We start from the raw sequence: 115,343 nt of genomic DNA on the forward strand, positions 1-115,343 counted from the left end.
AGTGCGCCCCGTCATTAAGTCAAAACCTTCTGGTGGCATTGAGCGCGGGTAAACGCCATCGTTCATACCGAGTAGACACACGGTTCTAAATGGGATCGAGCGCATCGGCATCAGAGTACAGAAGTTCACTTGTCCGGCAAGGAAGCGCTGGCTGACCCGTGTTCCTGACAGCTTGTTTTGCAGATATTGGCTCACAATAGAAGGCGACAAGGCATCATCAAATGCCGCATCGGTTAACTGTTCTTTTAGTTGGCTCAAGGTATCGCGAATGGACTTAAGCGCCATTTCCCCTTCTAGCTCAACTGAGAAGAAGTCATCCAACATCGCCACCAAGGTTTCACGCCATGCATCAATCGACTGAACATGGGAAAGTTTGCGGCGATATTGGCTAATTTGTTGAATAAAGTGAGCTAACTTACCGGCAAGTTCTGCGCCCATACCTTGCACTTCATTGTATGGCGAAAGGCTACCTTCTTGCACTTCAAACAAACCGGCAGATTCTGGCATCGCATAGCCTAATAACATACGCTGGATACCAAATTGCCACGTGTTTTGGCGTGTTTCTGGCAGTTCAAATTCGCTGCCGGTATGGCTATCTAGCCCCCAGCGAATGCCCGATTCTTCTACCCATTGTTTGGCTTGAAGGAAGTCATCTTCGCTGAGATCGAATCGCTTCAAAATCGCCGGCGTTTCTAACAACTCAAGTAATTCAGAAGCCAAGCAACGTGTATTCGGTAAATTAACAAGTTGCATGAAAGCCGCCAAAATTGGGCTTTCTTGATCGGCCGTTCGGTCTGAAATCGAGTAAGGAATAAATCGCTCACCCGGCGCATTGCCGAATACCGCCTGAATCGCAGGGCTGTAGGCATTGATGTCTGCCACCATGACAATAATATCGCGCGGTTTCAGTGTCGGATCGGCATCGAACATCGCCAGAAGCTGGTCGTGGAGTACTTCCACTTCTCGCATTGGGCTGTGGCAAGAGTGCAAGCTCAGAGATTTATCACCCAAGTTCACCACTTGTTTGTGCTGACTGCTATCGATCTGCTGATCGTCTTGGTGCTCTTCTAGATTAAGAATATCTGCTTGAAGTTGATGGAGCAGACTGTCGCGCTCGACATCAACAAAAGCTTCAATCTCATGGGATTCTAGTTGCGACAACAGATACATGTTATCGCGCCCAAGTTTACCCATCGACGCCAACAAGCTGTTACCCACCACATCGGTATGCAGCTCATCCACCACGTTTTCTTCTAGTGAACCTTTTAACTGCTCACTCTCACCTTGTACTTCAGAATGGTCTTCTTGCCACACCACGTGCTGGCGATGTTTTGCTGCTAGGCGAGCTAGGAATTTACGGTCGCGTACCTCACCCCAGTAATAACGACAAGGGTTGGTAAACATCAAGTGCACATCAATGTGTTCACCAATAGCTTTGAGCGCATCCATGTAACGTGGCGGCAGTGAAGAGATACCAAACACAAACAGACGCTTCGGCAGATGATCAAAGTTACCGTTGAAGTTTTCTAGCGTATCAATGAAGTGTTCGTACAAATTGGCACGATGATAAGGCGATTGCCCAAGGGTAACCGTGTGATCGTACAGTGCCTGCCATAAAACCGGCTGCCATGGGTGTTCGTCTTCAAGTTCAGGCACCGTTTGCCCTGCTTCCCAGCTTGCAATCCATTCTGGGCGATACACCAAATAGCCATCGAAGATATCGGCAATTTTCTCTGCCAATTGATATAGCTTGGAGTTGTCACTGTCGTCTTTAAGATAACGAGCTAAAGGTTCGAATGACGCTTCGTTCAACAAACCCGGAAGCAAATGCATCAGCTTCCATGTCATGGCTTCTTTGTTGAAGGCACTGCGCTTTGGCACATCAGCCAATACTTGGGTAAACATTTCCCAGATAAAGGTCGCTGGCAGCGGAAATTCTAGGTTTGCCGCGACACCAAACTCTTTCGCCAATTCCATTTTTAACCACTGTGACATACCTGGGCTTTGCACCAGAATTTGTTCTTTTTCGAAGGGGTTTTCTAACGGATTGATGCGAATCAGTTCAACAAGAAGTGATTTAAGAACATCGACCTGATTGGAGTGATAGACAGTAAACAAAGTAAGAGCACCGAACGCCAATGGAAACTGCTAGCAAGCTTAGCACAGCCGCATTTATTCCTAGAGCGATCTCGATAGCTTAAATAACAAAAGGTTAGAGAACGCCCAAACTCTGAACAAATAACCAGCAACTGATGTTTGTAAGTAACGTCTTACATGCAAATACAAAGCGTGACATTAGTCACAAGTCTTTCATGATAAAAAACACTGTTTTATAATGCATATGAAATTTATATTTATCAGTATTGGAATCACCTCAGTATGTTTCGCAAACTTTCCTCCAATAGCGCTTGGTTGATGGCATTTTTTGCTTGCTTGACTCTCTATCTGTCAATTGCTTGTTACCCATTTTTGCTGTCAAACAACCAAGCAGAGCCACTCACCTATCTGCAAAAATACTATTTGTTTGCCACACAATTTGGCTGGTTAGGTTTAATTGCTCTTCCTCTGATGCTGGGTTGTTTATTGCTGTCCTTTTTTCCGACACGCATATTCAAAGTAATTGTAATCTCCGTTGCAATAGCGCTCTTGATCATGCTGAAAGTCGATATTCTCGTTTTCCAGCAATATAAACTGCACATTAACGGACTGCTGATCCGAATGTTCTTTGAGGGTGGTCGTGACGTATTTGAAATCTCTTGGATGAGTTGGCTGATTTTCATTAGCGATATCGCATTACTGGCAATCGGCCTCGCATGTACCGTTTGGCTAACTAATAAGATGGCACATAGTCGCGCTAAGTTTGTGCTAGTAAGCGTGTGGTTTGGCTTGTTAGTTAGCACTCAGGCAATCCACGCATACAAAAATGCACTCTACGATAACGAAGTCAGCCAATTTTCGAATAACTGGCCACTTTACTATCCATTGACGGCACGCAAATTCATCTACAGCCACAACTTGGTGGACGAAAACATCGCATCACACAACCGTGTTGAACTGAAGAACATTGAAAGTAGTTCACTTAACTATCCACTGAGCCCCGTGAATATAGAGCGACGAGATAAGCAACCTAACGTTGTGTTTATTCTGGTTGACGCTTGGCGTTACAGCGATGCAACGCCAGAAATCATGCCTAATGTTAGCAAGTTCACTGAAAGAACAATCAACTTCTCTCAACACATGAGTGGTGGCAACTCAACTCAAGCAGGTATTTTTAGCCTATTTTACAGCTTGCCAGCGACTTACTGGGATAGCTTTTATGCCAGCCAACGCTCTCCTATTTTCTTAGATGCTCTGCAAAATCAAGGCTACCGTATGGGTATCTTTGGATCCGCGCCATTAACTAGCCCTCCTTTGTCACGCACCGTATTTAAGCGAGTACAAGATCTTACTCTGAAGCAAACTGGTGAAACGCAAGTCGAGCGTGATCAGCAAATCACCGATGAGTTTATTCAGTTCCAAAAGCAGGAAACTAATAAGCCATACTTTAGCTTCTTGTTTTATGATTCAGCCCATGGCACAAGCTTTCCGGAACCGGAGTTTGCTAAGTTCAAACCATACTGGGAGCGTGTCGATCATATTCTTCTTAATAACGATTTCGATGCATCGCTATACCATAACCGTTACAAGAACTCGTTGTTTTTTATTGATAGCTTGATTGGAAAAGTGCTGAAGAGTATCGATTTGGAAAACACTATTGTTGTGATCACTTCCGACCATGGAGAAGAATTTAACGACCATAAAAAGAATTACTGGGGGCATACTGGCAACTACAGCGATACACAAGTTCATGTACCTTTGTATCTTAACTTGCCAAACCATCAACCAGAGCAAATTCACTACCGCACTACACACTTTGATGTTGTACCAACATTGATGAACAAGCTATTTAACGTGAAAGGCAGCACCGATTCATACAGTGTTGGACATGATCTGTTTGATAACCGTATACCTCGGGATTGGTACATCGCGGGTAGCTACTACAACTACGCTTTAGTGGGAAAAGAAACCATGTTGGTCGTGAACCCAGGCGGCCAGTCTCAACAGCTTGATAAACAGCTCAATGTCGATAGTAAGCATCAAGTTCCCATTAGTGTAATCCAAAACTCATTAAATGAGATGTCACGCTTCTACAACAAGGGATAATGAAAAGCCTCTTGGCGAGAGAGACCAAGAGGCTTTTTTTATGAAATAACCAAGACCGTTACTTGGCTACCGCATTTATGCATGATGTGCTGCAACCAATCGTGGTTGAATTAGCAAGTTGTTGATGTATTGCAAACCTACGTAAGTCACGACGATTGTCGCCACTATCAGTTCAATACCTGCTAGACCACGAACTTGCTGTACATAGTGCGCTGCTAGACCATTTGCTTCCATCCAATTTGCTGTTTTGAATAGAGCTGTCGCACCAATCACCATTGGGAAGGTAAACGCTGCATAGCCAGGGCTAAATGGCAGTCTTAGCAGTTTAAAGAAAGCTAAGTAGATGATGGCTGTCATCAATACCGCGATACCAAACAACAGAGCAATAATCACTGGCGAAGGTGCCGCCGTTACGGTTAGGTAACCAGCCAACGATAGGCTTGCTGGTGCCGCCATGATTGCCATGGTTGGTTTTGCTGCATCTGGGATTTCATGAGTAAACATGAAACGGTAGATCATTATTGGCAACATTACTGCGTACGCCACCATACCAAAGACCAACGCACCGTGCGCAATTGGTGCAAGTGCAGGGCTACCTGAAAAAGACACGTCTGCAACGATAATTCCGACTGGTGGTACGAACCAACTTGGCACCATATGGTGTAACTCGAAGTCTTTCGCGCGGTGGTACATAAAGCTCACAAGGAACACGATATGTAGAGCTACTGCCACTAACCAAAGCACATCCCCTGCAATAGGGAAAAAGTGCCCTAATGAGTTTGAAACCACCATGGTTCCCATTGCAAAAGTTGGCACCACGCTACCTACCACAGGGTGCGCAAGGTCTTGTCTTAACAAGTGATTGTGAAAAAGAAATTTAATAGTCAAGATTGCTAGCAATACGCTTGCAATGCCTGCGCTAATCCACTGTCCATAGCCATGTAATTCGGCGAAGTTTTCCCAACTCCAACCTAAGCTCGCAATACCAAGAGCCAGACCCGCCATTGGGGTTGGAGCTCTCATTACTTTTGCTTTTGTTCTCTGAATCATTACGACCTCAAAATCTAGGCTAACTATCTATGGGGGTTATATTACTCTTGCAATTCGTTCCAATATATCTAATTATTTAAAACTAACGTTCAGATTTATTTAACGGAATATCATGCCTAGCCATATCTCTCTTAAACAGCTGAAAGTTTTTACTACGATCACTCAGCACAAAACGCTAACAGCTGCTTCAGAAAGCCTGTTTCTTTCTAAAGCGGCGGTAAGTATGGCGCTGTCTGAGCTAGAGAAACAAATTGGTCATCACCTATTTGACCGGGTGAACAACCGCTTAATTCTCAACCAAGAAGGACAAAAGCTTCTGCCCCTCGCCGATGAACTCCTCAATCGAGCTCGAGATATTGAGAGTGTGTTCGATGGCGATCAAACCCTTTCAGGGCTTTTACGTATCGGTGCTAGTGACACCATTGGCAACCAAGTCGCGCCTTACCTGCTAAGTGATTTCCGTCAGGAAACTAATCACCAATCACAGAGCTTGTTTATTTCAAACTCGGCGCAAATTTGTGACATGTTGATTGCCTACGAGCTCGATATCGCCCTCATTGAGGGCAAGACCATACACCCAGAGCTGGAGTCAACGCAATTCAGTGAAGATGAAATGTGTGTGATTTGTCCGCCGGACTACCCTCACTTCGACGAAGGACCTATCAGCCTAAATGAGCTCGAAGACACGGAATGGATTCTGCGTGAGGCAGGCTCTGGTTCGAGAGAGTTTTTTATGCGCGTCATTGCGCCACGTTTAGAGCACTGGCATGAGGCCTTCCAGCTCAACACTACCGAAGCACTGATTAACTCTGTGTCTGCGGGGCTTGGCTTAGGTTGTTTATCACGCCTATCCGCCGAGCCTGCGATTCGCGACGGCCGAGTTAAGATGCTTAATATGCCCCTAGATATGAAACGCCGCTTCTGGCTGCTACTCCACAAGGAGAAGTATCAAAACCCGCTACTGCGCACGTTTATTGAGTTCTGCCAAGATTGGGAACGCCCAGAGAACCCACACCTTAAAGATGACTAGTTCAAGATGGGTAGTTCAAGGCAGATAGTTCAAATGCTGGTCACTTAGTTGTACACGGCTCTCATTCTGAGGCTTGTCGCTAGACTTAACTGGTCAAAAACTGTATAAAAAGCCAGTATAAATTAATCAAGTTAGAGGACCAACACCATGGCTGTAATCGTCAAGTACGTGGTAGAACGCAATGGAGAAGAGAAAATGACTTTTACCTCTAAAGCGGAAGCTGACGCATACGACAAAATGCTGGATATGGCGGACGAGTTATTCTCACTGCTAGGTAAAAGTGAACTTCTAGAAGACGAAGGCAAGCAAGAAGATCTTGCAATGTTCCTTGCGCAAAACAAAGAAGAAGTACTTTACGCTCTGGGTGCAAAACGTAAACCTGCACCAAAAAAAGCAAAGAAGCTTGAAGCTGTTGAAGAAGATAGCGAGCAAGAAGACGCTGCATAAGCCTCTCATTTGTTTCGAAAAAACGTCGCGTTATGCGGCGTTTTTTTATGCCATTCAGTTATTGCCATATATTTAAGTAACTTCAAGATACAGGTTAAGAGGTTACTTAAGTATATATCTCTGAGAATATAAAGAACTGATTTAATATCCCAAATGGCTCTAAAATTCATGTTGCAGATTAGTGTGACTTAGGTCTAACCTAATCGCACACGGTGATGGGGTGCCACCGGAATCGAAAGATTCGAACCGCTTTAAAGCTAATGACTCCTACAGAAACGAAAACAGGTCAGCCCTGTTGGAAATGCTTTCGCCTATATTGTGAAAGCAAGAGTTCTGTAGTGAGCAATTCAACTCTTCTCCAACCCCGCTCCTGTTTTCTCAAAAATTAAAAATACACTGGGAAAACATTATGCAATACTCACACGAAATCCAATCAATGTGCCCGATTCAACGCGGCGATCTTCATGCATCTGCACCGCTCCCTGTTGAAGGCGCAATGATCAATCCAAAAGACGTTATCGCGATTTCTGGTCTTAGCCACGGCGTTGGTGCTTGTGCTCCTCAACAAGGTGCAGCAAAACTGACCCTTAACGTCAAAAACGGCATCATCGAAGAAGCTTTGATCGAAACGATCGGCTGTTCAGGCATGACTCAATCAGCAGCGATGGCCGCAGAAATCCTAACCGGTAAAACCATTCTTGAAGCACTCAACACTGACTTAGTGTGTGATGCTATCAACGTCGCGATGCGCGAAATCTTCCTTCAATTTGTTTACGGTCGTACTCAATCTGCTTTCTCTGAAGGCGGCTTGGAAATTGGTGCGGCACTGGAAGATCTTGGTCAAACTCAGCGCAGCCAAGTGGGTACTAGCTACTCAACTAAAGCAAAAGGCGTGCGTTACATGGAGCTGGCTGAAGGCTACGTAACAAAACTCGCGCTAGACGAAAACAAAGAAGTGATTGGTTACCAATATCTCAACTTAGGCAAGATGATGAAAGCCATCAACGAAGGCGTATCTGCTGCGGAAGCCGCAGACAAAGCAACGGGCACTTACGGTCGTTTTGACGAAGCCGTAACGACCATCAACCCACGCCAACAATAATTGCCACCAAGAGGAAAGAGATTATGAACACTCCAATTACTGAATCTGTACGTCGCACATTAGACGAAATGCACCTTTCTTCTCTGGAAGAGGCATATCAATACTGTATGGATCGTGGTATCGACCCTAAAGCGCTGGTGATGGACACTCAACCTATCGCGTTCGAAAGTGCTGCCGATGCCTACACACTGGGTACTGCTTTGGCGATTTTCCGCGGTGCAAAAACAGCAGAAGAAGCTGCAAACATCATCGGTGAAGGTCTTCAAGCCTGCACTAAACCCGGCAGCGTGGCGCAGCAACGCCAAGTGGGCATCGGTCACGGTGCACTGGCGGCTCGTCTGTTGAATGAAGAAAGTGGCTGTTTTGCTTTCCTTGCCGGTCACGAGTCATTCGCTGCGGCAGAAGGCGCAATCAAAATCGCATTGAACGTGAACAAATCACGCAAAAGTCCGTTGAAAGTGATCCTAAATGGTTTGGGCAAAGACGCCGCTTACCTAATCTCACGCATCAATGGTTTTACTTACGTGCGCACTCAATACAACTACCAAACTGGTGAGTTAGTGGAAGTAGAACGTCGCCGTTTCTCGCAAGGTCCACGTGGTGAGATTCTTTGCTACGGTGCAGACGATGTACGTGAAGGCGTGGCTATCATGCACAAAGAACAAGTGGATGTGAGCATCACTGGTAACTCAACCAACCCGACTCGCTTCCAACACCCAGTAGCAGGTATCTACAAAGCGGAACGTAACCGTGAAGGTATGCCTTACTTCTCTGTGGCATCAGGTGGTGGTACTGGTCGTACTCTACACCCAGATAACGTCGCAGCAGGTCCTGCCTCTTACGGTATGACCGATACCATGGGTCGCATGCACGCCGATGCGCAATTCGCGGGTAGCTCTTCTGTACCAGCGCACGTTGCAATGATGGGCTTCATCGGTATGGGTAACAACCCAATGGTAGGTGCAACTGTTGCACTTGCAGTAGAGGTCAGTGAGCTAAGCCTCTAAGTCGATTTATCGCTTTACTATCCAAAGCCAGTAAATCCAACAAACCCAGTGTAGGGGGAGTGACTTCGGTCCTCCCCTTATTTTTTACGCCCCCTTCTCCAACTTCACTTTGTCCCTACCCCAAATCGGTCTGAGAAGGCTTTTGCGACACATTTCTCATCAGACAAACATATCTCTAAAAAGACAAAAGGTATCCATCTACAGACTTTCTCCATTTCCCCTCTTTAAACTCCCCAACACTCTCTTTATGATGACTGACAACTTAATTATTTCTTGTCAGTGAACAGACGAGACACAAGACTCAACACATGGAGATCAACTATGGCTTTCTTCTCTCTAGCCTTTGGTACGGCAACTAAAAACCGCGACGGTAAAATCATCGAAGCGTTTTTCCCAAACCCAGTTCTTAACCCAAGCGAAGAGCTTGTTAACACACTAGCAGCAGTAGCAGGTTACGAGCAAGGCAACCAAGCTATCGAGATCTCTGCAGCACAAAGCGCAGAACTGGCAGCAGCATTTGAAGCAAACGGCGATGCGGCAAACGCATCTTTCGCAGCAAAAGCAGCAGAATCAGCACAACCACTTGTACTGGTTATCCTTGCTACTGATGAGCAGCCACAAAGCGTTGCTGAAGGTTTCCTAAAACTTCAACTTATCTCTAACCGCCTAGTTCAACCACACGGTACAGTACTAGACGGCATCTTCGGTCTACTACACAACATCGCATGGACAAACGAAGGTCCTATCGATCTACCTGAACTGGCAGAGCGTCAAATCGAAGCTCGCCTAGCGGGTCGTGCACTAAGCGTAGATTGCGTAGACAAGTTCCCTAAAATGGTGGACTACGTGGTACCAACTGGCGTTCGTATCGCTGACACTTCTCGCGTACGTCTTGGCGCACACGTTGGCGAAGGCACAACGGTAATGCATGAAGGCTTCATCAACTTCAACGCAGGTACAACTGGCGTGAGCATGGTTGAAGGCCGTATCTCTGCTGGCGTAGTGGTTGGTAACGGTTCTGACATCGGCGGCGGCGCATCTATCATGGGTACGCTATCTGGCGGCGGTAAAGTAGTGGTTTCTATCGGTGAAAACTCTCTACTGGGCGCGAACGCAGGTCTTGGCTTCCCAATGGGTGACCGTTGTACTATCGAATCAGGTCTATACGTTACCGCTGGTTCTAAAGTACGCATGCTAGATTCTGCAGGCCAAGAAGTAGAAGTAGTGAAAGCACGCGATCTTGCTGGTGTTTCTGACCTACTGTTCCGTCGTAACTCTGTAACAGGTCAAATCGAGTGTCTTGCAAACAAGAGCGCGGTTGAACTGAACAGCGAACTGCATAAAAACAACTAATAAGAATACCCAAATAACCTCGAGATGCTTGATTCAGCGAGGCTGACTTGGCTTGCAGGCGCGGCAACGAGTTGAAGATCTAGTCAATCTAAATCAAAGCTCGTTAACAAAGCATGAAAGCCAAGACAACTCGCCCTTTGGGAGCGTGTCACTATCACGATTCCCACGTCAAATAACTTGAAAATAGCGAGCTATTTCACTTCGTCATTTTCCTTGAACTCGTATCAGTGACCACGCTCTGAACTGAGCATCTTGAAGTCATTTGGGTATTGCAGTGAATTAGCCCTACGAAAAATCCCCCAGCAGGAAACTGCTGGGGGATTTTTTTATGCCCGATAAAGAGCACATTGTTACGACATGGCGTGTGACGTAATACTGAGTGATTCAAATACTCTGCTTTTCAGAGAATGTGGATTCCAGACGTTTACTTGTTTAGAAAGTTCACAGCTTTATCTGGGAAGTCAGTAAACAAACCATCCACTTTCACTTGATTGTAGAAGATATCCATCATGCCATCGAAGCTGTCTGTGTACGTTGGAATACGCCCAGGGTCCGCTCGGAAAGTGTAAGGGTGCACTTGCAAGCCTGCGTCTTTTGCCGCTTTCATCAAAGGTTTGATGATGATGTTATCCTTGGTTGATTTGTCATCCACCAACATTGGCTTCCAAGGCCCGATCCCTTCCGCATATTCCGCGACCTTCTTCATACCATTGGTTTCAAACATCCAGTCATAACTGTATGGTGTTGCCTTGTCGCCTTTGTACTCCATGGTCTCGTTCCAATCGGTGTAAGCCATGAGCTGAACGATCTTTAAATCCATGTCCATCTCAGGCATGAGTTCACTGTTGATGCGCTGGAGTTCATTGGCATCGAAACACTGAAGGTATACTTTGTCGTCTTGCGAATCGTAACCGTACTGTTTTAAAACTTTAAGCACCGCTTTTGAGATGTCTTTACCTTCATGGCGATGGAACCACGGCGCTTTGATTTCCGGGTAAATACCGATGTCATAACCCAGCGTTTTGTTTAAGCCTTGGATCAGCTCAATCTCTTCAGCAAAAGTAGGTACGGTGAAGTCTGATTTCCACATTGGGAATCGTGTCGGATAGCCAGCAACCTTGTTACCTTTATCATCAATGTTAAAGCCTTCAGTGACTCGCAATGATTTGATTTCAGCCAACGTGAAATCAATCGCGTAGTAACGGCCATCTTTACGAGCACGGTCTGGGAATCGCTCTGCCACATCGGTCACGCGATCGAGATAGTGGTCATGCAGCACGACCAATTGATCGTCTTTAGTCATCACCACATCTTGCTCGATGTAATCTGGTTTCATCGCGTACGCCAACGCTTTTGCTTCTAAAGTATGTTCTGGTAGATAACCCGATGCGCCACGGTGCGCGATAACAAGCGGTTGTGCAATTGCTCCAGCGGAGATGCTCAGAGCGAGAACCGTCATGCAAACTGACGTTGTTTTCATTGTTATTTCCTCAACTTATTTGAAGGGGCAGTATTCCACTGCCCCTTTAAAGTTTTATGACGCCAAAGCTTCCTTCTCTCGCGCTTTTTGTTCATGGTGAGCACGCTCGCCAAGAAATGCGTAAGTTAAACAAACGATAGAGGTGATACATGAGCCGATTAGGATGATAAAGCCACCATCCCAGCCGAAGTGATCTACCGTGTAGCCAAGAATCGCGTTTGCCGCTACCGCACCGCCCAAGTAACCAAATAAGCCAGTTAGACCTGCAGCCGTACCCGCCGCTTTCTTAGGAGCAAGCTCTAGCGCATACAAACCAATCAACATTACCGGACCGTAAATCAAGAAGCCGATTGCAACCAAGGCCATCATATCGACTGCTGGGTTACCTGCTGGGTTGAACCAGTAAACCAGCACAGCTACGGTTACTAACGCCATAAATAGAATACCAGCAGGAGCACGACGACCTTTAAACAGCTTGTCTGAAATCCAACCACACAATAGCGTACCTGGAATGCCCGCCCACTCGTATAGGAAGTAAGCCCAAGAAGATTTATCAACCGAAAAGTCCTTCGCTTCTTTTAGGTACACTGGTGCCCAATCTAATACACCGTAGCGAATCAAGTAGACGAATGCGTTCGCAATCGCGATTGACCATAACAACTTATTAGAAAATACATACTTGAAGAAAATTTCCTTCGCCGTCATTTCTTTTTCATGTGACTTGTCGTAATCGTCAGGGTAATCGTCTTTGTACTCTTCAATTGGTGGGAGACCACAAGACTGTGGTGTATCTCTTACCGTGAACCAAATAAAGACAGCAACGAGCGTGGCAAAAAATGCAGGAACATAGAAAGCGGTGCGCCAATCGTCGTTAAATGCCCAAAGGCCAAGGATGAACAGCGGACCAATTAAACCACCACCCACGTTATGTGCCACGTTCCAAACCGATACGATCTCACCGCGTTCTTTACGTGACCACCAGTGAACCATGGTTCGACCACAGGCAGGCCATCCCATACCTTGGAACCAACCGTTTAGGAACAATAGGATAAACATCGCTGTAATGCTGCCCGTAGCCCAAGGCATAAAGCCGAAGCAGAACATCACAAGCGCTGACATTAATAGACCGCCACTTAAAAAGTAACGAGGGTTGGAGCGATCAGAGACGCTACCCATAAGGAACTTTGACAGGCCATAAGCAATGGAGACAGCAGCTAGCGCAACCCCAAGATCACCCCGACTAAACCCTTGCTCAATCAAGTAAGGCATCGCCAAACTAAAGTTTTTACGAACAAGGTAGTAGCCAGCATAGCCAACAAAGATGCCGATAAAAAGTTGCCAACGTAAACGAGAATAAGTGCCGTCGATCTTATCGGAAGATAAGCGGTCGATGTGCGCCTTGGGTTTGAATATTCCAAACATAGGAACCTCATTAATATAGTGAGCGATGGTAGGGAGCTTTAAATCGCGAACGAGCAAAGTAAAGTTTCGTTCGAAAGTGAATACATTTTATGAAATACGATTTTTATTTCTGTGATAAATGTTGCATAAGAATTAAATTTCAGTAAATACATGGAATTAGAGGTATTTAATTAGACGACGCTTCCATTTCCCCCATATTCCGTTACTGTTCATATAGAACATGAAGTGCGCAAACGAACAAAGTCATCGCTATCTTAAGTAAGCCAAGTACTTAAATGACCACATAAACGGATAAAAGGTAGAGGTTGAAGAGATGAAAGACGTGATTTGAGCAATGAAAGTCTCAATATGGCGTGTTGCAACAATGTCACAGTGTTAACAATTAAGACCGACAACAACCAATTACTCCCAAAGCGCATTCAAGGCGAATCTCCGAGTAAAAGACGGTTTATCAGCCACGGATATACGTCTTCGTTCTTAGCAATGGTGCAACTCAGAGCAACGATCGCGTCAATATCAGCAAACCCTTATCATCATTAGTGTCAGCTAGCTCTTTAGGGTTAGTTTTCAACCAATAATCTGAGTATTTTCTCACCATTCGCGAAGCAGCTTCACAAAACTCCTCTTACCAGTTTGTGCATTGATTTTCACATCGGTAGTTTTAGTCCGTCAAAGCAAAATTGAAGACCATAATTCGTTTTACCGAGTTTCCTTTTTGAGCAAAAGATGCGCTAATTAACAAAACCGAAGAGTTTGATTAACAAATTTATGCTCAAACGCTCATTTTTAGTGCTCGTTTGTTTTCGCAAACGTTTATATATGCACAATAGAACCGTGCTAGATAAGCATAAATATTAAAGGACTCTTAACATGACAACGAACAAACACCCCTCACTGCTCGGAGAATGTTTGGCCGAGTTTATCGGTACAGGATTACTTATCTTTTTTGGTGTAGGCTGTGTCGCGGCACTCGTTTTGACCGGGGCTCAATTTGGTCAGTGGGAAATCAGTATTGTATGGGGCTTTGGCGTCGCCATTGCTATTTACTGTACTGCGGGCGTATCCGGTGCACACATCAACCCTGCCGTAACTATCGCACTAGCCATGTTCCATGGATTTGATAAGGCGAAAGTTGTGCCTTATATCATTGCGCAAATGCTTGGTGCATTTTGCTCTGCCGCTTTGGTTTACAGTTTGTACAGCAACCTGTTTACGGATTACGAAATCGCACACAACTTCGTTCGCAGCAGCCAAGATGCATTGGCGACGGCGGGCATTTTCTCGACTTACCCACATGCTTCTCTCTCTTTCTTTGGCGCTTTTGCTGTGGAATTCGTGATTACTGCCGTGCTGATGTTTGCCATTCTTGCTCTTGGTGATGAGAACAATGGTGCACCTCGCGGCGCGATGAACCCTCTACTGATCGGTATCCTCATTGCAGTAATAGGCGGTTCTCTGGGTCCACTAACTGGCTTTGCGATGAACCCTGCACGTGACTTTGGCCCGAAACTGTTCGCCTACTTCGCAGGTTGGGATTATGCCCTGACTGGCGCGCGTGAAATTCCATACTTTATTGTTCCAATTCTTGCTCCTATCGCAGGTGCTTGCTTTGGTGGTTGGTTGTACCCGAAAGCGATTGCTGCGTATCTGCCACAACAAGGTCACGGCTGCACTATCCCTAACCAGTGCGAGACCGAAGAAGAAGCAGAACAAGCGCAAGCTTAAAACCAACTCGTACTAAAATATAAATAACGAAACAAAAGGATTCTTACCATGACTGAGCAAAAATACATTGTTGCCCTAGACCAAGGCACGACAAGCTCTCGTGCTGTCATTCTGGATCATGACGCGAATATCGTAAGCGTCGCTCAGCGAGAATTTACTCAGATTTATCCAGAGGCAGGTTGGGTTGAGCATGACCCAATGGAAATCTGGGCAACTCAAAGCTCTACTTTGGTTGAAGCACTTGCGAAAACAGGCATCCGTAGCGACCAACTTGCGGGTATCGGTATTACCAACCAACGTGAAACCACAATTGTATGGAACAAAGAAACGGGCAAACCGGTTTATAACGCGATCGTATGGCAATGTCGCCGTACTGCCGATATTTGTGAAGAATTAAAAGCTCGCGGGCTGGAAGATTATGTTCGTGACAACACAGGTCTGGTTCTAGACCCTTACTTCTCTGGCACAAAAGTGAAGTGGATTTTAGATAACGTTGAAGGTGCGCGTGAAGATGCTGAAGCAGGCAAACTGTTATTCGGTACTGTTGATACTTGGTTAGTTTGGAAGATGACTCAAGGTCGTGTTCACGTAACCGACTACACCAACGCTTCGCGTACCATGCTATTCAACATTAACGACCTATGCTGGGACCAGAAAATGCTCGATGAGATGGGTATCCCAGCATCCATGATGCCTGAAGTAAAACGCTCATCTGAAATCTACGGCCAAACCAATATCGGTGGTAAAGGCGGTACTCGTATACCAATTGCGGGCATTGCAGGTGACCAACAAGCCGCACTTTACGGTCAGATGTGTGTAGAAGCTGGTCAAGCGAAGAACACCTACGGTACAGGTTGTTTCTTGTTGATGAACACGGGTAAAGAGAAAGTAACCTCGAAGAACGGTCTACTGACTACCCTAGCATGTGGTCCAAAAGGCGAGCCAGCCTATGCACTTGAAGGTGCAGTATTTATGGGCGGCGCTTCAATTCAATGGCTACGTGATGAAATGAAGATTCTGGCTGGAGCAGAAGATTCAGAATACTTTGCGACCAAAGTGGATTCTTCCAACGGTGTGTACGTTGTACCTGCATTTACGGGCTTAGGCGCACCATACTGGGATGCTTACGCTCGCGGTACGATCGTCGGCCTAACTCGCGGCGTTAATTCCAACCACATTATCCGTGCAACACTAGAAGGTATTGCTTACCAAACTCGTGACGTACTAGACGCAATGCAAGCAGACTCGGGCATTAAGCTCGCGAACCTGCGTGTTGATGGCGGCGCTGTTGCTAATAACTTCTTGATGCAATTCCAGTCAGACGTACTCAACACCGAAGTTCACCGTCCTCAAGTAACCGAAGTGACAGCTCTGGGTGCGGCGTACCTTGCTGGTCTAGCGGTTGGCTTTTGGAACAGCATTGATGAGCTGCAAGATAAAGCCGTGCTCGATCGCACGTTTGAGCCGCACGATGATGAAGAGAAACGTAACCGTCGCTACAAAGGTTGGAAGCGCGCGGTGAAATGTGCTCAAACCTGGTCTGAGCTTCACGACGAAGACGATTAATTTCTGATAAACGATTAGTTTCCTCTGATTAATCATAAAGAGCGCCGAGTTGGCGCTCTTTTTTTGCGTTCGATCGCGGATTCCCTATTCCCGCGACTTCTCACAATGCGCTAATTCGAGCACAATAGAGCAAGTTTCTATTTTCGATTTTGAAGCATTGGTCGTTGCCAGTGCACAAGGGAGTGCTAAGTGAAGCAAATACCAAGACACCAACAGATCGTTGATTTGGTGAAAAAACAAGGATATGTCAGCACGGACGAGCTGGTAGAAAAATTTAATGTTAGTCCACAAACCATTCGTCGCGACCTAAATGACCTCGCGGATGAAAACAAAATTAGACGCTACCACGGTGGCGCAACCATTCCTCTTAGCTCAGAAAACACGTCATACAACACGCGTAAAGCACTTAACTTCAATGAGAAGGATGTAATTGCGGAAGAGTTAGTAAAACATATTCCTGACGGCGCAACCTTGTTTATTGATATCGGCACTACACCAGAGGCGGTGGCTCGAGCTCTGAATAAAAACCACAAACAACTTCGCGTGGTAACCAACAACATTAATGCTGCCACCATTTTGTTACCAAACCCAGAAATCAAAGTGATTTTGGCTGGCGGCGAAGTCCGCAACCGCGACGGTGGCATTGTCGGCGAAGCGACGCTCGATTTCGTCAAGCAGTTCCGCCTCGACTTTGGCATTTTGGGCATCAGTGGTATCGACTTTGACGGCTCACTATTGGACTTTGATTACCACGAAGTTCGTGTCAAACAAGCCATTATTGATAACAGTCGCAGCGTGTTCCTTGCGGTTGACCATTCGAAGTTTGGTCGCAATGCCATGGTGAAATTGGGCAATATCGCGCAATTGAATATGGTGTTCACTAACAAACAACCACCAGAAGAGATTCTTGCGATTCTAAAGGAAGCCTCGGTTCCGCTCGAAGTGGTTGATACAAAAATGGAAAGAGTAGAAGCCGAATAGCATTTATACTCGCTATTTACGCGCATAAATGACCTCTGTCTTAATTAGACAGAGGTTTTTTTGTGCCAAAATCACACAAAACGCTCATAAACGAAAATAAATAATGACCACAAACGAAAGCTGAGCTAGGATTAATTCATGTTCCAAAATGCTCGTTCGCTCACCAAGAGGTCAAATTTATGAGTATCAAACAAAGTGCTTCCACGACGAATTCATCCCCTACTCTAGATATGATCGTGATCGGTGGCGGCATTAACGGGGCTGGTATTGCTGCTGATGCTGCTGGCCGTGGTTTAAGCGTCGGTTTATACGAAGCTAACGACTTCGCATCGGCAACCTCTTCTGCAAGTTCAAAACTGATCCACGGTGGATTACGTTATCTTGAACACTATGAGTTTCGTTTGGTTTCGGAAGCGCTCGCTGAGCGTGAAGTGATCTTACGTAAAGCACCACACGTGGCTCTGCCAATGCGCTTCCGTTTACCTCATCGTCCATTTTTACGCCCAGCTTGGATGATCCGCTGTGGTTTGTTCCTTTACGATAATTTGGGTAGACGCACCACCCTGCCTGGTAGCAAAACTGTCAACCTAGCAAAATCAGGTCTTTTAAAACCTGAAATGAAAACTGGTTTTGAATACTCAGATTGTTGGGTAGACGATGCGCGCTTAGTCTTACTTAACGTTCTGGCTGCAAAAGAGAACAACGCGGAAGTTCGCAACTACTGTCGCGTTGAAAAAGCACACCGTGAAGGTGGCATCTGGCATATCACTATTCACGACGTTACTACGGACCAACGTTTTGAGCGCAAAGCGAAGGCTCTGGTTAACGCTGCGGGTCCATGGGTAAAACAGTTCTTTGATGAAGGATTGGAGCAAACCTCCCCACGTAACATTCGTTTGATCAAAGGCTCGCACATCGTTGTTCCTCGTATCCACAACGAGCCGCAAGCCTACATCCTGCAAAACAAAGATAACCGCATCGTATTTATGATCCCTTACCTAGATAAGTTCTCGATCATTGGTACAACCGATGTGGAATACAAAGGCGATCCGCGTGAAGTGGCAATCTCCGAAGATGAAGTTGATTACTTGATCGATATCGTTAACCAACACTTTGTCCACCAGCTAAGCCGTGAAGACGTGGTGTGGACATACAGTGGTGTGCGTCCGCTGTGTGATGATGAGTCTGACTCACCGCAAGCGATCACACGCGACTACACACTAGAGCTCGATGCAGAATACGACCACGCACCTTTGCTTTCTGTGTTCGGCGGTAAGCTCACGACTTACCGTAAGCTTGGTGAAGCGGCTATGAAGAAACTTGCCCCATTCTTACCTGAAATGGGTAAAGACTGGACGGCAAACCAAACCCTTCCTGGCGGTAACTTCAGTTGCAGCCGTGAACAACTGGCGAAGATGATTCATGCGAAATACTCGTGGGCGTCAGAAGCGATGTTGCTGCGCTACGTGACTCAGTTTGGCACCCAAACGTGGGATCTGATGGAAGGCACTAACAGCGTAGAAGATCTTGGTCACTGCTTCTCAGAGCAAGCAAGCGGCGTATATCAACGCGAAATTGATTACTTGATGAATCACGAAATGGCGCTAACCGATGAAGACATCTTATGGCGTCGTACAAAACTTGGTTTATACATGAACGAAGAGGAGAAAATCGCACTGGCAGAATATCTAAAAGAGAAGCTGCAACAAAAAGTCGTTAGCCTCTCACAAGTAAGTTAAATTGGACTCTCCTAATACAAAGCCTGCACCCCGCAGGCTTTTTTTGTTGCTAGCAATAAAACACAAGCCATTGATTATAAAACAAACGTAATTGGTAAAAAGTTTTTTATCGTATGGACAATTGTAATTTGATCACACATACCATCTACCATATTTTAATTTAAACCAATTAGAATAGAATGCGCATTTTCCTTCATAACAAAAATAAAAAATGCCTAAAAAACTTATACTTTCAACCATCATATCTATGGTGCTTACTGGTTGCTTTAGCGACTCAGGGAGTAGTCAGCCTCCTTTAATAGGACCAGGTAATGACAACAATCCTCCTATAATTCAGTCAATAGCACCGATCACCACTTTCACCGATCAAACACTTGAATACCAAGTCATCGCATCTGACCAAGATGGTGACCGTTTGAGCTTCTCACTTGATAACTCGTTAGAGTTTGTCTCGATCACTCAATCAGGCGTTCTTACTTTCGTACCAACGCCTGTGCATGAAGGCAATTATCAGTTTGATGTTACGGTCAGCGATGGAGAGTTAAGCACAAAGACAACCGTTGTTGTTCAGGTTCATCTTCCGACAGCATCCTGTGATGAAGATAGCACCGCTCCTGAGTGTATGAACCCCGATGAAGGTATGGAAGTCACCTTCTACAAAGCTAGTCTGACAGCATCAAACAAGCCATTAAAAGGCGATGTGAGCTGCAACGGGCAATCACTCTTAGAAGGGCACTTTAATACGACAGAAGGTGACAGCTTTACTTGTTACTTAGAATCGCTTGATTCCAGTTCAATAGAGCTCGGAAGCTTCATCGCTCCCGATCACACGAGCCAAAGCCTCAACTCAGATGCATTAGTACCCATTGCCTTTGAGCTAACCAACGTCATTGGCAAAGGTGATAATGCGGCGAAAGTATTGGAGTCGATTTCCTCTTGTCCAGAGTCACAACAGGTCTGTCTTAACAAGATGGACAGCATCGACATTGCCAGTATCTACAACTCAGCCGCACTTGATTCAGACGAAACCGTAGGCGCGTTTTTAGCCGCTAAAAGTGAAGAGTCTACTGACGATGTAGGTAAAGCACCGAGCTCACACCGAGATCCTAATTTGGTTCCTGCGGTATCTGGTGGCGATAACGATTTGAACAGTGACTTTGTGTCATCTAATGCAGAAGCCAGTTTGACGTATCAGCCAAGTGTAGAGGCTCAAGTATTAACTCGCAGTACATTAACTGACGCGTATGGACTACCCGTTGCAGGAATCAGCTATTTCTCAGCACACTCAACAGGTGTAACAGATGCGAATGGTGAATTTGAGTACTTGTGGGGGGATTCACTTACATTTGGTATTGATACCTTTGAGTTTGGCTCCATTATCGGTAACAAAGTAAGTTATCAACTTGCCGATGTGACAGAAAATCCTGTAGTAAAAGCGAACATCCAAGCTTTATTGCAGCGTTATGGCGAAGCAAGTGGCGAACAGATCACGATTGATGCTCAAGTACGGGAAGTGTTCTCACAATACCCGAACGTCATCAATGAACTGATCAAACTTACCCTACCGAATGGTGGAAAGTTAGAAGGTACCTCTTTCAACTTGCCTAATGAATTTGAAAAGCAATTTGAACAGGGACTTACTGCGCTCATTGATCAATCTTTGAAAAAGACATCATTTGTCGCAAATCGAGCACCAGTCGTCTTTTCTCTGAATGATGATAAATACGTGACCAACTCGCTCAAAGCAATCTTTGACGGCGTCACGACTTTCCATGTCTTCAACGATAACAGCAGTTTCTATGGTGCAACAGGTTACACGCGCGGAATGCGTATGTTGAATATGTCAAACCGTGCGTTCCCAATTGTCATGCCACGCACCGACATTAACCGACAAATTGCTTTTAACGAAGCCCAAGCCTGGACACGAGAAGGTAAGCCGTACATCGCAAACTGGCCTGACATTGAAATGCCAGCCATCCCTAAAGTTTCAAAAGACAACGCCACCTTCGGCTTTCCATTTGTTACAGCTGGAGAGATCGGCTTAGGCAAAGTGGTGTTTATGGGCAACAGCTTGTACCCAAGTATCCTGTCTTGCCCAAACAACTACTGGGCGAACGATGCACTGCGTATTGACAGTACCGCTTACTCTTGTACAACCACTGTAGATTTATCTGATGACCCAAGAAACGATCATGGCAGCATGAAACGCTTCTTCAGTAATCTGTTCCAATGGCTCGCACCTGAGTTGAACAATGGTGGCATTCGTATTGCCACCAATATCGACCTAGCTGCGGCAGCAAGAAGTAATGTGTCTCATGGCACTCAATATGATTTCTTTATTAGCCCAGAATACGGATTTTCCGCAGTCGATAAAATCAGTAAAGGTGCCTTTGAGACGCTTTCTATCACAGAAACACCATTGCTTATTCTTCAAGGTTATCAACCGAAAGTTCTCGGTGATGGCATGACTCATCGCTACATCGCGGATTTAGATCAAGCAAACCTAACTCAGGAAGATATCACTGCCCTCATCCACTTTATCAATGATGGTGGCAGCGTGATATTTATGGATGCCATTGACGAAAAGCTAAACCCAGAACCTTTAGGACGTCTTGCCGATGCGGCTGGTATGTCTATTGGTGGCAGTAATGTGACGCCAACTAACCAAGCTTTCTGTGGTTCATCATACTACTGCCAAAGCATGTATCCGAACCTTCATGTACGTAGCCGCTATGACATGGTCGTACTAGAGCGATTCCCAGATGTAAATGGCAAGCGCCCTTACCAAGTCAATGATGACGGTTCGATAACTTGGGCTCCGCCAATCGATATGCCAAGCCTTGAAATTCCTCAATATCAAGTAGAGAAACTTGATAGTAATGGAAAACCAATGCTAGACGAATCTGGGCAACCAATCATGGAAACAAAACATGCTCGTATTTTTGTACAAAATGAGCAAGAAACAGCAGCAGCGATTGCTGAACTGCAAAATGCGTTTCCAGGTACATCAATCTGTAGTCATGATTACGAATACGAAATCGACTGTATCGAGATTCGCAAAGGTGATGGTGTCGTTGTTCGTGGAAACTATTGGCGAAAAGACTTCGATCGTTACCAAATAAGCCCAGACGTAGTGGATAGCATGGTGAAAGCTGCGAGCTTAGGCACCAATATCCAAGCGTTGATGGAGCATGAACTTTACTACCGAACTAAAGGCAACAAAGGTATTCGTTTATCTACCACAGAGCTGAACCAAACCTATGACAACCTATCAGTATGGTTATGGAACAACAATGATTATGCTTACGATCAGGACGTTCAAGATGAGCTCGGTTTTGAAACTCTAGTCAACTACCTGAATTGCTACACAAACAATAAACATGGTAACGGTGGGGCTTGTCCTGACTCATTAAAGGCTCAACTGATTGAGCACAATATGATTCACGGTGAAGGTGAACTATTAGGACAAATGAACCCTAGCTACCCATTGAACTATACTGAAAAGCCTTTGACTCGCATTATGCTCGGGCGCTCATTCTGGGACTACGACATTAAAGTGGATACATCAGCGTACCCTGGTCAAAGTACAGGAGAGGCAACCAATGTTTCAATTCAGATTGCAACCGCGGGCTCCCCTGTAACCTTCTCAGCAGGAAACAATCAATCAACTGGGCTTTGGGCACCGCAGTTACAAGAAGTCACTGTGACAGGCGGCGTACAAGCTAACATCACCGTAATGATGGCCGATGATTTAACAGGTAAGCCCCAACACGAGACTCGTCTAAATCGTCCACCTAGAATGCAAATGAGCTTTGCCCACGATGGGGTATTAACCACGTTCACCGTTCCTTACGGGGGTCTTATCACGGTTAAACCAACGAGCTCTGCTTCTGCAGATAATGCAATAGCGACATTCACTTTCGATGGCGTACAAAAAGCGGCATGGTGGAAAGAAGGGAAATGGGTGCACTCAATTGAAGAGAGTACCGCCCCAATCGCAGAAGTGGACACGGGGAGCTTCATTTATACAACGGCCGTTAAGAACTTAACCAACGCGGATCTAGTAAAGTTCAGTGTAGAAATGAATCAGTTTGCTGAAGCTGCAAGTGATTTCTATGGTCGAGATGAAGTAACAACTGAGGGCAAGCACAGACGTTTTACCTACGAAGATCTCGCTGAATTCCGCCACCGATTCGTCAACGACGTACAGATCTCGATTGGTGCTGCACATTCAGGTTACCCAGTTATGAACAGTGGCTTTAACGCCCAAAATGAGAACATACCATTACAGCCTCTGGCTAGTTGGTTACTGTGGCACGAGGTAGGTCATAACTTAGCCTCAGCGCCATTTATAGCTGCTGGTAGCACTGAAGTAACTAACAACTTACTTGCCCTATACATGCAAGAGCAAGTCAATGGCAAAATGGCTCGTATTGAAGCTGACATCCAAAAAGCACCATACTGGCTGGAGCAAAACAGCAGTCATGCTTGGAGCCATGGCGATGCGGGTTTACGTTTGGTTATGTTCGGACAGCTAAAACTCTGGGCTCAAGATAACTTCACCATCGACAATTGGTATTCATCAGGAATTGAAAAGCCAAGCATCTACAATCAAGACCAAGGATGGAACATGTTTAAGCTTATGCATCGCAAATCACGTGGCGATTCACGAGGTGATGAAGGTATGAACTACTGTAGTGCACAAGCCACTGGTCTTAGCGGTGGTGACTTGATGATGCTTTGTAGCTCTTACGTTTCTAAGCACGACTTGAGCGATTTCTTTACTCTCTGGAATGTTGGTGAAACATCAAGTACCAGCCCTGAAGGAATCAAAACATACTCAGGTGGAATCAGTAGCACAGCCCTAACAATGTTAGCTGGCCTTAAGCTACCGAAACCAGAAACCCCACCTCAAGCGATCAGTCATCTTCCTGATGCTGTAGTGCATTGATCCAATAGTTTTGGCCTCGAAAGAGGCCATTACTTCTCCCGACCTCTTTTTCATTTATCGATACCACAAATTTTTTTAATTTCATGGTGTTAGTACATTTTTCTATCATTTCATTTCTTTATGTAGATCGCGAGTAATCTACAACCCCAGCCAACTATGGACTCTGATGAAACAAACTATTTTGCTGCTATCGCTATTATTAGCAGGCTGCTCACTTGGCCCAGAAGGGCCTCACCAACAGCAACCGACACAACCGTGTGATTGCAGCGCTTATGAACCACCGATTTCTCCACCAACTTCAAATGACAGTGATGTCGCTAAACTATTAGCTCATATCAAAAAGCTCGCTCAAGATCGTTGGGGTGAGGATGAATTTGTTGAGGCCGGTAAACATCGCTATGTGAAATACCTTGATGGTTATAGCACTCGCGCTCACATCGATTTTGAAGCGGGTAAGATTTACGTTTCAACGATTTCTCAATATCAACCAACCGAAAAGTTACAAAAAGCCATTGTACAAACGTTACTGATGCCTGCAGACCCTGCACATGCCGAGCTGTTTAGTGATAAGGAGGCGGTGTTGCGTGGGAAGCCTTTCTTACTTGGGCAGGTTCTGGATCATGATGGCAAGCCAATTGAATGGGAGTGGCGAGCAAATCGCTACGCGGATTATTTGATCGATAACAGGTTGCAAAAAAAAACCATCAAGCGTGGTAGTGCTTACTATGTTGAAATTACCATGGTAAAGGACCACTTAGAGCAGCGTGAGTACCAATACGCAGGCCTGGTTCAAGATGCAGCGAAACGATATGGGTTATCTGAAGATCTAATTTTCGCCGTGATCAAGACGGAAAGCAGCTTTAATCCATACGCGGTTTCCCATGCCGGAGCTTACGGTTTGATGCAAGTTATCCCTAAAACCGCTGGTGCTGACGTATTTAACTTGGTGAAAAACAAACCCGGAATTCCGACCAAAGAGTATTTATTCGATCCAGCAAACAATATCGATACCGGCGCGGCATATTTCTATATATTGAAAAACCGCTACTTGCGAGATGTGAAGCACCCAACTTCCAAGCATTTCAGTATGATTTCTGCGTACAACGGTGGTACTGGTGGCGTTCTTTCCACATTTGATAGTGACCGAAAGCGCGCGATGAACGAACTCAATAGCCTAAATCCAACTCAAGTTTATCAGGCTCTAACGACTCAACACCCAAAAGGGGAAGCAAGACGTTACTTACAAAAAGTTCTGTATTTCCAAAAAGACTTTAGTGAAGGGAACATATAGATACCAGGGGTTGTTGACCTTTCGAGTTGGCTTTTACAGCGAAAGATAAACAGCCCCTAGGGCTTGGCAATAATCCAAGCCCTTTCTCATGGAGAAGAGTCAAGACTTCCTGAAACTAGCCAGGGTGCCCATCCGCTCGTGGAGTAAGCAACATGATGCCAAAACGCCATACAAACATACCAAAGGCGAGGATCCACAATGCGGCACTCACATCGATCCAAATGAGCATATGTGAAGGGTCAAAAATAACGCCCAAACTTCTCGTTAACGCGGCTCCAATAATCGCAATAAACGCGATACTCATATTCGGACCTTTGTAAATCATGCGCCCTGTGTGCCCCATAGTGACGCGAGCAATCATCGCTAAGATCAACCCACCCAGTGCACCAATCGCAAACAAGTGAATCAAATTGTGACTGGCAAATGCGTTGTCCCAACCACCCCGCAAGATAAGGCTTAAAGGCAGACACAAGTATGCCGTATGTAAAGACCACACAAGTGGCTCACTTAGGGTTAACCAAGGCTTCCAACGTAGGAATCGAACCAATTGCGCGACTCCGGCAAACAGCATCAGTGGCTTACCAAGTTCAGCAAAAGTTACCGGGAAGAAGCTCAACACAAACAACATGACCAAAGGTAGGTTTGCTAGCCAATCTAACCACATGAGTGGCTGAGCTTTTTCGAAGTTAAAACGACGAGCAGTGAAGAATGGAATCACTCGTCCCCCCATCACCGATAGTAATAACGTGAACCACCAAAGCATCGCCTGCCATACCGCCGATGAAGTGAATGGAGGCATGCCCTTCACCGTGGCATAACTGGCAAAATTCGCAAAGATTGCGAGTAAGAATAGCGGGACAAAAAATAGGTTTCGCCAACCTTTAGCACGGTATACACGAATGCCTACTTCATATGCTACAAACAACAGAAATAGTGCTTCAATACTGCTGGTTAACCAAAGTGGTGCTGGTGTCCATAGTAATATTCTTGGTGCCAACCATAAGGCAAACAAAGCCAATAACGTGTAATGCTTAGTGCCATTGATGCCAGTCCAGTTTTGCACAGCAGTCAGCACAAAACCCACCACGATGGCCATCGAGAAACCAAACAACATTTCATGTACATGCCACCACAACGCAGGAACACTCAGTGCGCTTGGCTGTCCGGTCTGAAACATCCATACCCATATCGCAATCGCGATAATGGCGTAGATAGAGCCAAACAGGAAAAAGGGTCTAAACCCGAGTCGCAGCCATGCGGGGATTTTTTCTTCCACTTTTTTATCGGTGATATTCAGCATTGTGATGCCCTCAAGTACCTTTAGGTACTGTCCAAAAATTCAACACCAGCGATCTTACCACAAACATGCATAAAAAATACATGTTATAATTTTAAACTATCCTTTCTAGGTAAAAGCGATGCTCCCTGCGTTGCTTGGAGAGTACTGTTTAGGTATAACAGGTAGAAATGATTTCGTCGAAGTAAGGGAAGCAATCGAGATGTATATATTTGGCTATGGCAGCTTAATTAATTCAGCCTCACGTAAGTTAACGGGGCAGACTGGAGAAGCTATCCCGGTAATTGCTCATGGATTAGTGCGCTACTGGGGAAAAGTCGACGATAGCTATATTTTGTCACCTTTAGTCGTTAACGAAGGCGAGGGTCAAGTAAACGGCGTATTACTTGAAGTTGATGACCAAGCACTGGCTGAGTTTGACCGCCGCGAGCGTGGTTATCACCGTATTCAAATTAGCCCTGAGCAAATCGAAGCTGAAGTCTCGTTTAACCCAGAGCACAGCATTTGGGTCTATGTCAAAAATGACCCTCTACCGCCCTGTTCACTCAGCCCAATCATGCAAAGCTATGTCGATACTGTTTTAGCTGGTTGCTTGGAAGTCTCTCACGCCTTTGCAGAACACTTTGTCCACCATACAATTGGTTGGCAGCATGCAAAAGAAAATGATCGCCACCAGCCTAAATATGGCAACCTTGCTGGAGTGCAGGTCCATCATTATGAGGTGATCGATAACCTAATTAAAAAGGGAGCCTAGCCGCTCCCTTTTGTTACTGTTTTTTAACTGACACCAAGTTAGAACCTGTAATCTAGACCTACATAGAAGCTGTCGAAGTCGAAATCAATATCACCAGCATCACCTTCAATTTCAATTGATACAGAAGAGGCTCGATAACCACCTGAAATCATCAATCCAGACATGAACTCGTATCCTGCTTCTACACCATAGTTAAAGCCGACATTGCTTCCGTCATCAGCAACCCCGTCAAGAGTAAGGTCAACCCCTAACACTCCAATTCCAGCGATCGCGCCAGCATAAAAACCTGTTCCCGGAAGGTAGTATTTCGGCTTAACATTTACGTTAATCCCATATGCATCGATTTCGGTCTTAACTTTTTTCGTCGTAAACCCATCCGAAATAGTAGCGATACCATCAAACGAGCCGAAATTCATATATTCGGCCTCTAAGGCAAAACTCAGCTGCTGAGTTAAAGCTCGTTCAACACCAAAACTTACGCCAAATCCCGTGCTGGAGGATAGATCACCAACTGTTGATTTAGGGATATCAAGATCAGTATTGTGCACCTCGACTCCAACATATCTACCTATGTTTGTGTTGGCTTGAACAGAGCATGACAAAACAACTAATCCCACAGCCAATGATAAAGAAGACACTGCGATATTCATTATAATTTCCTTAAACATCATAATTTTAAATAATATTAATCAAGGAAATATAACTTATGTTGCATATCACTTAAGCTTAATGGTTATAAAATGAGATGTCATGCATAGAGATTTATAATGTTTATCTGTTAACGCTAAACAATTCTTACCCCGGCAGGCATTACACGTTCCGGTGTCAGCAATACGCTTTCCGACTCATCGTCAGTTTCAGCGCACAGCAACATACACTCAGAGGTTTCACCACGCATCTTAGCTTTTGCTAGATTACACAGCACTACCACTTGTTTACCCATCAACTCTTCTTCTGTGTAGTACGGTACAAGGCTCGTTACCGTTTGCAGGGTTTTCTCACCGACATCGATCTGCACAATGTACAGCTTGTCTGCATTCTCATGGCGAGCCACTTCGATGATTTTTCCGGTGCGAATTTCTAGCTTTGCAAAGTCTGAGTAAGCGATCGTTTCCATTGATTAAAACTCCAGTAAATTTTTACTAAAAAGATAACGTTTACACTATCAGTAAGCTTAATAATTACAAGTGGTAAAGATCGCATTTTGGAAAGCAAACATCGCATCAAATTGCACTTATTACACAATGGGTGTTTAATACTCCCAATTAATGTTTTTTAGCCCACGAAAGGTCCCTCATGGCAACAATCAAGGATGTCGCGAAAGAAGCCGGCGTATCGGTCGCAACCGTCTCTCGCGTGATCAACAAGTCACCGAAAGCAAGCCAATCTTCTATCGACGCAGTGACGCAAGCGATGAGCAAATTGGGCTACCGTCCAAACGCGGCAGCACGTGCACTCGTCAGCCAAAGTACCAATACGATGGGCGTGCTGGTAAGCGATGTCTCTGACCCATTCTTCGGCACCATGGTCAAATCGGTTGATAACGTAGCAAGAGAAAATGGGAAGCACATTCTGATTGGCAATGGCTACCACAACCCAGAAGACGAACGCCAAGCGCTAGAGTTGCTGATTAATAGCCGCTGTGAGGCGATTGTGATCCACTCTAAAGGCTTATCAGATGAAGAATTGATTGGCTACGCCAAAGAAGTTAAAGGCATGGTGTTGATCAACCGCCATATCCCAGAGTTGGCAGAACGCTGTATCTCTCTTGATAACCGCAAGGGGGCATACTTAGCGACGGAATATTTGATTCGTCATGGTCACACCAAGATTGCTTGTATCGCCTCATCCCATGACATCGAAGATACCGACGAGCGTTTACAAGGTTACCAAGCAGCACTGAAAGATCACGCTATCGAGCTATCAAAAAGCTATGTCGAATATGGCGAACCAAACAGTGATGGTGGCGAAATTGCAATGACTAACTTGCTGACTAAATCACTTGAAATAACTGGCGTTGTTGCCTACAACGATTACATGGCAGCAGGCGCACTGGCGGCGTTAGACCAAAACGGCATCGACGTACCAGAAAAAGTGTCCATGGTTGGCTTCGACGATGGCTTAATTGCTCGCTTCGTCAATCCAAGTTTGACCACGATTCGTTACCCAATCGAGATGATGGCAGAGCGTGCCGCACGTTTGGCATTAGCACTATCGCGTGATGAACAAGTAGAAGATGACACCATCATCTTTAGCCCGACGTTAGTGCGCCGTAACTCAGTGGATCGTCTTTAAGATATAGCGCTAGTCAGTGCCAAGAAAGGTTACAAAGTAAAAGCTCTGCCACCGAAGTGACAGAGCTTTTTCTTTTTGTGGTGTTTGTAGAGAGTGTTATTGCGCTAACTTTCGATGAGCTTTTGACCTACTGTGAGCAAAAAGCCTACGGTAACCCAAAAGCTCGAAAATGCTCAGTTTACCTAGAAAGCAAACTGATAAGTGGTGCAGAAGCGGTACTCTTGTTCAGGCTCAAGAATACAGTCTGGCTGCGCCCACTCAGCATGGTTTGGCGAATCTGGTAAAAACTGGGTTTCTAATGCCAAGCCCGCGTAATCGTTATATTCGCCGCCACGGCGATTTGGTGCGCCAGCTAACCAGTTGCCCGTGTACAATTGCATCGCAGGCTTGTTTGTCACCACTAACAGGTGCACTTTTTCATCAGGAGAAACCACCAACGCAACCGGTTTCGAAACATCACGATGAGCATCAAATAGGTAGCTATGGTCATACCCTTTGGCGGCAACCTGTTGTTCATCTTGTAAGAAGTGCTCTGAAACTGGTTTTTCACTTCTAAAGTCAAACCCAGTGCCTTTCACATCTTGCAATTCACCAAGCGGAATACCGACCTCAGAGGTTGGTAAGTATTGGCTTGCAACGATGGTTAAGCGATGCGAACGACAATCTAAGTCCGCTTCTGCCCCCAACAAATTAAAGTAGGCATGGTTGGTCAAGTTTACTGGTGTCGCTTTGTCTGTCTTAGCGAAGTACGCAATGCTCACTTGGTTATCATCAGTCAACGTATACGTCACTTGCACTTCTAGATTACCCGGAAAACCTTGGTCGCCATCTTCAGACAACAAAGAGAACGTCACTTGCTGATTTGAGTGAGACTCAATCTTCCAACGACGTTTATCGAAGCCTTCTTCACCACCATGCAGACAGTTACCCGCTTGGTTAGTAGACACTTGAAATACTTCGCCATTCACTTCAAAAAGACCATTGGCGATGCGGTTTGCGTAGCGACCAACAGTGACACCCATGTAACACTGTTGCTGCATAAAGCTCCCCATCGTCCCCACTCCGAGAAGCACTTCACGCAACTCCCCATTCGCCAAAGGTAAACGACAACTCAGCCATGTCGCGCCAATATCCATAAAGGTAACGCTCATGCCTGTGTTATTTTTCAGTTCGACGACGTTGGCAGGCGCGCCATCAAAGGCGGCCTGCTGTGTCATCGTGATAGTTAATGGCTCAGTCATCTCTCGCTCCTACTGCGTCTTAAAGCACTTTGAACTTAAAGCAATTTTGCACTTAAAGTACTTCGACTAAACCAGCGCCGTTTTTCGCTTGGCACACGTAGATGGATTCTTTTAGACCCGTTGCTGCTTGGTACTTCGCTTCTACCGTTGCTTTCACTTCGTCAACCAATGCTGGCGGTACAATTGCAACGATACAACCACCAAAGCCGCCGCCTGTCATGCGCACGCCGCCTTGCTCGCCAATCACTTCTTTCACCATTTCAACTAACGTATCGATCTCTTTGACTGTGATTTCGAAATCATCACGCATGGACGCATGAGACTCGGCCATTAGTTCACCCATGCGCTTCATATCGTGTGCGCGAAGTGCTTGCGCCGCTTCTACCGTACGGTCGTTTTCTGTGATTACGTGACGAGCACGTTTTGCGACCATTTCGTCTAGCTCAGAGACTTTCTCGTTGAACTGTTCAATGGTCACATCACGCAGTGCATTTACACCGAAGATACGCGCCGCTTCTTCACACTGCTCACGGCGTGTGTTGTATTCGCTGTCTACCAAGCCACGTTTTTTGTTCGAATTGATGATCACCACCGCCATATCTTCCGGCATCGATACCGCTTCGGTTTCTAGGCTACGGCAATCCAACAGCATGGCGTGATTTTCACGGCCTTCTGCCGAAATCATTTGGTCCATAATGCCGCAATTACAACCGACGAATTCGTTCTCTGCTTGCTGACCGTTCAGTGCAATTTCCGCTTGGCTGATTTCAAGATTGAACAGCACTTTGAACGTTTGGCCAATCACCACTTCCAACGCTGCCGACGAGCTTAAACCCGCACCTTGAGGCACGTTACCGCTAACAGAAATATCCGCACCAGAGAATTGGTAGCCACGAGTAAGAAGGCATTTCACCACACCGCGAATGTAGTTCGCCCACATTTTGTCTTGTTGGAATGTGATTTCTTGCGTGATATCGAACTCATCAACTGCGTTGCCGTAATCCACAGAAACCACGCGCACTAGGTTGTCTTCACGCTTCGCTGCCGCCACAACCGTTTGGTAGTTGATCGCACATGGCAGTACAAAACCGTCGTTGTAATCGGTGTGCTCACCAATCAGGTTGACACGACCAGGCGCTTGAATAATGTGGCTTGGGGCGTAACCTAGCACTTGTTCAAAAGAAGTTTTCACGTTTTGGATTAGATCAGACATAGTAAAATCTCAGCATAAAATTTTTGTGTGAATTCTCGACTGCTTTCATATCTCGCAATCAGAAACGACATATTTGATTGTCTAACATTTGTCATTCCGGACGAGCCCTAGCGAGCATCCGGAATCTACGTTCAGCCACTCTGATGGTAGATTCCGTATCACGCTAGTTCCTCGCTGTACGGAATGACATCTTTCGTATTTATCGTTAGTTACTGTTCTTTGTAATGCACATCGCTCAGGTCACGCAGACGCTGCGCCGCTTGTTCTGCGGTTAAGTCGCGTTGGCTTTCTGCCAGCATTTCATAGCCAACCATAAACTTACGAATCGTTGCGCTACGCAGCAGTGGTGGATAGAACAGTGCGTGCAGCTGCCAATGGTCAATATCAGTGCCTTGTTCAAAGAATGGCGCGTAGTGCCAGCCCATTGAGTAAGGGAAAGAGCATTGGAATAGGTTGTCGTAACGGCTGGTTAGCTTTTTGATTGCAATCGCAAGATCATCACGTTGCTCATCGGTTAGCTCACTCATTCGACGAATGTGCGTTTTAGGAAGTAGCATGGTTTCGAATGGCCAAGCCGCCCAGTAAGGGACAACAGCAATCCAGTGTTCGGTCTCAACCACTGTACGTGAACCGTCTTTAAGTTCAGCTTGCACGTAATCCACCAGCAAGTTGCTGCCATGCTCTTGGTAGTACGCTTTTAAGTTATGTTCTTTACGTTCGATTTCGTTTGGCAAGAAGCTGTTTGCCCAGATTTGACCGTGTGGGTGAGGCTGAGAACAACCCATGGTCTCACCCTTGTTCTCGAATGCTTGAACCCAAACGTAGTCTTTACCCAGCTCTTCGATTTGGTCGTTCCACGTGTCAATCACGCCACGGATTTTGTCGACTGGTAGTTCAGGCAAGGTTTTGCTGTGATCAGGCGAGAAACAAATCACTCGACTCAACCCGCGCACACCTTGCGTTTTGAACAGTGGGTTATCTGATTCAGGTGCATCTGGAGAGTCCACCATCAGTGCTGCGAAGTCATTTTGGAACACGTACGTGACTTGGTAATCTGGGTTTACATCACCAGAAATACGCTCGTTGGTTGGGCAAAGGAAACACTTCTCGTCGTAGCTTGGTAGCTCATCAATCGCAGGTTTCTCATCAGCGCCACTCCAAGGGCGTTTTGCACGATGCGGTGACACTAAAATCCACTGCCCCGTTAGTGGGTTGTAACGACGGTGTGGGTGATCTACTGGGTTAAATTCAACATTCGACATCTTACTTACTCAACTTTTAAAATTTCTTTCATCTGCATTCCCCAATGAAATTGGAGTTGCAGCTAGGCGGTCAATCAACAACAGTGCGACTTCAATTACGCAGGGGAATAACCTTGCGGATTGTTTGACTGCCACTTCCACGTATCTGCCGTCATTTCCGCAACACTGCGCATCGCTTTCCAACCAAGGTCTCGCTCCGCTTTATCTGTACTTGCCCAGCATTCTGCAATGTCACCAGGGCGACGAGGACAAAGCTCATAAGACACTGGATTACCACAAGCCGTTGCGAAAGCTTCTACCATCTCAAGCACGCTAGAGCCTTTGCCCGTGCCTAGGTTGTAAATGTGCAAACCGGCTTTTTCGCCCACCGATTTCAGCGCTGCGATATGGCCGTCTGCCAAGTCCATCACGTGAATGTAATCACGCACGCCAGTGCCGTCCGGTGTTGGGTAGTCATTGCCGAATACCGACAGTTTTTCTCGGCGGCCTACTGCCACTTGCGCGATAAACGGCATCAAGTTGTTTGGGATGCCCTGAGGGTCTTCACCCATAGTGCCCGATGGATGCGCACCAACTGGGTTGAAGTAGCGCAGCAAAGTCACGCTCCAGTCGTTTTCTGCGTTGAACAAATCGCTCAAGCACTCTTCCACCATGTACTTGCTGCGACCGTATGGGTTAGTGGTTGCGCCCGTTGGAGAGTCTTCCGTAATCGGCACAATGTCAGGGTCGCCGTAAACCGTTGCCGAAGAGCTAAATACAATGCTTTTCACGCCCGCCTTACGCATGCTGCGCGCCAACACCAATGAGCCATTCACATTGTTGTCGTAATATTCCAATGGTTTCGCGACAGATTCTCCCACCGCTTTCAGGCCAGCAAAGTGAATCACAGCTTGAATGTTATGTTTGGTAAATACTGAGTCTAAAAAGGCTTCATCACGAATGTCGCCTTGGTAGAAAGCCGGTTGCTTACCAGTTAGCGCTTCAATACGGTTTAACACCTCCACTTTGGCATTACACAAGTTATCGACAATGATTGGCTCCATACCAGCTTCAATCATCTGTACACATGTGTGACTACCGATGTACCCCATACCGCCTGTGACAAGAACTTTCACTTTTGCTTCTCCACTGTTGCTACTGAATGCCCGGTTAATTGCTGATGGTTGGCTGAGCCTAATAAACCAATCACCAGCGAAACGCCGTCCACTTCTTAACTGGCTAAAAGTCTACCAACCAACATCGATCCAGATCCGTGATCGAATTCAAAGTTGTGTAAACGTTTCCACAAAAGAGACAGAAACTCCTATTTATAGAATGTATTTAGTAAACGTGGTCGATTTAATAGGTGAATAACAATGGATAGATAGGACTATGGACTAGGAACAAAAAAACATGCTGTTTTACTAAAAGTTTGTGCATCTTTAAGCACCTGTTTACAATGCATATATTATTATTGCCTCACTGGGACAGTGAGCTATGCCAACGGGAAGTGCACATGGCAACATTAAAAGATATCGCTACTGAAGCTGGCGTCTCACTCGCGACTGTGTCGCGCGTATTAAATGACGATCCGACCTTGAGCGTAAAAGAAGAAACCAAACACCGCATCTTAGAAATCGCAGAAAAGCTGGAATACCGCACCAGCAGTTCCAAAAAAGCCACTAAGGAAGCAAAGCAGAAGCATCACTTTTTAGCCTTGTACAATTACAAGCAAGAAGCAGAAGTGAATGACCCTTATTACCTATCCATTCGTCACGGGATTGAAACCCAATGTGATAAGTTGGGCATCACGCTAACCAACTGCTACGACAGCGTTATCGATGTCGAAACGCAAAAAATCACCGGCATCCTTTTAGTGGGAAAGACCGATAATGCTATTATCCGTAAATTGCCCAAGCGCCTTTCGGACAGTATTTGCTACATCGATTTCTCTGACAATGACAGTACTTATGACTGTGTTGATATCGATCTCGCGAGAATAAGTAAACAAGTGGTCGACTTCTTTGTCGAGCAAGGCTACGAACGGATTGGTTTTATTGGTGGTCAAGATGAACCAAACACCGCGGATATTCGTGAAAATGCGTTTGTTGAATATGGCAACCTAAAAGGCGTAGTGTCGGAAAGCGACATTTATCGCGGCGACTTCTCTAGCTTGTCTGGTTATGACTTAGCAAAAGCCATGCTGACCAAAGGCGACTTTCCCAAAGCACTGTTTATCGCTTCGGACTCAATTGCGATTGGTGTTTTACGCGCAATTCATGAGTTCGGTCTGAACATCCCACAGGACATTGCTCTGATTAGCGTCAATGATATTCCAACCGCACGCTTTACCTTTCCACCGCTTTCGACAGTGCGTATCCACTCAGAGATGATGGGTATTCAAGGGGTAAACTTATTAGTAGAAAAATATCGCGATGGTCGTGCGCTGCCTCTACAAGTTCATGTACCTAGTAAGTTAAAACTACGCGGTACAACCAAATAGTTATCCCTCTTCATTCTAATTTTATAAAGCACTGAATCTTCAGTGCTTTTTATTTCCCTTCTAATAAATCCTGTTACTTTTTACTCATTTTACCCAGCAAATAAGCTTGGGATGCTATTCCTTTACCCCGATCACATCTTGCTCAATGATCGTTCAATAAAACGTGACCAAGTTAAAGTTAAACGTTTTCACTAATTTATTTTAGTAAAACTTTTACTAATATCTTTTCCCAGATAATTAATAACTCTTTTTCAAACGACATCGGCTGCATTTTTCTTTTGGATAACGTCAACATAGGGTCACCCCTTTCATGACTAACCAAACTAAGCCGAGGGGAGAACAAACGTGAACAACTGGGAAAACTTCCTTCATCTACATGAGAACCGTATGGCACCACGAGCTTACTTCTTCTCATACGATTCCGTTAAAAACGCACAAACATTCCAACGCGAACTGAGCAGCCGCTTCAAGCTACTGAGTGGTCAATGGGCATTTAACTACTTCACTAACCCGCTTTTGGTTCCTGAAGCGTTTTACTCACAACAAATGGAAGACTGGGGACATATTACTGTTCCAAACATGTGGCAAATGGAAGGCCACGGCGATCTTCAATACACTGATGAAGGTTTCCCATTCCCTATCGATGTACCGTTTGTACCTACCGATAACCCAACCGGAGCATACCAACGTACTTTCACGCTTGGCCAGCAATGGGACAACAAACAAACCATCATCAAATTTGATGGCGTTGAAACTTACTTCGAAGTTTACGTAAACGGTCATTACGTAGGATTTAGCAAAGGCAGTCGCTTGACTGCTGAGTTCGACATTTCTTCTTACGTTCAACAAGGCGAGAACTTATTGTCTGTACGAGTGATGCAATGGGCAGATTCGACTTACATTGAAGACCAAGATATGTGGTGGACAGCCGGCATATTCCGCGATGTTTACCTTGTCGGAAAAGAGCATGTTCACGTCCAAGATCTGACTGTTCGTACTGATTTCGCCGACGACTACCAAAGCGCCACCTTAGGCTGCCAAGTTGAGCTAGAAAACCTGTCTAACGCCGTTGCGTCTGGTTACACGTTGGAATATGCCCTAAAAGATAAAGGTACTGTCGTTGCAAGCGGCCAATGTGACGCCCTCACTATCCAAGACAACAGCCAAACAAGCTTTGCCATTGATGTTGAGAACCCAACCCATTGGACAGCGGAAAATCCATACCTTTACCAACTGTTCATCACTCTAAAAGATGCACAAGGCAATGTGATTGAGGTGATCCCACAACGTGTTGGCTTCCGAGACATTAAAGTGCGTGATGGTCTGTTCTACATCAACAACCAATACGTGATGCTGCACGGTGTGAACCGCCATGATAACGACCACCTAAAAGGTCGTGCAGTCGGCATGGAGCGCATCGAGAAAGATCTGATCTTGATGAAGCAACACAACATCAACTCAGTTCGCACCGCGCACTACCCTAATGACCCACGCTTCTACGAATTGTGTGACATTTACGGTTTGTTCGTGATGGCAGAAACCGACGTCGAAACCCACGGCTTTGCTAACGTTGGTGATCTAAGTCGCATTACCAATGATGCGGCATGGGAGAGTGTGTTTGTTGACCGCGCAGAGCGCCACATTCACGCACAAAAGAACCACCCTTCGATCATCATGTGGTCACTGGGCAATGAGTCTGGTTACGGCTGCAACATCCGCTCGATGTACGACGCAACCAAAGCGATAGATGACACCCGCTTGGTGCATTACGAAGAAGACCGTGATGCTGAAGTTGTCGACGTGATCTCTACCATGTACTCACGTGCTCAGCTCATGAATCACTTTGGTGAGCACCCACACGAGAAACCACGCATCATCTGCGAATACGCACATGCGATGGGTAACGGCCCAGGCGGTCTAACGGAATACCAAAACGTATTCTACAAACATGACCACATTCAAGGCCACTACGTATGGGAATGGTGTGACCACGGCGTATTAGCACGTGATGAAAACGGCCAAGAGTTCTACAAATATGGCGGTGATTACGGCGATTACCCGAATAACTATAACTTCTGTATGGATGGTTTGATTTACCCAGATCAAACACCTGGGCCGGGCTTGAAAGAGTACAAACAAGTTATTGCACCGGTAAAAATCAAAGCCGTAGAAGGCACGACAAACACCTTCACCGTAGAGAACAAATTGTGGTTTACCAACCTTGATGATTACACCATTACGGCTGATATCCGAGCGGAAGGTGAAACGCTGCGCTGCGTGCAGTTTAAGGTCGAAGATCTCGCAGCCAATAGTGTACGTGAAATCACCATTAACCTGCCTGAGCTGGACGAGCGTGAAGCCTTTATTAACTTCACCGTTCGTAAAGACAGCCGCACTCTGTACAGCGAAGCGAACCACAACATCGCGGTTTACCAGTTCCAACTGAAAGAGAACACAGCAAATGAAGCCAAGTTTGTTAGCCACAACGCACAAGCTTTAGTCACGACAGAAAGCCGCTTAGAGCACGTGATTGAAGGTCACAACTTCACGCTGACCTTCTCTAAAGTCAACGGTAAGCTGACCTCTTGGCGCGTCAATGGTGAAGAGTTGATTCAATCAGAGCCTAAACTAAACTTCTTCAAACCGATGATTGATAACCATAAACAAGAGTACGAAGGGTTGTGGCATCCAGCTCACCTGCAAATCATGCAAGAGCACTTCCGCACTCTGCAAGTGGAAGCTGCTGACGGCTCAGTTTCGGTTACGACCACCAGCATTATTGCCCCGCCAGTGTTCGATTTTGGCATGCGCTGTACGTATCGCTACCAAATCAACGCACAAGGTCACTTGAATGTGGAACTGAACGGTGAGCGCTACGGCGACTACCCACACGTTATCCCTGTAATAGGACTCGACTTAGGCATCAATGGCAACTTTGACCAAGTAAGTTACTACGGTCGCGGCCCTGAAGAGAACTACCAAGACAGTCGCCAAGCAAACTTGATTGATGTCTACCACAGCACGGTAGCGGACATGTTTGAGAACTACCCGTTCCCGCAAAACAACGGCAACCGCCAACACGTTCGCTGGGCATCACTAACTAACCGTCATGGCACAGGTTTGTTGGTGAAGCCACAGCAAGAAATCAACTTCAGTGCTTGGTTCTACACCAACCAAAACCTGCATGAAGCACAACACACCATTGAGCTAGAAAAAAGCGGCTACATTACCCTAAATCTTGACCATCAAGTGATGGGACTGGGTTCTAACTCATGGGGAAGCGAAGTACTTGATTCATACAGAGTTTACATGGATGAATTCCGTTATGGCTTAACACTGATGCCGCTTCAAGCTGGCGATTGCAGTGCTCAAGCCATGGCAAACCATGATTTCGACAATGCATTCTTCACTCAACCTAATACTCAAACAGCAAACGAGGCGTAATCCATGATCGTGTTAGACAACTTAGACCAATTCAAAGTCGTGTACCGCAATGGGCGCAAATGGCAACGCTGTGTCGAGGCGATTGAAAACACCATAAACCTCAAAGATGGCGTGATGTACTCCATCGGAGATTCATTGGTCTACATGATTCAAGACGGCACAAAACAAACTGAAATGTTTGAAGGTAATCGCCGCTACTTCGACGTTCATTACTACCTTGAAGGGCGCGAAACGGTAGAGTTCGCAGACAAGAAAAACCTACAACCCGAGCAAGCTTACCAAGATGAAACCGACCGCGAATTTCTATCTGGCCAAGGTGAGACTCGTGAGCTTTGCGAAGGCCAAGTTGCAATTTTTGATAACACTAAAGCGTACCGCTTTCACGGTGATAACCGCGTTAGAAAGGTGGTGCTGAAAGTGACTATCGAAGACGGCTACTTCTTAAATAAATAACAAAAGAACAAGAGAGGGGCTGCGCTCACAGCAATGCAAGCCCTTCCTCCCTACAATTCCAACGTGATTCATCGGAGATAGAAGATGTCTGAATCCAAACGTAATACGATAGGCAAATTCGGGTTATTGTCCCTTACCTTTGCCGCGGTTTTTAGCTTCAACAACGTAATTAATAACAACATTGAGATCGGTCTTGCTTCAGCGCCAATGTTTTTCTTGGCAACCATTTTTTACTTTATTCCTTTCTGTTTGATCATCGCTGAGTTTGTTTCGCTAAATAAAAACTCTGAAGCGGGCGTGTACGCATGGGTGAAAAGCTCACTCGGTGGCCGATGGGCATTTATTTCTGCCTACACCTACTGGTTTGTTAACCTATTTTTCTTCACTTCATTACTGCCTCGCGTCATAGCTTATGCGTCGTACGCGTTCCTTGGTTATGAATACATTCTGACCCCGCTTACCACAACCGCACTGAGTATGATTTTATTCGCGTTCGCAACTTACGTATCGACCAATGGCGCAAAGATGTTGGGGCCAATTACCTCGGTGACGTCTTCTTTAATGCTATTACTAACCATGTCATACATCCTGCTTGCTGGCGCGGCGTTAATCGGTGGTGTCCAACCTGCTGACCCAATCACAGTAGAAGCTATGGTGCCAGACTTTAGCTGGGCATTCCTCGGCATTACCACTTGGATATTTATGGCTGCTGGCGGCGCTGAATCGGTGGCGGTTTACGTAAATGACGTGAAAGGTGGCTCAAAGTCTTTTGTTAAAGTGATCATCGTTGCGGGTATCTTTATTGGCGTACTTTACTGTGTGGCTTCAGTATTAATTAACGTGTTCGTACCAAGCGAAACGCTAAAATACACTGGCGGCTCTGTACAAGTCTTTGAAGGTTTGGCAGCGCACTTCGGCTTGCCTGAAGTATTGATGAACCGCTTTGTAGGCTTAGTGTCATTCACGGCGATGTTTGGTTCTCTACTGATGTGGACAGCAACACCAGTAAAAATCTTCTTCTCTGAAATCCCAGAAGGTATCTTCGGTAAGAAAACGATAGAGTTGAATGAAAATGGCGTGCCAGCTCGTGCAGCTTGGTACCAATTCCTAATCGTTATTCCACTGATGATCATCCCAACTCTGGGCTCAAATACAGCGCAAGATTTGATGAACACAGTAATTAACATGACAGCTGCGGCGTCTATGTTACCACCGCTGTTTATTATGTTGGCTTACCTAAACCTACGTTTAAAACTGGATCACCTAGAGCGTGATTTCAAAATGGGCTCTCGTATGACAGGTATCGCAGCCGTCTCTGTGCTGATTGTTATCTTTACCGTTGGTTTCCTAGCATCTACCTTCCCAACGGGTGCAGATATCATGACCATTATTTTCTACAACGTTGGTGGCATTGTGATTTTCCTTGGCTTTGCTTGGTGGAAGTACAGCCAATACGAAAAATCACTTAACCAAGAAGAGCGCGCAAAAGAAGCAGCGCCAGCAACTCAAGCGATTAAATCTCACTGATAGAGCTTGATAGCACCTGACAATATTCGTCAGACCAAGGGCATCCACCGGTGCCCTTTTTTATCGCGTCTTATTCACTCATCTTTTGGCTAAGTACTGTTAGCGTGTAGAGTTAACAACATTTGCCACCAGCTGACGTAGCCAAATCCCTTTATCTTCATTGTTACGGCTGGTATGCCAAAGCATAGCAATATCAAAATCAGCGACGGCGATCGGTGGCTGAACCGTGACTAAATCGTCCGAAAATCCCTCTGCCGAGGCCATTTTTTCCGGCACAATGGCTACCAACTCACGCTGCTTAATTAAGTTCCTTATCGTCAAGAAATTACGTGAGGCCACAGTCACCTTACGGCTTAAACCATGTTCTGCGAGCTTTTTGTCTACCTGTGTCGTTAAACTTCCATCAGGGCTCACCAAGGCTTGTTCAATATTGGCAAAAGCTTCAATCGACAATTCAGTCTTACCATTTAATACCTGTTTATCACATAGGCACACATGTTTTTCCGTATAGAGATATTGGCTATCAAAGTTGTCGTCGAGTACTGGCATACTGCCAAGAATGACATCGATCTTGTCATGTTCGGTAATCGCGACATAGTTGCTACGGTTAACATTGATAAAGCTGATTTGCGCTTCCGGCGCGCGCTTGCGGATCTCATCATAAAGCAGAGGGGCGAAGATAAACTCAGCGTAATCGGTAAGACCAATACGACACACGCCAGTGTAGTTCTCTGGCTGAAACTCGGACTTAGTCAGCAAGTCTTTGGCAATCGAATCCAATAAATGATGCACTGTTGGCGCGATATGATGCGCGTGCTCAGTCGGATCCATTTTATGCCCTTTACGCTCAAACAGAGGGTCATCAAACAGCACACGCAAACGCGACAAACTGTGGCTCATGGCGGACTGACTGACAAAACTCTTCTCGGCAGCCAAACTCACACTGCGATAGCGATACAGATAAGAGAAGGTCACCAATAGATTCAAATCGATGTTACGCCACTGAATATCATCTTTCACAAACCACCCAATCCCATTTCATTCATAGATGAAATTAAAACTATTAATTTGAGTCATCTTAGTACATTTCATACAGTAACTGGAGCGTTATTGGATATTTAACAGGCTCAACATGTTTACCATTTTTAAAACCTTTTTTTGGCTTGGTTGGATCAGTTTCGGTGGTCCTGCGGCACACATCGGTTACTTCCGCCAAACGTTCGTGGAAAAACTCAAGTGGATTGATGATAGCGAATACGCACAAATCGTGGCATTGAGCCAATTCCTACCAGGACCGGGGTCAAGCCAAGTTGGCTTTGCATTAGGCTACAAACGCGGAGGTCTGGGCGGTGCTTGTATGGCGTTTCTTGGATTCACCTTACCATCAGTGATCATCATGTTGGCTCTTGCGATGGTGAGTAGCCAAATCACGGATACTGCACTGTTTCAAAACATCGTACACGGCTTGAAGTTACTGGCTGTTGTAGTGGTTGCTGATGCGACATGGGGAATGTACAAAAATTTCTGCCAAAGCAAACTGACTGCAGGCTTGTGTGTGGCAACCGCAATTGCGTTATTGGTCGCACCTAGCATCATGACGCAAATGCTGGTCTTAGTAGTGGCAGGTTTGATTGGTACTCAATATCTGAAGAAAGAATCGACCGCACCAACAGAGCCGTTTAAACCGACTATCGCTCCACTTGCGCTGTTTGCCGTACTTCTCGTTGGTTTACCATTGGTGGCTCATACTCTACCGATGCTCAGATTGTTTAGTGATTTCTTCCAAGCAGGTAGTTTAGTGTTTGGTGGCGGTCACGTCGTTCTTCCGTTGTTGCAAAACATCGTTGGCGATCAGCTCAGCCAAGATGCCGTCCTAACAGGCTATGCAGCAGCGCAAGCCGTACCAGGACCGATGTTTACCTTAGCAACTTACATTGGCTATGAGCTATCGGATACACCAATTCTAGGGGCGCTAGTTGCGACACTGGGCGTCTTCCTTCCGGGCTTCTTGCTGTTACTTGGTGTACTGAAAAACTGGCAAGCGTTGGCAGGTAAGCCTGTAGTGTCTGGCGCGATTAACGGCGTGAATGCCTCAGTGGTTGGTTTACTCTTAGCGGCACTTTACCAACCGGTATTCACTAGTGCTGTGATCGCTCCGATTGATATCGCACTGGTCATTGCAGGTTTCTACCTACATAAAAAGCTTAACCTGTCTGTACTTTGGATGATCGTATTCTTTGTCGCAGCAGGCTGCGTGACGGGTATGATGTAAAACTCAAACGAAAAAGCGCACCATCCGAATAGCTTGGTGCGCTGCTTGAGGCTTAAAAACAGTTTTCTTCTACACCGTATCCATTGCCACTTCTTGGGTTTTACTTTTTACACCGACTTTCCCAACCACAAATTGCGCCACTTTCCAAATCACCACAGTGACAACTAAAGCGACATAACCGTCTACCGCGTAATGCCAAGCAAGGTGTACGGAAGCGATCATAATTATGATTGCAAAACACCAAAGTAAGATTCCCACCTTTTTGTTGATTTGATACGCGCCCAGAGCCAGCAAAACGGAAGAGGCGACGTGCATACTTGGCATAGCCGATATTCCAGCACCTATGTCTGTACTCCGAGAGGAATATGACTGCCATAAATACTCTTGAAGCTGTGACGTTTCACCGCCGTATATTTGCAATAACCAGAAAGAATCAACTTGGTTAGACAATCGATCCATTAAAGGTAAGTACATGGTCTTATCCGGATACAGTAAGTGCATAAAGCATGGTCCGGCCGAGCTCATTGCGACTGCTAAAATGCCCCCAATAAAAAACCAAGTCATAAAAAATGATAGCAGGTAGGATTGTCGATTGTACTCATTCTTGCAATACCACATGAAGTACAAGAAGCTACCCCAAATCAACAAAAACCAAAGGTTGTAGGCGAAGTTAAAAAACATCGTCCAGTATGAACTAGCAAAAAGCTCATGGGTTAAAACCCAAGGTGATACGCCTCCGTGAAGAAAAAGATCCCATTGATAGAACAATTCATCGAATCTGAAAGCGTGAATATCAGGGATGATCTGCTTAAGGTAGGTATAGTTTGCTAAACAGATATTGAGCAACATCACTCTTGATATAAAGACAACAACGTTACTCGCCGGAGATAGCATCCCTTTCAAGGTAATATAATAAGAATAGAATAATCGCTCTTCTTTCTTTATCAGCATTTTGAAGTAAAAAAAGAAACTCCAAGAAAAGAACAACGCTTTCAAACAGATAGATAGTCTGCCTAAGTAATCACTGAACTGATATTGATAAACGACTTGGTCTTGATAGATGCTATAAATCACATAAGTAACGATGCAAGTCAGCAAAACAAAATAATAAAGGAGCTTATCTTTAATAAGCTCTTGAGCAACTTCATTCAAAGAACTTACTAAGATACGCATAGCGACGCCCCTTTGGTTATCTCATTCGCTAACATCAAAAAACAACTGTTGATGTATCTGTACCTTCACGAACCATCGCTAAAGCACGCTCTAAGTTCTTGTTGGCCATTTCATAGTAAGAAGGATTCTTGTTGATGGCTTGCTGCAAGTAAGGGATCGCTTCACCCGGTTTACCTTGAAGAATCAAGAAATAGCCCACATTATTGAGCGCTTCAGGTTCACTCATGTGCTTATTAAATATAGTTAATGCTTGGCGAGGTTGACCTTTAGCTAAAGATATTAACCCTAAGTTATTGATTGCTCTTTCGTTTGTCGGACTTACACTCAATGCAGCATTAGTAAAATGCGACGCTCTAAAATAGTCTTCAACCATATAATAAGAATAACCTAGGCTCACAAGGGCATTAACGTTGCGGTTATCTATCTCCACTGCTTTTCTAAGTAGAGCCTGGGCAGTTTCATGTTGCCCTTTAACATCAGCAAGCACACCAAGCCCAACATAAGCCTCACTTGGAGAGGACTCATCAAAACGCAACCCTGCGACAGATTCTTTAGATACCGTGTCTTTACTGATATTAGGCTCTCCACCCAAACGAATTTGGTCAGCATTGATCGCTCTCAGGTAATAACTCTCACCGACCTCTTTTTTACCTTGCTTCGTGTTGAGCTTTCCTAGTTCAGCTAATGCACCAATATGATCTGGGTTTTCTGCCAACGATGCTCTAAACGATCGATCAGCCAGCTCGTAGTTCTCTCTGACTAGATGGATTTTGCCTACTGTATATAGCGTCTTATCTTTGTGTTGGGCATTAGGAAAGGCAAGTGAGCGGATGTACTCATAGAGTGCGAGGTCGATATTGTTATTACTCAGCGCTGCATCCCCACGTTGAATGGCTTCCTCCTCTGTAGCCGGAGGCGCATCACTAGTTAAAGACTCAACGGGCTTTCCTGAGTACAAGCTTTTATCAAAGTCCGAATCATTTTGTTGAGAAGAGCACGCTCCAAGTAATATAACAGCCCCGATTAAAATAATTTTGTGAATTTCCATATCCCCTATCCCTCTTTATAAAAAGGCTTCGGCAAGAATAATTAATGCCGGTCCGACTGCGACAATAAAGAAACAAGGCCAAATACAAAGCACCATTGGAAACATCATTTTTACTGGTATCTTTGCAGCCATCTCTTCTAAAGCTTGCTGGCGCTTATCCCGATAGTCCTCCGTATACTCACGTAAAGAGTCGACTAAACTACCACCAATTCGTGATGCATGACTGAGCATGCTGACAAGCCCCATAATTTCCTCAACACCTGTTCTTACCACTAACTCCCTTAGTGCTTCAGGCATTGGCTTACCTGCCTGAATCTTCACGCAAACAGTATCAAGCTCATCTGCCAATTCTGGGTGTGAAATGGCTAACTCGTTGGCTACCCGTCTTAATGCAGCGTTAAAACCCAATCCCGACTCGGTACACACCACCAATAGATCCAACATATCAGCAATACCAGCACGAATATTCTCTTGGCGTTTTTTCACCATCTGTCTTAGCACGATATCTGGAGCAAAAAGTCCCGCCGCAACCGCTAAAATCATGTAGGTATAAAGACGGCCTGTATTGGGAAAAACGATGTAGATAAACATTGCAACCAAAAGACCAATGATAGTGGTAACGGATTTGATAGCGTAAAACAGTGATAACGCGTTACGTTGATGAAACCCTGCGTGCATCAGTTTGTCTTTGGTCGTTTCTCTCTCCTTTTCACTGCTTGGAGAAGTGAGTGGCGCTAAAGACTCCAAGGTATCCATCATTCTAGCGTTCGCTTGGGATTTTCCCTGGGGCTCTCCTGATAACTCTGCCAACTTTCTTTTGATTGGGGAGTTCACTCCCATAAGTAAAGAGCCAATCGTCAGAACAACCAAAATCGTTGCGATCATGATGAACGCCATGATGAGGATTTCTTGATCTATATTGATTTGGGCAAGCCAATCTCTTAATTGTTGTTCATTCATAGCTACACCTTCATGCTGACTATTTTCCGAATCCAAAGGGTGCCAATAAAGAGCGCAACCATCCCCATACCAATCAATTTCACACCTGTAGGTGTATTGTGTAGAGGGGCGATATAATCAGGTTTTGAAATGGCAATAATGATGTACATTGCAAACGGAGCCAGAACAAGAATCCACGCGGACATCCGAGATTCTGCTGAAATGGTTTTGATCTTTCTGGTTAGCTTAAATCGAGCTCGGAGAATGCGAGAGAGCTTTTCAATGTTCTCAATTAAGTTACCACCTGTCTCTTTTTGCATCATTACCGCACTGGCAAAAGCCAACATAGAAATCGTAGGCGTTCTTTCGGTAAGCTGCATAATGGCTAAACGTAAGTCATAGCCATAGTTGAGTAGATTGAAGGTTTTAAGAAACTCCGGCCCGAGAGGCGCTGGCATTTCACGCCCCACTTCCCCAAAGGCTTGATTGATCGGTTGTCCGGCTTGTAACACACGCTTAATAATATCCAGAGCTTCTGGCAGCTGCTCTTCAAACTTCATCAAGCGCTGATCAATTCGCTTTTGAATAAATAGGTACTCACAAACCCAAATAAACAGCATAACGGCAATACAAAGATACCAAGCTTGACCAAAAAATAAGAACAACAACGCAACCGCTATTCCTCCAAGCAACGACGCAAATATAAATTTGCTAAATCCGACATTGATTCCTGCTAACTCTAGCTTTCGTTTGAGGTTGTCAAACATGTCGAACTGAACTAATTGTTGCTCTAAAGGACTCAGATCTTTAAGCGCGCTTGCCCTTAATAAGTTGATGCTTTCTTCATCAACATTTTTCCGACTTTCTTTAATTCTTTTAAGCAGTTGCTTCTGCTTTACCTTTTTACCAGCCGAAGGAAGAATTAATGCCTGACTGATAAATACAACCGACAAAAACAGTAAGAAGAGAAAAATAGGACCTTGGTTTTCCATACTTAACTCCTATCGATTTTCCTCAGTGAACAGTTCAAATGGTACATCAAGGCCACGTTTTATCAGTTGGTCATGACAGCTAGGTACAATGCCTGTCGCTACATAATCACCGATTACATTACCTTCCTTGTCCACCCCTAGTCTTTGAAACTTAAAAATCTGAGACATGGTAATCACATCCCCTTCCATACCATTGATCTCTTCAACACTGACCATCCGACGTTTACCATCTTCTTGGCGTTCCATTTGCACCACCAAGTTAATCGCAGAAGCAATTTGGGCACGTAAGTTTTTCGTCGATACATTCCACCCCGCCATTGAGAACATATTCTCAACTCTTCCAAGCGCATCTCGGGGGGTATTGGCGTGAATGGTCGCAAGCGATCCATCATGACCAGTGTTCATCGCAGAAAGCATATCAACGGCCTCAGCACCACGAACCTCACCTACAACGATTCTATCCGGTCGCATACGTAATGAGTTTTTAACCAACTCTCGCTGGTTAATTTCGCCTTTTCCTTCAATATTTGCCGGACGAGTTTCTAAACGGACAATATGAGGCTGTTGCAATTGAAGCTCAGCCGAGTCTTCAATGGTTACAATTCTTTGGTCTTTAGGAATAAAGCCAGAAAGAATATTCAGGGTAGTGGTTTTACCCGAGCCCGTACCACCAGAGATAAGAATATTGAGTTCACCAACCACTGCTGCTTCCAGGAATCGAGCCATGCCCTCAGAAACAGAGTTTAATTGGAGTAGATTCTCCATGGTTAGGCGATCGACTGCGAAACGGCGAATAGAAACGGATGGGCCATCAATTGCAAGAGGAGGGATAATCGCATTAAAACGAGAGCCATCTTTTAGGCGAGCATCAACCATAGGTGAAGACTCATCAATACGACGACCGACTTGGCTAACAATCCTATCAATGATATTTCTTAAATGGCGGTCATCGAGAAAAGTGTGCGGGGTTTTCTCCAGCTTACCAAATCGCTCAACATACACATCATTATGACCATTCACCAAAATATCTGATATTGATGGGTCTTCTAACAATGGCTCCAAAGGCCCAAGACCAAACACTTCATCTTCAATTTGTTTGATAACACGGCTGCGCGCCTCAGAACTAAGCGCATGCGTCGAATCTTCCGAGATAAGCTGAATCACGGCTTGTTTCAGCTCCGTTTTGGCTCGGTCTTCTTCTAGGTGAGATAACAGTCCCACATCAAGCGTATCAAGCAACTGCTTGTGATAGTAATGTTTAACTGCAAGATCTTGCTCAAGCTGTTTTTTTTGTTCTTCAACTGCTTTTAGCTTTGCTTCTAGTGGTGAAAGAGAATCAGCACTTTCTGTTTCTACTTCTTCTTGCTCTACCACTTCGACGTCAAGCTTGGCTTCCTCTTCTTGCGCTAGTTCAGAAAAACTTGCCCCAACACTTTTTCGTTTAAAAAACATAGCCCCCTCCTTGGCTTATGAAAAGAATTTCTTAAACCAGCTTTTTTCATCCTCTTTTGGGTTCTCTAGTAAATGTGATATCTCTGCTAGAGATGCTTTTATTGCACTATTTTTCTTCGATTGAACGATTGGGTTACCTAAATTGGCACACTCTAACGCTAAAGAAAAATTATTGGGTACAATATGAATTGAACGCCCTTTAATCGTACTCTCAATATCTTTTACCGATATCTCTGCTTTTTTATCAAAGCGATTTACGATTACCTCAATATTATGGGCGCCAACACTATAATCTAACTCCAAAATCCTTGCGTAATTAGATGCGTGCTTTATTGACGTTACATTTTGTTGAACGACCAAAAATACATGTGTCGCTGGAGATATAATCTGTTGGAATGTATGATCGATACCATGAGACATATCAACGATAATATGGGAATAAAATTGTCTCAATAACGGTAATAACTTACTGATCCCAGCAGCACATTTGAAATTATCTTTGATATTTTCTTGATTAAAACAGAGGTAATTTAATCCTGATGAGTGCCTAAATATTAATGTATCCAACGATAACTCATCGAGATCTGATATTTGCTCGACTACATCATTGATGCTGTACTTTGGCTTACAGTTTAAGTAATCTGCCGCGTCACTAAACTGCATATCCAGATCGACAAGTAATACTTTACTCTGCACGTAGCTTGCCAATTCAATCGCAGAATTCAAAGCTAATGTAGTTGCCCCGGCACCACCTTTCGTATTGATAAACAGCGTCAAATCACCCATCTTTTTACTAAAGATTTTTTCTTCAGCCGTCGTTTTTAAGAGAGGATATATCTCTTCAAAGTCAAACTTTTTAGAAAAATAGTCTGATGCTCCCAGCTTTAACGCCATTTTAAGTGAAGCAGTATCATGCTCTTCACCAAACACGATAAGTGATGTATTTGATTGCTGTAAGTTACTGTCGTTAGAGTAGACATGTGCAATTTTTTGCGCCCATCCATCCCCTGTTTCGACATAAACCAGGTCCGGACTTTGCTTGCTCTTCACATTCTCTTGAACAAAGAGCTTTAACTCGATCCACTCTATATTTACATTCAAGCACTCAGACAGTTCAGCGATCATATGTGCTTTGAATTCTGCAGATGAATAAACAACCCAAATAATCAAATTTGTCTTCAAAGTTTTACTACGATCGCTTGCAATTTTTATTGGTTTCAACACGTTGCTACTCCCTCAGCAGTTCGTAATAACATCCGTTCCCTCTGGCCTTAAAATTCCAAGGCTCTCAGCAGGAAGGATGGTTTCAAAATTTGGTGTTGTTCCTATAGCATTAATCAAAAATGATAATACGACAAACTGAAAGCTATAATTTATTGCTCGTGCTTTAACGTATTTGATCTGTGTTAATGTTGCATCGAGCACTGTCGAATCCGCCATTGGCGTACTCAAAAAACCAGATACGTCTACAGTATTACCATTTTGGTCTAAATAGGTAATTTCCAAATTATTAGCATTAAACCCCGATGGGTAGATACTCACTACCGCAGGCATTGACGGAATATCATCCCTATCGGCGACATAACAAACTGTCGCCAAACGTGCAGCTCTTCTGGTTACTTCATTTACCATTTGTACTGAATAAAAGTAAGCCGCAAATTCCAGGATAACGAAGATAACGATTAGTACACTGACTGCAATAATCGAAAATTCGACTTGAGTAACCCCTTTCTGTTTTGACAATAGCGTCCTCATGGCCCCGTCCTCATCTTGGCTGATGCTCCAATCGAAAACTGAAGAGATTCATTGGAAAACGGTAAACTGGAAAATAATGGTGTGTAATTATAAGTAGCAGAAAGCGTCACTTCTTTATTCGCCACCGTTGGTTGCGTCACCACGATATCATCAACACCAATCAAGTCGATAATAGGTGAACCTGCTGCTGCTGGATTACCGTAAATAACAACATTTTTAATATTGGACTCTTCAGCTATTGCATCAAAGTTCAGCGTACCGTAAGTGTCCACAACGGCGTACCTCGCACCGTTTTGTAGCGCTTTGTTCACTTGAGTGTATTGGATAAATGCCCGCCCAACATCCATAACTAGCACTGCTAGCATCAGTAGCACTGGTAACGTAATAATAAACTCAATAGCAGCCAACCCTTGACTGTGACTTGGTTTACCTACCTTTCTAACACTACACTTCATTGGATTTCTCAATATCATCATGATTCTCCACTTAGCGGATCATCATAGAGCTGAATACGATATGGTCCCTTATCTGTAGGGTTATTACCCGTGGCGCCATTGTTGATCATGCAGTCATAAAGAAATTGACCAAAAATCGATGCTTGACCTGAGTTTTCAACCCGCTGAAGTAGAAAGAAGCAGCCAAACCCCAAAACATCAAAGTCGGTCTTACCAGTAGAGTCTTCTGTACAATCAACAATCGGCACCCGTAATATTCTTCGACCACTCTGTCCCGCATCACCTAGATAGTCATTACCAGAGCAACTTCCTCCGTTTTCACAACCACTCAGCTCATTAAGGTAATCCGCGTAATACAAGTCCCCCGAGTAAGTCCCTCCTTCCTGCATCAAAATATTAGGTTCTCTTATATATTTATCAGGCAGGACTGTTCCGTCATTCTGAATTGGACCAGAGAAATCATTGAGCCTTGTATTCAAACCTTGAGCAACTGGACCAATACTGTTACCCGGCTTGGTAGTTACGGTAGTCCCAACTGCTGCACAACCGTTGTAAGCCCCAGCTAAAGCTTGTCGAACTAAAGCGGAACCACCGCCACTATTACCATCACTATCACCTCCACTCCCTACATCACCGGTACTGAAGTCTAGTAGCTGGAAATTCCCAGGGCCCATATCGGTATTGTCCTGATCCCCAACTTTCAGTTCGTGAATCAACGATGGATCAGAATCTGTATTTGGATTATAGCCGTCAGGGTTATAGCCCCATACCGCATCAGCCCCAGCAGTTGGATCACCACACATTGCAACTGGGGTTATATTGCAGGTATACGCAATAGCAGCGCTGCGTCCTGCTACGGCACTGGCAGAAACATTCTTATTGCCCCCAAAGATGTAACTCAGATACTGGGTCAACGGCATCTCCGTCACAGCGACACGAACGTAGATATCGTCATCCTCTGGTAATGTAAAAAAAGCCGCGTCGACCCAACTTTGCCTATCAGCAGAAAATGTCACAGCTGAGTTGCCGGTTGTAAACGTCATTTCACTGTTACCAGATGATGCCGCAAAGCTATTTAGCATCGCTATCGCAGCCGTTTCGGCTTGAGTCACATCCAGTGTATTATCAGCCACTACCGCCCCAGCTAAAGCGGCTGAATCTACTGCATTTTGTAATCGTGCTTTATTTAGTATTTGATGGTTAATATCGATTGCAAATGCTGCCATGGCTAAAATGAACAACATCAACAAACTCACTAACACCAGAACGATACCACTTTGCTTCGTTCTGGATGAGGCATTGCCTTTTATTAGCATAGCCCACTCCTTAAGCAGTAAGTTCTGCTTAGTCTTTGTCTTTGGCTATCCCATTATTGTTGTAAACCTCAAGACTTACTTGTGAACGCTCTCCGCTGCCTTCTGGCAAATAACCTAAGTTCTCTTGCCACGCATCAGGATTGAGTGTTTGTTCTGCTCGTAATTGGCTTACTGAGATTCCAAGCTCTGGTTCATTCGCACAGCCCAAGAGCCCCAGAGATGCAACAAAAATGAACAATAGGAATAATTTTTTCATCCTGACTCCTCCTATAAACTGTGTCCAAATTTACCCTCGGAACCACCTTCCGAAACGTTGTAATCAATAACATTGAGATCAAGCTGATCATCACTATTCAGTTTGTATCTATCAAAATCGAGTTGCGCACCTTTACCCAATAAATAGAACTCCACATCATTTGGGCTAACAAAACCGTCTGTCGGTAACGTTACTCTTCTTCTGTCAATTGGCTTGGCTAATCTTGGGGTGACTAAAATTACCAGTTCAGTCTCGCCGGATGTGAATTCTTCACTTTTAAACAGTCGACCAAGCACTGGAATATCACTTGCTCCTGGGATACCACTATCCACATTCCGAGCGTTTTCGCTTAACAGACCTGCAATACCGATAGTTTGTCCATCTGCAAGTTCTAACGTCGTTCCCGCACTACGTTTAGTGATTGGAGGAATAAAGAATGCAGCATTCACTTCACCAGGGCTAAAGGTTAATACCCCCGAGTTAGCAATTTCACTGACATTAACATTCATCTTTAAGTTGATTTTTTTATCACTAAGAATGTATGGGACAAAATCTAATGCGACCCCGTACTCTTTGTAATCAATGGTAATACCATCGTCATTCGGTACTGGTATAGGGAACTCACCACCAGCAATAAATTCAGCTTGTGTACCACTCAGTGCAGTCAGGCTTGGTTCCGCAAGCACTTTCGCTACGCCATTTTGCTTAGCGACATCCAGTGCAAAGGTAAATAGAGTGTTGCTGTCAATAAATGAGCCAAGAAAACCGAACTCATTCACACCAGGCGCATTGAGAATAGGCTGAATGATCCCGTCAATACCCTGGATATCACCCCCTACCGTTGTTGCCCCCCAGGTAAAATCACCACTTTTTTGAAAGAAATGGAAATTGGAATCAAAGCGGCGTACTAGGCTACGTTGCACTTCCGCAACAGTCACTTCCAAAGTTACTTGCTGTGCACCACCAATAGACAAAAGGTTGATAACAGGGCTTTCATGTACTTTGTCATCATCATTACTGTCTTTTTCCTTATCCACCGCATCGCCTACAGCAAAGGTTTCGGCAACTTTAATAGCGGTGTCCATATTTTGCTGACTACTTACTAAGCCACGTAGCACGATTTTTTCTTGCGCACTGTGTACTTCAATACTTTCGTTCGGTAAGAACTGATACAGTTTTGCTTTAAGGCTATTCAGATCATGGGTGACTTCAACATTAAAGGACTCAATGAGCCGACCTCTACTGTCCCAAACAGAAACATTCGTCGTCCCTAGTTTTTTACCAATGAGAAACAGCTCATTGGATCTCAATATCAAAAGATCTAATACTGCAGGATCCCCCAGCGTTACTTTCTTCGCCTTTCCCGAGATCATTAGTTGAGTTGACTGATGATGCGGTACAGTAACGATTTTTCCAGACTGCGCTGCTACCGCGTTAACAGAAAAACAGATAAGAAGTAACTGACAAAAAATAAGAATTGTTCTTTTCATAAGTCACCTAATTACTTACTCGGACATTTGATGCCTGAGTTCCCTTAATTACCGTCACGCTAGGTCGCGGTGTATAACGTTTTTTCGCAATTGGTTTATCGACCTCGTGAGGGTTCCTTAGCGCTAATTGGATCTTTCCTTTACTATTTTCTGTAAGCAGTTTTTCCGCTTCTTTCGGTGTCACTTCCAACGTGACCGCTCGCACAATGACTGGCTTGTTGTCTTTAGTTTTTGCTGTTTGGTCAACGGCCAACACCTTGATATTTTTAAGAACTGTGGTTGTATTCGCTCTTTTCCCCTTCCCATCGCCGATGGTATTAAGAATATCCACCTTATTCCCCGGTAATAGGAAACCAGCAACACCAATAACGTCATTAACCCTTATTGTTACGGCACGTTTGCTTTCTGGGATTAGTGCCGCGAGCGTTGCTCCTTCACCGGGTAGTGCCAAACGCTCTGGCTGAACCATCTCTCCATCGTAAATGGTTGTAGCAACGATTCTTCCAACGGCTTGTTCTGGTACTTTTAGCGTGCTCTCTTTAATCCAATCCACTTCCATTAATTTCGTGGTCAAATGACGTTCTTCAACAACAGTACCCGGCTCTAACTCCATAGCAGCAATTAACACAGGATGGCGCTCAACCTCTTCGAGCTCTACCGTTGGTTGATTTTGTCCATCAAGCCACTGCTTCGCTATCATCACGGCTCCCAGTCCAAACACAATCGAGAGTAATAACAGCATAACTATCTGTATCCGACTCATAATTCTCTATCTCCCTATTCATCAACAGTAAAGTAGAGTTCCCAAGCTCTTCGCAGTACATCTGCGTCAACTTCACTGTTACGCCCCTCAAACAATAAAATATCCCTGCTAATACCCAACAAATCTTTAGGTAAACAAGGGTAGAAAGCTTTACCACTTTCGCTATGAAGGCCCATTAATGTGTCGATAATCCCTTCCTTAAGTGAAAGTTTTTTGTTTTTAGCGGTTTCGTATAGAAGTGAAACATAATCGTCATGCTCGAGCGGACGAAATTCCACTTTGTACCCAAGTCTTCTGAGAAAGGCAGGATCGGCAATTGAGCTTGGTGGTAAATTGGATGAAAACGCTAACGTCAACATAAACGGCACTGTAATTTGTTGACCATTGGGTAAAGCGAGATGATCGAAGAAGTACTCCATTGGTACAATCCAACGGTTAAGAATGGCATCCACCGGCATAGGTTGACGACCTAAGTCATCAATAACCAATATCCCGTTATTCGCCATCATTTGTAGTGGAGCAATCCAAATACGATTATGTTCACTATGATTCACTTCCAACATCTCCATCGTGAGCTCACCACCCACTTGGATATTAGGTCGTTCACATAGCACCCACCTCTTGTCGTAGTGTCGTTCTAACTTGATACTCAATCGCGCATGGTTATCATCTAGTCTACGGTGGTGGTGTTCCGAATAGACTTTGATGACGTTTCCGTCAGCGTAGACCGCGTAAGGGATAAAAACTGACGTATTCATCGCATTCAATACGCGAGCAGCCACATAACTCTTACCTGTCCCTGCATGGCCATAAAGTAGCAATGCCCTACCAGAGTTAATGGCTGGGCCCAAGATTGGAATCAGCCGTTCAGAGCCATAAACATCATGTAGCGCTCTATCAACATCCTTCCTCTCAATTGGATACTTGCGGATATCTTGCGCCTCAACTACTGCCCAATATTCTTCTAAAGAAACAGGAACAGGCCCAATATATGCATCCTTGCGAAACGCGAGTTCCGCTTCAGCCATACCAAGCTCAGTGAGTCCGTAGCGAACATTAGAATAAGAGTGATGCGTTTGATCTGTGACAGGTTGATACACTTCAACCCAACTGCGACGTCTTAGTTGAGCCAGTGCGTTTTCAACAATATGAGAGACAACACACAATCGGCTAGTCAACTCGACTAGGTCGCATTTTGGGTAAGCGGATAAGTGCTTCAGAACCAGGTTCTCTAGAACAGCGGGTGGCACCCCTAGAGCCTCTTCTGATGCTGGCACTTTCGGTGGCGTAATTTGTGGCACAAGTTTTTCCAAGCAAACAGAGCCCATGCGACCTCCCTATCACAGGCAACTTCATTACTTATCAGAAGCGCAAGATTCTCTTGTCTACTAATAAATGTAAGAGTAATAAGCTAAGCCAATAACAATGACAGGAGCGAATGGGATAACTAAATGAGACTCGTGCCTAAAGCCTGGTGTGGCTTTTCGTAAGCAGTAGCCCCTCACCTGATGCGACAATGGTTTGTCATTACTTGCAATATGTAGAGCAGCATAAAACAGCCCAACAATCCCTCCGGCAAGAATAACCCACATCATCGCGTCCCCAATACGACTTAACCCCAACCATACACCTACAACAGCCAACAATTTGACGTCTCCACCAGCCATGACCCTCAACATAAACAAACCAAAGCAGATGAAGAATGTAACGACGCCCCCTTTGACGTGATCGAACCAATCCGTACTAGGGGTGCTTATGAGTGAAGCAACAACAACTAAAAATAAAACTAAAACATACTTGTTAGGAATGCGGTGCCTCTGTGCATCAGAGACACCAATAGCAATCAACAATCCCCAAACAAGCAGATCCATTTCAGACCAACTGTTATTGAGAGCTAATCGCTGTAGCAACTGATGTAAATTTGGTAGCTAGAGTACTCCAGAAACCAATATTAAGCAGTGCAGCCACAATCAGTGCAGCACCTAGAATATATTCCAGCAGCGTTAGACCTTCTTCGTCTTCAATGAAGTCATTGAATAATTTGCGTACAGATTCCATTTGTAGTCCCCTCATAATTCCCGTTGTAAATGACGTATTTGCAAAGCAACCTGCGCCATGAGTTAACAGTAGGACAAACGAAAAATTGACGGTTAGGACTTTTTTGCTAACGATTAGGACTTTTTTGCTAATTAATATTTATATTAACTCATAGCTATACGTTGAATATCTAGATATTAGATCTCTATCCATATCACACTTGCACAACTGCTTAATAGTTCTACACTTAATGCTGACATGATGGCTAATACTCGACGAAAGAAATATAAAAACAAACGTGGAATTAGATCACTCAGGCTTTCAAAAACATTGTGACCGTCTCAATAATGAGAGGAAAGAACGTGAGAGAAACCATCACTATTTATTGGCTTGGTGAGCCATTCCATTCCCTTCCTAAGCACTTTCGTGGTGATATAGAATCCAGATTTGAAGTGCTAGACTGTGGAAAGGATGTCTCAGTCATGAGCGAAAAAGGCACTTCGCACTATTTTGTGTACTTAATTCAACCAGACTATAATTTCCTCAAGTCGGTTTACACTCTCTGCTCCAACCTTGATAAAAAGCTCATTGTTTTATTCGAAAACAATGACGAACTGGTACTCCCTCAAGCTAAAATATGTTCAGAGGTATATCACTTAGAATCAAATCATTTTTCTGATTGGATAGAATCTGTAAGGTTAAGGTATTTTCAAGGTGCTACCTATAACAGGAATATCGATTTAAAAATAGACATTAGCCTCTTACATAATAATTCAAACCTAGACCGTGTTATTCAGTACGTAACAAAGAATGTTCACCGTGAAATAAGAGAGCAAGATGTTGCAGCGTTATGTCATTATTCCGTAACGTATTTTTCCAAATTATTTCATCAAAAAGTCGGTATTAGCTTTCGAGATTTTGTTACGACCAAACGAATAAACCTGGCGAAAAAACTTCTAGTAGAAGACAACTCGGCCAAAATTGCTTATGTTGCCTACCAGTGCGGATACCGAGACGTGTCTTACTTTTCCCGGATCTTCAAGAAAAAAACGGGGTACTCTCCTGCCGCATATCGTCAAAAATTTTAACACTCCCCACAACGTTATTAAACGCACAGAAATGAGCAATGATACTCACTGATGTGGAATGAACATGCTAAAGTTAACAATGTTTTAACAACTATAAATACAAGTAAAAGACATGGAGTCACTTAACATGAATCAGCCTAACCCTAAAGTCGCTACTGGCTGCGCTCTCCCGCCACCAAATGAAATGATTCTCAAATGGGCAAAGGAACGCCCAAATGAAATCTATCTAAAACAAATCATCAACAGGCAGTTTGTTGAGTTCACTTATGCCGAAGTTGCTGAACAAGCACTAAAACTTGTGTCTGCACTGCGAAACCTCGGAGTAAAGCCTGGAGACAAAGTGGCATTAGTCTCCAAAAACTGTGCCGAATGGTTTATCTGTGATCTTGCGATGATGCTTGGTGACTATGTTAGTGTACCAATCTTCCCGACAGCTGGAGCTGACACTATCGAGTACTGTGTTACCCACAGCGAGAGTAAAGCACTTATCGGAGGTAAGCTCGACGATCCTGCCGCTACTCAGCAGGTTATCAATGCAATGCCAGATATCATCAGTATTGCGTTACCCTACGAGACGGCTCCAGATTGCCAATATCAATACAAGGAGCTGATTGCGAATGTGATGCCAAGTGAAGAGCGTCCGCAACACCATGATGATAAGTTAATGTCGCTTGTTTATACTTCTGGTACTTCTGGCTTACCAAAAGGCGCGATGCTCACCTACGGAGCATTCAGCTGGTCAGTTCAGCAATTAATTAATCATATTGGTATTCAAGAAAACGACCGTTTGTTCTCTTACTTGCCACTTGCTCACATTACCGAGCGTGTATACATCTTCGGCTCCTCAATTATGGGTGGTGTAACGACGGCCTTCCCAGAGTCTCTCGATACCTTTATCGAAGATGTGAAAATGCACCGCCCGACACTATTTATTTCCGTACCTCGTTTATGGACCTTGTTCCAGCAACGCATCCAAGACAAACTTCCGCAGAAGAAGCTCAACATTCTGTTGAAGATCCCATTCGTCAATTCACTGATCAAGAAAAAGCTGGCGGAAGGCTTAGGCTTAGACCAAGCACGAGTTCTTGGTTGCGGTTCTGCGCCCGTGTCGCCTGCTTTGTTGGAGTGGTACAGAAGTGTAGGCTTGAACATCACTGAAGCTTGGGGCATGACAGAATCTTTCGCCTACAGCACAATTAACTACCCATTCCGTGCCGATAAAATTGGCTCAGTGGGTAATGCTGGCCCTGGCATCGAACTGAAGATCGCTGAAGATGATGAAATCATGGTTCGCAGTAAAGGCTTGTTCTCTGGGTACTACAAGAACGACATTGCCACGCAAGAGTCATTTGACTCAGAAGGTTGGCTCCACACAGGAGATATTGGCTCAATCGATGCGGATGGTTACCTGACTATCCAAGGTCGTAAGAAGGACACCTTTAAAACTTCAAAAGGTAAATTCGTCGCGCCTGTTCCTATTGAGAAGAAACTGTTCGAATACAGCCGGGTCGAAATGATGTGTTTGATCGGCCTAGGCTTGCCAGGACCTATCTTGCTGGTGGTTCCTCACGACTTCCCGCACTTCGACAAAGAACGTTATGCCCGTACCACCCGTAAAGTTATTACTCGAATGAACAAAGAGCTGGAATCACATGAGCAAATCAAAGGGGTATTGATGATTCAAGATCCTTGGAGTATCGAAAATGGCATCCTGACTCCGACCTTGAAGATCAAGCGTCATGCTCTAGAACAGAAATATCATGAAATTGGTCACAACTGGCCAAAAGGTGAAATGGTTGTGTGGGAAGAAGACCTGTAATCAATTCACCACCCTACACTGTCTTGTCAAACGCTCCCTAATTACGGAGCGTTTTTATTTCCTTTAGCTTGCCGAACGATAGATATTAAAAAGCCCCGCACTAGGCGGGGCTTTGAGATCTTAAAGAGTTAACTTAAGAATTACTTCTTAGCGTCACGCTCTTTAACTTCTGCGATTACTTGCTCAGCAACGTTTGCTGGACAAGCTGCGTAGCGTGCGAACTCCATAGAGAACTGACCACGACCAGAAGTGATAGTACGTAGGTGACCGATGTAACCAAACATTTCTGATAGAGGAACGTCTGCTTTAATACGAACGCCTGTAGTACCAGCTTGTTGGTCTTTGATCATACCACGACGACGGTTAAGGTCACCGATTACGTCACCAACGTTGTCTTCTGGAGTGAACACGTCAACGTTCATGATTGGCTCAAGAAGTTGCGCGCCAGCTTTAGGCATAGACTGACGGAATGCACCTTTCGCTGCGATTTCGTAAGCGATTGCTGATGAGTCAACTGCGTGGAAACCACCGTCGAATAGTTCAACTTCAACGTCTAGAGTTGGGAAGCCAGCTAGAACACCAGTATCCATCATTGACGCAAAGCCTTTCTCAACTGCAGGCCAGAATTCTTTAGGTACGTTACCACCAACAACTGTTGATTTGAACGTGAAGCCAGAGTTTGGCTCACCTGGTTTGATACGGTAGTCGATCTTACCGAACTGACCAGAACCACCAGACTGCTTCTTGTGCGTGTAGCTATCTTCAACTGCTTGAGTGATAGTTTCACGGTAAGCTACCTGTGGAGCACCTACTTCTAGCTCAACGCCGTAAGTACGCTTAAGGATGTCTACCTTGATGTCTAGGTGAAGTTCACCCATACCTTTCAGGATAGTTTCACCTGAATCTTCATCAGTCTCAACTTGGAATGATGGATCTTCTGCAACCATTTTACCGATCGCGATACCCATTTTCTCAGTAGAACCTTTGTCTTTTGGAGAAACAGCAATAGAGATTACTGGTTCTGGGAAGATCATAGCTTCTAGAGTACATTCGTGCTTAGGATCACATAGAGTGTGACCAGTTTGAACGTTCTTCATACCTACTACAGCGATGATGTCACCAGCTTGAGCTTCAGTAAGTTCGTTACGTTCGTCAGCTTGCATCTCACACATACGACCGATACGCTCAGTCTTACCAGTTGCAGAGTTAAGGATTGTGTCACCCTTCTTCATGCGACCAGAGTAGATACGGATAAATGTTAGTGCACCAAAACGGTCGTCCATGATCTTGAACGCAAGTGCTTTTAGTGGCGCGTCAGCGTCAACTGTAGCAACTTCACCTGTCGGCTCACCAGTTTCTGGATCTGTTAGTGGTTGAGGATCAACTTCAGCTGGAGCTGGTAGGTAATCTACAACAGCGTCAAGGATAAGTTGCATACCTTTGTTTTTGAATGCAGAACCACAGAATGTTGGGAAGAACGCTAGATCACGAGTACCTTTACGGATACAAGCTTTTAGTTGATCGATAGTCGGCTCTTCGCCTTCCATGTAAGCTTCCATTAGGTCGTCGTCTTGCTCTACAGCAGTTTCAACTAGCTCTTCACGGTACTGTTCTAGGTCATCAAGCATGTCCGCAGGAACGTCTTGGATTTCGTAGTTTTCTGGTAGACCTGTGTCATCCCAAACGTAAGCTTTACGGTTTAGTACGTCTACAACACCAACGAAATCGTCTTCACGACCGATAGGTAGAGTCATAACTAGTGGGTTTGCACCTAGTACGTTCTTAACTTGGTCAACAACGTTGAAGAAGTCTGCACCCATACGGTCTAGTTTGTTTACGAAGATCAGACGAGCAACTTCTGAGTCGTTCGCGTAACGCCAGTTTGTTTCTGACTGAGGCTCAACACCACCAGAACCACAGAATACACCGATACCACCGTCAAGAACTTTAAGTGAACGGTATACTTCAACTGTAAAGTCTACGTGTCCAGGAGTGTCGATTACGTTCAGGCGGTGACCGTTCCACTCACAAGTTACTGCTGCAGACTGGATTGTAATACCACGCTCAGCTTCTTGCTCCATGAAGTCAGTTGTAGACTCGCCGTCGTGTACTTCACCAGTCTTATGGATTTTACCAGTAAGCTTCAGGATACGCTCAGTTGTGGTAGTTTTACCCGCATCAACGTGCGCGAAAATACCAATGTTTCTGTATTTTGATAAATCAGTCATTGTCTTACTCTGTTAATAAGGTATAAAGTGCGCGCAGAGTATATCACAATCTGTCAAGACGGATACCTTTGCGTGCCATTGGAACAAAAAAAATTTTAACGTCGATTTTCCACCATCAAATAATAGTCAAACTTCGCAATTTGTGTGCTTAATTCGATTATATTAACGATAGATTCAACATTATTGTTACCCCTTAAATTGGGGCACAAGATAGTGTTTACAACTCATCAAATGCTTCGATAGCCTCCGATAGTTTTTTTACACCATGGATTTGCATACCAGGAATACCACCCTTTGGCATATTCGCTGCTGGTACGATCGCTTTCTTAAAGCCGTGCTTGAATGCTTCATTCAAACGCTCTTGGCCACTTGGCACTGGGCGAATTTCTCCCGCCAACCCCACTTCACCAAACACCACCACATCTTTCGGTAATGGTCGGTCACGAAAACTCGATAAAAGCGCCATAACTAACGCAAGGTCAGCACTGGTCTCTGTCACCTTTACGCCACCAACCACATTCACAAACACGTCTTGGTCTGCCATTTGTAGACCACCGTGCTTATGCAGCACTGCTAATAATAGAGAGAGGCGGTTCTGTTCTAAACCTACCGCTACACGACGTGGGTTTGCCAATTGTGAGTAGTCGACCAGCGCCTGAATCTCTACTAATAGAGGGCGCGTACCTTCCCAAACCACCATCACAGAAGAACCGGAGGTCTCTTCTTCACCACGAGATAGGAAAATTGCCGACGGATTATTGACCTCTTTCAATCCTTGCCCCGTCATGGCAAAGACGCCAAGTTCGTTTACCGCACCGAAACGGTTTTTGTGACTACGTAAGGTACGAAAGCGGCTATCTGTACCGCCATCGAGCAGTACTGAACAGTCAATAATGTGTTCAAGTACTTTCGGGCCGGCAAGAGTACCATCTTTTGTCACGTGACCAACAATAAATACTGCAACATTGTTTTGCTTCGCGTATCTCGTTAAAGCCGTTGCTGATTCACGAACCTGAGCCACACTACCCGGCGAAGATTGAACGTCAGACACATGCATTACTTGAATCGAGTCAATAACCATAATGCGCGGCTGTTCTTTCTCAGCAATCTGGCAAATCTTATCGACATTGGTTTCCGACAACATCTTTAGATGCTCTTTCGGCAACCCAAGACGCGAGGCTCGCATTGCTACTTGCTGAAGTGATTCCTCACCAGTGACATAGAGAGTCGGCATTTGTGCAGACAGCAAACACATCGTTTGCAGCAGCAACGTCGATTTACCTGCACCAGGGTTACCACCAATCAGAATTGCCGCACCAGGAACCACGCCACCACCAAGCACACGATCGAGTTCTTTAAAACCACTAGTAAACCTTGGCACTTCTTGTAAGTCGATTTCCGATAAGGTTTGAACTTTCGATTCTGTTGCTGAACCAGCATAACCACTCAAGCGTTCATTGCGCGCAACAGTCGGAGATGCTGCAATACGGACTTCGGTTATCGTATTCCACGCACCACACGCATTACACTGTCCCTGCCAACGCGGGAAGTCTGCGCCACAATCATTACAAACATACGCTCGTTTTGCTTTCGCCATGATGCCTCGATTTTTTCAACACTCGGTTTCTTTAACAAATGTGACCAAGCACCGCCATGTCAGACCTTGTATGACACGAAGTATTGATATACTTAAGTTTTGCTTTGCCTAGCCGATATATTTTAAATAACGACATACTCTACCAGAAATAATGCAGCAATCTGAAATACTCTCTTTAGCAGAAAGACTCATCCCTGTTTACGGCTCGAACGACTTTGACTTCGTTTTGGGTCAATTAACTGAGGGAGAAGCACCGTCGGCCAAAATATTGGTCAAGATGGAACTAAAGCGCATCATGACTCCTTGTACAAAAAGCATCGATTTACGTGGACGTGTAAAAGGAGAGTGCCGAGAGTATGTTTTAGATGGCATAGCCCATTGGTTAGACGACGTCGCCTTTAATACCTACCATAAAAACATCAAAAGATTTGGTGGGTATACGGAAGGTGTTTGGGAAACCTTGGTCAACACCCGAAACAATTTTCGGGTTATGGGGAAGTCAAATGTCGCTAATCAAGCAACCCAACTCACCGACCCTAAAAGTCCATTCATTGCCGAACCTGTGCATCTTGGGTATGACCTGAAACGCCAAGAAAAGCGTTTGCGAGTACAATCGCAAGTTGAGATAAAACTAGCAAGAGGCCAGGTCCTTCATGGCCTTAGCATCGATCTTTCAAGTTCCGGAGCAAAGTTCAAAGTCCCAAGTGCTTTTAAGTACGCACTTGGAGAGATCATCCAAGTAACCTTTTCTGAGATTGCAGGAAAATCCCAAGTTGCAGGTATTGAAAAGTCACTTGAATATCGAGTCTTAGCTGTCGATGACTGTTACGAGAACGATTCTGTAAAATACCTAAGAACGTTACGCCTTACTGATACCAACATCATCGCACGAGTGATCGATGAAGCACTAAATAGCGCTTCGAAAAGAGCAAGGCATGATAATCAAGACAAGATTATTCGGTCAAGGACAAGAGGATACGAACACATAGCCTTAAAGCACACCGGTAACTTGCCGCTGTTTTTTGAAGGCAGTAAGTTGAAGCTTGCGATGTTGACACCAAACAACCAAAAGCTGTGGCAATATTGGCATGACGAGCGAAACCAACAAAGCCTTGGTGCGCTATTTAACCCTCAAAGAGTTGCCAGCCTTATTAAAGCCGGTGTGAAAGGGGCAAGTAACGTCCTTTATTCCTTCACTCACGAACATGAAGGTAAGGCTTACTTCTACTCAATGCTCATGCCAGAGGCGACTCGAGAGCAAAGACAGCTTTTCTGGCACCTAGGAGCTCGAAGAAAAAGTTGGAAAGCATTCCGTATTTCAATTTTTGAACTCTCGAAAAAAGAAAAAGAAGATCTAGCTGCATTTTCAACCGAGCTAGCCAACAGCTCGGAATCGCTCTCTCATGTCGGCATCTTACAAGAGATATCCGATTTCAATGCTGGGGCTGATTACCTACTAACAGAAAAGCCCCAATTACCCGCCAATACTCTGAATAATTTTCGACATCCAAGAAAAGTAGTTGGCAACCCAAAAGGCATCTACTTCGACGCGCGCTCACGACGCAAAGAGCCAAGATATCGCTTTAAGACCCCATTAGTATTAACTGCCTCAGACAAAGTGCAGTCATCGGGTTTTACACTAGATCTGTCAAAAAGAGGGCTTGGTTTAATTCTTGATACTCCAACACTTTTACGTTCTGGACAGGAAGTACGTGTCAACTTCAGAGAGCTACAACTCTACGATAAAAAGCTTCCACTAGGCGATGTACCCTATCGCGTGATTCGTGTTAGCCCTGATGGTAAAGGCGTTCAGTTAGTTATTGATGAAAACAGTAAAACGATCAAAGTTATTGCCTTTCTCAACAGCATTATCGAGCACAATCAAGATAAACTGATACAACAAAAAGAACTATTACCAAGCAATGCATTACTAGAGCGACTGCATTGTATTTTACTATCGCGAATTGTGAGCACACCAATCTTTGTCAGTAAGCAAAGTTCATCTACGATCAAAACACCAGTAATGGGAGTGAACTTCCCATTACCGAAACACGTCGAACTGTTCGCTCGTCTAGGACACAAGCAGCATTATTCTCTCGAACCACTGTTTAAAGGTCGTTCAAGCACATTAATCGCAGAACCTATCAAGCGTATCGATGGTGCTCAGGCAAAACATCATGATGCTTATATCAGTGTGGAGTACACCGGGAAAAAAATTACTGGCATTCAGTCAAAACTCCATGGTGAATTTTCCAGCATCAAAGAACGAATCATGTTCATAAAGAAAGCTCGCATGGCGGGAGAGTTTCTCGCTATCCGAATATCAAGTGCACCTATTTTTGATGCCATGACTTCATTGCTAGAAAAAGATTTAAGTGACTTAACTCAATTTGGCGTTCATCAAGCAAGCAAGCTAGAGAAAGAGCTCACTACACTCGTCGGTTACATCGAGTTAGAAGACATCACTGAAGAGGTTCTCATTCGATTGGAGTTAACACAATAAAGAAACACCGCCAGATAGCGGTGTTTTTCTATCAATTACGCGGTATTAGCACTGCTGTTAGGGTTTCGCTTTCCAGCTGATTTTCTGCTGCTTAACCAATGCACCAGAAAGAATGCACAATACACCACCAAGGCCAGCGAATCGTACGGCGGTCTGCGCTTGCTCTTCAACTTTAGGTTTTGCGTGATAAGCAACCCCAAGACCCGCAGCGGACATCATCACCAAATCATTGGCCCCATCGCCCACTGCTACGGTGTTGTGCTGTTCAATGTCATATTCTTCAGCAAGCTCGACCAAAATATCGGCTTTGGTTTGTGCAGAGACGACATCACGCAGAACTTCGCCAGTCAGCTTACCATCAACAATTTCTAACTGATTAGACTGAGCAAAATCCAAGCGAACCTTGTCTTTGATAAAGTCGGAGAAATAAGTAAAGCCACCTGAAGCAATGGCAGTCTTCCAGCCTAGTGCATTAAAGGTCGTAACCAACGCCTCGAAATCTGGCATAAATGGCAGTTGGCTACGCACCTGCTCTAAAATCGATTCATCAGCACCTTTTAACTTACCCACACGCTGACGCAAACTTTGTTCAAAATCCAATTCACCTTGCATAGCACGCTCAGTCACTTCTGCGACTTCTTCGCCAACACCAGCAAGCTTCGCGATTTCATCAATACACTCGATTTGAATTGCCGTTGAGTCCATATCAAACACGACCAACCCCGGCGCAGATAAATCCGGCACTTCATTTAACGAAGCGTAATCCAGCTTTAAGCTTTGTAGGATGGTTTCATGCTCTGGCGTAAGGTTGCCCGCCATTAATGCCACTTCGTACTGACCGACTTTCCACGTATCTAAAATTGGGTTGTAGAAACCTGTATAGAAGTCGATATCTTCAAAATTGCGGGGCTCAAGATGTTCACCAAATACAATCCAATTAGCCTTGGCTTTATCGAGCTGTGTAGCAAAGCGAGTTTCAGGTAGTCGTTTTAAAAGAGTCGTATGCCTTCTGATAGGCAAGCTTTTTGACGCGTCCATGTATATAATCCCTTATGACTTTGCTAAAACGTTACCCTAACAATCTAAAAAGGCAAGTCTTTGTTTTATGTTGAACGGATGAGTAATAGCTATGAGTGAATCCTTATTCTCGGTAAGAAATGCCTTGCGAATACTCGCACTGATTTTGTTATGTGTGATGTTTTTTATCACGATCAAAAACAGTGTTGTAATCAGTAAAGGCAATGAGAAAATTCAGGCCCAGCAACTAGAGACACTCACAAAGGTATTGATCTCACAAGCTTCCCTGTCGGCGAGCGAGATGATCATCAATAAAGATCAAGAACGCTTACTAAAGCTCACCAACCAATTAGCCCAAGATCGTTTAGTTTTTGATGCAACCATTTATGATGCAGAAGGTATTCGCTTAGCTTCCAGTGAAAAAGCACTATCAGTACGTGAAGTATTGGGGCTGGATACACCGCTAGCAACGGCCTCTATCGGTCGTCAGCAATTAGTGGAGCCAGTATACGCTGACAATACACTTATTGGATTTGTACGCGTCACCTTTGAAACCGGGCGTGTTACCGCAATATCTGACCACCACTATCGTAAAAGTGATCGCTACATGTACATGATGATACTGATGAGCTTTATTGGTGGTATGTTATTCATCATGATTTTGCGTCGACAGACAATCCGCCGTAAAAAAGGCGAAAACCTGTTGCTGACCAAGTAACTTGAAAAGCGAATTCAGAAAATAAAACAGCCCGCATGATGCGGGCTGTTTACATTTATAATTTACAGTAAGAAGATTACTCTTCATCACCTAATAGAACGGAGTCAAGTGCAATGATCATCATGTCATTGAACGTAGTTTGACGCTCTTCAGATGTGGTTTGCTCGCCAGTTTTGATATGGTCAGAAACAGTACAAATAGTCAGCGCTTTTGCACCGTACTCAGCAGCAACACCATAGATACCAGCCGCTTCCATTTCAACACCTACAATACCGTACTTGTCCATTACGTCGAACATTTCTGGATCTGGCGTGTAGAACAGTTCTGCAGAGAATAGGTTACCTACTTTTACGTCTACGCCGCGTGCTTTTGCCGCTTCTTCCGCTGCACGAACCATTTTGTAGTCAGCGATAGCAGCAAAGTCATGGCCTTTAAAGCGAATACGGTTAACTTTAGAGTCCGTACAAGCCCCCATACCAATCACAACATCACGCACTTTGATGTCTTCGTTTACAGCACCACAGCTACCGACACGGATTACTTTCTTCACACCGAAGTCTTTGATTAGCTCAGTTACGTAGATTGAACAAGATGGAATACCCATACCATGGCCCATTACCGAGATCTTGCGACCTTTGTAAGTACCTGTGTAACCAAACATATTACGGACGTCACACACTTGAACTACATCTTCAAGAAAAGTTTCTGCGATGTATTTTGCACGTAGCGGATCACCCGGCATTAGAACGACGTCTGCGAAAGCACCCATTTCTGCGTTGATATGTGGAGTTGCCATGTTTCTTTTCCTTAACCTGTCTCTAGCGATCCGCGCTGCTGTTGGCGGTTTTGGCTAGAATATTCTCATTTCCGACAAGCAACATTTTCATGCTGCAAACATAAAACTAGGAGCAATATAGCTCCTAGTTTTCAAAACCTAATTATAGAAAGTTCTTTCCGTAATCCATTGGAGAAATACCGAAGTAAGTTGCCAATGTTTGACCGATATCGGCAAAGCTATCGCGACGGCCTAATGAACCTGCTGGTACTTTCTTACCGTAAACAATCACAGGGATGTGCTCACGAGTGTGATCAGTACCTGGCCATGTTGGGTCACAGCCGTGGTCAGCCGTTAGAATAAGCACGTCGTCTTCTTCCATAATATCCAACACTTCATTGATGCGGCCATCAAAGTACTCAAGCGCAGCTGCGTAGCCCGCTACATCACGGCGGTGACCGTAAGCAGAGTCGAAGTCCACGAAGTTAGTGAATACGATTGTGTTATCACCTGCTTCTTTGATTTGCTCTAGCGTCGCTTCGAACAATGCAGGGATACCAGTCGCTTTCACTTTCTTAGTGATGCCACAGTTTGCGTAGATATCCGCGATCTTACCGATTGAAACAACATTGCCTTGCTTCTCTTCAACCAGCTTCTGTAGAACTGTTGCTGATGGTGGCTCAACAGAAAGGTCACGACGGTTGCCTGTACGCTCGAACTGACCTTTACCAGCACCGATGAATGGACGCGCGATAACACGACCAATGTTGTAGTCTTCTAGCTCTTCACGTGCGATTTGGCAAAGCTCTAGTAGACGGTCTAGACCGAATGTCTCTTCATGACATGCGATTTGGAATACTGAGTCAGCTGACGTGTAGAAGATTGGCTGGCCAGTCTTCATGTGCTCTTCACCAAGATCATCAAGAACTTGTGTGCCTGATGCGTGGCAGTTGCCAAGGAAGCCGTCTAGACCAGCACGCTCAAGAATACGGTCAGTCAGCTCTTTCGGGAAGCTGTTTGCTTTGTCAGTGAAGTAGCCCCAGTCAAAAAGAACAGGTACACCAGCGATTTCCCAGTGACCAGACGGCGTGTCTTTACCAGAAGAAAGCTCCGCAGCGTGACCGTAAGCACCGATGATTTCTGCATCTGCGTCTAGGCCAGGTGCAAAGCGACCCGTAGACTCTTTATGCGCCATTGCCAGACCTAACTTAGATAGGTTTGGAAGACGAAGTGCGCCTTGACGCTGATCGTTGTTTGCTAAGCCTTGCTCACATTGGTCAGCAATATGACCAAGTGTATCTGAACCTACATCACCAAATTGCTCAGCATCTGCTGCTGCGCCGATGCCGAATGAGTCTAGTACTAAAATAAATGCTCTTTTCATTGCTCGTTCCTTAGGCCCACTCGGCTTCTTATTATGGTGAGTAGGCCTTGTGTAATATTACTTATTAAAGATCTTCTGCTCGGATTTGGCGGTAAACCTCTGGTGTTGGTGTGTATTCGCCACCAACTTTAATTGCACTGCGAAGTGCTTTTGCTGCTTCTTCCCACTGCTCTTCTGTACGAGCGTGGATAACAGCAAGAGGCTTATCGCTATCTGCAACTTCACCTAGACGGATGAAGTTGTCAAAACCAACTGCGTAGTCGATTTCGTCTGTCGCAACACGGCGACCACCACCCATAGAAACAACAGCCATACCGATAGCACGAGTATCCATCGCAGACACTACGCCAGTTTCTGTTGCGTATACAGGCTTGATGATTTCTGCTTTCTCTAGGTAATTATCGTAGTTTTCTACGAAGTCTGCAGGGCCACCTAGGCCAGCTACCATCTTACCGAAGCACTCTGCAGCTTTACCGTTGTCTAGCGCTTCCATCAGTTTCGCGCGTGCGTCTTCTGTGTTCTCAGCCAGTTTGCCAAGTACCAACATTTCTGCACATGAAGCCATGGTTACTTCAAGTAGACGTGGGTTACGGTATTCACCTGTTAGGAAACGAACCGCTTCGCGTACTTCCACTGCGTTACCCGCAGAAGAAGCTAATACTTGGTTCATGTCCGTAAGGATTGCTGTAGTCTTAGTGCCAGCACCGTTTGCTACTGCAACGATTGATTTTGCTAGCTCTTCAGACGCTTCGTAAGTTGGCATGAATGCGCCAGAACCTACTTTTACGTCCATTACTAGAGACTCAAGACCTGCTGCTAGCTTCTTAGATAGAATAGATGCAGTGATCAGTGAAATGTTATCCACTGTTGCTGTGATATCACGAGTTGCGTAAACGCGTTTGTCAGCTGGTGCAAGATCGCCAGTTTGGCCGATAATTGCGACGCCTGCGTCTTTAGTAACATCACCAAAAACTTCGTTAGTTGGTGTGATGTTGTAGCCAGGGATAGACTCAAGTTTATCCAGCGTACCACCTGTGTGGCCAAGACCACGGCCTGAGATCATAGGAACGAAACCACCACATGCTGCCACCATTGGGCCAAGCATTAGCGAAGTAACGTCACCCACACCACCTGTAGAGTGTTTATCAACAATCGGGCCACCAAAGTTCATGTGGCTCCAGTCGATAACCATACCAGAGTCACGCATTGCACACGTTAGTGCGATACGCTCAGGCATTGTCATCTCATTGAAGAAAATAGTCATAGCAAACGCAGCGATCTGACCTTCAGATACTGTGTTGTTTGCTACGCCTTGAATAAAGAAGTTGATTTCGTCGGCAGTTAAAACTTCGCCATCACGTTTTTTACGAATAATTTCTTGTGGTAAATACATTAGTGCCTCCCACGCTCGTTATGAGCCATGGTTAAAGTAGGATAAAGAGGTTTGGCAGCACCAAAAACTGGTGCTACCGTTCAGACGTATTGTTGGAATTAGTAAGCTGTTGGATCAGCAACTTCGTCCGATACTTCTAATGTATTTAGTAGGTTTGTTAGCAGGCTAGATGCACCAAAACGGTAATGACGAGCGTCTACCCAGTTGTCACCTAGGATTTCGTCAGCCATTGCTAGGTATGCTGCTGCATCTTCAGCAGTACGCACACCACCTGCAGGTTTGAAACCAACAGATTCTGCAACACCCATATCACGAATAACTTCAAGCATCATGCGAGCGTATTCTGGCGTTGCGTTTACTGGCACTTTACCAGTTGAAGTTTTAATAAAGTCAGCACCCGCTTCGATACAGATTTGTGATGCTTTCTTAATTAGCGCTTCTTCTTTTAGTTCACCTGTTTCGATGATCACTTTAAGAAGGATATCACCACAAGCTTCTTTACATTGCTTAACTAGTTCGAAGCCAACTTTCTCATCACCCGCCATTAGAGCGCGGTATGGGAAAACAACGTCAACTTCGTCTGCACCGTAAGCGACAGCCGCTTTAGTTTCAGCAACCGCGATGTCGATATCGTCGTTACCGTGTGGGAAGTTCGTTACTGTTGCAATACGAACTTCTGGCGTACCTTGCTCACGAAGTGTCTTCTTAGCAATAGGAATAAAGCGAGGGTAAATACAAATTGCAGCTGTGTTGCCTACTGCTGTTTTTGCGTCATGACATAGTGAGATCACTTTTGCATCAGTGTCGTCATCATTCAGCGTAGTTAGGTCCATAAGTTTTAGTGCACGTAGCGCTGCTGCTTTTAAATCGCTCATTTCTATCTCCGATCAATATTCAAAAAATTCACTACTCAGCCTCACATCACTTCTCTAACTATAATCAACAAGTCGAGACAGTGTGAGAAATTGGCTAAACAGTCTATTAATGAACGGACTTGGTTCCCTGAAGACTCGGCATATACAGCGAATAATTCATATGCCAATTGCTATCCTTGTCACCGCACAGTACCAGTTTGGCCTATGGCACAACAATCTATGATTGCGGTGTCTTTAATATCACATCAAACAATAAAACTCTTGCTAGATTTGATATTGAGGGCAAATCATTTGCCCATCGAGTATGTTGTATTCATGGAGTGATTAAGTAATAACCTTAACCGCTATCCTGTGATTACTACATTATAGATATTCACCGCAAAACTGTAGCACCAAATAGAGCGCAAACGGTTTGTATCTCAAAATTTTCCGGCCTCTATTCCACCAACTTCGTAAGCCACTCACGTAGACCTACGTGCAGTAGAATTTTTTAGGTCCAAAAAACGAAAAATGCCCCGCAGCAATTTCTTGCTACAGGGCATGGTTTAAAACGGCGTCTATATATTAAGAACCGATTCTAATTAAAGTGCTGCAAGGCTAAGGCAGAAACCTGCGATAGTAGCTGCCATTAGGTTAGACAACGTACCAGCAAGAACTGCTTTAATACCCATGCGAGCGATATCTGAACGACGGTTTGGTGCAAGGCTACCTAGACCACCAAGTAGGATCGCGATAGAAGAAAGGTTCGCGAAGCCACATAGTGCGAATGAGATGATAGCTGTTGTCTTCTCAGACATTACTTCACCAGTTGCCGCAACTACTTGAGCGCTTTCACCTAGGTAAGGTGTGAAGTTCAAGTAAGCAACGAATTCGTTGATAACTAGTTTCTGACCGATGAATGAACCAGCAACAACTGCTTCGTTCCAAGGAACACCGATTAGGAATGCTAGTGGAGAGAACGCGTAACCAAGGATTAGCTCTAGTGTTAGTTCAGGCATACCGAACCAACCACCGATGCCACCTAGCATACCGTTAACAAGAGCAATAAGACCTACGAACGCGATTAGCATTGCACCTACGTTTAGTGCAAGTTGTAGACCAGAAGCCGCACCGCCCGCTGCTGCGTCGATTACGTTAGCTGGTTTATCGTCGCCACCGTCCATTGCTTCTTCGATGTCTTCATGAGGCTTATCAGTCTCTGGGTGAAGAATCTTAGCGAACAGTAGACCACCAGGTGCTGCCATGAATGATGCTGCTACTAGGTACTCTAGAGGTACACCCATTGAAGCGTAACCAGCTAGTACACCACCAGCTACAGATGCTAGACCACCACACATTACCGCGAATAGCTCAGATTGAGTCATCTTAGGTACGAATGGGCGAACAACTAGAGGTGCTTCAGTTTGACCTACGAAAATGTTAGCCGCAGCAGACATTGATTCCGCGCGAGAAGTGCCAAGCGCTTTTTGTAGTGCACCACCAAGAATCTTGATAACCCACTGCATTGCGCCAATGTAGTAAAGAACTGAAATCAGTGCTGAGAAGAAGATCAGTGTAGGAAGAACGCGGAATGCGAAGATGAAGCCGCCGCCGCCGAATACTTCGAACATCTTGTCAGAAACAAGACCACCGAATAGGAAAGATGAACCATTGTTACCGTAGTTGATAACGTTAGATACACCAGTAGAGAAACCGTTCAGTAGATCACGGCCCCAAGGTACATAAAGAACAAATGCACCTAATACGAATTGGATAGCGAATGCGCCACCCACAGTTCTTAGATTGATAGCTTTACGGTTATTAGAAAATGCAAATGCAATAGCAAGAAGCACTACCATACCGACTAGGCTCATAAACAGGCTCATAGTTTATGACTTCCTTATAAGTTATTTGTTGGCGTGTTACAAAATGGAGCTATAAAGCGGGGGCAATTATACTCATCCAGAATCAATTAAAGTAATGCCATCCTCACACTTTCTCATAAGATTCATCATTGATTCACCTCCGTTTGTGAGTTATCTCACAATAAGAAGGTAATCGTTTTCTATTCTGAACAGCATCTTTAGATTTTATTCACATATGGAGAAGGCAGAATTGCTATTTTCCCACACTTTTTCGGCAATCGATTGCTTTTCTCTTTTATGCAACTCTGAGAGTTGATTCAATATATGAATGAGTTTGGCAGGGTGATTCGGCTCGCCCTGATAACCAAGTATAGGCATATCCGGCGCGTCCGTTTCTAAAACAAGAAATTCAAGTGGTAATCTTTGAATTGCATCGCGTGTTTTGTTGGCTCTTGGATAGGTAATTGAGCCACCAACTCCGATAAAAAAATCTAATCGAACCCATTCCATCGCCTGTTGATAGCTACCAGAAAAAGCATGTAACACGCCCCCCTTTGGTAACTTAGCCGCTTTGACCATTTGAATAAGTCGATTGTGCGCTTTACGACTGTGCAAAATCACCGGAAGTTCAAATCGCCTGGCAAGCTCAAACTGTCGTTCTAACGCGCACTCTTGCAGTTCCACTGGCGTCTCTATCGCAAAGTCCAAGCCACACTCCCCTATTGCGACACATTGTCGATTAGGTGAGGAAAGTAACGACTCCAATTCAGGGACAAATTGTTCAAACTCGTCGTTCAGGAAATAAGGGTGGAAGCCGAGCGCGTAATAAAGGTGAGGATGTTGACTGGTAAGCTCTTGGATACGAGACCAGTTACTCGGCCCCACGGAGGGAATCAGGATACGCTCCACGCCTTGCTCACGAGCAAGTTCAACTTGACGAGAAAAATCACCTTGGAAGACATCAAAGTCGAAATGGCAATGGGTATCAAACAGTTTCATTGTTTGCTTTCTCTTGTTTTGCTTTTTTAGCAGGCTCATCTTCATGAACTGGGTCTTGCTTATACGGCACACAACTGCGCTTTTGATCATGCGTCAGCCCCATCTCTTTACACCAGTCGTCGTAGCGTTTGAGTGTTCTCTTAAACCAGTTCATTGCGCACCTTTTCTAAGTAATCGTTTTACTTCGCCAAATAAAAAACCGCCGTTAGCTAAGTGTATAGCTAACGGCGGTTTATGATCTAGTGCGCTATATAACGTCGCTTAGATTCAATTAGTGCTCACGAGTTGCACGGAAATCGATATCTGGGAAACGCTCTTGTGCTAGGTTTAGGTTAACCATAGTTGGCGCGATGTACGTTAGGTTGTCGCCACCGTCCAATGCTAGGTTAGCTTGGTTCTTACGCTGGAATTCATCCAGCTTCTTCGCATCACCACACTCAACCCAACGTGCTGTTGCCACGTTAACGCCTTCGTAAATTGCTTCAACGTTGTATTCTGACTTCAATCGAGCCACAACCACGTCAAACTGAAGAACACCAACCGCACCAACGATCAGGTCGTTGTTTTGCAGTGGACGGAATACCTGTACCGCACCTTCTTCAGATAGCTGAACCAGACCTTTCAGTAGCTGCTTCTGCTTCAATGGATCTTTTAGGCGAATACGACGGAACAGTTCTGGTGCAAAGTTTGGAATACCAGAGAACTTCAGCGCTTCACCTTGAGTGAACGTATCACCGATTTGGATTGTACCGTGGTTGTGTAGACCAATGATGTCACCCGCGTAAGCATGCTCTGCACGAGAACGGTCACCCGCCATAAAGGTTACCGCATCAGAGATACTTACTTGCTTGCCAAGACGAACGTGGTTCATCTTCATGCCTTGTGTGTAAGTACCCGATACGATACGCATGAATGCGATACGGTCACGGTGCTTTGGATCCATGTTTGCTTGGATCTTAAATACGAAGCCAGAGAACTTATCTTCTGTTGCTTCCACATCACGCTCAACCGCTTGACGCGTTTTCGGCGCTGGCGCCCACTCGGTTAGGCCATCTAGCATATGGTCAACACCGAAGTTACCCAGAGCTGTACCAAAGTAAACAGGTGTTAGTTCACCAGTTAGGAATAGCTCCTGGTCGAACTCAGGACAAGCGCCCATCACAAGTTCAAGCTCTTCACGTACACTTGCTGCTAGGCTTTCGCCAACTTTCTCATCAAGCTCTGGATTGTCCAGACCTTTGATAATACGAACTTCTTGGATCTCATGACCATGACCAGATTCGTACAGAATGGTCTCATCACGGTGAATGTGGTAAACACCTTTAAACTCTTTACCACAGCCAATTGGCCAGGTAATTGGCGCACACATCATGCCCAACTCGTTTTCTACTTCATCCAATACTTCCATTGGATCACGAACATCACGGTCAAGTTTGTTCATGAAGGTTACTATTGGCGTATCACGTAGACGCGTAACTTCCATTAACTTACGAGTACGATCTTCGACACCTTTCGCCGCATCGATAACCATCAGGCACGAGTCAACCGCCGTTAGGGTACGGTAAGTATCTTCCGAGAAATCTTCGTGTCCCGGAGTATCAAGTAGGTTTACCAGACAATCATTGTAAGGGAACTGCATTACAGAAGTAGTAACCGAGATACCACGTTCCTTTTCCATTTCCATCCAGTCTGATTTTGCGTGCTGCGCGTTACCACGACCTTTAACCGTACCTGCTTTTTGGATCGCGTTTCCGAATAACAGTACTTTTTCAGTGATGGTGGTTTTACCCGCATCCGGGTGAGAAATAATAGCGAACGTTCTGCGCTTAGAAACTTCGCCTAGAAAAGGTGTATTTGACATGAAAATGGTCTTCTTTGATGTCTGATGGCTTGCCCGAATCTCGAACAAGCTTATTTTGATTCAATATTGCGCGGTATTCTCGCTTATTATTGCTTTAGGGGCAACTTTCCTCTGACGAGTTCAGAGAGATGTCGGCTGATTGACCTTATCCTTCCATGCTAACTCACCTAGCGGCGGGACTCTATTGGCAGATATGACTACCTGATCTCTTCCATTTTGTTTCGCATCATACAATGCAATGTCTGCACGCTTTACCCACATATCCGGAGTATCTTCAGCAATCAAACACTCTGACATACCCACACTAAGAGAGACCTGAGCATGACGTGGATAGTGTTTCGTTCTTACTTTCTCGCAGATGCTGCTCATCATGATGTGAGCACTTTGCATAGAAAGCCCTTCAAACAACAGTAAAAACTCATCTCCCCCCAATCGGAATAACAGATCATACTCGCGGGAGTTTTGATTTAGGATTTTGACAACCTCTGTAATCACTTCATCTCCAACGTCATGCCCATAAAGGTCATTGACTTGCTTAAAGTGATCAATATCGATAACCGCGATTGTTGACGCTTTCTGCTTCTTTTTCTCATCAAGCGCACGATATAGAAATGCCTCTAACTGACTCCGATTCAGCGCTCCAGTCATCGAATCTCGTGTCGAGAGGTATTTTAGGCTGTTTTGTAGCTCTACTATTTTGTGTACCGCAACATGAGCAACAACCGTGCAGCAAATCAACGCAATGATGAATCGTAGTATGATGCTCAATTCGAGCTGCTGCCAAGTGGCGACCATGCAACCTACAATCATAAAAATATTGGTCACGAGTGCATCTTTCGTCGGGATAATAAACACCAGCGCTACGATCACTGGGAAAACCCAATAAGTGGCAATGACACCAAAAGTAGACACACTTAAGACAATAGATAACCAGAGCAAAAATAAAGGGATGCGGTGACCAATTACTCCCACACCCAGCATAAATAGACACGCCAACTCAACCACAAAGCTAAGCTGAAAGCTTAATAGAACAACCCCGAGTAAGGTTTCACCAATGATAAGGTTTTTTACGCCTAGGGGAATAAATGTCGCTAATGTCACAAGCATCAAAACCTTGAGCACCACTTCACGACTAGTCTCATCAAACAACTGAGCCACAGGAGTATCGAGTTTTCTAGGATACGACTTAGTCAACGCTCCCTCCCTACACTTTATAGATCGTGTTTCATATAATTTATAAATCTATAACTATGTTGAGGATAATGCGAACAAAAGTAGTGATAGAGAGTAAATATGTGTGAGGACGGTTTATAAAAGCCTTGGATGAACCAAGGCTTTAGAATCAGGTGGGACAAATGCCAGCTTTTAGTTGAAGAAGATATAGCTCATGATTATTGCGTCTTCCTTACCATTACCAGTTTTCGCTGGGTAATAGTTATAGCGACGATCCACTTCATTAAAACCCGCTTGCTCATAAATATGGATTGCCGGGTGGTTACTTTCACGTACCTCCAGCCAAGCACTTTCTGCTTTGGCTTGCTCGCAGTGTTCGATAAACGCATCCAGTAATTTTTGCCCTAACCCTTTGCCTTGGTGAGATGGCGAGACGGCAATGTTCAGTAGCGTCACCTCTCCAACAATATTCTGCCCATAGAAGTAGCCAACCACTTGAGAACCTTCAAGCATGACATGGTGACAAGCACCACGGCTCGTTAAATCTCGAACCAATGACTCAGCCCAAGGATGAGAATGGGCTTGTTGTTCAATTTGCCAGACTTGGTCAAGGTGCTCAGCACCCATCGGCGTAATTTCAATTGTCACGCGTTAGCTCCGTTAAGAGTACGAACAGATTTGTTGCCACAATGCGCGGCGTTGTTCGTTGTTGCCATCAATATCTTGTAATAGCGGTGAAGTCAGTTGCTTGGCATTGATGCTCACATCAGCCTCACAACCCGCAAACCATACCCACTCTAGCTGATGTTCACCTAAAGAAGATAAGCTTTCTGGCTCAATGTGCATTGCGTCATTGAGTGTGAGCTTAATGCTCTTCAATACACGCTCAAACATCAAAGCGGTCTCATTTTTTGGACACATTGGCGATACCAATAAGAGTTTACATGAACTTTGCAAATCTAATAATGGCGCTTGATAGCCTTCTAGCCTTTCTGGATGACTCAGCTCCCATGTGCTGATCCCCATCTCGTGTAAATACTGTTTCTCGTCTATTGACATCTTTTGTCACCTATTTGAACGAGGCAATCCTATCAAAATTTCGCATTTAAAGTCAGAGGTGTTATGAAGCTTTTCCAATCAATCGCTATTACGTTACTTATCGCAACCACCAGCTTTACCGCATTCGCTAAGGATAGCAATGATGGTTGGGAGCTCATCGCAGAAAAGACTGTAAACTTCCAAACGGAAACAGACACCGTAGAACCAAATGGCCTGTTTAAAAACCGTCAGTTCAGCAAGATAAAAATCAAGTGTACTCAGGGCACCATGAGTATTAAAAATATGAAAGTAACCATGACAGATGGTAGTGAGAAAAAGCTAAAAACCATGGCGGGAACACTCACTAAAGGTATGTCGACTCGAGCTTGGACATTACCGGGTGCTGAAGATGCGAAGTTTAAACGCCTAGAAATGGAATACAAGAGCTGGGGTAACATGACACTCAACGCTGCTGGAATGAGTAAAAAAGCAAAAATCGAAGTTTGGGGTAAAAAGCGCGTTCAAGAGCAAGATTAATACACTCTACCTAGCTGCTTATAAAACAAAGCCCGCTTTTTACAGCGGGCTTTGTCGTTTAATATTAGCGATTATAGCTCAGAGAATTCTGGGGAATAATCGATGCGACCAGAACGTCCGTCGCATTGACCTTCTACCACCTCTGCTACACGGAACGCACCTTGTGGTACTTCCCACGCACAATTGAAGCCCATGTCTTCACCAGCTTTGAAGCCCTGACGCGCGTAGTAATCAGGATCGCCCAATACGACACAAACTGGATAGCCGAAATCACGCAGTGAATCAAAGCCTTCTTTGATTAGCTCGGCAGCAATGCCTTGGCGACGGTAATCTTCATGCACAGCCAAAGGCGCAAGGCCTTGCCATGACAAATCTTCTCCGTTTAGCATCACAGGGCTAAACAGCGCGTGACCAACCACTTCACCTTCATCAGTACAAGCTACCAAAGATAACGTTAACTTGCCGTTTTCACGCAAACGCATCACTAAGTTAGCCTCAGCATCCGTTGGGAAGGCGTGTTTCAATAAGCGGTCAATAGTGAGGATGTCCGCAGGGGCTTCAGTTCGAATAAGCATTCGCTACTCCGGCTTCTTGTGCAGGCTCTTGAACCCCTTTCTGAACAAAGTCAGCCAATTGATTCAGTGCCACTTGCATCGCTTTAGGCAACTGCTCTAAGTCGACACTGTCCATCAAGTTTTTCACTTCTAAACCAAGCTCAGTATCGCCTTCAATAGAAAGACGACGTTGGAAGAACAGTGTATCTGGGTCTTCTTTGCGACCAGCAATCAGGACTAGGTCGTTAAGGTTACCACTAAAACTCACATCTTCCTGAACTGGTTTCTCTGCCACCAACAGCTTTTCATCTTGGTAGCTGATGTACCATGCTAAGTTCAAGTCTTTAATCGCAACTTTCAGCCACTTATCTTCAAGGAACTCAAAATCGCCATCTTCGAGCGCTTCTTTGAATACCATTTTTAAACCTTCTAACAAGGCTTTTTTCTGAACAGTTTGTGGCAATAACTGGACTGGAGATCGCAAAATTGATGCTGCGTTCTTTACTAGTTGACTGCGAATCTTGTTTAACACGCTAATTATCCGTTACTTTGTCATGAGAATGCTTATATTAAGCGATAGAGTAATACCTATACCTGTTATGCATCAATAAAAATTGTTTGTTTGCTTCATAAGCAGTTTTCGTGGCAAAGCCGTCATTTTTTGAACTTACTTGGAGATTTGACGCGCTCACATTGATAAACCCTTTAATAACGAGATGTTCAAAGTTATAGTTATCAAAACAGCGTTTTTATTACACGGAAGAATAATCAGGCTCTTTGGAGATCGGTAACCCCATAATGCCTTCGCAGCACCTAAAACATTGGTTTGTAAAGCTCACCTCAAATAGTCCTTTTTTCTTTGCCATCTTAGATAACGAGTATCGTTATCGAATGGTAAGTGAGCGCTATTGCGATATTACAGGTTTAGCACATGATGATGTCGTCGGTCTTACCGACGAACAAGTATTGGGTGAACAGTTTTATCATAAACTTCAGCCTTACTATCAGCGTGCCTTCAGCGGAGAGCACATTGAGGCCGAAGTGACTCTCGATGAAACCGACTTAGAAACTAGCCTTCACTTCAGTATTTCTCCAATTATTGAAGACAAACAAACTCGATTTGTTGTTTTTCATGCCATTGATACCTCTGAAAAACAAATCTTGGTTCGCTCGCTTGAAGAATCCGAAACAAAGTTTAGTAAGCTGACTCAGTTATTGCCCGATGGTTTATTGCTAGTTGAAGATGACATCATCATCTCTGCAAACCCCGCTTCAGCGCGTTTACTTGGCTTGAACTCACCACATGAATTGCTTGGTGAAGAACTCTCTAGACTGTTTATCGACGAGAACAGCAAAAAAGTATTCAGTCATAAGCTCAGTTCATTATTATCGGAAAAGCCGTTTATTTGCCTGACCAGTGCTCGCTGTGGCTTTGAACGTAAAGTGCAACTTAATGCTGATATCACCGCTATTCTTGGTAGTGAGTCTCAAATCATCTTGATTCAAGACGCGGATGACACACCAAAAAATTTATCGAATAGCACTGAAGATGCACATATCGATTCACTGACTAAGCTTTATAACCGATTTGGCTTTACCAAGCGTTTAGAACAGTTAATCAGAAGCCAAACACCATTGTTGGTCTTCTATCTTGATATCGACAACTTCAAAAACATCAATGACTCGCTTGGTCATCATATCGGCGACAAAGTGATCCAAGAAGTTTCAGCCCGACTAAAACGTTTGTTACCTAACCAAGCTATCATTGGTCATTTAGGTGGTGACGAGTTTGGCATCATCCTTCCCGAGCCTGAAAACTCGAGAATGGCGGAAATTATCTCTGATCGTATTATTTCCCTGATCAACCAACCTTTCGATCTGCATCATTTTAGTAAACGCCTCGCGTGTTCTATCGGTAGTGTTCGTTATCCAGAAGATGGTCAGGACGCGCGCATTCTGCTGCAAAACGCAGACACTGCGATGTACGAAGCAAAAGATCGCGGCCGTAACCGTCTGATTAAATTCAATGACCAGATGAACAAAGAAGCGCGCATGCGTTTGTGGTTAGAGATTGAGCTACAAAAAGCGTTGCAGCAAAACGGTTTGGAAGTGTGGTACCAGCCAAAAGTTAACGCACGTGATTTCAGTATTAACGGTGCAGAAGCACTCGTACGTTGGAAGCACCCCGTCGAAGGCTACATTAGTCCAGGGGCATTTATCCCTGTAGCAGAACGTGCAGGCTTGATTGAGCACCTTGGTCGTGTGGTAATGCGTGATGTATTTAACACGGTGAAACGCTGGAAACTGCAAGGTATCTTACCGGGCCGTGTGGCAATAAACCTCTCTCCAGAGCAATTTGGTAATCCACAACTGATCGATTACATGGAAAAGCTACTGCGCACCACAGAACTCGACCCAAGCTGCATTACCTTTGAGCTGACAGAAAGTGCGGTAATGAGCGACAGCGAGCACACGGTACAAATGCTTAATGCGATCAAAAAGCTTGGCTTTGCGCTGTCCATCGATGACTTCGGTACCGGTTACTCTTCCCTTTCCTACTTAGCTCGCTTCCCTATCGACGAGCTAAAAATCGACCGTGCGTTTATCAACGACATCGACACCCTTCCAAAACAAGTTACAGTCATTGAGAACATCATCAACCTAGGTAAGTCACTGGATTTAACCGTGGTAGCAGAAGGCGTAGAAACCCACCAGCAAGCAACACTGCTATCGAACTTGCAATGTAACTCGATTCAAGGCTTCCATTTCTACCGCCCTCAACCAAAACACGAAGTTGAAGAGTTGTTTGCACAGAACCGTCGTCATAAGAACTGATCTCAACTGCAACAAAATCTAAGATTTATCCCTTACTCTCAAGGGGTAAATCTCAACTTTATTGAGCTAAACCTAACTTAGGTCAATTTCGCTATTCATAATTCTTCATAAAATGCGGACACCTTTTTATTCTCTATGATTGTGAGCATATGGAACTCTTGTGTCCTGCGGGTAACTTGCCTGCGCTAAAAACCGCGATTGATTGCGGTGCAGACGCCGTATACATCGGCTTTAAAGACGATACCAACGCTCGTCACTTTGCCGGTCTTAACTTCAACGGCAAGAAGCTAGAAAAAGCGGTGCAATACGTTCATGACCGCAACAAAAAGATCCACGTAGCACTAAACACCTTTGCCCATCCAAACGGGTTCGAACGTTGGACAAACGCTGTCGATAATGCAGCAGCACTAGGTGTCGATGCATTGATCGTCGCAGACATTGCAGTACTAGAGTACGCTGCTCGCAAATACCCAGAGCTAGAACTACACCTGTCAGTACAGGCTTCTGCAACCAACGTTGCAGCAGTAGATTTCTACAAGCAAAACTTCAACGTTAAACGTGTTGTACTGCCGCGCGTACTGTCTATCCATCAGGTAAAACAGCTTTCACGCAACATCACCAGCGATGTCGAACTGGAAGTATTTGCTTTCGGTAGCCTTTGCATCATGTCGGAAGGTCGTTGCTACCTATCGTCTTACATGACTGGCGAATCACCAAACACCGTTGGCGCGTGCTCTCCAGCAAAATACGTTCGCTGGCAAGAAACAGAAAATGGTCTGGAATCTCGTCTTAACGATATCCTGATTGATCGCTACAGCGCGGGTGAAAACGCAGGCTACCCAACTTTGTGTAAAGGTCGTTTCGAAGCTGAAATCGAAGGCGAGAAAAAACGCTACCACGCACTGGAAGAGCCAACCAGCTTGAACACCCTGTCTATGCTGCCAGAACTGTTTGCTGCGAATGTCGCTTCAGTAAAAATTGAAGGTCGCCAGCGTAGCCCTGCGTACGTAGAACAAGTAACGCGCACATGGCGTGCTGCGATTGATCGCTACCAAGCAAACCCAGAAGCTTACCAAGTAGAAGCGGCTTGGGATGCAGCGTTGGCAAACGTGTCTGAAGGTACGCAAACCACACTTGGTGCTTACCACCGTAAATGGCAGTAGAGGTTAAGATGGATAACTCAATGAAATACGCGCTTGGTCCACTGTTGTACTTCTGGCCAAAGCAAGATGTTGAAGCGTTTTACGAACAAGCGAAATCAAGCTCTGCGGACATCATCTACCTTGGTGAAACCGTATGTTCAAAACGTCGTGAAATGAAGCCCGCACATTGGTTCGATATTGCAAAAGACTTGTCTGCATCTGGCAAACAAGTCGTTCTTTCAACGATGGCACTATTAGAAGCACCAAGTGAAGTGAACATCATGAAGAAGTACATCGACAACGGTGACTTCGCGATTGAAGCCAATGACGTGTCTGCGGTTCAACTGGCTTCTGAGCACAAAGTGCCTTTCGTCGTTGGCCCTGCGGTTAACACCTACAACGCTCATACGCTTAACTTGTTCCTAAAACAAGGCATGATCCGTTGGTGTATGCCTGTAGAGCTATCTCGTGAATGGCTCAGCAATACGCTGGTTCAATGTGATGAACTTGGTATTCGCAATAAGTTTGAAGTAGAAGTATTCAGCCACGGTTATCTGCCACTGGCTTACTCGGCGCGCTGTTTTACCGCTCGTGCAGAAAACAAAGCTAAAGATGATTGCGAAACTTGCTGTATTAAATACCCAACAGGTATCCAAGTAAGCAGCCAAGAGGGTCAGGAAGTATTTAACCTTAACGGTATCCAAACTCAGTCTGGTTACTGCTACAACCTGATCAACGACCTACCAAGCATGGAAGGCCTGGTTGATGTGGTTCGTTTGAGCCCTCTTGGTCTCAGCACCTTCTCTGAACTGGACCAGTTCCGTTCAAACGAGAAAGGCAGCAACCCAGGCGAGATCCAAGACCGCCAATGTAACGGTTACTGGCATCAGCTTGCGGGTCTAGAAGTGAAGAACATCTAAACACTTCTCACGACTATCAAAGCAATAAAAAGCGAGGCACTGACCTCGCTTTTTCGTTACTGTTACTTTTTCGTAGCTATTCGCTAAGTGCTAGACACTAAGATACTTGAACCCTTGGTTCCACCGGACTCTGATTCATCAATTTCTTGATATCACGCCACAGCATTGTCATGACCACTAAACTCAAGGCGATGTTAGACAGTGGAAACGCAATCCAAATACCCGTCACACCCAGTAACTTCGGCATGATGAACAAGAACGGCAATTGAATCACCATATTACCAATGGTCACGAACATAGCTTTACTGCCTTTGTTGACTGATTGGTAGTACGCTGCCGCAACCACCAAGAAACCATCCAAGAACAGCGCAAACATATGCAGACGAATACCCTCCACCGCTGCGTCAATCAGATGTTGGTCTGCGTTGTTGAACACAGAAACAAACTCGTATGGGAAGATGTTCATTAAAATAACAAACGCAACACCGCCGAGCACCGAAGTACCCATTGCAACTTTCAACAACTTACGAATATTGTCCTGATTACGAGCACCATGGTTATAGCTCACCAAAGGCTGCATACCATTGGCGATACCTTCTGCAATCAAATAGTAAACCGTCACGATGTAGCCAAGGATAGCGTAAGCACCTATTAATAGTGTACTACCGTACTGAGCAAGTAACGCATTGTGTAGTGCCACCATCATCGAACCATACGCATACATAAAGAAGCTGGATGTACCGATCATCACAATCTTAGGAATGACATCAAACTGCATCTTTAAGTCGCTAAGAGACAAACGCATGTTGGCTCTGGAAGTAAAGAAGTAGCCCACACCCAAAATCGTCACCACCATTTGTGCTAACGCGGTTGCGATTGCTGCACCAGTTAACTCCCAACCAAGCCAAGCGATAAATAGGTAATCGAGTACAATGTTGATCACCGCACCAATCACCATCAAGATGGTGGCAAGGTTTGGGCTATCGTCATTACGCAGCAAAAACGGTACTGCGATCGAGCCTAGCGAGAATACACACGCAACGCTCAAGATATGCAGGTACTGCAAACCAAGCTCGTAAACACGACCTTCAGCACCCTGCCAGCGAATAAAATCGTCGGCGAAAAAGAACAACGTTGCCGCGACGATTGGCATTAAAGCAACCAGAAGCAACAAGCCTGTTGAGAGAATACGTTTCGCGCCCTCACTGTCTTTTTCACCTTGCTTGATAGAGGCTAGTGCACCAGTACCCACCCCGACCATCATACCGATACCGAGTATCGAGCCGATGATTGGCCAAGCAACGTTAATACCTGCTAATCCATCAGCACCGACATAACGACCGATAAAAATGCCATCGACGACTTGATATAAGCCGTTAACCAACATGGCCGCAACAGTCGGAATTGTGTATTTCCAAAACTGTTTATAGATAGAGTTTTGCATGACTACCACCAATAGTTAGCAAGGCTAACTAAATAGATAAAAGAATAAAATAATAGGTTTAGTTTCCGAGCGCTTTATCTAATAGCGCTTTCAATTGCTGTGCTTCTTTCGCATCCAACTTACGCATAAGCTGCTGTGAAATATCTTTGTAAACCACTTGTTCCAAAGACATTTCAGCTATCACCTCTTCGGTTAATAACACACGTTTGGAACGAGCATCTTCATTACAAACAATGCGCTTCACTAAGCCCTTTTTCTCCAAACGAACGACCATGTTTGAAGCAGAAGGTTTAGTAACGTGAAGCTCTTCAGCCAAATCGGTAATCCGTATACCTTCAGAATGAAGTTGTATCACCCGCAGATAATCGAACTCATTAAAGCTCAAACTCGAAAGTGGATCTTCTTTGGCATAAACACGCCACGCTTTTGCACAAAAGCGCTCTAGCTCAATCAAGCTTTTTTCCAATGCCACGGTACTTTGCTCATTTAGTTAGCAAGGCTAACTATTTTAGTTACCCAAAGTATAACTTTCAAGCAGAAAAAAGCCGCTCCAGTTGAGCGGCTAAGAACAATTATTGTTGCTGTACACTTTCTGCTTTAATTTTAGCTAAGCGTTCTTGCTGGAGTTTTTCGTATATTTGCGTCAGTTCAACAAATGAATAGCGGTGTTCCACATACTCATAGACATTGAACGAAATCGCTAATTTATAGAGCGATATAGCATCTGCTACATCACCCTCTAGTTGATAACGTTTGCCGAGATAGAAATAAGTTTCCGTTAAACGCTCTGCTAGGCGGTGATTCTCTCGCGTCCCTTCCATGATAGCTTTCAGTGCTGCGTCATCAGGCACATCTCTCAGCATAATGGCGACTAAAACCCACCCCCACTCTTCGCTAATATCACGTTGATATCTTTGCTGTAGGTTTGCCTTCGCTAACTCTGGATTTTGCTCTGCTTCAATAATGTATAACCACAATGCTCGAAAAGGATCTTTAGGGTTCTCTTCGTAGTGCTTTGTCATATCTTCCATAGCAAGATCAATTCGACCACCATAGTACAAAGCAATCGCACGGTTACGTTCCGCATAAGAGTTCTCTGGCGCAAGCTCTAATGTTGAATCAAATGCTTCATAAGCGGCGTCGAACTCACCTAGCTGAGTAAAGTAAACGCCAAGCAGATTGAATATATCTGGCTGAGCAGGATTTAGCTGTAGTGACTGATTAAAATCAAGGCGAGCAAGGTCTCTCAAACCAACGCTATCGTAGTAACTTCCGCGCTCGTAATGCATTTTAGCTCGTACTTCATCACTAAGATCTGGTCGTTGTAATAGCTGTGATAGTCGTGCAATCTGAACCTCTTGCTGCACACTTGGCTGCAATGGTACAGCCATTGGCGGATATACCCACTGCTGAGAGGTCTGTTGAGAAGTGTTAGCACACCCCGTCAATGCAATTGCAATACATAAACTTGCGGTTTGAAACCATTTCACTAATTGATACTCCTGTTTGGACCGCCTTCAACTCACGATGTATTAATGCACTATAGGATATTTCTATCCATCAAATACAATTAAAAATAGCAAGTTAAAAAAAGGGGAGCGAAAATGCTCCCCTTTTATAGCACGTTTTCAGGCCGTTAATCTAATAAAAGACTAATGCCCAAATCAGTATTACTCGTCTTTAGCAGCAGGTGCTTCAGCAGCTTCTTCAGCAGGCTTTTCTACCGCTTCTTTCATGCTTAGACGTACACGACCTTGGCGATCGATTTCAAGAACTTTAACTTGAACTTCTTGACCTTCCGTTAGGTAATCAGACACTTTCTCAACACGCTTTTCAGCGATTTGAGAGATGTGAACTAGACCATCTTTACCAGGAAGAATAGTAACGAATGCACCGAAGTCAGCTAGACGAGCAACTTTACCTGTGTAGATACGGCCCACTTCAACTTCTGCAGTGATCTCTTCGATACGACGGATTGCTTCTTTCGCAGCTGTACCTTCAGTTGCAGCAATCTTGATTGTACCGTCGTCTTCGATTTCGATAGTTGTACCCGTCTCTTCAGTTAGAGCACGGATAACTGCACCACCTTTACCGATAACGTCTTTGATCTTCTCAGCGCTGATCTTCATTGTGTGAATGCGCGGAGCGAACTCAGAGATGTCTTCACGAGCACCAGAGATAGCTTCATCCATTACAGATAGGATGTGCTTACGTGCACCTTGCGCTTGGTTAAGAGCAATTTGCATGATCTCTTTAGTGATACCTTCGATCTTGATATCCATCTGAAGTGCAGTGATACCGTCGTTAGTACCTGCTACTTTAAAGTCCATGTCACCTAGGTGGTCTTCGTCACCAAGGATGTCAGAAAGAACAACGAAGTCGTCGCCTTCTTTAACTAGACCCATTGCGATACCCGCAACAGAAGCTTTAATTGGAACACCAGCATCCATAAGTGCTAGAGAAGTACCACATACAGAAGCCATTGAAGAAGAACCGTTAGATTCAGTGATTTCTGATACTACACGTACTGTGTATGGGAACTCATCTACAGATGGCATTACAGCAGCAATACCACGCTTAGCTAGTTTACCGTGGCCGATTTCACGACGCTTAGGAGAACCAACAAAACCAGTTTCGCCTACACAGTATGGAGGGAAGTTGTAGTGTAGTAGGAAGTGATCTTTACGCTCACCTGTTAGCTCGTCGATGATTTGAGCGTCGCGCTGCGTACCTAGAGTCGCAGTTACGATTGCCTGAGTTTCACCACGAGTGAATAGTGAAGAACCATGAGTACGTGGAAGAACGCCAGTACGTACGTCAAGCGCACGAACCATATCTTTTTCACGACCATCGATACGTGGGTTACCAGCGATGATGCTACGACGAACAACTGTCTTCTCTAGATCGTGGAAGATAGTGTGAATTTCTTTCGTGTTTGCTTCTGGATCTTCAGCAAGTAGAACTTCGTTTACTTCACCAGCGATAGCGTGGATACGGTCGTAACGCGCCATCTTCTCAGTGATTTGGTAAGCTTCTACTAGTTTCGCTTCTGCAAGTTCTGCGATCTTGTTTACAAGCGTAGTGTTCTCTTCTGGAGCAACCCAATCCCAAGCTGGAGTCGCTACTTCAGCTGCGAATTCGTTGATTGCAGAGATAACTGCTTGCTGTTGATCGTGACCGAACACAACTGCAGAAAGCATCTCTTCTTCTGTTAGGTTGTCTGCTTCAGACTCAACCATAAGAACAGCGCCTTCAGTACCAGCAACAACTAGGTCTAGTTTAGACGTTTCTAGTTCAGTGTTGCTTGGGTTCAGTACTAGTTGACCATCAACGTGACCAACACGTGCTGCACCGATAGGACCGTTGAACGGAATACCAGAGATAGCAAGAGCAGCAGAAGTACCGATCATTGTTACGATGTCTGGTTGAACGTCAGGGTTCACAGACATAACTGTCGCGATAACTTGAACTTCGTTTTTAAACGCATCTGGGAATAGTGGACGGATTGGACGGTCGATCAGACGAGCCGTTAGCGTTTCACCTTCAGAAGGACGACCTTCACGCTTGAAGAAGCCACCAGGGATTTTACCTGCAGCGTAAGTACGCTCTTGGTAGTTAACCGTTAGAGGGAAGAAGTCTTGACCTTCAACCGCTTCTTTTTTACCAACTACAGAAACGAATACTGCCGTATCGTCCATAGTAACCATTACTGCAGCCGTAGCTTGACGTGCGATAACGCCAGTTTCTAGAGTAACTGTGTGGTTACCGTACTGGAACGTTTTAACAACTGGTTTTTCGAACATTGTTATTCCTTGTTTCCAAGCGCATCGAATGATTTGCTCAGAGAGTATTGATTGATACTCAAGGCATTACGAATCGCGACTAGTAAAAACAAACTGATTGGGTATTCAGTTCACTTTTAATAGTCGCGACCTTTTGGTCGACGTTGTGACTGTAATGCAATGAGCTACTTTGGATATAAAACTCCGATCGTGGAATTTTACCGTGCGTAGTATAACGACTTAAATAGGATTTGGCTAAGCTATAGCAATTAAATTAAGTTGCGGGCAACAAAAAAGGGGCTAAAAAGCCCCTTTTTCGACAAACTGTTCTATGCAGCCGCTGATTAGCGACGTAGGCCTAGACGCTTGATTAGATCTTGGTAACGAGAAAGGTTTTTACCTTTCAGGTAGTCAAGAAGCTTACGACGGCGAGAAACCATACGTAGAAGACCACGACGGCTGTGGTGATCGCCTTTGTGCGCTTTGAAGTGACCTTGTAGGTGGTTGATAGAAGCTGTAAGTAGAGCTACTTGAACTTCTGGTGAACCAGTGTCGCCTTCGCCTTGTGCGTATTCTGCAACGATTGCTGCTTTAGTTTCTGCATTCAGAGACATAATTCTCTCCTAATAAGAGTAGGTTTAAAGTTGTAGCAGCCAATCTCTGATTCAGCCGCTACGCGAAGCGCGAATTATAGGGAAGTTTCCTTATACGCGCAATATAAAAATACCGGCGATTTCGCCGGTATTTTCAACTCATTGACAAGCTTATGCTTCGTCGCGGAAAACCACCAAACGTTTCGGTGCTACTTTTCCATCGTCGTTCAATTCTGCAACACCAATGAAAAGTTTCTCTTCACCTGAAGTCATTCGAAGTGGCGTACCTGCTGGTGCACCGAACACCTGCACGGGCATGCCGTGCTGTACCAAGTTGGTTAGCTCTGCGTTTAGATTTACCTCTGGCAGATCTTCAACGGCGGTATCCATCGGTAACAACAGTGGATCAAGCAACTCTTTCGGCGCGACTTCGTCACGATGCGCTTGCTCTAGCAACTCATTAAGTTGCTCAAGCGTTACCATTTTTTCGTACGGATATTTTGCAACACCAGTACGACGAAGCATGGTCACGTGCGCACCACAACCAAGCATTTCACCAAGGTCATCAACGATAGTACGGATGTATGTGCCTTTTGAACAATGCACTTCCATCTCTACTTCATCACCTTCAAAGCGGTGAAGTACGATTTCGTATACCGTGATCTTACGAGACTCACGCGGCACTTCAATACCCTTACGTGCGTACTCATAAAGTGGCTTACCTTGGTATTTCAATGCTGAGAACATTGAAGGTACTTGGTCTGATTCACCACGGAACGTATCAATGCACGCTTCTAGCTTCTCTAGATTCACATCAATAGGACGCGTCTCTACCACTTCGCCATCAGAGTCAGACGTATCAGTACGCTCACCAAGCTTTGCGATTACGCGGTAGCGCTTGTCTGAATCTAACAAGAACTGAGAGAACTTGGTTGCTTCGCCTAAGCAGATTGGCAACATGCCCGTCGCTAGTGGGTCCAATGCACCCGTATGACCCGCTTTTTCAGCGAAGAAAATACGCTTTACTTTTTGCAGTGCATCATTTGAAGAAATACCTGTTGGTTTGTCCAACAAGATAACGCCATTAATTGGACGACCTTTACGACGACGAGCCATTACTCTTCCCCTGCCTGATCTTCTTCGCGACCTGAATCTTGCTGTTTACGCTTGTCTTCGCTAACCACTTCAGAAACTAGGTTAGACATGCGCATACCTTCTACTAGCGTGTTGTCGTAGTAGAAACGGATTTCAGGAGTCAAACGTAGGCGAATACGCTTGCCTAGCATCATACGGATGTGCACTTCGTGTTCACGTAGTGCCGCAAGGCATGACTCTGGCGTTTGCTCACCCACACATAGGAAAGTAACGAATACTTTTGCGTAAGCAAGGTCACGTGATACTTCTACATCTGAAATCGTAACCATGCCTAGGCGAGAGTCACGAACTTCACGTTGAAGGATCATCGCAAGTTCTTTTTGCAGCTGCTGTGATACGCGCTGCGTGCGGCTAAATTCTTTTGACATATTCATTCTCTTAAATAGAAAGAATGGGGGGATGGTCAAGCCAGCCCCCCATGGTGTATTCAACAACCAATTACTATTTGTCTTTCAGACGGTTAGTAATTTTAGTCAATTAGTCTAGAGTACGTTTGATTTCAACGATTTCGAATACTTCGATCTGGTCGCCTACGCGAACGTCGTTGTAGTTCTTAACGCCGATACCACACTCGTAACCATTCTTAACTTCTTGAACGTCATCTTTAAAGCGACGTAGTGACTCTAGTTCACCTTCGTAGATAACAACGTTATCGCGTAGTACGCGGATTGGGTTGCTACGCTTAATCAGACCTTCAGTAACCATACAACCAGCGATTGCGCCCAGTTTAGGTGACTTAAATACGTCACGTACTTCAGCAAGACCAATGATCTCTTGCTTGAATTCTGGAGCAAGCATACCGCCCATTGCTTGTTTAACTTCGTCAATCAATTGGTAAATGATTGAGTAGTAACGTAGATCAACGCTTGCAGCTTCGATAGCGCGGCGAGCAGATGCGTCAGCACGTACGTTAAAGCCAAGGATGATTGCGTTAGAAGCTTCTGCAAGAACTGCATCAGTTTCTGTAATACCACCAACACCAGAACCAACGATGTTTACTTTCACTTCGTCAGTAGACAGTTTCAGTAGTGAGTCAGCAATTGCTTCCACAGAACCTTGTACGTCTGCTTTAAGAACTACGTTTAGTTCAGCAACTTCACCAGCAGTCATGTTAGAGAACATGTTCTCTAGTTTAGATTTCTGCTGACGAGCAAGTTTCACTTCACGGAACTTACCAGCACGGTAGTTTGCTACTTCACGTGCTTTACGCTCGTCACGTACTACTGTTGCTTCGTCACCTGAAGAAGGTACGCCTGAAAGACCTAGAATCTCTACAGGGATAGATGGACCCGCTTCTGTGATTTCTTTACCTAGCTCGTCGCGCATTGCACGAACACGGCCGTATTCTTGACCACAAAGAACGATGTCGCCTTTGTTTAGCGTACCAGATTGAACTAGTACTGTTGCTACTGGACCACGACCTTTATCTAGGCGAGATTCAACAACAACACCAGACGCCATGCCTTCTGCTACAGCTGTTAGTTCTAGAACTTCAGACTGAAGAAGGATTGCTTCTAGAAGACCGTCGATGTTTGTGCCCTGTTTAGCAGAGATGTGAACGAACATGTTCTCACCGCCCCATTCCTCAGGGATTACGTCGTATTGAGCTAGCTCATTCTTAACGTTGTCTGGGTTCGCGTCTTCTTTATCGATCTTGTTCACAGCAACAATCAGAGGTACGCCTGCCGCTTTCGCGTGCTGGATCGCTTCAACTGTTTGTGGCATTACGCCATCGTCTGCCGCTACTACTAGAACTACGATATCAGTCGCTTGAGCACCACGAGCACGCATTGCAGTAAACGCTGCGTGTCCAGGAGTATCAAGGAACGTGATCATACCGTTGTCAGTTTCAACGTGGTAAGCACCGATGTGCTGTGTAATACCACCCGCTTCGCCTGAAGCAACGTGTGTACGACGGATGTAGTCAAGTGTTGACGTTTTACCGTGGTCAACGTGACCCATGATAGTTACAACTGGAGCGCGTGGTACTGCTTCCGCGTTAGTATCGCGGTCTGATAGTACTGCTTCTTCCAGTTCGTTCTCTTTACGAAGAACTACCTTGTGACCCATTTCTTCAGCAACAAGTTGTGCAGTTTCTTGGTCGATCACTTGGTTGATAGTCGCCATAGCGCCCATCTTCATCATTACTTTGATAACTTCTGTCGCTTTAACCGACATTTTGTTAGCAAGTTCAGAAAGAACGATTGTTTCACCAATTACAACGTCTTGTTTCGCTACAGTCGCAGACTTATCAAAACCGTGTTGCATTGAAGTTGGCTTAGCAAGTTTGCCTTTGTTACGGCCCTTGCCACCACGCTGGTTACGACCACCGCGTGATTGCTCTTCTTTCGCAGGTTTTTTCTTCTTACGACGTGCACCACCTTCTTGTTGACGATCTGCTGCATCTTCAGCTTCACGAGCGTATGTAGAAGTGGTTACATGGTAATCAGAGTTCTCAAGTTCTTTCTTCTTAGACTCTTCTTCAGACCAACGAGCTTCGTTCTCTTCTGCAAGTTTACGAGCTTCTTCAACAAGCTTAGCTGCTTCTTGCTCAGCTTTACGTTGGGCTTCTTCTTCCTGACGACGCTTTAGCTCGTCAGCTTCTTTCTTCGCTTGCGTATTAACATCCGCATTTTTTGCATTCATTTCTTTCTTAGCCTTTTCAGCTTGTGCGCGTTTTGCCTTTTCTTCAGCGTCACGTTTTGCATCCGCTTCACGTTTCGCTTTCTCTTCGGCTTCGCGCTGTGCTTTCTCTGCAGCTTCACGTTTGGCTTGTTCTTCTGCCTCACGCTTCGCAAGCTCTTCAGCTTCACGTTTTGCTGCTTCCTCAGCCTCACGTTTTGCGTCGTCTTCGATAGTGCTGCGCTTCACATACGTGCGCTTCTTACGCACTTCTACTTGAACATCCTTACTTTTGCCGCCACCTGCTGCAACACTTAACGTGCTACGAGTCTTACGTTGAAGCGTCAGTCTAGTAGGTTCAGATTCGCCCGACGTATCGCCGTGCTCTTTCTTCAGGTGAGAGAGAAGCTTCTGCTTCTCCTCATCCGAGACATGGTCAGAACTCGCTTTGTTCATGCCAGCGTCAGCAAGTTGTTCCATTAAGCGGTCGACTGGAGTACCAATCTCTTCACTCAGTGCTTTAACTGTTAATTGTGTCATGCCGCTTCCTCCTTGCTGATATTATGCTTCTTCGCCGAACCAACAGATGTTACGCGCAGCCATAATAAGCTCGCCTGCACGTTCTTCTGTCAGGCCTTCAATACCTTCTAAATCATCGATACCTTGGTCAGCTAGATCTTCAAGTGTTGCTACACCTTTTGCTGCCAACTTGTATGCCATTTCACGCTCTAGACCTTCTAGACCTAGTAGGTCTTCAGCAGGTTCTAGACCTTCAAAAGATTCTTCTTGTGCTAGAGCAATCGTGGTTAGTGCGTCTTTCGCACGGCTACGAAGCTCTTCAACTAGCTCTTCGTTTAGACCATCAACTTCTAGTAGTTCGTTAACTGGAACATAAGCGATTTCTTCTAGCGTTGAGAAACCTTCTTCAACAAGTAGTTGAGCAAAGTCTTCTTCAATGTCTAGGTACTTCATGAAGTTTTCGATAGACGCTTGAGACTCCTCAGCGTGCTTCTTCTGAAGATCCGCTACTGTCATTACGTTCAGTTCCCAACCAGTCAGTTGAGATGCTAGACGTACGTTTTGACCGTTACGACCGATAGCTTGTGCTAGGTTGTCCGCTTCAACCGCGATGTCCATTGAGTGTGCATCTTCATCAACAATGATAGAAGCAACATCAGCAGGCGCCATTGCGTTGATTACGAATTGAGCTGGGTTATCATCCCAAAGAACGATATCGATACGCTCACCGCCAAGTTCACCAGATACTGCTTGTACACGTGCACCACGCATACCAACACACGCACCTACAGGGTCGATACGCTTGTCGTTTGTTTTAACAGCAATCTTAGCGCGAGAGCCAGGATCACGTGCAGCACCTTTCAGTTCGATGATTTCTTCAGCGATTTCTGGAACTTCTACACGGAACAGTTCAGCCAACATTTCTGGCTTAGAACGTGTAATGAAAAGTTGGAAACCACGTGCTTCTGGAGCAACTTTGTAAAGAAGACCACGAACACGGTCACCAGGACGGAAGTTCTCACGAGGAAGTTGGTCATCACGTAGGATTACCGCTTCTGCGTTATTACCTAGGTCAAGAACGATCGTCTCACGGTTTACTTTCTTAACAGCACCAGTGATAAGATCACCTTCGTTGTCAATGAACTGTTCTACGATCTGTGCACGTTCAGCTTCGCGAACTTTTTGCACGATAACTTGCTTAGCAGTTTGTGTCGTAATACGGTCAAAAGTAACTGAAGGGATATCGTCTTCAACAAAATCACCTAGCTGAAGTTCTGGATCTTCATACTGTGCAGCTTCTAGTGAGATTTCTTTTGTTGGATTTTCAACTTCATCAACAACTAACCAACGGCGGAATGTTTCAAATTCACCCGTTTTACGGTCAATGGCAACACGCACATCGATTTCGATTTCGTATTTTTTCTTTGTAGAAGTTGCTAGAGCAATCTCAAGAGCTTCAAAGATACGCTCACGAGGTACCGCTTTTTCATTCGATACCGCTTCTGCTACCGCTAAAATTTCTTTACTCATTGTATTTAGCCTCTAAGCTTCAAATTTTTTAGGGAACTAAAATTTAGGGATCAGGTTAGCTTTTGAAATGTTACTTAGAGCAAACTCTTCTTGTTGCCCTTCACAAGTAACTGCTATTGTCTCACCATCTACGCTGTGGATAATGCCTTTCCACTTACGACGGTTTGCAACAGCCATTTTCAATACGATGCTGACCTCGTGACCAATAAATTGCTCGTAATGTGCTGCTTTGAAAAGTGGTCTTTCTAAGCCTGGAGAAGAAACTTCTAGGCTGTAAGCAACAGAAATTGGATCTTCAACGTCTAATACCGCACTAACCTGATGGCTAACTTCTGCACAAGCATCTACGTTAATACCATTTTCATGGTCGATGTAGATACGTAACGTTGAGTGCGCACCCGCACGAATAAATTCTAATCCAACTAACTCGTAGCCTGTTGCCTCTACTGGAGCTTCAAGCATTTCAGTAAGTTGTCTTTCTAAACCAGTCATTTGAACCACTCCAGAAACAAAAAAAGGGCTCAGAGCCCAATCAAAAAACCAAGCAGTATCTGAGCAATTATAAAAACTCAGATAACAAAAAACCCCGAAAAGTCGGGGTTTTATGCTGCTGGACCCTGATACGTTAAGAATAGCGAAAAGTGCTTTTCTTAACTCACAGTGTGGTTAGCACTGTGCAAACTTGCCAATCGAGTCATTCTTTCCAACGAAAGAAGAGATTGGTTGCGGGGGCCGGATTTGAACCGACGACCTTCGGGTTATGAGCCCGACGAGCTACCAAGCTGCTCCACCCCGCGTCCGACTTGCTGAGCATTATACCGCCAAACAAGTGATTTACAAGTTTGTAAATTTATGGTGCCGAGAGAGGGACTCGAACCCTCACACCAAAGGCACTAGCACCTCATGCTAGCGTGTCTACCAATTTCACCATCTCGGCTACACAAACCTTACAGCTTATTGAGGAATTTCATCACCAGTAGGTGCTGGAACTTCACTCGCTGCATCATTAACTTGCTCTACAACTTGTTGTTGACCTAGTGTTGGATCAACCCATTGAGATTCTGTCTTATGTGTAGACATACGACCAAGTAGCAAGCTAACGATAAAGAATACTGTTGCTAAAATAGCAGTTGTTCGGGTTAGGAAATTACCTGAGCCGCTTGCACCAAACACTGTGTTTGAAGCACCAGCACCGAACGAGGCTCCCATATCTGCGCCTTTACCTTGTTGAATCAACACAAGGCCAATCACACCAAGCGCTGCCAACAGGTAAATCACAAGTAGAACTGAAAACATTTTTTCCACCTATGTTCCAAATTGTTGAGCCAGCGCCGTTCATAACTTCAAACAATGAGCGTTACGAACAAGGCTAGCGACCTCCTGACTGGAGGCGGAGCAATACTAGCGAAAGCCAGCAACGCTGACAAGGGGAAATTAGCAAAAAGTCACCACCAACGCATTAAGCGCTCAAAAAAAGGGCAAAAGTTGCCCTTTCCTCTCGCAAAATGGGTTAAAGCAATGATTAACAACTTGCTTTTACAGCTTCTGCAATCTTAAGCGCAGAGCTTTGAACAAGTCCCGCATCTTCACCTTCCACCATTACACGAATAAGTGGTTCTGTGCCCGATTTACGTAGCAGTACTCGGCCTTTGTCGCCCAACTCTGCTTCTACTTCTACCACTGAGTCTAGCACTGCTTGCGCTTCTAGAGGATTGCTTTCACCAGCAAAACGTACGTTCTCTAGTACTTGTGGGTAAAGCGTCATACCTTGAGACAAATCATGTAATGACATGTCACTACCAACAACAGAAGCAAGAACTTGCAACGCAGCAACAATTGCATCACCCGTGGTGACTTTGTCTAGCAAGATCACGTGGCCAGAGTTTTCAGCACCGATCTTCCAGCCTTTAGCAAGTAATTGTTCCATTACGTAACGGTCACCAACAGCAGCGCGAACAAATGGGATACCGAGTTGCTTTAGCCCATTTTCCATGCCTAGGTTGGTCATTAGCGTACCAACCACACCGCCTTTTAGTTCGCCACGACGTAGAGCATCACGTGCGATAATGTAAGCAATTTGGTCGCCGTCAATCTTGTTGCCCAAATGGTCAACCATAATGATGCGGTCACCATCACCATCGAATGCAAGACCAAGGTGAGCTTGCTCTTCCACAACGCGCTTTTGTAGTGCTCGAACATCCGTTGCACCTACTTCTGCGTTAATGTTGGTACCGTTTGGCTCAACACCCATTGCAATAACTTCCGCACCTAACTCTTTGAATACGTTAGGAGCAATGTGGTAAGTCGCACCGTGTGCGCAGTCAACCACGATCTTAAGGTTTGCTAGACTAAGCTCTGATGGGAAAGTGCTCTTACAAAACTCAATGTAACGACCTGCTGCATCATTTAGACGAGTTGCTTTACCAAGCTCGGCAGATTCCACGCACTCAATGTCTTTATCTAGCTCTGCTTCGATAGCCAATTCAATATCATCCGGAAGCTTAGTTCCCTCAGATGAAAAAAACTTAATGCCGTTATCGTAGTATGGGTTGTGTGACGCAGAAATAACGATACCCGCTTCCGCACGGAAGGTTTGTGTAAGGTATGCCACTGCAGGTGTTGGCATCGGACCAGTGAAGGTTGCTTTTAGGCCAGCAGCTGCAAGCCCGGCTTCCAACGCAGACTCAAGCATGTAGCCTGAGATACGCGTATCTTTACCGATAATAACTTTTTTAGTGCCTTGTTTCGCTAATACGCGACCAGCCGCCCAGCCAAGCTTCAGTACAAAATCCGGAGTAATTGGGTATTGTCCAACTTTACCGCGTACGCCATCAGTACCAAAATAACGTCTTTTATCAGACATAAAACTTTCCTTAATTCTTTTAGATATTTTTGTTCGTCATCTCAACCACTTTCATTGCTTCAATGGTTTCTTCAAAGTCATGAACTCGAATGATTTGCGCACCTTTCATCGCCGCGATCGTCGCACAAACCACACTAGCGTTGGTGCATTCAGCTGCTGGCTTATTCAAAAGCTTGAAAATCATGGATTTACGCGACATACCAGCAAGGATTGGTAAGCCAAATTCATGGAACTTCTCAAGATGAGCGAGTATATGATAATTGTGTTCTATGGTTTTGCCAAAACCAAAACCTGGGTCAAGGATAAGTTGAGACTTATCGATACCCGCTGTCTCACAAGCAGCAATACGCTCTTGAAGGAATGCTGAGACATCTTCCATCAGATCATCGTATTGAGGATTGGCCTGCATCGTACGTGGCTGGCCTTTCATGTGCATCAGGCAAATTGGTAAGTTCGCTTTCGCTGCCACTTCTAGAGCCCCCGGCTCTTGGAGCGCACGAACATCGTTAATGAGGTCCGCTCCAGCAGCAACTGCTTGGCGCATTACTTCCGCTTTGCTGGTATCGACAGAAATCCAAACATCGTATTTTTCGCGAATCGCTTTAATAACAGGAATAACACGCTGTAGCTCTTCTTCCAGTTCAACATCTGGGGCCCCTGGCCGTGTCGATTCACCGCCGATATCAATAATGCTGACACCAGCTGCAATCATCTTCTCAACCTGAGTAAGTGCTAGCTCAAGAGAATTATATTTACCGCCATCAGAGAATGAATCCGGGGTAACATTTAGAATAGCCATCACGCGAGGACGGGATAGGTCGAGGGACTTATTGTTTGCTTTAATAATCATAGCTTTAATAATCACAACATATACAAAAACCCCGAGCTTAACTCGGGGTTTATTATCAAAAGCTACTCTTTATTCAGAGTCTTTCTTTTCTGGCGCGTCACTTGAAGTTGCTTCTTGAGAAGTTGGTTGCTCAGCTGATTGTGCTGTATCAACAGATTTCTCTTCCGCTTTTACTTCTGGTTTCGCTTGAGGTTTATCGTTGTCCTCTGGTTTGTTTGCAGGCTTATCACCCCAACCAGCTGGTTCACGAATCTCAGCTTTACGCTCCATCAAATCTTCAATCTGGCCTGCATCAATGGTCTCATACTTCATTAGCGCATCTTTCATCGCATGCATGATGTCCATGTTGTCTTCCAAGATTTTCTTCGCACGGTCATAGTTACGGTCGATGATCTTACGAACTTCATCATCAATAAGTTTTGCGGTGTCATCAGACATGTGTTTAGTCTGTGTCACGCTACGACCTAGGAATACTTCACCTTCTTCTTCCGCGTAAAGTAGCGGACCAAGTTTCTCAGAGAAGCCCCATTGCGTTACCATTTTACGCGCAATGTCTGTTGCACGTTCGATGTCGTTAGAGGCACCTGTCGATACTTTATCAGCACCGTAGATAAGCTCTTCCGCTAGACGACCACCGTACAAGCTAGAAACCATAGATTCTAGGTGTTGGCGAGACATGCTCACGCGGTCTTGCTCTGGTAGGTACATCGTCACACCCAACGCACGACCACGTGGAATAATAGACACTTTGTACACTGGATCGTGTTCTGGTACCAGACGGCCAACAATTGCGTGACCCGCTTCGTGGTATGCTGTTGACTCTTTCACTTCTTCAGACATCACCATTGAACGGCGCTCTGCACCCATCATGATTTTGTCTTTCGCAAGTTCAAACTCAACCATAGAAACGTTACGCTTGTTACCACGCGCAGCAAACAATGCCGCTTCGTTTACTAAGTTGGCTAGGTCAGCACCAGAGAAACCTGGAGTACCACGTGCGATTAGAGAAGGCTCTACGTCACCCGCTAGAGGTACTTTACGCATGTGGACTTTTAGGATCTGTTCACGACCGCGTACGTCTGGAAGACCAACAACCACTTGACGGTCAAAACGACCAGGACGTAGTAACGCAGGGTCCAACACGTCCGGGCGGTTAGTCGCAGCGATAACGATGATACCTTCGTTACCTTCGAAACCATCCATCTCAACCAGCATTTGGTTTAGTGTTTGTTCACGTTCATCATGACCACCACCAACACCAGCACCACGCTGACGACCTACTGCATCAATCTCATCGATAAAGATGATACAAGGTGCCGCTTTCTTCGCTTGCTCAAACATGTCACGCACACGAGATGCACCAACACCAACAAACATTTCTACGAAGTCAGAACCAGAGATAGTAAAGAATGGTACTTTTGCTTCACCAGCAATGGCTTTCGCTAATAGCGTTTTACCAGTACCAGGAGGACCAACCATTAGAACACCCGTTGGGATCTTACCGCCCAATTTCTGGAAGCGGCTTGGATCACGTAGGTAGTCCACCAGTTCTTTTACGTCTTCTTTTGCTTCATCACAGCCTGCAACGTCAGCAAAAGTTGTCTTGATTTGTTCTTCGCTCATCATACGAGCTTTACTCTTACCGAAGGACATTGCGCCTTTACCGCCGCCGCCTTGCATTTGACGCATGAAGAAAATCCATACACCAATCAGTAAGATCATAGGGAACCAAGAAATGAAGATAGTACCAAGTAAGCTCTGCTCTTCAGGAGGCGTACCTTGTACTTTTACATTTTGGTTAATTAGGTCATCTAGAAGCTTCTGATCATACACCGGCATGTAAGTGACCATTTTCGCACCACCGCCGCGACGAACGAAACTAATTTCACCGTCTTTAAAAGTTGCTTCTTGAATCTGGCCTTGGCCAACTTCCTGTACAAACGTGGTGTAATCCACGGTTCTGCCATTGCTTTCTCCAGGGCCAAAGCTCTGGAATACCGACATCAACACGACAGCGATAACAAGCCACAGAATTAAATTTTTTGCCATGTCACTCAAGGTGTCAGCCTCTCGATAACTAATTGTAATTAAAGGTAGGGTACTACAGTTTATTAGCTGTAGCTATAGTGTTAACCATGCTCTAAACGAACGAAATAGTTAACCTTTGTAACCAGTGGCTACGACAAAGACTTCTCGTGAGCGAGCTCGCGATGAGTCTGGTTTTCTGATTTTTACGACTTTAAACATGTCTCGGACTTCTTTCACGAATTGATCGAAGCCTTCACCCTGGAAAACCTTTACAACAAAGCTACCATTAGGTGCTAGAACTTGTCGACACATATCTAAAGCCAATTCAACTAAATACATAGCTCGCGGCTGATCTACAGAGTTGTTGCCAGCAATATTAGGCGCCATGTCAGACATCACAACATCCACCATTGAAGGTTGGATTCTGTCTAGCAAGGCTTCTAAAACCGCCTCGTCACGAAAGTCTCCTTGTAGGAAGCTTACGCCAGCGATTGGATCCATAGGTAGCAAGTCACACGCAATAATTTGACCGTCTTCACCTATTATCTTAGCAGCATATTGAGACCATCCACCCGGAGCTGCGCCTAAATCGACAACAGTCATCCCAGGTTTCAACAATTTATCTTTTGTTTGGATCTCGTCTATCTTGAAGTAAGCACGTGAACGATAGCCTTTTTTACGAGCTTCATTTGCATACTTATCATCAAAGTGTTCTTTCAACCAACGACCAGAACTAGCCGAATGTTTTTGTTTACTCATTTTAATCCCAACAAGGCGTAATTAGGAGCTATTGTTCTAATAGGCTCAACCTATTACTCAATAAATTATAGTCTTCAGCAATAGATGGCGTTAAAATAGCTTTTTTCAACCCTTATTTTAAAGAAAATTGGCCGCGTAATGAACCTAAGCACCAAACAAAAGCAGCACCTAAAAGGCCTGGCTCACAGTTTAAAACCTGTTGTGCTAATGGGCGCAAATGGACTTACAGAAGCCGTGCTAGCAGAAATTGAAATCGCTCTGAACCACCACGAACTGATCAAGATTAAAGTTGCATCAGAAGATCGTGAAACAAAGCAGCTAATCATTGATGCTATTGTGCGTGAAACTGGCGCAGAAAAGGTACAAGTTATTGGTAAAACACTTGTACTATACCGTCAATCTGAAGAGCGTAAGATCGAAATTCCACGCAAGTAATTTCCGCTCTTAGCTTCAGAAAAAAAGGTCGCTTAATGCGACCTTTTTTGTATTTAGACAACTGTATTAGATGTACTCTACGCTATCGATTTCAAAGTCTTTAGCACCGCCAGGGGTTTGAATTACGACTTCGTCACCTTCCATCTTACCGATCAAGCCACGAGCAATAGGCGAACTGATTGAGATACGCCCCGCTTTGATATCGGCTTCGTCGTCACCAACAATTTGATAAGTTTTCTCATCTTCTGTATCACAGTCGATCAAGGTAACCGTCGAACCAAAAATCACTTTACCAGTGTTATCCATTTTAGTGACATCAATTACTTGAGCAACAGACAACTTGTACTCGATATCACGAATTTGAGCCTCGCAGATGCCTTGTTCTTCACGAGCTGCGTGATACTCCGCATTTTCCTTTAAATCACCTAGCTCACGAGCCTCTGCGATCGCTTCAGAAATTTGAGGGCGAAGCTTTAGTAGACGATCTAGTTCTGTGCGCAGTAGTTGCTCACCACGCGATGTCATTGGAACTTTTTCCATTATATAACCTCAAGGCCAAAGGGTTCTTTGGACAAAAAAAGCCTACCCAATCTAATAGATTGGGTAGTGAGTTAATTGATGCATTTCTTCTAGTTTAAACAAACTCTAGGGTGAAATCACCCTAATTTAAAAACAGTCGAAATAACGTGATGTAATGCACTTAAATGCAGCAGACTCAGTTTCGAGACACTTCTCAAATTATTGAAAAACAACCACCTAGTTACACATAAAAATATCAAAAAAGATAAAAACAAATCAATGTCAGAGCAAAGCAAAGTGCAACATAAACCAACAAATACAGTAACTTAAACAATAAAAAGCCACAATCGAACACTGTTCATCAGTTCGATTTATATCATTTTACTAACTCATAAGGAAACTTTAGCAGTAAAACATGTCCGGCAAGTTATTACGTAATAGTGTTTTCGAAAGTGATGTTTTCTCACAAATGAAACTATGCGCACAACCATAACTTGTGAGAGATTACCTCTCCCCCATAAAACAATGATTATGGACAGCTAACTAGGACAAATAAGATGAAAAAGACTCTAATTGCTCTTTCTGTATCTGCAGCAGCTATGGCAACTGGCGTTAACGCAGCTGAACTTTACAACCAAGACGGCACTTCTCTAGATATGGGCGGCCGTGCTGAAGCACGTCTATCTATGAAAGATGGTGACGTAGCGGACAAATCTCGCATCCGTCTAAACTTCCTTGGCACTCAAGCAATCAACGACAACCTATACGGTGTTGGTTTCTGGGAAGGTGAGTTCACTACAGCTGAAAATGGCGGCGTAGACGGCAACAGCAATCTAGACACTCGTTACGCATACGCTGGTCTTGGCGGCGCGTTTGGTGAAGTAACTTACGGTAAAAACGATGGTGCTCTAGGCGTTATCACTGACTTCACTGATATCATGGCATACGCTGGTAACTCTGCGGCAGACAAACTAGCTGTAGCTGACCGTTCTGACAACATGCTTTCTTACAAAGGTCAATTCGAAAACCTAGCTGTTAAAGCAAGCTACCGTTTCGCTGACCGTATCGAAAACGCTGCTGGTACTGAGTACACAGACAACGGTGAAGACGGTTACTCTCTATCTGCAATCTACGCTTTCGCAGACACAGGTCTTGAGCTAGGTGCTGGTTACGCAGACCAAGACGAAGCTAACGAATACATGCTTGCAGCGTCTTACACTATGGGCGACCTATACTTCGCTGGTGTATTCACTGACGGTGAAAAAGCTAAGAAAGATGGCGACTACACAGGTTACGAACTAGCTGGTGCTTACACTCTAGGTCAAACAGTGTTTACTTCTACGTACAACAACGCAGAAACAAACAACGAAACATCTGCAAACAACTTCGCAGTTGACGCATCTTACTACTTCAAGCCTAACTTCCGTGGTTACGTATCATACAACTTCAACCTAATCGACGCTGGCGATAAACTAGGTAAAGTTGGTGGTAACACAGTTGCATCTAAGATTGATTCTGAAGACGAGCTAGCTCTAGGTCTACGCTACGACTTCTAATTGAGTCTTTAGACTTGAAGAAATGCCCGCATATTGCGGGCATTTTTGTATTCAGATATTCACACCAATTCAGTATATACTCTCCTCATCTACCACAAGAAAGTGTCATCACCATGCGTATACATTGGCCAATTTGCTTTTTCTTTTATTGCTTCAGCATGATTGTCCATGCGTATCCATATCAAGAGGTACTTCCTGAAGGGGTACGCCTTAGCCTAGTCGCAGAAAAACTGAGTGATAAAACGGAGCTACTAGACTCTGCGCCAAGCTCTCAGCTATTTCCGCCAGCAAGTACTCTGAAAGTGGTCACTGCACTAGCCGCAAAGCTAGAGCTAGGGGATAGTTTCAGCTTTACCACCAACCTTTCTAAGGCTAATGATGATCTTGTAGTGTCATTTAGTGGCGATCCCACGTTAACAAGCAACGACTTAAGTAAGCTGTTTGATAAGCTAAAAGAAAAAGGCATTAGCGAAATTAAAGGAAATGTCTGGTTAGATGACTCTATGTTTGTTGGCTATGACCGCGCCGTGGGCTGGCCATGGGATATTCTAGGCGTGTGTTACAGTGCCCCTGCTAGTGCGATTACATTAAATGAGAATTGTGTTCAGGCGTCTATTTATACTCAAGATAATGGTAAAACGCGGGTATTTGTCCCTGAGCATCAACCAATCCATGTTTCAACCTCAGCAATTACCGTTAGCAAATCTGCTCAGAAAGCAAAGCATTGTGACTTAGACCTTATTGCACACTCCTCAAACCAATACGAGCTTAACGGATGCCTAGTTAAGCGTGATAAGCCGCTGCCGCTTAAATTTGCGGTACAAGACCCTAGAGCGTATACAAGCCGTGTTGTCTATACTTTGCTGCGTCAAAAAGGGGTTAAGCTCCACGGGCAAGTATTAATTGGCGCTCCAGCAGATAGCATCAATACGAAGCTTATTGCCAGTCACCACTCTAAAGCCCTGCCAGACTTGCTTGAGGAAATGTTAAAACGCTCAGATAACTTGATTGCCGATACATTAACGAAAACGTTAGGGCACCATTTCTATATTCAACCTGGTAGTTTTAGAAATGGCACCGAGGCGATCAAGCAAATCATCTATGCTAATACGTCTATAGATATCAAAAACGCTCAGCTTGAAGATGGTTCTGGCTTATCACGTAACAACCGCATCTCTGCAGCATCAATGGCAGACATCCTTCGTTACATATGGAAGCACGAGAAAGATTTAAACCTAATTGCTATCATGCCTAAATCCGGAGAGTCAGGAACTCTGCAATACCGTCAAAGTATGCGTAAAGCCCCAATCAAAGGACAACTGATAGCGAAAAGTGGCTCACTGTACGGTACGTATAATATGGCGGGTTATGGACTTGATAAAAACGGTAAACCAAACACCTTGTTTGTTCAGTTTGTATCAGACTACTTCCCAGAAAAAAGGGACGATAACAAACCTGTCATCGCCCCTATTACTCAATTTGAAAAGCTGTTCTATCAAGACATTGTGAACTTCAGTCAGGCAATACCTAAGAAGTAGTTTACAACCGTGAAGTAGATCCACATCCCTGATATATCTACGATAGATGCTAATACTGGACTCACCAATACGGCAGGGTCCCGTTTAAAAGCTCGAGCAATAATAGGGAGCAAACCGCCAAGTGTGGTAGAAATAGTCACCTGAATAAATAGTGCAACCGCAATAGCCAATGCAATATCTTCTAGCGCAAAGCCGCCCGTTGACTGCCCATTGCTGAAAAGCATAATACGTCCCACCATCACAATAGCGATCGCTAGTGCAATAAATAGCGCCACACGGCTTTCTTTCCAAAATACCTCTAACCATTGGCGCTTCTTAAGCTCTCCTGTTGCAAGAGCGCGAATAACCAAGGTCGCAGCTTGTGTTCCAGTATTACCACCCGCAGCAGCGATCACTGGCATGTACACCGCCAGTAAAACAAGCTGACTCAAGGTGTCTTCATACTGAGCGATGATTAAACCAGACACAATTCCAAGCAACGCAAGTGCAATGATCCAGCCAATACGCTGTTTTACATGTCCAAGTACACTAGTCGATAGATAACCATCTGGCGTATCAACTTCTGACATGTGCAGACCTAACTGGTGAGCATAGTGACGAGCACGTTTGTCATGTCCAGCTTGTTCAAGTTGAGCAATAAGGCTATTCACATAGCCAACCGAGCAGTGTTGCAAGATACCAACCGCCTCATCAATAGGCATGATTGTTAACAAGTGCAGTTGCTGCTCTTGCTCGTACCGCAAAAACGCATTACGAGCGGCACCAATTTCTACTTCAGAAAAGTTTGGTGTTGTTTCAATAAAAGTGTTGTTCATTACCGTCATGGCGAATCTCCCGATTGGCATTGGTAACGACCATCGACAAAGCACGCAAATAGCTTTCAATACCCCCATGCATTTAAAATTATGGGCGTACAAAAACATCAATGCCAAAGCACTGTCTATTCAGAATTTATGAAAGGAAATAACAAGAAGGAAAAATTAGAAAAGATGCCTTACCACTCAGGTAAGGCGGAGATCGCCAATACCGAAGCGGGTTATTTCGCTCCCTTTATCTTACTCACCCAGCAACTGGGAGGATGGTCGGTATTGTTCATGTAAATCTCCGATAAAGCTGCTCACTTAGCAGCGCGCGTATAGTAGCAAAGTTGAACCACTTTTACAGTCAATCTATGGTTGATTAATCAAATTTTCATACAAAAAAAGCGCCGTATAGGCGCTTTCATTTTGTACAGTTATTGATTACTTAATAGTAATACGTGCGAATTTACGTTTACCAACTTGGAATACGTAAGTGCCTGCTTCAGGAGCAAACTTCGCATCAGCAACTTTCTCGCCTTCGATCTTAGCAGCGCCTTGTTTAACCATACGCATTGCTTCAGAAGTTGAAGCACATAGACCCGCTTCTTTTAGTAGATTTGCTACTGGTGTGCCTGCTTCAAAATCAAACTCTGGCATTTCGTCAGGGATTTGGTTCTTCGCAAAACGATTTACAAACTCTTGCTCTGCAGCATCTGCATCTGCTTCACTGTGGAAACGAGCAATGATCTCTTTCGCTAGCAATACCTTGATATCACGTGGGTTCTTACCTGCTTCTACATCCGCTTTGAACTGTGCAATCTCTTCTAGAGGACGGAAAGACAGTAGTTCGTAGTAGCTCCACATTAGAATGTCTGAGATAGACATGATCTTACCAAACATTTCGCTTGGTGCTTCGCTGATACCAATGTAGTTGCCTGAAGATTTAGACATCTTCTTCTCGCCGTCTAGACCAACTAGAAGCGGCATCATCAGTACAACTTGAGGTTTTTGTCCGTGAGATTTTTGCAGTTCACGACCCATTAGTAGGTTGAACTTCTGGTCAGTACCACCCAGTTCAACGTCAGTTTCCATTGCTACAGAGTCCCAACCTTGAAGCAGTGGGTACATGAACTCGTGGATAGCGATTGGCTGACCACCTGCGTAACGCTTTTTAAAGTCGTCACGCTCAAGCATACGAGCAACAGTTTGGTTCGCAGCAAGACGAATCATACCTTCTGCGCCTAGCTCAGATAGCCACTCAGAGTTGAACTGAATTTTAGTCTTAGCTGGGTCTAGAATTTTGAACACCTGCTCTTTGTACGTTTCAGCGTTACGCAGAACGTCTTCACGACTTAGCGGTGGACGAGTTGTGTTCTTACCTGTTGGGTCACCAACCATTGCAGTGAAGTCACCGATAAGGAACGTCACTTCATGACCTAGTTCTTGGAACAAGCGAAGCTTATTGAAAATAACCGTATGGCCTAGGTGAATATCAGGTGCTGTTGGATCGGCGCCTAATTTAATACGTAGAGGACGACCTTCTTTTAGTTTTGCGATAAGCTCTTCTTCTGGAATCAGCTCTTCAACACCGCGCTTAATCTCGGCTAGTGCAGCTTCAATGCTCGCCATTCTTGTTCACTCCCACAGATTTGGCAAAAAGTTAATAGCTGGACATCTTACTTGAATAGCGATGCATTTTGAAACACGTTAGACTAGGTAGTTGTCATTTTTTACGTTTAAATCAGTTATCCAATACTCATGCATTCATTTTTTGTCCGACTTCCACTCTTGCACAAAGTATTGATCGGTGTTTTTAGTGCCCTCATTGTTGTTGCACTGTTTTTTTTACCCGATCCTCAAGACCTAGCTCCGGAGCAAAGCCGATTAGAGATCGGCCAACATTATCCTGTGCCTCTTTCTCTACCGACAAACTTGTCTAATCCCTCCCTTAGCTCACTACCTTCAGTGTTAAGGTGGGAAACACATACGGTAAAAGATGGCGAGAGTGCAGCAGTGCTATTCAACCGCATCGGCTTATCACCTCGCCTTCTCCATGAGCTGATTACAACCAGTAAAGAGATCAAAACTCAGCTTACCCGCCTACGACCGGGGGACAAGCTTCAGTTTGGTTTTGATGAGAACAATGACTTTGTCCAACTAAAACGTACACTCAACGCATTCGAGACATTTAGAATTAAGTCGGAGAGTGGCAAGTACGTTGCTGAAGTGGATAAAAAAGAAGTCGACTACCAATACAACTATGCTGAAGCAACCATCAAATCTAACTTCTGGAATGCAGGCATTTCTTCAGGTTTAAACGCTAACCAGATTATGGAGCTGGCTGGCATCTTTGGCTGGGATATCGACTTTGCGTTGGATATTCGTAAAAACGACACTTTCCGCGTACTTTACCAAGAGGAAGTCGTCGAAGGCGAAGTGATTGGACGCGGCAAAATCATCGCAGCAATATTCCACAACCAAGGCGATAAGTTTACCGCTATTTTGGATGAGAAAACGGGGAAATACTACGATGAGAACGGCCGTGCCATGAAAAAAGCCTTCTTACGTGCTCCCTTGGATTTCCGCCGTGTATCATCAAACTTCAACCCTCGTCGTTTGCATCCTGTGACTGGCAAGGTGCGCCCTCACCGAGGTACAGATTATGCTGCTCCTGTGGGTACACCAATTTGGGCTGCCGGTGATGGCATCGTACAGAAATCTTCTTATAACAAGTTCAACGGTAACTATGTGTTTATTAAGCACAGCAATACTTATATTACCAAGTACTTGCACTTAACTAAGCGAATGGTGAAAACAGGCCAACGTGTTAAACAAGGGCAAACTATCGGTACATTGGGTGGAACAGGTCGTGTAACTGGCCCGCACTTGCACTATGAATTCTTGGTAAATGGCGTTCATAAAAACGCGAGAACGGTTAAGCTGCCACAGTCCAAGTCGCTAACAGGTAAAGCAAAGCAAACCTTTATGGCGAATGCAAAAATCAGTATGGCTAAGCTAGATCGCTACAGTAAATTGCTTGCGATGAAGTAACGTCAAATAGTTCGAATGATAAATGAAGAGGCAGCCTAAGCTGCCTCTTTTGTTTCTACTTTAGGATCATCAATGTTGTGTTCACGCCCAAGCATCAACAGGCAAGGAGTGAGTACTAACGTGAGAACTGTGGCAAACGCCAACCCACCAGCGACGGCCGTGGCTAACTGTGACCACCACTGCGTACTTGGCGCACCAAACTCTATCCTCTGATTGACCAAATCGATGTTCATTTCTAACACCATTGGTAACAAACCAAGAATGGTAGTCACAGTCGTGAGTAATACTGGACGTAAACGCTGTACTCCAGTGCGCAGAATCGCTTCTGTTTTTTCTAAGCCACGTTTACGCATTTGGTTATAAGTATCAATCAGTACGATGTTGTTGTTCACCACTATCCCAGCCAACGCAATCACTCCAATACCGGACATAATAATGCCGAATGGCTTTTGGAAAATCAGTAGGCCAATAAACACGCCGACAGTAGAAAAAAGCACCGCACTCAAAATCAGAAACGCTTGATAGAAACTATTGAACTGCGTAATCAAAATCAGAGCCATCACACCCAGCGCAACCATAAAAGCATTTTGCAAGAAAGCGGAAGAGTTTTCTTGCTCCTCATTTTGGCCACGGATTTTAAACTCAATACCAGCAGGCAAACCCAGTTGTTGCACTTCGGCAGTGATCTTCGGCAGCTCAAGTGCGAGATTATAACCTTCTGCCATATCCGCCTTGATATTCACCACTCGACGCCCATCTACGCGGCGAATAGTGTCTTGTTTATGATCTGGTTTAATCTGAGCAAAATTGGTGATCGGCACTAGGCCTGCCGCCGTTTTCACGCGCAACTGATCAAAACGCCCAATATCGCGTTTATCCTGTGGATAGCGAACCAAAATATCGACTTCTTCATCCGCATCATCTGGTAAGTAATCGCCTATTTTCAGACCATTAGTCACAAATTGAACTGTGTTGCCAACTAAAGTCGCATCAGCTGCAAAACGTGAAGCATCATCCCGACGAATATCAATTTGCCAGTCAATTCCCTCTTTATTAGTCGTATCACTGAGATTAGTCAGAGCAGAGTTACGATCAGCCCAATGACGAACCAATTTTGCCGCGCTATCTAATTGATTAATATCTGAGTTAGGCGCAGACATCTCAATCACTAAGTCATGTTCAACAGGCGGCCCCGCATCTGGAAACTTGTATTCGATTTCAACACCAGAAAACTGGTCAGTAATTTGCTTCAATTCATCAATAATGGCGGTGACTTTACGACGATACTGCCAGTCCACGGGGGTAATTTGAATTTGCCCAATCTCATCGCTACCTCCGGTCTTGGTGTAGACACTTTCAAACTCATCGTGCCCTATCATCACCTTCTCGATCTCTTTCATCACTATGTCTTTTTCTTTGATCGATAAATCACCATAAGATCGAACTTTGACAGTAAAGAAAGCGGGATCCACTTCAGGAAAGAACTCTGCACCTAGCCCTGCTTTGCTATAAGTAAAACCTACGCCGCCAGCAAGTAAAACTGCACTGAGTAGCACTTTTAATGGGTGACGAATCGCAATAGAAAGCGTCATAAAGTAAAGCTTGGTAATGCCCGTTGCTTTATCAAACTCGCCGTTATGCAGATCGATCATCTCTTGTTGGCGCTTTGCTTCAACGACTTGTGGCTTACCTATAATTCCACCAATCACTGGCACAAACAGCAGCGCCATCACTAACGAAGCTGTTAACGTAGCAATCAAGGTTAATGGCAAGTACTTCATGAACTCACCGGTAATATCAGGCCAAAACAATAGTGGCGCAAAAGCAGCAAGGGTCGTGGCCGTCGAAGCAGTGATCGGCCATGCCATACGCTTGGCTGCATCTCGATACGCTTCTTTACGCGGCGTCCCCTCTTGCATTCGTCTATCGGCAAATTCGGTTACAACAATGGCACCATCCACCAGCATACCCACTGCCATAATCAGCGCGAAGAGCACCACAATGTTGACCGTTAGGCCAAACACTGAAAGAACTAATAAACCAGTAAGGAAAGAACCCGGAATAGAAATTCCCACCAAGAGTGCGGTTCGTACACCAAGAATGGCAATAATGACGATAACCACTAAGATAATCGCGGAGAGGATATTGTTTTGTAGATCACTAAGCATCAGTTTGACGTCATCAGACTGATCCCACGTATATTTGACTTGTAAGTTATTTGGCCAATCCGCTCGCTTTTGCGCTTCAGTCAGAACCTGTTTGACGAGCTCCACCGTTTCAATGATGTTTTCGCCCGCACGCTTTTTCACATTCAATACGACAGCAGGATCCCCATCCAAGCGAGCAAAACTTTCAGGGTCACGGAAAGCTCGGCGTACCGTGGCGACATCAGCAAAAGTGATCACCTCTTTGCCGTTTACCTTAATCGGCAGCTCTAATACGTCTTTTAAAGAATCAAATACGGAAGGGACTTTGACCGAGAAGCGACCGTACCCCGTATCCACGAAGCCCGCGGCAACCACCCGGTTGTTTAACGCAATCAAGTTGTAGATGTCGGCTTGATCCAAGCCGTAGCTTTCCATCAACAGAGGATCGACTACGATCTCAACGATGTCTTCGCGATCGCCTGCAATATCCACTTCCAATACCTGACGATAGCTTTCCAGTTTGTCACGCAGCGCTCGCGCGATTTGCACCGTTGTGCGCTCAGGGACCGTACCATACAAAACCAGTGTGAGAACCGGCTCTTCGGAAGCAAATGTTACCTCGTTTACTGTCGGCTCATCGCTATCTGCTGGCAGTTTGGGCTTGGCGAGATCAACCGCATCACGCACATCAGCCATGGCTTCAGCTAGGTCAACACCAACACTAAATTCCAGCGTCACTGAGGCGTGCCCTTCAGAAGCTACCGAGGTCATCTCTTTTACCCCTTCGATAGAGCGCAGCTCTTGCTCTATTGGACGAACCAATAAGCGCTCCGCATCAGTCGGAGAGATACCTTGGTGGCCTACTGACACGTAAATGATTGGAATCGTAATGTCAGGGCTCGATTCTTTGGGAATAGTAATATAGGTAATTACACCAGCGATAAGAATCATCACTAGCAGAGTTAACATGGTTCTAGCTCGCGATAGCGCAGCATCAATCAAAGCAAACATATTGCCTCCTACTGCGAATCTACGGCGTCAATGACGTCATCAACTTTGGTCGCTACGACTAAATCACCATCACGTGCAAAGCCTTGCCCTAGTACGATGATATCGACTTGGTCTCCTAAGCCAGATAACCAAACTCCATCTTTCTCAGCTTTGACAAGCTGAATTGGAACAAAGTGTACATGCTGATTGCGGAGCGTTTTGATGCCAAGGTTTCCTTCTTCGTCCAGAGCCAACATGGCAGCTGTCACTTTCACTGCCATGACTTCACTCAAAGACAACACGACTTCCGCACTGATCCCGCCAGGCATGACGCTCTCTCGATTTTCAATCTCGATCTCTATTGGGAATGTATTGGTAGCAGTAGAAGATACTCGTCCTATATAACGGATGATGCCTTGATGATGAACACCATCGATAGTTCGAACATCAGCTTGTTGACCTTCTTTTAAGTACTGGATATGACGCTCACTGACATCCGCTTCAATAACTAACTTTTCTAAGTCAATCACAGTCGCAATGGGATCTCCGACACCAACAAAGTCACCCACCTCAACGAATCTATGGTCAAGAATGCCATC

The 115,343-nt window shown here is 44.8% G+C and carries 95 protein-coding genes, 2 tRNA genes and 1 riboswitch (2 of these 98 cut by a window edge); of the genes, 32 read left to right on the forward strand and 65 right to left on the reverse strand.

The window, feature by feature from the left end; translation table 11 throughout:
• On the reverse strand, window positions 1–2,118 hold the 5' portion of the coding sequence (recC, locus tag ACTS60_RS13145) for an exodeoxyribonuclease V subunit gamma (protein WP_440888766.1). Its footprint begins 1,356 nt before the window's first position; only the first 2,118 of its 3,474 coding nucleotides appear in the window; the start codon lies at window positions 2,116–2,118; the stop codon falls past the left edge of the window.
• Window positions 2,119–2,379: 261 nt separating this feature from the next.
• Between recC and ACTS60_RS13150 the strand changes: the two genes are divergently transcribed.
• Complete coding sequence (locus ACTS60_RS13150) at window positions 2,380–4,203, forward strand: DUF3413 domain-containing protein (protein ID WP_440888601.1); 1,824 nt, start codon at window positions 2,380–2,382, stop codon at window positions 4,201–4,203.
• 75 nt (window positions 4,204–4,278) lie between these two features.
• Here the strand turns inward: ACTS60_RS13150 and ACTS60_RS13155 are convergent, their stop codons facing one another.
• A complete protein-coding gene (locus ACTS60_RS13155) occupies window positions 4,279–5,253 on the reverse strand; it encodes a TDT family transporter (RefSeq protein ID WP_440888602.1) in 975 nt (324 codons plus the stop codon).
• Window positions 5,254–5,365: 112 nt separating this feature from the next.
• Between ACTS60_RS13155 and ACTS60_RS13160 the strand changes: the two genes are divergently transcribed.
• The 5 genes from ACTS60_RS13160 (at window position 5,366) to dapD (ending at window position 10,192) form a co-directional block, all read left to right on the forward strand.
• Window positions 5,366–6,283, forward strand: a complete 918-nt coding sequence (locus tag ACTS60_RS13160; protein ID WP_440888603.1) for a LysR family transcriptional regulator — start codon at window positions 5,366–5,368, stop codon at window positions 6,281–6,283.
• 147 nt (window positions 6,284–6,430) lie between these two features.
• Window positions 6,431–6,730, forward strand: a complete 300-nt coding sequence (locus ACTS60_RS13165; RefSeq protein WP_005380208.1) for a YebG family protein — start codon at window positions 6,431–6,433, stop codon at window positions 6,728–6,730.
• A gap of 202 nt (window positions 6,731–6,932) precedes the next feature.
• A riboswitch (Fluoride riboswitch) is annotated at window positions 6,933–7,007 on the forward strand.
• Window positions 7,008–7,139: 132 nt separating this feature from the next.
• Window positions 7,140–7,832, forward strand: coding sequence for an iron-sulfur cluster assembly scaffold protein (locus ACTS60_RS13170; RefSeq protein WP_440888604.1), 693 nt, complete (start codon window positions 7,140–7,142; stop codon window positions 7,830–7,832).
• A gap of 23 nt (window positions 7,833–7,855) precedes the next feature.
• A complete protein-coding gene (locus ACTS60_RS13175; protein WP_440888605.1) occupies window positions 7,856–8,839 on the forward strand; it encodes a GGGtGRT protein in 984 nt (327 codons plus the stop codon).
• Between the two features lie 321 nt (window positions 8,840–9,160).
• Window positions 9,161–10,192, forward strand: a complete 1,032-nt coding sequence (gene dapD / locus ACTS60_RS13180) for a 2,3,4,5-tetrahydropyridine-2,6-dicarboxylate N-succinyltransferase (RefSeq protein ID WP_440888606.1) — start codon at window positions 9,161–9,163, stop codon at window positions 10,190–10,192.
• Between the two features lie 424 nt (window positions 10,193–10,616).
• On the opposite strand, the gene glpQ is transcribed toward dapD, so the two are convergent.
• A complete protein-coding gene (gene glpQ / locus ACTS60_RS13185) occupies window positions 10,617–11,672 on the reverse strand; it encodes a glycerophosphodiester phosphodiesterase (RefSeq protein WP_440888607.1) in 1,056 nt (351 codons plus the stop codon).
• Between the two features lie 54 nt (window positions 11,673–11,726).
• Window positions 11,727–13,094 carry a glycerol-3-phosphate transporter gene (gene glpT, locus ACTS60_RS13190; protein ID WP_009707471.1) on the reverse strand — a complete coding sequence of 456 codons (1,368 nt, stop codon included), beginning with the start codon at window positions 13,092–13,094 and terminating at the stop codon, window positions 11,727–11,729.
• Between the two features lie 870 nt (window positions 13,095–13,964).
• Between glpT and ACTS60_RS13195 the strand changes: the two genes are divergently transcribed.
• The 6 genes from ACTS60_RS13195 to mltC all read left to right on the forward strand — a co-directional run bounded on the left by ACTS60_RS13195 (window position 13,965) and on the right by mltC (window position 25,347).
• Entirely contained in the window at window positions 13,965–14,819 is an 855-nt protein-coding gene (locus tag ACTS60_RS13195; RefSeq protein ID WP_005436583.1) for an MIP/aquaporin family protein, read from the forward strand.
• A gap of 48 nt (window positions 14,820–14,867) precedes the next feature.
• The gene (gene glpK, locus ACTS60_RS13200) at window positions 14,868–16,385 is read left to right on the forward strand and encodes a glycerol kinase GlpK (RefSeq protein WP_038885178.1); all 1,518 of its coding nucleotides are present in this window, start codon (window positions 14,868–14,870) and stop codon (window positions 16,383–16,385) included.
• Between the two features lie 189 nt (window positions 16,386–16,574).
• Window positions 16,575–17,366: a DeoR/GlpR family transcriptional regulator gene (locus tag ACTS60_RS13205; RefSeq protein WP_440888608.1), complete on the forward strand. Its 792-nt coding sequence runs from the start codon at window positions 16,575–16,577 to the stop codon at window positions 17,364–17,366.
• A gap of 179 nt (window positions 17,367–17,545) precedes the next feature.
• Window positions 17,546–19,105 carry a glycerol-3-phosphate dehydrogenase gene (gene glpD / locus ACTS60_RS13210; protein WP_440888609.1) on the forward strand — a complete coding sequence of 520 codons (1,560 nt, stop codon included), beginning with the start codon at window positions 17,546–17,548 and terminating at the stop codon, window positions 19,103–19,105.
• A 211-nt stretch (window positions 19,106–19,316) separates the two neighbouring features.
• Window positions 19,317–24,056: an SslE/AcfD family lipoprotein zinc metalloprotease gene (locus ACTS60_RS13215; RefSeq protein WP_440888610.1), complete on the forward strand. Its 4,740-nt coding sequence runs from the start codon at window positions 19,317–19,319 to the stop codon at window positions 24,054–24,056.
• A 166-nt stretch (window positions 24,057–24,222) separates the two neighbouring features.
• A complete protein-coding gene (mltC, locus tag ACTS60_RS13220) occupies window positions 24,223–25,347 on the forward strand; it encodes a membrane-bound lytic murein transglycosylase MltC (protein WP_440888611.1) in 1,125 nt (374 codons plus the stop codon).
• Window positions 25,348–25,462: 115 nt separating this feature from the next.
• Here the strand turns inward: mltC and ACTS60_RS13225 are convergent, their stop codons facing one another.
• Window positions 25,463–26,647, reverse strand: a complete 1,185-nt coding sequence (locus ACTS60_RS13225) for an NnrS family protein (protein ID WP_071235357.1) — start codon at window positions 26,645–26,647, stop codon at window positions 25,463–25,465.
• A 199-nt stretch (window positions 26,648–26,846) separates the two neighbouring features.
• Between ACTS60_RS13225 and ACTS60_RS13230 the strand changes: the two genes are divergently transcribed.
• Window positions 26,847–27,398 carry a gamma-glutamylcyclotransferase family protein gene (locus ACTS60_RS13230; RefSeq protein WP_440888767.1) on the forward strand — a complete coding sequence of 184 codons (552 nt, stop codon included), beginning with the start codon at window positions 26,847–26,849 and terminating at the stop codon, window positions 27,396–27,398.
• Between the two features lie 38 nt (window positions 27,399–27,436).
• Here ACTS60_RS13230 and ACTS60_RS13235 read toward each other — a convergent pair whose 3' ends face one another.
• Entirely contained in the window at window positions 27,437–28,048 is a 612-nt protein-coding gene (locus ACTS60_RS13235) for an outer membrane beta-barrel protein (RefSeq protein WP_440888612.1), read from the reverse strand.
• Window positions 28,049–28,182: 134 nt separating this feature from the next.
• Window positions 28,183–28,515 carry a tRNA-binding protein gene (locus tag ACTS60_RS13240; RefSeq protein ID WP_038885173.1) on the reverse strand — a complete coding sequence of 111 codons (333 nt, stop codon included), beginning with the start codon at window positions 28,513–28,515 and terminating at the stop codon, window positions 28,183–28,185.
• A gap of 179 nt (window positions 28,516–28,694) precedes the next feature.
• Here ACTS60_RS13240 and ACTS60_RS13245 point away from each other — a divergent pair, with 179 nt between their 5' ends.
• The gene (locus ACTS60_RS13245) at window positions 28,695–29,693 is read left to right on the forward strand and encodes a substrate-binding domain-containing protein (RefSeq protein WP_440888613.1); all 999 of its coding nucleotides are present in this window, start codon (window positions 28,695–28,697) and stop codon (window positions 29,691–29,693) included.
• Between the two features lie 182 nt (window positions 29,694–29,875).
• Here ACTS60_RS13245 and galM read toward each other — a convergent pair whose 3' ends face one another.
• The 4 genes from galM to galE all read right to left on the reverse strand — a co-directional run bounded on the left by galM (window position 29,876) and on the right by galE (window position 34,524).
• Window positions 29,876–30,934 carry a galactose-1-epimerase gene (galM, locus tag ACTS60_RS13250; protein WP_440888614.1) on the reverse strand — a complete coding sequence of 353 codons (1,059 nt, stop codon included), beginning with the start codon at window positions 30,932–30,934 and terminating at the stop codon, window positions 29,876–29,878.
• Window positions 30,935–30,986: 52 nt separating this feature from the next.
• Window positions 30,987–32,147: a galactokinase gene (gene galK, locus ACTS60_RS13255; RefSeq protein ID WP_440888615.1), complete on the reverse strand. Its 1,161-nt coding sequence runs from the start codon at window positions 32,145–32,147 to the stop codon at window positions 30,987–30,989.
• A 209-nt stretch (window positions 32,148–32,356) separates the two neighbouring features.
• A complete protein-coding gene (locus ACTS60_RS13260; RefSeq protein WP_440888616.1) occupies window positions 32,357–33,409 on the reverse strand; it encodes a UDP-glucose--hexose-1-phosphate uridylyltransferase in 1,053 nt (350 codons plus the stop codon).
• A gap of 95 nt (window positions 33,410–33,504) precedes the next feature.
• Window positions 33,505–34,524, reverse strand: a complete 1,020-nt coding sequence (gene galE, locus ACTS60_RS13265) for a UDP-glucose 4-epimerase GalE (protein ID WP_440888617.1) — start codon at window positions 34,522–34,524, stop codon at window positions 33,505–33,507.
• 380 nt (window positions 34,525–34,904) lie between these two features.
• Between galE and ebgR the strand changes: the two genes are divergently transcribed.
• From ebgR to ACTS60_RS13285, 4 genes are all read left to right on the forward strand, one after another.
• Window positions 34,905–35,891, forward strand: a complete 987-nt coding sequence (gene ebgR / locus ACTS60_RS13270) for a transcriptional regulator EbgR (protein WP_440888618.1) — start codon at window positions 34,905–34,907, stop codon at window positions 35,889–35,891.
• Window positions 35,892–36,236: 345 nt separating this feature from the next.
• Window positions 36,237–39,335: a beta-galactosidase subunit alpha gene (gene ebgA / locus ACTS60_RS13275; protein WP_440888619.1), complete on the forward strand. Its 3,099-nt coding sequence runs from the start codon at window positions 36,237–36,239 to the stop codon at window positions 39,333–39,335.
• Window positions 39,336–39,338: 3 nt separating this feature from the next.
• Entirely contained in the window at window positions 39,339–39,788 is a 450-nt protein-coding gene (locus ACTS60_RS13280) for a beta-galactosidase subunit beta (RefSeq protein WP_138955040.1), read from the forward strand.
• 84 nt (window positions 39,789–39,872) lie between these two features.
• A complete protein-coding gene (locus ACTS60_RS13285) occupies window positions 39,873–41,315 on the forward strand; it encodes an amino acid permease (RefSeq protein WP_440888620.1) in 1,443 nt (480 codons plus the stop codon).
• Window positions 41,316–41,414: 99 nt separating this feature from the next.
• Here ACTS60_RS13285 and ACTS60_RS13290 read toward each other — a convergent pair whose 3' ends face one another.
• A complete protein-coding gene (locus ACTS60_RS13290) occupies window positions 41,415–42,335 on the reverse strand; it encodes a LysR family transcriptional regulator (RefSeq protein WP_440888621.1) in 921 nt (306 codons plus the stop codon).
• 112 nt (window positions 42,336–42,447) lie between these two features.
• Between ACTS60_RS13290 and chrA the strand changes: the two genes are divergently transcribed.
• Window positions 42,448–43,587, forward strand: a complete 1,140-nt coding sequence (gene chrA / locus ACTS60_RS13295) for a chromate efflux transporter (RefSeq protein WP_440888622.1) — start codon at window positions 42,448–42,450, stop codon at window positions 43,585–43,587.
• A 69-nt stretch (window positions 43,588–43,656) separates the two neighbouring features.
• On the opposite strand, the gene ACTS60_RS13300 is transcribed toward chrA, so the two are convergent.
• Genes ACTS60_RS13300 through ACTS60_RS13370 form a run of 15 tightly spaced genes read right to left on the reverse strand, consistent with a single transcriptional unit; the run spans window position 43,657 to window position 57,284 of the window.
• On the reverse strand, window positions 43,657–44,760 hold the full coding sequence (locus ACTS60_RS13300; RefSeq protein WP_440888623.1) for a phosphatase PAP2 family protein: 1,104 nt from the start codon (window positions 44,758–44,760) through the stop codon (window positions 43,657–43,659).
• 34 nt (window positions 44,761–44,794) lie between these two features.
• A complete protein-coding gene (locus ACTS60_RS13305) occupies window positions 44,795–45,808 on the reverse strand; it encodes a tetratricopeptide repeat protein (protein ID WP_440888624.1) in 1,014 nt (337 codons plus the stop codon).
• A gap of 15 nt (window positions 45,809–45,823) precedes the next feature.
• A complete protein-coding gene (locus ACTS60_RS13310; protein ID WP_440888625.1) occupies window positions 45,824–46,768 on the reverse strand; it encodes a type II secretion system F family protein in 945 nt (314 codons plus the stop codon).
• A gap of 2 nt (window positions 46,769–46,770) precedes the next feature.
• Window positions 46,771–47,739 carry a type II secretion system F family protein gene (locus tag ACTS60_RS13315; RefSeq protein ID WP_440888626.1) on the reverse strand — a complete coding sequence of 323 codons (969 nt, stop codon included), beginning with the start codon at window positions 47,737–47,739 and terminating at the stop codon, window positions 46,771–46,773.
• 9 nt (window positions 47,740–47,748) lie between these two features.
• A complete protein-coding gene (locus ACTS60_RS13320; protein WP_440888627.1) occupies window positions 47,749–49,191 on the reverse strand; it encodes a CpaF family protein in 1,443 nt (480 codons plus the stop codon).
• Window positions 49,192–49,206: 15 nt separating this feature from the next.
• Complete coding sequence (locus tag ACTS60_RS13325) at window positions 49,207–50,415, reverse strand: AAA family ATPase (RefSeq protein ID WP_440888628.1); 1,209 nt, start codon at window positions 50,413–50,415, stop codon at window positions 49,207–49,209.
• Between the two features lie 12 nt (window positions 50,416–50,427).
• Complete coding sequence (locus ACTS60_RS13330) at window positions 50,428–50,946, reverse strand: TadE/TadG family type IV pilus assembly protein (RefSeq protein ID WP_440888629.1); 519 nt, start codon at window positions 50,944–50,946, stop codon at window positions 50,428–50,430.
• Window positions 50,943–51,401 (reverse strand): TadE/TadG family type IV pilus assembly protein, encoded by a 459-nt coding sequence (locus tag ACTS60_RS13335; RefSeq protein WP_440888630.1) that lies wholly within the window; start codon window positions 51,399–51,401, stop codon window positions 50,943–50,945. Before ACTS60_RS13335 ends, ACTS60_RS13330 begins: the two co-directional genes overlap by 4 nt.
• A 17-nt stretch (window positions 51,402–51,418) precedes the next feature.
• Window positions 51,419–52,717 carry a pilus assembly protein TadG-related protein gene (locus ACTS60_RS13340; protein ID WP_440888631.1) on the reverse strand — a complete coding sequence of 433 codons (1,299 nt, stop codon included), beginning with the start codon at window positions 52,715–52,717 and terminating at the stop codon, window positions 51,419–51,421.
• Between the two features lie 28 nt (window positions 52,718–52,745).
• Window positions 52,746–52,973, reverse strand: a complete 228-nt coding sequence (locus tag ACTS60_RS13345; protein ID WP_440888632.1) for a hypothetical protein — start codon at window positions 52,971–52,973, stop codon at window positions 52,746–52,748.
• A gap of 11 nt (window positions 52,974–52,984) precedes the next feature.
• Window positions 52,985–54,463 carry a type II and III secretion system protein family protein gene (locus ACTS60_RS13350; RefSeq protein WP_440888633.1) on the reverse strand — a complete coding sequence of 493 codons (1,479 nt, stop codon included), beginning with the start codon at window positions 54,461–54,463 and terminating at the stop codon, window positions 52,985–52,987.
• A gap of 7 nt (window positions 54,464–54,470) precedes the next feature.
• Window positions 54,471–55,226, reverse strand: coding sequence for a Flp pilus assembly protein CpaB (cpaB, locus tag ACTS60_RS13355; RefSeq protein WP_440888634.1), 756 nt, complete (start codon window positions 55,224–55,226; stop codon window positions 54,471–54,473).
• Between the two features lie 14 nt (window positions 55,227–55,240).
• Entirely contained in the window at window positions 55,241–56,554 is a 1,314-nt protein-coding gene (locus tag ACTS60_RS13360) for an AAA family ATPase (protein WP_440888635.1), read from the reverse strand.
• A 60-nt stretch (window positions 56,555–56,614) separates the two neighbouring features.
• A complete protein-coding gene (locus ACTS60_RS13365) occupies window positions 56,615–57,097 on the reverse strand; it encodes an A24 family peptidase (RefSeq protein WP_440888636.1) in 483 nt (160 codons plus the stop codon).
• A 13-nt stretch (window positions 57,098–57,110) separates the two neighbouring features.
• Entirely contained in the window at window positions 57,111–57,284 is a 174-nt protein-coding gene (locus ACTS60_RS13370; protein ID WP_010449993.1) for a Flp family type IVb pilin, read from the reverse strand.
• Between the two features lie 341 nt (window positions 57,285–57,625).
• On the opposite strand from ACTS60_RS13370, the gene ACTS60_RS13375 reads away from it, so the two are divergent.
• Both ACTS60_RS13375 and ACTS60_RS13380 read left to right on the forward strand, forming a co-directional pair.
• Complete coding sequence (locus tag ACTS60_RS13375) at window positions 57,626–58,351, forward strand: helix-turn-helix domain-containing protein (protein ID WP_440888637.1); 726 nt, start codon at window positions 57,626–57,628, stop codon at window positions 58,349–58,351.
• Between the two features lie 127 nt (window positions 58,352–58,478).
• The gene (locus ACTS60_RS13380; RefSeq protein WP_440888638.1) at window positions 58,479–60,170 is read left to right on the forward strand and encodes an AMP-binding protein; all 1,692 of its coding nucleotides are present in this window, start codon (window positions 58,479–58,481) and stop codon (window positions 60,168–60,170) included.
• 140 nt (window positions 60,171–60,310) lie between these two features.
• Here the strand turns inward: ACTS60_RS13380 and fusA are convergent, their stop codons facing one another.
• Together fusA and radA are read right to left on the reverse strand one after the other, a co-directional pair.
• Complete coding sequence (gene fusA, locus ACTS60_RS13385; protein WP_440888639.1) at window positions 60,311–62,398, reverse strand: elongation factor G; 2,088 nt, start codon at window positions 62,396–62,398, stop codon at window positions 60,311–60,313.
• A gap of 217 nt (window positions 62,399–62,615) precedes the next feature.
• On the reverse strand, window positions 62,616–63,995 hold the full coding sequence (radA, locus tag ACTS60_RS13390; protein WP_005439523.1) for a DNA repair protein RadA: 1,380 nt from the start codon (window positions 63,993–63,995) through the stop codon (window positions 62,616–62,618).
• 151 nt (window positions 63,996–64,146) lie between these two features.
• Between radA and ACTS60_RS13395 the strand changes: the two genes are divergently transcribed.
• Window positions 64,147–66,498, forward strand: coding sequence for a PilZ domain-containing protein (locus tag ACTS60_RS13395; protein ID WP_440888640.1), 2,352 nt, complete (start codon window positions 64,147–64,149; stop codon window positions 66,496–66,498).
• A 57-nt stretch (window positions 66,499–66,555) separates the two neighbouring features.
• Here ACTS60_RS13395 and serB read toward each other — a convergent pair whose 3' ends face one another.
• The gene (gene serB / locus ACTS60_RS13400; protein WP_440888641.1) at window positions 66,556–67,536 is read right to left on the reverse strand and encodes a phosphoserine phosphatase; all 981 of its coding nucleotides are present in this window, start codon (window positions 67,534–67,536) and stop codon (window positions 66,556–66,558) included.
• Between the two features lie 91 nt (window positions 67,537–67,627).
• Here serB and ACTS60_RS13405 point away from each other — a divergent pair, with 91 nt between their 5' ends.
• Complete coding sequence (locus tag ACTS60_RS13405; protein WP_409586287.1) at window positions 67,628–68,233, forward strand: YtjB family periplasmic protein; 606 nt, start codon at window positions 67,628–67,630, stop codon at window positions 68,231–68,233.
• A 76-nt stretch (window positions 68,234–68,309) separates the two neighbouring features.
• Here ACTS60_RS13405 and deoD read toward each other — a convergent pair whose 3' ends face one another.
• From deoD to ACTS60_RS13460, 11 genes are all read right to left on the reverse strand, one after another.
• Complete coding sequence (deoD, locus tag ACTS60_RS13410) at window positions 68,310–69,029, reverse strand: purine-nucleoside phosphorylase (protein ID WP_409587673.1); 720 nt, start codon at window positions 69,027–69,029, stop codon at window positions 68,310–68,312.
• A 142-nt stretch (window positions 69,030–69,171) separates the two neighbouring features.
• Window positions 69,172–70,392 (reverse strand): phosphopentomutase, encoded by a 1,221-nt coding sequence (locus ACTS60_RS13415; RefSeq protein ID WP_440888642.1) that lies wholly within the window; start codon window positions 70,390–70,392, stop codon window positions 69,172–69,174.
• A 64-nt stretch (window positions 70,393–70,456) separates the two neighbouring features.
• Entirely contained in the window at window positions 70,457–71,785 is a 1,329-nt protein-coding gene (gene deoA / locus ACTS60_RS13420; RefSeq protein WP_010450019.1) for a thymidine phosphorylase, read from the reverse strand.
• A gap of 98 nt (window positions 71,786–71,883) precedes the next feature.
• Window positions 71,884–72,660: a deoxyribose-phosphate aldolase gene (gene deoC / locus ACTS60_RS13425; protein ID WP_440888643.1), complete on the reverse strand. Its 777-nt coding sequence runs from the start codon at window positions 72,658–72,660 to the stop codon at window positions 71,884–71,886.
• 581 nt (window positions 72,661–73,241) lie between these two features.
• A complete protein-coding gene (locus ACTS60_RS13430; protein WP_038883847.1) occupies window positions 73,242–74,525 on the reverse strand; it encodes a NupC/NupG family nucleoside CNT transporter in 1,284 nt (427 codons plus the stop codon).
• A 204-nt stretch (window positions 74,526–74,729) separates the two neighbouring features.
• On the reverse strand, window positions 74,730–75,503 hold the full coding sequence (locus ACTS60_RS13435) for a TatD family hydrolase (protein ID WP_440888644.1): 774 nt from the start codon (window positions 75,501–75,503) through the stop codon (window positions 74,730–74,732).
• Window positions 75,490–75,657: a DUF5363 family protein gene (locus ACTS60_RS13440; protein WP_440888645.1), complete on the reverse strand. Its 168-nt coding sequence runs from the start codon at window positions 75,655–75,657 to the stop codon at window positions 75,490–75,492. The genes ACTS60_RS13435 and ACTS60_RS13440 overlap by 14 nt, the downstream gene beginning before the upstream one ends.
• A gap of 117 nt (window positions 75,658–75,774) precedes the next feature.
• Window positions 75,775–77,364 (reverse strand): peptide chain release factor 3, encoded by a 1,590-nt coding sequence (gene prfC, locus ACTS60_RS13445; RefSeq protein ID WP_440888646.1) that lies wholly within the window; start codon window positions 77,362–77,364, stop codon window positions 75,775–75,777.
• A 120-nt stretch (window positions 77,365–77,484) separates the two neighbouring features.
• Window positions 77,485–78,558, reverse strand: coding sequence for a GGDEF domain-containing protein (locus tag ACTS60_RS13450; RefSeq protein WP_440888647.1), 1,074 nt, complete (start codon window positions 78,556–78,558; stop codon window positions 77,485–77,487).
• Between the two features lie 171 nt (window positions 78,559–78,729).
• Window positions 78,730–79,185 (reverse strand): ribosomal protein S18-alanine N-acetyltransferase, encoded by a 456-nt coding sequence (gene rimI / locus ACTS60_RS13455; protein ID WP_010450033.1) that lies wholly within the window; start codon window positions 79,183–79,185, stop codon window positions 78,730–78,732.
• A gap of 12 nt (window positions 79,186–79,197) precedes the next feature.
• Window positions 79,198–79,596 (reverse strand): DNA polymerase III subunit psi, encoded by a 399-nt coding sequence (locus tag ACTS60_RS13460; RefSeq protein WP_440888648.1) that lies wholly within the window; start codon window positions 79,594–79,596, stop codon window positions 79,198–79,200.
• Between the two features lie 63 nt (window positions 79,597–79,659).
• On the opposite strand from ACTS60_RS13460, the gene ACTS60_RS13465 reads away from it, so the two are divergent.
• Entirely contained in the window at window positions 79,660–80,112 is a 453-nt protein-coding gene (locus ACTS60_RS13465) for a hypothetical protein (protein WP_440888649.1), read from the forward strand.
• Between the two features lie 71 nt (window positions 80,113–80,183).
• Here ACTS60_RS13465 and ACTS60_RS13470 read toward each other — a convergent pair whose 3' ends face one another.
• Complete coding sequence (locus ACTS60_RS13470; RefSeq protein ID WP_440888650.1) at window positions 80,184–80,687, reverse strand: GNAT family N-acetyltransferase; 504 nt, start codon at window positions 80,685–80,687, stop codon at window positions 80,184–80,186.
• Window positions 80,671–81,198 carry a ubiquinone anaerobic biosynthesis accessory factor UbiT gene (gene ubiT, locus ACTS60_RS13475; RefSeq protein ID WP_440888651.1) on the reverse strand — a complete coding sequence of 176 codons (528 nt, stop codon included), beginning with the start codon at window positions 81,196–81,198 and terminating at the stop codon, window positions 80,671–80,673. Before ubiT ends, ACTS60_RS13470 begins: the two co-directional genes overlap by 17 nt.
• 266 nt (window positions 81,199–81,464) lie before the next feature.
• Here ubiT and ACTS60_RS13480 point away from each other — a divergent pair, with 266 nt between their 5' ends.
• The 3 genes from ACTS60_RS13480 (at window position 81,465) to ACTS60_RS13490 (ending at window position 85,563) form a co-directional block, all read left to right on the forward strand.
• Window positions 81,465–83,501, forward strand: a complete 2,037-nt coding sequence (locus ACTS60_RS13480; RefSeq protein WP_440888652.1) for an EAL domain-containing protein — start codon at window positions 81,465–81,467, stop codon at window positions 83,499–83,501.
• A 149-nt stretch (window positions 83,502–83,650) separates the two neighbouring features.
• The gene (gene ubiU / locus ACTS60_RS13485) at window positions 83,651–84,664 is read left to right on the forward strand and encodes a ubiquinone anaerobic biosynthesis protein UbiU (protein ID WP_005431919.1); all 1,014 of its coding nucleotides are present in this window, start codon (window positions 83,651–83,653) and stop codon (window positions 84,662–84,664) included.
• A gap of 20 nt (window positions 84,665–84,684) precedes the next feature.
• A complete protein-coding gene (locus ACTS60_RS13490) occupies window positions 84,685–85,563 on the forward strand; it encodes a U32 family peptidase (protein WP_440888768.1) in 879 nt (292 codons plus the stop codon).
• A gap of 97 nt (window positions 85,564–85,660) precedes the next feature.
• Here the strand turns inward: ACTS60_RS13490 and vmrA are convergent, their stop codons facing one another.
• From vmrA to rlmE, 17 genes are all read right to left on the reverse strand, one after another.
• Complete coding sequence (gene vmrA, locus ACTS60_RS13495; protein WP_440888653.1) at window positions 85,661–87,007, reverse strand: sodium-coupled multidrug efflux MATE transporter VmrA; 1,347 nt, start codon at window positions 87,005–87,007, stop codon at window positions 85,661–85,663.
• Between the two features lie 58 nt (window positions 87,008–87,065).
• Window positions 87,066–87,479, reverse strand: a complete 414-nt coding sequence (locus ACTS60_RS13500) for a MarR family winged helix-turn-helix transcriptional regulator (RefSeq protein WP_440888654.1) — start codon at window positions 87,477–87,479, stop codon at window positions 87,066–87,068.
• A 100-nt stretch (window positions 87,480–87,579) separates the two neighbouring features.
• Entirely contained in the window at window positions 87,580–88,497 is a 918-nt protein-coding gene (gene nlpI, locus ACTS60_RS13505; protein WP_440888655.1) for a lipoprotein NlpI, read from the reverse strand.
• A gap of 180 nt (window positions 88,498–88,677) precedes the next feature.
• Entirely contained in the window at window positions 88,678–90,810 is a 2,133-nt protein-coding gene (gene pnp, locus ACTS60_RS13510) for a polyribonucleotide nucleotidyltransferase (protein ID WP_071235325.1), read from the reverse strand.
• A 323-nt stretch (window positions 90,811–91,133) separates the two neighbouring features.
• The gene (gene rpsO / locus ACTS60_RS13515) at window positions 91,134–91,403 is read right to left on the reverse strand and encodes a 30S ribosomal protein S15 (protein ID WP_010450057.1); all 270 of its coding nucleotides are present in this window, start codon (window positions 91,401–91,403) and stop codon (window positions 91,134–91,136) included.
• A gap of 150 nt (window positions 91,404–91,553) precedes the next feature.
• Window positions 91,554–92,498: a tRNA pseudouridine(55) synthase TruB gene (gene truB, locus ACTS60_RS13520; protein ID WP_440888656.1), complete on the reverse strand. Its 945-nt coding sequence runs from the start codon at window positions 92,496–92,498 to the stop codon at window positions 91,554–91,556.
• Window positions 92,498–92,905 carry a 30S ribosome-binding factor RbfA gene (rbfA, locus tag ACTS60_RS13525; protein WP_005449148.1) on the reverse strand — a complete coding sequence of 136 codons (408 nt, stop codon included), beginning with the start codon at window positions 92,903–92,905 and terminating at the stop codon, window positions 92,498–92,500. The genes truB and rbfA overlap by 1 nt, the downstream gene beginning before the upstream one ends.
• A gap of 109 nt (window positions 92,906–93,014) precedes the next feature.
• Entirely contained in the window at window positions 93,015–95,699 is a 2,685-nt protein-coding gene (gene infB / locus ACTS60_RS13530) for a translation initiation factor IF-2 (protein ID WP_440888657.1), read from the reverse strand.
• A 21-nt stretch (window positions 95,700–95,720) separates the two neighbouring features.
• The gene (gene nusA / locus ACTS60_RS13535) at window positions 95,721–97,208 is read right to left on the reverse strand and encodes a transcription termination factor NusA (protein ID WP_440888658.1); all 1,488 of its coding nucleotides are present in this window, start codon (window positions 97,206–97,208) and stop codon (window positions 95,721–95,723) included.
• Window positions 97,209–97,244: 36 nt separating this feature from the next.
• Window positions 97,245–97,700 (reverse strand): ribosome maturation factor RimP, encoded by a 456-nt coding sequence (gene rimP / locus ACTS60_RS13540; RefSeq protein ID WP_005530330.1) that lies wholly within the window; start codon window positions 97,698–97,700, stop codon window positions 97,245–97,247.
• A 228-nt stretch (window positions 97,701–97,928) separates the two neighbouring features.
• Window positions 97,929–98,005: transfer RNA gene (locus tag ACTS60_RS13545), tRNA-Met, on the reverse strand.
• Window positions 98,006–98,061: 56 nt separating this feature from the next.
• A tRNA-Leu gene (locus tag ACTS60_RS13550) sits at window positions 98,062–98,145 on the reverse strand.
• A gap of 17 nt (window positions 98,146–98,162) precedes the next feature.
• The gene (gene secG, locus ACTS60_RS13555) at window positions 98,163–98,504 is read right to left on the reverse strand and encodes a preprotein translocase subunit SecG (RefSeq protein ID WP_010450072.1); all 342 of its coding nucleotides are present in this window, start codon (window positions 98,502–98,504) and stop codon (window positions 98,163–98,165) included.
• Window positions 98,505–98,730: 226 nt separating this feature from the next.
• The gene (gene glmM, locus ACTS60_RS13560; protein ID WP_440888659.1) at window positions 98,731–100,071 is read right to left on the reverse strand and encodes a phosphoglucosamine mutase; all 1,341 of its coding nucleotides are present in this window, start codon (window positions 100,069–100,071) and stop codon (window positions 98,731–98,733) included.
• A gap of 19 nt (window positions 100,072–100,090) precedes the next feature.
• Complete coding sequence (gene folP / locus ACTS60_RS13565; protein ID WP_440888660.1) at window positions 100,091–100,921, reverse strand: dihydropteroate synthase; 831 nt, start codon at window positions 100,919–100,921, stop codon at window positions 100,091–100,093.
• Window positions 100,922–100,990: 69 nt separating this feature from the next.
• Window positions 100,991–102,970, reverse strand: coding sequence for an ATP-dependent zinc metalloprotease FtsH (gene ftsH / locus ACTS60_RS13570; RefSeq protein WP_440888661.1), 1,980 nt, complete (start codon window positions 102,968–102,970; stop codon window positions 100,991–100,993).
• A 108-nt stretch (window positions 102,971–103,078) separates the two neighbouring features.
• On the reverse strand, window positions 103,079–103,708 hold the full coding sequence (gene rlmE, locus ACTS60_RS13575; protein WP_440888662.1) for a 23S rRNA (uridine(2552)-2'-O)-methyltransferase RlmE: 630 nt from the start codon (window positions 103,706–103,708) through the stop codon (window positions 103,079–103,081).
• 138 nt (window positions 103,709–103,846) lie between these two features.
• Between rlmE and yhbY the strand changes: the two genes are divergently transcribed.
• Window positions 103,847–104,143 carry a ribosome assembly RNA-binding protein YhbY gene (gene yhbY, locus ACTS60_RS13580; protein ID WP_010450084.1) on the forward strand — a complete coding sequence of 99 codons (297 nt, stop codon included), beginning with the start codon at window positions 103,847–103,849 and terminating at the stop codon, window positions 104,141–104,143.
• 66 nt (window positions 104,144–104,209) lie between these two features.
• Here the strand turns inward: yhbY and greA are convergent, their stop codons facing one another.
• Window positions 104,210–104,683 (reverse strand): transcription elongation factor GreA, encoded by a 474-nt coding sequence (gene greA / locus ACTS60_RS13585; RefSeq protein WP_440888663.1) that lies wholly within the window; start codon window positions 104,681–104,683, stop codon window positions 104,210–104,212.
• Window positions 104,684–105,219: 536 nt separating this feature from the next.
• Here greA and ACTS60_RS13590 point away from each other — a divergent pair.
• Both ACTS60_RS13590 and dacB read left to right on the forward strand, forming a co-directional pair.
• Complete coding sequence (locus ACTS60_RS13590) at window positions 105,220–106,218, forward strand: porin (protein WP_440888664.1); 999 nt, start codon at window positions 105,220–105,222, stop codon at window positions 106,216–106,218.
• Window positions 106,219–106,331: 113 nt separating this feature from the next.
• Window positions 106,332–107,756: a serine-type D-Ala-D-Ala carboxypeptidase gene (gene dacB / locus ACTS60_RS13595; RefSeq protein ID WP_440888665.1), complete on the forward strand. Its 1,425-nt coding sequence runs from the start codon at window positions 106,332–106,334 to the stop codon at window positions 107,754–107,756.
• Here the strand turns inward: dacB and ACTS60_RS13600 are convergent.
• A complete protein-coding gene (locus ACTS60_RS13600) occupies window positions 107,735–108,580 on the reverse strand; it encodes a magnesium transporter (protein WP_440888666.1) in 846 nt (281 codons plus the stop codon). The genes dacB and ACTS60_RS13600 overlap by 22 nt on opposite strands.
• A gap of 81 nt (window positions 108,581–108,661) precedes the next feature.
• On the opposite strand from ACTS60_RS13600, the gene ACTS60_RS13605 reads away from it, so the two are divergent.
• On the forward strand, window positions 108,662–108,856 hold the full coding sequence (locus ACTS60_RS13605) for an ABC transporter substrate-binding protein (protein WP_440888667.1): 195 nt from the start codon (window positions 108,662–108,664) through the stop codon (window positions 108,854–108,856).
• Window positions 108,857–108,997: 141 nt separating this feature from the next.
• On the opposite strand, the gene tyrS is transcribed toward ACTS60_RS13605, so the two are convergent.
• On the reverse strand, window positions 108,998–110,185 hold the full coding sequence (tyrS, locus tag ACTS60_RS13610) for a tyrosine--tRNA ligase (RefSeq protein WP_440888668.1): 1,188 nt from the start codon (window positions 110,183–110,185) through the stop codon (window positions 108,998–109,000).
• A gap of 129 nt (window positions 110,186–110,314) precedes the next feature.
• Here tyrS and ACTS60_RS13615 point away from each other — a divergent pair, with 129 nt between their 5' ends.
• Window positions 110,315–111,607, forward strand: a complete 1,293-nt coding sequence (locus ACTS60_RS13615; protein ID WP_440888669.1) for a peptidoglycan DD-metalloendopeptidase family protein — start codon at window positions 110,315–110,317, stop codon at window positions 111,605–111,607.
• Between the two features lie 35 nt (window positions 111,608–111,642).
• Here the strand turns inward: ACTS60_RS13615 and ACTS60_RS13620 are convergent, their stop codons facing one another.
• Both ACTS60_RS13620 and ACTS60_RS13625 read right to left on the reverse strand, forming a co-directional pair.
• Window positions 111,643–114,765, reverse strand: a complete 3,123-nt coding sequence (locus tag ACTS60_RS13620; protein WP_440888670.1) for an efflux RND transporter permease subunit — start codon at window positions 114,763–114,765, stop codon at window positions 111,643–111,645.
• A gap of 8 nt (window positions 114,766–114,773) precedes the next feature.
• On the reverse strand, window positions 114,774–115,343 hold the 3' portion of the coding sequence (locus tag ACTS60_RS13625; RefSeq protein ID WP_440888671.1) for an efflux RND transporter periplasmic adaptor subunit. 546 nt of this gene lie beyond the right edge of the window; 570 of the gene's 1,116 nt are visible here — the last part of the coding sequence; the start codon falls outside the window, past its right edge; its stop codon occupies window positions 114,774–114,776.

Origin of the sequence: Vibrio sp. WZ-1 (genome assembly GCF_052037695.1) — a bacterium.
In the GTDB taxonomy this organism is placed as follows: Bacteria; Pseudomonadota; Gammaproteobacteria; order Enterobacterales; family Vibrionaceae; genus Vibrio.

Bases quoted from the DNA above. Each gene is read 5' to 3' on its own strand.
- ACTS60_RS13150 (WP_440888601.1), top strand. From the start codon at position 2,380: ATGTTTCGCAAACTTTCCTCCAATAGCGCTTGGTTGATGGCATTTTTT.
- ACTS60_RS13155 (WP_440888602.1), bottom strand. From the start codon at position 5,253: ATGATTCAGAGAACAAAAGCAAAAGTAATGAGAGCTCCAACCCCAATG.
- ACTS60_RS13160 (WP_440888603.1), top strand. From the start codon at position 5,366: ATGCCTAGCCATATCTCTCTTAAACAGCTGAAAGTTTTTACTACGATC.
- ACTS60_RS13165 (WP_005380208.1), top strand. From the start codon at position 6,431: ATGGCTGTAATCGTCAAGTACGTGGTAGAACGCAATGGAGAAGAGAAA.
- ACTS60_RS13170 (WP_440888604.1), top strand. From the start codon at position 7,140: ATGCAATACTCACACGAAATCCAATCAATGTGCCCGATTCAACGCGGC.
- ACTS60_RS13175 (WP_440888605.1), top strand. From the start codon at position 7,856: ATGAACACTCCAATTACTGAATCTGTACGTCGCACATTAGACGAAATG.
- dapD (WP_440888606.1), top strand. From the start codon at position 9,161: ATGGCTTTCTTCTCTCTAGCCTTTGGTACGGCAACTAAAAACCGCGAC.
- glpQ (WP_440888607.1), bottom strand. From the start codon at position 11,672: ATGAAAACAACGTCAGTTTGCATGACGGTTCTCGCTCTGAGCATCTCC.
- glpT (WP_009707471.1), bottom strand. From the start codon at position 13,094: ATGTTTGGAATATTCAAACCCAAGGCGCACATCGACCGCTTATCTTCC.
- ACTS60_RS13195 (WP_005436583.1), top strand. From the start codon at position 13,965: ATGACAACGAACAAACACCCCTCACTGCTCGGAGAATGTTTGGCCGAG.
- glpK (WP_038885178.1), top strand. From the start codon at position 14,868: ATGACTGAGCAAAAATACATTGTTGCCCTAGACCAAGGCACGACAAGC.
- glpD (WP_440888609.1), top strand. From the start codon at position 17,546: ATGAGTATCAAACAAAGTGCTTCCACGACGAATTCATCCCCTACTCTA.
- ACTS60_RS13215 (WP_440888610.1), top strand. From the start codon at position 19,317: ATGCCTAAAAAACTTATACTTTCAACCATCATATCTATGGTGCTTACT.
- mltC (WP_440888611.1), top strand. From the start codon at position 24,223: ATGAAACAAACTATTTTGCTGCTATCGCTATTATTAGCAGGCTGCTCA.
- ACTS60_RS13225 (WP_071235357.1), bottom strand. From the start codon at position 26,647: ATGCTGAATATCACCGATAAAAAAGTGGAAGAAAAAATCCCCGCATGG.
- ACTS60_RS13230 (WP_440888767.1), top strand. From the start codon at position 26,847: ATGTATATATTTGGCTATGGCAGCTTAATTAATTCAGCCTCACGTAAG.
- ACTS60_RS13235 (WP_440888612.1), bottom strand. From the start codon at position 28,048: ATGAATATCGCAGTGTCTTCTTTATCATTGGCTGTGGGATTAGTTGTT.
- ACTS60_RS13240 (WP_038885173.1), bottom strand. From the start codon at position 28,515: ATGGAAACGATCGCTTACTCAGACTTTGCAAAGCTAGAAATTCGCACC.
- ACTS60_RS13245 (WP_440888613.1), top strand. From the start codon at position 28,695: ATGGCAACAATCAAGGATGTCGCGAAAGAAGCCGGCGTATCGGTCGCA.
- galM (WP_440888614.1), bottom strand. From the start codon at position 30,934: ATGACTGAGCCATTAACTATCACGATGACACAGCAGGCCGCCTTTGAT.
- galK (WP_440888615.1), bottom strand. From the start codon at position 32,147: ATGTCTGATCTAATCCAAAACGTGAAAACTTCTTTTGAACAAGTGCTA.
- ACTS60_RS13260 (WP_440888616.1), bottom strand. From the start codon at position 33,409: ATGTCGAATGTTGAATTTAACCCAGTAGATCACCCACACCGTCGTTAC.
- ebgR (WP_440888618.1), top strand. From the start codon at position 34,905: ATGGCAACATTAAAAGATATCGCTACTGAAGCTGGCGTCTCACTCGCG.
- ACTS60_RS13280 (WP_138955040.1), top strand. From the start codon at position 39,339: ATGATCGTGTTAGACAACTTAGACCAATTCAAAGTCGTGTACCGCAAT.
- ACTS60_RS13285 (WP_440888620.1), top strand. From the start codon at position 39,873: ATGTCTGAATCCAAACGTAATACGATAGGCAAATTCGGGTTATTGTCC.
- chrA (WP_440888622.1), top strand. From the start codon at position 42,448: ATGTTTACCATTTTTAAAACCTTTTTTTGGCTTGGTTGGATCAGTTTC.
- ACTS60_RS13300 (WP_440888623.1), bottom strand. From the start codon at position 44,760: ATGCGTATCTTAGTAAGTTCTTTGAATGAAGTTGCTCAAGAGCTTATT.
- ACTS60_RS13305 (WP_440888624.1), bottom strand. From the start codon at position 45,808: ATGGAAATTCACAAAATTATTTTAATCGGGGCTGTTATATTACTTGGA.
- ACTS60_RS13310 (WP_440888625.1), bottom strand. From the start codon at position 46,768: ATGAATGAACAACAATTAAGAGATTGGCTTGCCCAAATCAATATAGAT.
- ACTS60_RS13315 (WP_440888626.1), bottom strand. From the start codon at position 47,739: ATGGAAAACCAAGGTCCTATTTTTCTCTTCTTACTGTTTTTGTCGGTT.
- ACTS60_RS13320 (WP_440888627.1), bottom strand. From the start codon at position 49,191: ATGTTTTTTAAACGAAAAAGTGTTGGGGCAAGTTTTTCTGAACTAGCG.
- ACTS60_RS13330 (WP_440888629.1), bottom strand. From the start codon at position 50,946: ATGAGGACGCTATTGTCAAAACAGAAAGGGGTTACTCAAGTCGAATTT.
- ACTS60_RS13335 (WP_440888630.1), bottom strand. From the start codon at position 51,401: ATGAAGTGTAGTGTTAGAAAGGTAGGTAAACCAAGTCACAGTCAAGGG.
- ACTS60_RS13340 (WP_440888631.1), bottom strand. From the start codon at position 52,717: ATGCTAATAAAAGGCAATGCCTCATCCAGAACGAAGCAAAGTGGTATC.
- ACTS60_RS13345 (WP_440888632.1), bottom strand. From the start codon at position 52,973: ATGAAAAAATTATTCCTATTGTTCATTTTTGTTGCATCTCTGGGGCTC.
- ACTS60_RS13350 (WP_440888633.1), bottom strand. From the start codon at position 54,463: ATGAAAAGAACAATTCTTATTTTTTGTCAGTTACTTCTTATCTGTTTT.
- cpaB (WP_440888634.1), bottom strand. From the start codon at position 55,226: ATGAGTCGGATACAGATAGTTATGCTGTTATTACTCTCGATTGTGTTT.
- ACTS60_RS13360 (WP_440888635.1), bottom strand. From the start codon at position 56,554: ATGGGCTCTGTTTGCTTGGAAAAACTTGTGCCACAAATTACGCCACCG.
- ACTS60_RS13365 (WP_440888636.1), bottom strand. From the start codon at position 57,097: ATGGATCTGCTTGTTTGGGGATTGTTGATTGCTATTGGTGTCTCTGAT.
- ACTS60_RS13370 (WP_010449993.1), bottom strand. From the start codon at position 57,284: ATGGAATCTGTACGCAAATTATTCAATGACTTCATTGAAGACGAAGAA.
- ACTS60_RS13380 (WP_440888638.1), top strand. From the start codon at position 58,479: ATGAATCAGCCTAACCCTAAAGTCGCTACTGGCTGCGCTCTCCCGCCA.
- fusA (WP_440888639.1), bottom strand. From the start codon at position 62,398: ATGACTGATTTATCAAAATACAGAAACATTGGTATTTTCGCGCACGTT.
- radA (WP_005439523.1), bottom strand. From the start codon at position 63,995: ATGGCGAAAGCAAAACGAGCGTATGTTTGTAATGATTGTGGCGCAGAC.
- ACTS60_RS13395 (WP_440888640.1), top strand. From the start codon at position 64,147: ATGCAGCAATCTGAAATACTCTCTTTAGCAGAAAGACTCATCCCTGTT.
- serB (WP_440888641.1), bottom strand. From the start codon at position 67,536: ATGGACGCGTCAAAAAGCTTGCCTATCAGAAGGCATACGACTCTTTTA.
- ACTS60_RS13405 (WP_409586287.1), top strand. From the start codon at position 67,628: ATGAGTGAATCCTTATTCTCGGTAAGAAATGCCTTGCGAATACTCGCA.
- deoD (WP_409587673.1), bottom strand. From the start codon at position 69,029: ATGGCAACTCCACATATCAACGCAGAAATGGGTGCTTTCGCAGACGTC.
- ACTS60_RS13415 (WP_440888642.1), bottom strand. From the start codon at position 70,392: ATGAAAAGAGCATTTATTTTAGTACTAGACTCATTCGGCATCGGCGCA.
- deoA (WP_010450019.1), bottom strand. From the start codon at position 71,785: ATGTATTTACCACAAGAAATTATTCGTAAAAAACGTGATGGCGAAGTT.
- deoC (WP_440888643.1), bottom strand. From the start codon at position 72,660: ATGAGCGATTTAAAAGCAGCAGCGCTACGTGCACTAAAACTTATGGAC.
- ACTS60_RS13430 (WP_038883847.1), bottom strand. From the start codon at position 74,525: ATGAGCCTGTTTATGAGCCTAGTCGGTATGGTAGTGCTTCTTGCTATT.
- ACTS60_RS13435 (WP_440888644.1), bottom strand. From the start codon at position 75,503: ATGAAACTGTTTGATACCCATTGCCATTTCGACTTTGATGTCTTCCAA.
- ACTS60_RS13440 (WP_440888645.1), bottom strand. From the start codon at position 75,657: ATGAACTGGTTTAAGAGAACACTCAAACGCTACGACGACTGGTGTAAA.
- prfC (WP_440888646.1), bottom strand. From the start codon at position 77,364: ATGTCAAATACACCTTTTCTAGGCGAAGTTTCTAAGCGCAGAACGTTC.
- ACTS60_RS13460 (WP_440888648.1), bottom strand. From the start codon at position 79,596: ATGTCAATAGACGAGAAACAGTATTTACACGAGATGGGGATCAGCACA.
- ACTS60_RS13465 (WP_440888649.1), top strand. From the start codon at position 79,660: ATGAAGCTTTTCCAATCAATCGCTATTACGTTACTTATCGCAACCACC.
- ACTS60_RS13470 (WP_440888650.1), bottom strand. From the start codon at position 80,687: ATGCTTATTCGAACTGAAGCCCCTGCGGACATCCTCACTATTGACCGC.
- ACTS60_RS13480 (WP_440888652.1), top strand. From the start codon at position 81,465: ATGCCTTCGCAGCACCTAAAACATTGGTTTGTAAAGCTCACCTCAAAT.
- ubiU (WP_005431919.1), top strand. From the start codon at position 83,651: ATGGAACTCTTGTGTCCTGCGGGTAACTTGCCTGCGCTAAAAACCGCG.
- ACTS60_RS13490 (WP_440888768.1), top strand. From the start codon at position 84,685: ATGAAATACGCGCTTGGTCCACTGTTGTACTTCTGGCCAAAGCAAGAT.
- vmrA (WP_440888653.1), bottom strand. From the start codon at position 87,007: ATGCAAAACTCTATCTATAAACAGTTTTGGAAATACACAATTCCGACT.
- pnp (WP_071235325.1), bottom strand. From the start codon at position 90,810: ATGTTCGAAAAACCAGTTGTTAAAACGTTCCAGTACGGTAACCACACA.
- rpsO (WP_010450057.1), bottom strand. From the start codon at position 91,403: ATGTCTCTGAATGCAGAAACTAAAGCAGCAATCGTTGCAGAATACGCA.
- truB (WP_440888656.1), bottom strand. From the start codon at position 92,498: ATGGCTCGTCGTCGTAAAGGTCGTCCAATTAATGGCGTTATCTTGTTG.
- rbfA (WP_005449148.1), bottom strand. From the start codon at position 92,905: ATGTCAAAAGAATTTAGCCGCACGCAGCGCGTATCACAGCAGCTGCAA.
- infB (WP_440888657.1), bottom strand. From the start codon at position 95,699: ATGACACAATTAACAGTTAAAGCACTGAGTGAAGAGATTGGTACTCCA.
- nusA (WP_440888658.1), bottom strand. From the start codon at position 97,208: ATGAGTAAAGAAATTTTAGCGGTAGCAGAAGCGGTATCGAATGAAAAA.
- rimP (WP_005530330.1), bottom strand. From the start codon at position 97,700: ATGACTGGTTTAGAAAGACAACTTACTGAAATGCTTGAAGCTCCAGTA.
- secG (WP_010450072.1), bottom strand. From the start codon at position 98,504: ATGTTTTCAGTTCTACTTGTGATTTACCTGTTGGCAGCGCTTGGTGTG.
- glmM (WP_440888659.1), bottom strand. From the start codon at position 100,071: ATGTCTGATAAAAGACGTTATTTTGGTACTGATGGCGTACGCGGTAAA.
- folP (WP_440888660.1), bottom strand. From the start codon at position 100,921: ATGATTATTAAAGCAAACAATAAGTCCCTCGACCTATCCCGTCCTCGC.
- ftsH (WP_440888661.1), bottom strand. From the start codon at position 102,970: ATGGCAAAAAATTTAATTCTGTGGCTTGTTATCGCTGTCGTGTTGATG.
- rlmE (WP_440888662.1), bottom strand. From the start codon at position 103,708: ATGAGTAAACAAAAACATTCGGCTAGTTCTGGTCGTTGGTTGAAAGAA.
- yhbY (WP_010450084.1), top strand. From the start codon at position 103,847: ATGAACCTAAGCACCAAACAAAAGCAGCACCTAAAAGGCCTGGCTCAC.
- greA (WP_440888663.1), bottom strand. From the start codon at position 104,683: ATGGAAAAAGTTCCAATGACATCGCGTGGTGAGCAACTACTGCGCACA.
- ACTS60_RS13590 (WP_440888664.1), top strand. From the start codon at position 105,220: ATGAAAAAGACTCTAATTGCTCTTTCTGTATCTGCAGCAGCTATGGCA.
- dacB (WP_440888665.1), top strand. From the start codon at position 106,332: ATGCGTATACATTGGCCAATTTGCTTTTTCTTTTATTGCTTCAGCATG.
- ACTS60_RS13600 (WP_440888666.1), bottom strand. From the start codon at position 108,580: ATGACGGTAATGAACAACACTTTTATTGAAACAACACCAAACTTTTCT.
- ACTS60_RS13605 (WP_440888667.1), top strand. From the start codon at position 108,662: ATGGGCGTACAAAAACATCAATGCCAAAGCACTGTCTATTCAGAATTT.
- tyrS (WP_440888668.1), bottom strand. From the start codon at position 110,185: ATGGCGAGCATTGAAGCTGCACTAGCCGAGATTAAGCGCGGTGTTGAA.
- ACTS60_RS13615 (WP_440888669.1), top strand. From the start codon at position 110,315: ATGCATTCATTTTTTGTCCGACTTCCACTCTTGCACAAAGTATTGATC.
- ACTS60_RS13620 (WP_440888670.1), bottom strand. From the start codon at position 114,765: ATGTTTGCTTTGATTGATGCTGCGCTATCGCGAGCTAGAACCATGTTA.